General features: G+C 62.6%; 125 protein-coding genes, 1 tRNA gene and 1 pseudogene (2 of these 127 only partly in view). 52 read left to right on the top strand and 75 right to left on the bottom strand.

All coding sequences use genetic code 11. The annotated features are described in order from the left end of the window. The 5 genes in view from DBV08_RS24580 to DBV08_RS24560 are tightly spaced (at most 26 nt apart) and all read right to left on the bottom strand, a layout consistent with a single transcriptional unit that may run on beyond the window. Nucleotides 1–767, bottom strand: the 5' portion of a protein-coding gene (locus tag DBV08_RS24580) for a polyamine aminopropyltransferase (protein WP_124569183.1). 808 nt of this gene lie to the left of the window's left edge; only the first 767 of its 1,575 coding nucleotides appear in the window; its start codon is at nt 765–767; its stop codon lies beyond the left edge, outside the window. Continuing rightward, complete coding sequence (locus DBV08_RS24575) at nt 767–1,237, bottom strand: DUF350 domain-containing protein (protein WP_095973179.1); 471 nt, start codon at nt 1,235–1,237, stop codon at nt 767–769. The genes DBV08_RS24580 and DBV08_RS24575 overlap by 1 nt, the downstream gene beginning before the upstream one ends. A gap of 16 nt (nt 1,238–1,253) precedes the next feature. Continuing rightward, nucleotides 1,254–1,631 (bottom strand): DUF4247 domain-containing protein, encoded by a 378-nt coding sequence (locus DBV08_RS24570; RefSeq protein WP_124569429.1) that lies wholly within the window; start codon nt 1,629–1,631, stop codon nt 1,254–1,256. Between the two features lie 26 nt (nt 1,632–1,657). Continuing rightward, nucleotides 1,658–2,158 carry a DUF2617 family protein gene (locus DBV08_RS24565; protein WP_095973132.1) on the bottom strand — a complete coding sequence of 167 codons (501 nt, stop codon included), beginning with the start codon at nt 2,156–2,158 and terminating at the stop codon, nt 1,658–1,660. Continuing rightward, nucleotides 2,155–2,787 carry a DUF4178 domain-containing protein gene (locus DBV08_RS24560; RefSeq protein WP_124569182.1) on the bottom strand — a complete coding sequence of 211 codons (633 nt, stop codon included), beginning with the start codon at nt 2,785–2,787 and terminating at the stop codon, nt 2,155–2,157. The genes DBV08_RS24565 and DBV08_RS24560 overlap by 4 nt, the downstream gene beginning before the upstream one ends. A 108-nt stretch (nt 2,788–2,895) precedes the next feature. Between DBV08_RS24560 and DBV08_RS24555 the strand changes: the two genes are divergently transcribed. Both DBV08_RS24555 and DBV08_RS24550 read left to right on the top strand, forming a co-directional pair. After that, complete coding sequence (locus tag DBV08_RS24555) at nt 2,896–4,209, top strand: YhgE/Pip domain-containing protein (RefSeq protein WP_124569181.1); 1,314 nt, start codon at nt 2,896–2,898, stop codon at nt 4,207–4,209. 99 nt (nt 4,210–4,308) lie between these two features. Further along, nucleotides 4,309–5,685 carry an NAD-dependent succinate-semialdehyde dehydrogenase gene (locus tag DBV08_RS24550; protein ID WP_124569180.1) on the top strand — a complete coding sequence of 459 codons (1,377 nt, stop codon included), beginning with the start codon at nt 4,309–4,311 and terminating at the stop codon, nt 5,683–5,685. A gap of 99 nt (nt 5,686–5,784) precedes the next feature. Here the strand turns inward: DBV08_RS24550 and DBV08_RS24545 are convergent, their stop codons facing one another. Beyond that, entirely contained in the window at nt 5,785–6,063 is a 279-nt protein-coding gene (locus DBV08_RS24545; RefSeq protein ID WP_020970886.1) for a hypothetical protein, read from the bottom strand. A 49-nt stretch (nt 6,064–6,112) separates the two neighbouring features. Here DBV08_RS24545 and DBV08_RS24540 point away from each other — a divergent pair, with 49 nt between their 5' ends. Beyond that, entirely contained in the window at nt 6,113–6,556 is a 444-nt protein-coding gene (locus tag DBV08_RS24540) for a hypothetical protein (RefSeq protein WP_095973128.1), read from the top strand. A 4-nt stretch (nt 6,557–6,560) separates the two neighbouring features. Here DBV08_RS24540 and DBV08_RS24535 read toward each other — a convergent pair whose 3' ends face one another. Further along, nucleotides 6,561–7,394: an alpha/beta fold hydrolase gene (locus DBV08_RS24535; RefSeq protein ID WP_124569179.1), complete on the bottom strand. Its 834-nt coding sequence runs from the start codon at nt 7,392–7,394 to the stop codon at nt 6,561–6,563. Nucleotides 7,395–7,468: 74 nt separating this feature from the next. Here DBV08_RS24535 and DBV08_RS24530 point away from each other — a divergent pair, with 74 nt between their 5' ends. The 5 genes from DBV08_RS24530 (at nt 7,469) to DBV08_RS24510 (ending at nt 13,363) form a co-directional block, all read left to right on the top strand. Next, nucleotides 7,469–7,948 carry a MarR family winged helix-turn-helix transcriptional regulator gene (locus DBV08_RS24530; protein ID WP_124569178.1) on the top strand — a complete coding sequence of 160 codons (480 nt, stop codon included), beginning with the start codon at nt 7,469–7,471 and terminating at the stop codon, nt 7,946–7,948. Further along, complete coding sequence (locus DBV08_RS24525) at nt 7,945–8,577, top strand: allophanate hydrolase subunit 1 (protein ID WP_124569177.1); 633 nt, start codon at nt 7,945–7,947, stop codon at nt 8,575–8,577. The genes DBV08_RS24530 and DBV08_RS24525 overlap by 4 nt, the downstream gene beginning before the upstream one ends. Beyond that, nucleotides 8,574–9,437, top strand: a complete 864-nt coding sequence (locus DBV08_RS24520; protein WP_124569176.1) for a biotin-dependent carboxyltransferase family protein — start codon at nt 8,574–8,576, stop codon at nt 9,435–9,437. Before DBV08_RS24525 ends, DBV08_RS24520 begins: the two co-directional genes overlap by 4 nt. Before the next feature lie 47 nt (nt 9,438–9,484). Further along, on the top strand, nt 9,485–11,035 hold the full coding sequence (locus DBV08_RS24515; protein ID WP_124569175.1) for a bifunctional 3'-5' exonuclease/DNA polymerase: 1,551 nt from the start codon (nt 9,485–9,487) through the stop codon (nt 11,033–11,035). Between the two features lie 102 nt (nt 11,036–11,137). Beyond that, nucleotides 11,138–13,363 (top strand): MMPL family transporter, encoded by a 2,226-nt coding sequence (locus DBV08_RS24510; RefSeq protein ID WP_124569174.1) that lies wholly within the window; start codon nt 11,138–11,140, stop codon nt 13,361–13,363. Nucleotides 13,364–13,367: 4 nt separating this feature from the next. Here DBV08_RS24510 and DBV08_RS24505 read toward each other — a convergent pair whose 3' ends face one another. From DBV08_RS24505 to DBV08_RS24490, 4 genes are read right to left on the bottom strand one after another with little or no spacing between them, the layout of a single operon-like run. Beyond that, nucleotides 13,368–14,213 carry a DNA-3-methyladenine glycosylase gene (locus DBV08_RS24505; RefSeq protein ID WP_124569173.1) on the bottom strand — a complete coding sequence of 282 codons (846 nt, stop codon included), beginning with the start codon at nt 14,211–14,213 and terminating at the stop codon, nt 13,368–13,370. Continuing rightward, nucleotides 14,210–14,815 (bottom strand): methylated-DNA--[protein]-cysteine S-methyltransferase, encoded by a 606-nt coding sequence (locus DBV08_RS24500; protein WP_124569172.1) that lies wholly within the window; start codon nt 14,813–14,815, stop codon nt 14,210–14,212. Before DBV08_RS24500 ends, DBV08_RS24505 begins: the two co-directional genes overlap by 4 nt. After that, nucleotides 14,812–15,309 (bottom strand): RNA polymerase sigma factor, encoded by a 498-nt coding sequence (locus DBV08_RS24495; RefSeq protein ID WP_166809462.1) that lies wholly within the window; start codon nt 15,307–15,309, stop codon nt 14,812–14,814. Before DBV08_RS24495 ends, DBV08_RS24500 begins: the two co-directional genes overlap by 4 nt. A gap of 43 nt (nt 15,310–15,352) precedes the next feature. Next, on the bottom strand, nt 15,353–15,853 hold the full coding sequence (locus tag DBV08_RS24490) for a methylated-DNA--[protein]-cysteine S-methyltransferase (protein ID WP_095973118.1): 501 nt from the start codon (nt 15,851–15,853) through the stop codon (nt 15,353–15,355). A gap of 144 nt (nt 15,854–15,997) precedes the next feature. Between DBV08_RS24490 and DBV08_RS24485 the strand changes: the two genes are divergently transcribed. Further along, nucleotides 15,998–16,543, top strand: coding sequence for a hypothetical protein (locus DBV08_RS24485; RefSeq protein WP_019745442.1), 546 nt, complete (start codon nt 15,998–16,000; stop codon nt 16,541–16,543). On the opposite strand, the gene DBV08_RS24480 is transcribed toward DBV08_RS24485, so the two are convergent. The 4 genes from DBV08_RS24480 to DBV08_RS24465 all read right to left on the bottom strand — a co-directional run bounded on the left by DBV08_RS24480 (nt 16,544) and on the right by DBV08_RS24465 (nt 21,365). Then, on the bottom strand, nt 16,544–17,281 hold the full coding sequence (locus tag DBV08_RS24480; protein ID WP_124569170.1) for an SDR family oxidoreductase: 738 nt from the start codon (nt 17,279–17,281) through the stop codon (nt 16,544–16,546). It lies immediately after the preceding gene. After that, nucleotides 17,278–18,303: a phosphotransferase family protein gene (locus tag DBV08_RS24475; protein ID WP_124569169.1), complete on the bottom strand. Its 1,026-nt coding sequence runs from the start codon at nt 18,301–18,303 to the stop codon at nt 17,278–17,280. Before DBV08_RS24475 ends, DBV08_RS24480 begins: the two co-directional genes overlap by 4 nt. Further along, nucleotides 18,300–19,511: an acyl-CoA dehydrogenase family protein gene (locus tag DBV08_RS24470; protein WP_124569168.1), complete on the bottom strand. Its 1,212-nt coding sequence runs from the start codon at nt 19,509–19,511 to the stop codon at nt 18,300–18,302. The genes DBV08_RS24475 and DBV08_RS24470 overlap by 4 nt, the downstream gene beginning before the upstream one ends. A 75-nt stretch (nt 19,512–19,586) precedes the next feature. Continuing rightward, nucleotides 19,587–21,365 (bottom strand): ABC transporter ATP-binding protein, encoded by a 1,779-nt coding sequence (locus tag DBV08_RS24465; RefSeq protein ID WP_124569167.1) that lies wholly within the window; start codon nt 21,363–21,365, stop codon nt 19,587–19,589. A 95-nt stretch (nt 21,366–21,460) separates the two neighbouring features. Between DBV08_RS24465 and DBV08_RS24460 the strand changes: the two genes are divergently transcribed. Then, nucleotides 21,461–22,048 carry a TetR/AcrR family transcriptional regulator gene (locus DBV08_RS24460; RefSeq protein ID WP_095973114.1) on the top strand — a complete coding sequence of 196 codons (588 nt, stop codon included), beginning with the start codon at nt 21,461–21,463 and terminating at the stop codon, nt 22,046–22,048. On the opposite strand, the gene DBV08_RS24455 is transcribed toward DBV08_RS24460, so the two are convergent. Further along, nucleotides 21,983–23,518 (bottom strand): LuxR family transcriptional regulator, encoded by a 1,536-nt coding sequence (locus DBV08_RS24455; protein ID WP_124569166.1) that lies wholly within the window; start codon nt 23,516–23,518, stop codon nt 21,983–21,985. The two genes, DBV08_RS24460 and DBV08_RS24455, sit on opposite strands and share 66 nt — an antisense overlap. A 169-nt stretch (nt 23,519–23,687) precedes the next feature. On the opposite strand from DBV08_RS24455, the gene DBV08_RS24450 reads away from it, so the two are divergent. The 6 genes from DBV08_RS24450 to DBV08_RS24425 all read left to right on the top strand — a co-directional run bounded on the left by DBV08_RS24450 (nt 23,688) and on the right by DBV08_RS24425 (nt 27,142). After that, nucleotides 23,688–24,062, top strand: coding sequence for a PLDc N-terminal domain-containing protein (locus DBV08_RS24450; RefSeq protein WP_124569165.1), 375 nt, complete (start codon nt 23,688–23,690; stop codon nt 24,060–24,062). Then, on the top strand, nt 24,059–24,493 hold the full coding sequence (locus DBV08_RS24445; protein ID WP_095973111.1) for a DUF6325 family protein: 435 nt from the start codon (nt 24,059–24,061) through the stop codon (nt 24,491–24,493). Before DBV08_RS24450 ends, DBV08_RS24445 begins: the two co-directional genes overlap by 4 nt. A 1-nt stretch (nt 24,494) precedes the next feature. Next, the gene (locus tag DBV08_RS24440) at nt 24,495–24,797 is read left to right on the top strand and encodes an SHOCT domain-containing protein (protein ID WP_124569164.1); all 303 of its coding nucleotides are present in this window, start codon (nt 24,495–24,497) and stop codon (nt 24,795–24,797) included. Nucleotides 24,798–24,862: 65 nt separating this feature from the next. Next, on the top strand, nt 24,863–25,804 hold the full coding sequence (locus DBV08_RS24435; RefSeq protein WP_124569163.1) for a DUF1214 domain-containing protein: 942 nt from the start codon (nt 24,863–24,865) through the stop codon (nt 25,802–25,804). A 64-nt stretch (nt 25,805–25,868) separates the two neighbouring features. Then, nucleotides 25,869–26,282: a phage holin family protein gene (locus tag DBV08_RS24430; RefSeq protein WP_124569162.1), complete on the top strand. Its 414-nt coding sequence runs from the start codon at nt 25,869–25,871 to the stop codon at nt 26,280–26,282. A 38-nt stretch (nt 26,283–26,320) separates the two neighbouring features. Continuing rightward, nucleotides 26,321–27,142 carry a tyrosine-protein phosphatase gene (locus DBV08_RS24425; protein WP_260395741.1) on the top strand — a complete coding sequence of 274 codons (822 nt, stop codon included), beginning with the start codon at nt 26,321–26,323 and terminating at the stop codon, nt 27,140–27,142. Here DBV08_RS24425 and DBV08_RS24420 read toward each other — a convergent pair. Then, entirely contained in the window at nt 27,129–28,058 is a 930-nt protein-coding gene (locus DBV08_RS24420; RefSeq protein ID WP_124569428.1) for a DMT family transporter, read from the bottom strand. The genes DBV08_RS24425 and DBV08_RS24420 overlap by 14 nt on opposite strands. Before the next feature lie 82 nt (nt 28,059–28,140). Between DBV08_RS24420 and DBV08_RS24415 the strand changes: the two genes are divergently transcribed. Further along, nucleotides 28,141–28,719, top strand: a complete 579-nt coding sequence (locus DBV08_RS24415) for a TetR/AcrR family transcriptional regulator (RefSeq protein WP_124569160.1) — start codon at nt 28,141–28,143, stop codon at nt 28,717–28,719. 23 nt (nt 28,720–28,742) lie between these two features. Here the strand turns inward: DBV08_RS24415 and DBV08_RS24410 are convergent, their stop codons facing one another. Beyond that, nucleotides 28,743–29,369, bottom strand: a complete 627-nt coding sequence (locus tag DBV08_RS24410; RefSeq protein ID WP_124569159.1) for a TetR/AcrR family transcriptional regulator — start codon at nt 29,367–29,369, stop codon at nt 28,743–28,745. A gap of 89 nt (nt 29,370–29,458) precedes the next feature. On the opposite strand from DBV08_RS24410, the gene DBV08_RS24405 reads away from it, so the two are divergent. After that, nucleotides 29,459–29,920 (top strand): SRPBCC family protein, encoded by a 462-nt coding sequence (locus tag DBV08_RS24405; RefSeq protein WP_003940411.1) that lies wholly within the window; start codon nt 29,459–29,461, stop codon nt 29,918–29,920. A 3-nt stretch (nt 29,921–29,923) separates the two neighbouring features. On the opposite strand, the gene DBV08_RS24400 is transcribed toward DBV08_RS24405, so the two are convergent. The 3 genes from DBV08_RS24400 to DBV08_RS24390 all read right to left on the bottom strand — a co-directional run bounded on the left by DBV08_RS24400 (nt 29,924) and on the right by DBV08_RS24390 (nt 32,654). After that, entirely contained in the window at nt 29,924–30,571 is a 648-nt protein-coding gene (locus DBV08_RS24400) for a TetR/AcrR family transcriptional regulator (protein WP_124569427.1), read from the bottom strand. Between the two features lie 97 nt (nt 30,572–30,668). Next, nucleotides 30,669–31,430 carry an SDR family NAD(P)-dependent oxidoreductase gene (locus DBV08_RS24395; protein WP_003939707.1) on the bottom strand — a complete coding sequence of 254 codons (762 nt, stop codon included), beginning with the start codon at nt 31,428–31,430 and terminating at the stop codon, nt 30,669–30,671. 78 nt (nt 31,431–31,508) lie between these two features. Further along, nucleotides 31,509–32,654, bottom strand: coding sequence for an acyl-CoA dehydrogenase family protein (locus DBV08_RS24390; protein WP_007730036.1), 1,146 nt, complete (start codon nt 32,652–32,654; stop codon nt 31,509–31,511). Nucleotides 32,655–32,794: 140 nt separating this feature from the next. On the opposite strand from DBV08_RS24390, the gene DBV08_RS24385 reads away from it, so the two are divergent. The 3 genes from DBV08_RS24385 to DBV08_RS24375 all read left to right on the top strand — a co-directional run bounded on the left by DBV08_RS24385 (nt 32,795) and on the right by DBV08_RS24375 (nt 35,483). Then, nucleotides 32,795–33,394 carry a TetR/AcrR family transcriptional regulator gene (locus tag DBV08_RS24385; RefSeq protein WP_054781655.1) on the top strand — a complete coding sequence of 200 codons (600 nt, stop codon included), beginning with the start codon at nt 32,795–32,797 and terminating at the stop codon, nt 33,392–33,394. 35 nt (nt 33,395–33,429) lie between these two features. Beyond that, a complete protein-coding gene (locus DBV08_RS24380) occupies nt 33,430–34,008 on the top strand; it encodes a hypothetical protein (protein WP_124569158.1) in 579 nt (192 codons plus the stop codon). Between the two features lie 62 nt (nt 34,009–34,070). After that, nucleotides 34,071–35,483, top strand: a complete 1,413-nt coding sequence (locus DBV08_RS24375; protein ID WP_124569157.1) for an FAD-binding oxidoreductase — start codon at nt 34,071–34,073, stop codon at nt 35,481–35,483. Nucleotides 35,484–35,491: 8 nt separating this feature from the next. Here the strand turns inward: DBV08_RS24375 and DBV08_RS24370 are convergent, their stop codons facing one another. After that, nucleotides 35,492–36,733 (bottom strand): RNA polymerase sigma factor, encoded by a 1,242-nt coding sequence (locus tag DBV08_RS24370; protein ID WP_124569156.1) that lies wholly within the window; start codon nt 36,731–36,733, stop codon nt 35,492–35,494. A gap of 6 nt (nt 36,734–36,739) precedes the next feature. Continuing rightward, nucleotides 36,740–37,084 (bottom strand): YciI family protein, encoded by a 345-nt coding sequence (locus DBV08_RS24365; protein WP_124569155.1) that lies wholly within the window; start codon nt 37,082–37,084, stop codon nt 36,740–36,742. 140 nt (nt 37,085–37,224) lie between these two features. Here DBV08_RS24365 and DBV08_RS24360 point away from each other — a divergent pair, with 140 nt between their 5' ends. Continuing rightward, nucleotides 37,225–37,701, top strand: a complete 477-nt coding sequence (locus DBV08_RS24360; protein ID WP_124569154.1) for a DUF309 domain-containing protein — start codon at nt 37,225–37,227, stop codon at nt 37,699–37,701. Continuing rightward, nucleotides 37,701–38,339: an LON peptidase substrate-binding domain-containing protein gene (locus DBV08_RS24355; protein ID WP_124569153.1), complete on the top strand. Its 639-nt coding sequence runs from the start codon at nt 37,701–37,703 to the stop codon at nt 38,337–38,339. The genes DBV08_RS24360 and DBV08_RS24355 overlap by 1 nt, the downstream gene beginning before the upstream one ends. A 6-nt stretch (nt 38,340–38,345) precedes the next feature. On the opposite strand, the gene DBV08_RS24350 is transcribed toward DBV08_RS24355, so the two are convergent. From DBV08_RS24350 to DBV08_RS24335, 4 genes are read right to left on the bottom strand one after another with little or no spacing between them, the layout of a single operon-like run. Beyond that, entirely contained in the window at nt 38,346–39,161 is an 816-nt protein-coding gene (locus DBV08_RS24350; RefSeq protein ID WP_095972104.1) for a mycofactocin-coupled SDR family oxidoreductase, read from the bottom strand. 58 nt (nt 39,162–39,219) lie between these two features. Continuing rightward, a complete protein-coding gene (locus DBV08_RS24345) occupies nt 39,220–39,846 on the bottom strand; it encodes an LUD domain-containing protein (protein WP_124569152.1) in 627 nt (208 codons plus the stop codon). Then, the gene (locus tag DBV08_RS24340; RefSeq protein WP_124569151.1) at nt 39,843–41,363 is read right to left on the bottom strand and encodes a LutB/LldF family L-lactate oxidation iron-sulfur protein; all 1,521 of its coding nucleotides are present in this window, start codon (nt 41,361–41,363) and stop codon (nt 39,843–39,845) included. The genes DBV08_RS24345 and DBV08_RS24340 overlap by 4 nt, the downstream gene beginning before the upstream one ends. Then, complete coding sequence (locus DBV08_RS24335) at nt 41,360–42,109, bottom strand: (Fe-S)-binding protein (RefSeq protein WP_095972101.1); 750 nt, start codon at nt 42,107–42,109, stop codon at nt 41,360–41,362. The genes DBV08_RS24340 and DBV08_RS24335 overlap by 4 nt, the downstream gene beginning before the upstream one ends. Before the next feature lie 98 nt (nt 42,110–42,207). Between DBV08_RS24335 and DBV08_RS24330 the strand changes: the two genes are divergently transcribed. After that, a complete protein-coding gene (locus DBV08_RS24330) occupies nt 42,208–42,918 on the top strand; it encodes a FadR/GntR family transcriptional regulator (RefSeq protein ID WP_124569150.1) in 711 nt (236 codons plus the stop codon). A gap of 53 nt (nt 42,919–42,971) precedes the next feature. After that, nucleotides 42,972–43,045, top strand: a tRNA-Met gene (locus tag DBV08_RS24325). A gap of 97 nt (nt 43,046–43,142) precedes the next feature. Here the strand turns inward: DBV08_RS24325 and DBV08_RS24320 are convergent. The 9 genes and pseudogenes from DBV08_RS24320 to DBV08_RS24285 all read right to left on the bottom strand — a co-directional run bounded on the left by DBV08_RS24320 (nt 43,143) and on the right by DBV08_RS24285 (nt 50,119). Continuing rightward, on the bottom strand, nt 43,143–43,769 hold the full coding sequence (locus tag DBV08_RS24320) for a TenA family protein (RefSeq protein ID WP_095972099.1): 627 nt from the start codon (nt 43,767–43,769) through the stop codon (nt 43,143–43,145). Continuing rightward, nucleotides 43,766–44,518 (bottom strand): glutamine amidotransferase, encoded by a 753-nt coding sequence (locus DBV08_RS24315; RefSeq protein ID WP_124569149.1) that lies wholly within the window; start codon nt 44,516–44,518, stop codon nt 43,766–43,768. The genes DBV08_RS24320 and DBV08_RS24315 overlap by 4 nt, the downstream gene beginning before the upstream one ends. Then, nucleotides 44,511–45,029 (bottom strand): hypothetical protein, encoded by a 519-nt coding sequence (locus DBV08_RS32990; RefSeq protein WP_260395739.1) that lies wholly within the window; start codon nt 45,027–45,029, stop codon nt 44,511–44,513. The genes DBV08_RS24315 and DBV08_RS32990 overlap by 8 nt, the downstream gene beginning before the upstream one ends. A gap of 37 nt (nt 45,030–45,066) precedes the next feature. Then, nucleotides 45,067–45,561: pseudogene (locus DBV08_RS32985) on the bottom strand (phosphotriesterase); the annotation flags it as partial. Next, a complete protein-coding gene (locus tag DBV08_RS24305; protein WP_003939698.1) occupies nt 45,558–46,601 on the bottom strand; it encodes an ABC transporter permease in 1,044 nt (347 codons plus the stop codon). The gene DBV08_RS24305 and the pseudogene DBV08_RS32985, both read right to left, overlap by 4 nt. After that, complete coding sequence (locus DBV08_RS24300) at nt 46,598–47,368, bottom strand: ATP-binding cassette domain-containing protein (protein ID WP_003939830.1); 771 nt, start codon at nt 47,366–47,368, stop codon at nt 46,598–46,600. The genes DBV08_RS24305 and DBV08_RS24300 overlap by 4 nt, the downstream gene beginning before the upstream one ends. A gap of 2 nt (nt 47,369–47,370) precedes the next feature. Continuing rightward, nucleotides 47,371–48,378, bottom strand: coding sequence for a substrate-binding domain-containing protein (locus DBV08_RS24295; protein ID WP_124569148.1), 1,008 nt, complete (start codon nt 48,376–48,378; stop codon nt 47,371–47,373). Beyond that, entirely contained in the window at nt 48,375–49,274 is a 900-nt protein-coding gene (locus DBV08_RS24290) for a carbohydrate kinase family protein (protein ID WP_095972096.1), read from the bottom strand. The genes DBV08_RS24295 and DBV08_RS24290 overlap by 4 nt, the downstream gene beginning before the upstream one ends. Before the next feature lie 2 nt (nt 49,275–49,276). Further along, nucleotides 49,277–50,119: a BtpA/SgcQ family protein gene (locus DBV08_RS24285; RefSeq protein WP_124569147.1), complete on the bottom strand. Its 843-nt coding sequence runs from the start codon at nt 50,117–50,119 to the stop codon at nt 49,277–49,279. 234 nt (nt 50,120–50,353) lie between these two features. Here DBV08_RS24285 and DBV08_RS24280 point away from each other — a divergent pair, with 234 nt between their 5' ends. Beyond that, a complete protein-coding gene (locus DBV08_RS24280; RefSeq protein ID WP_124569146.1) occupies nt 50,354–51,379 on the top strand; it encodes a LacI family DNA-binding transcriptional regulator in 1,026 nt (341 codons plus the stop codon). Here DBV08_RS24280 and DBV08_RS24275 read toward each other — a convergent pair. From DBV08_RS24275 to DBV08_RS24260, 4 genes are all read right to left on the bottom strand, one after another. Further along, nucleotides 51,340–52,422: a M20/M25/M40 family metallo-hydrolase gene (locus tag DBV08_RS24275; RefSeq protein ID WP_124569145.1), complete on the bottom strand. Its 1,083-nt coding sequence runs from the start codon at nt 52,420–52,422 to the stop codon at nt 51,340–51,342. The genes DBV08_RS24280 and DBV08_RS24275 overlap by 40 nt on opposite strands. A gap of 26 nt (nt 52,423–52,448) precedes the next feature. Continuing rightward, nucleotides 52,449–53,066, bottom strand: a complete 618-nt coding sequence (locus DBV08_RS24270; RefSeq protein ID WP_124569144.1) for a sortase domain-bontaining protein — start codon at nt 53,064–53,066, stop codon at nt 52,449–52,451. Further along, nucleotides 53,038–54,732: a hypothetical protein gene (locus DBV08_RS24265; RefSeq protein ID WP_124569143.1), complete on the bottom strand. Its 1,695-nt coding sequence runs from the start codon at nt 54,730–54,732 to the stop codon at nt 53,038–53,040. The genes DBV08_RS24270 and DBV08_RS24265 overlap by 29 nt, the downstream gene beginning before the upstream one ends. 133 nt (nt 54,733–54,865) lie before the next feature. Continuing rightward, nucleotides 54,866–55,438 carry a peroxidase-related enzyme gene (locus DBV08_RS24260; RefSeq protein ID WP_095972090.1) on the bottom strand — a complete coding sequence of 191 codons (573 nt, stop codon included), beginning with the start codon at nt 55,436–55,438 and terminating at the stop codon, nt 54,866–54,868. A gap of 154 nt (nt 55,439–55,592) precedes the next feature. Between DBV08_RS24260 and DBV08_RS24255 the strand changes: the two genes are divergently transcribed. Next, nucleotides 55,593–56,471, top strand: coding sequence for an AraC family transcriptional regulator (locus tag DBV08_RS24255; RefSeq protein ID WP_124569142.1), 879 nt, complete (start codon nt 55,593–55,595; stop codon nt 56,469–56,471). Nucleotides 56,472–56,534: 63 nt separating this feature from the next. On the opposite strand, the gene DBV08_RS24250 is transcribed toward DBV08_RS24255, so the two are convergent. Beyond that, entirely contained in the window at nt 56,535–57,182 is a 648-nt protein-coding gene (locus DBV08_RS24250; RefSeq protein WP_124569141.1) for a CoA transferase subunit B, read from the bottom strand. Then, on the bottom strand, nt 57,179–57,925 hold the full coding sequence (locus DBV08_RS24245; protein ID WP_007730016.1) for a CoA transferase subunit A: 747 nt from the start codon (nt 57,923–57,925) through the stop codon (nt 57,179–57,181). Before DBV08_RS24245 ends, DBV08_RS24250 begins: the two co-directional genes overlap by 4 nt. A gap of 171 nt (nt 57,926–58,096) precedes the next feature. On the opposite strand from DBV08_RS24245, the gene pcaH reads away from it, so the two are divergent. The 6 genes from pcaH to DBV08_RS24215 are packed head-to-tail and all read left to right on the top strand — an operon-like array spanning nt 58,097 to nt 64,025. Continuing rightward, complete coding sequence (pcaH, locus tag DBV08_RS24240) at nt 58,097–58,816, top strand: protocatechuate 3,4-dioxygenase subunit beta (RefSeq protein ID WP_124569140.1); 720 nt, start codon at nt 58,097–58,099, stop codon at nt 58,814–58,816. Next, a complete protein-coding gene (gene pcaG / locus DBV08_RS24235) occupies nt 58,809–59,450 on the top strand; it encodes a protocatechuate 3,4-dioxygenase subunit alpha (protein WP_124569139.1) in 642 nt (213 codons plus the stop codon). Before pcaH ends, pcaG begins: the two co-directional genes overlap by 8 nt. A gap of 11 nt (nt 59,451–59,461) precedes the next feature. Next, the gene (pcaB, locus tag DBV08_RS24230) at nt 59,462–60,790 is read left to right on the top strand and encodes a 3-carboxy-cis,cis-muconate cycloisomerase (protein ID WP_124569138.1); all 1,329 of its coding nucleotides are present in this window, start codon (nt 59,462–59,464) and stop codon (nt 60,788–60,790) included. Next, nucleotides 60,787–61,968 (top strand): 3-oxoadipate enol-lactonase, encoded by a 1,182-nt coding sequence (gene pcaD, locus DBV08_RS24225; protein ID WP_124569137.1) that lies wholly within the window; start codon nt 60,787–60,789, stop codon nt 61,966–61,968. Before pcaB ends, pcaD begins: the two co-directional genes overlap by 4 nt. Beyond that, complete coding sequence (locus DBV08_RS24220; RefSeq protein WP_124569136.1) at nt 61,965–62,789, top strand: IclR family transcriptional regulator C-terminal domain-containing protein; 825 nt, start codon at nt 61,965–61,967, stop codon at nt 62,787–62,789. Before pcaD ends, DBV08_RS24220 begins: the two co-directional genes overlap by 4 nt. A gap of 24 nt (nt 62,790–62,813) precedes the next feature. After that, nucleotides 62,814–64,025, top strand: coding sequence for an acetyl-CoA C-acetyltransferase (locus DBV08_RS24215; RefSeq protein WP_124569135.1), 1,212 nt, complete (start codon nt 62,814–62,816; stop codon nt 64,023–64,025). On the opposite strand, the gene DBV08_RS24210 is transcribed toward DBV08_RS24215, so the two are convergent. Further along, a complete protein-coding gene (locus DBV08_RS24210) occupies nt 64,026–64,562 on the bottom strand; it encodes a MarR family winged helix-turn-helix transcriptional regulator (RefSeq protein WP_235170403.1) in 537 nt (178 codons plus the stop codon). A gap of 72 nt (nt 64,563–64,634) precedes the next feature. On the opposite strand from DBV08_RS24210, the gene DBV08_RS24205 reads away from it, so the two are divergent. Next, entirely contained in the window at nt 64,635–65,360 is a 726-nt protein-coding gene (locus DBV08_RS24205; protein WP_095972081.1) for an SDR family NAD(P)-dependent oxidoreductase, read from the top strand. On the opposite strand, the gene DBV08_RS24200 is transcribed toward DBV08_RS24205, so the two are convergent. Continuing rightward, on the bottom strand, nt 65,361–66,080 hold the full coding sequence (locus DBV08_RS24200) for a dienelactone hydrolase family protein (RefSeq protein ID WP_124569134.1): 720 nt from the start codon (nt 66,078–66,080) through the stop codon (nt 65,361–65,363). A gap of 46 nt (nt 66,081–66,126) precedes the next feature. Further along, nucleotides 66,127–67,179 (bottom strand): ABC transporter substrate-binding protein, encoded by a 1,053-nt coding sequence (locus tag DBV08_RS24195; protein WP_260395738.1) that lies wholly within the window; start codon nt 67,177–67,179, stop codon nt 66,127–66,129. A 134-nt stretch (nt 67,180–67,313) separates the two neighbouring features. Between DBV08_RS24195 and DBV08_RS24190 the strand changes: the two genes are divergently transcribed. Further along, nucleotides 67,314–68,087 (top strand): class II aldolase/adducin family protein, encoded by a 774-nt coding sequence (locus DBV08_RS24190; protein ID WP_003939863.1) that lies wholly within the window; start codon nt 67,314–67,316, stop codon nt 68,085–68,087. A 12-nt stretch (nt 68,088–68,099) separates the two neighbouring features. Here the strand turns inward: DBV08_RS24190 and DBV08_RS24185 are convergent, their stop codons facing one another. From DBV08_RS24185 to DBV08_RS24175, 3 genes are read right to left on the bottom strand one after another with little or no spacing between them, the layout of a single operon-like run. Then, nucleotides 68,100–69,044: a C-terminal binding protein gene (locus DBV08_RS24185; protein WP_124569133.1), complete on the bottom strand. Its 945-nt coding sequence runs from the start codon at nt 69,042–69,044 to the stop codon at nt 68,100–68,102. Continuing rightward, nucleotides 69,041–69,661: a TetR/AcrR family transcriptional regulator gene (locus tag DBV08_RS24180; RefSeq protein ID WP_124569132.1), complete on the bottom strand. Its 621-nt coding sequence runs from the start codon at nt 69,659–69,661 to the stop codon at nt 69,041–69,043. The genes DBV08_RS24185 and DBV08_RS24180 overlap by 4 nt, the downstream gene beginning before the upstream one ends. 42 nt (nt 69,662–69,703) lie before the next feature. Next, nucleotides 69,704–71,179 (bottom strand): sodium:solute symporter, encoded by a 1,476-nt coding sequence (locus DBV08_RS24175; protein ID WP_124569131.1) that lies wholly within the window; start codon nt 71,177–71,179, stop codon nt 69,704–69,706. A 168-nt stretch (nt 71,180–71,347) separates the two neighbouring features. Between DBV08_RS24175 and DBV08_RS24170 the strand changes: the two genes are divergently transcribed. Continuing rightward, nucleotides 71,348–72,241, top strand: coding sequence for a LysR family transcriptional regulator (locus DBV08_RS24170; RefSeq protein WP_095972124.1), 894 nt, complete (start codon nt 71,348–71,350; stop codon nt 72,239–72,241). A gap of 139 nt (nt 72,242–72,380) precedes the next feature. Continuing rightward, nucleotides 72,381–72,584 carry a cold-shock protein gene (locus DBV08_RS24165; RefSeq protein WP_003939930.1) on the top strand — a complete coding sequence of 68 codons (204 nt, stop codon included), beginning with the start codon at nt 72,381–72,383 and terminating at the stop codon, nt 72,582–72,584. Nucleotides 72,585–72,653: 69 nt separating this feature from the next. On the opposite strand, the gene DBV08_RS24160 is transcribed toward DBV08_RS24165, so the two are convergent. From DBV08_RS24160 to DBV08_RS24145, 4 genes are all read right to left on the bottom strand, one after another. After that, nucleotides 72,654–73,382 (bottom strand): Clp protease N-terminal domain-containing protein, encoded by a 729-nt coding sequence (locus tag DBV08_RS24160; RefSeq protein ID WP_124569130.1) that lies wholly within the window; start codon nt 73,380–73,382, stop codon nt 72,654–72,656. Nucleotides 73,383–73,452: 70 nt separating this feature from the next. Continuing rightward, on the bottom strand, nt 73,453–74,238 hold the full coding sequence (locus DBV08_RS24155) for an alpha/beta fold hydrolase (RefSeq protein WP_124569129.1): 786 nt from the start codon (nt 74,236–74,238) through the stop codon (nt 73,453–73,455). Between the two features lie 83 nt (nt 74,239–74,321). Beyond that, complete coding sequence (locus DBV08_RS24150; protein WP_007729992.1) at nt 74,322–75,314, bottom strand: ABC transporter substrate-binding protein; 993 nt, start codon at nt 75,312–75,314, stop codon at nt 74,322–74,324. Nucleotides 75,315–75,742: 428 nt separating this feature from the next. Beyond that, nucleotides 75,743–76,381 carry a DUF2461 domain-containing protein gene (locus DBV08_RS24145; protein ID WP_124569128.1) on the bottom strand — a complete coding sequence of 213 codons (639 nt, stop codon included), beginning with the start codon at nt 76,379–76,381 and terminating at the stop codon, nt 75,743–75,745. A gap of 86 nt (nt 76,382–76,467) precedes the next feature. Here DBV08_RS24145 and DBV08_RS24140 point away from each other — a divergent pair, with 86 nt between their 5' ends. Further along, nucleotides 76,468–77,313 carry a mechanosensitive ion channel family protein gene (locus DBV08_RS24140; RefSeq protein ID WP_003939801.1) on the top strand — a complete coding sequence of 282 codons (846 nt, stop codon included), beginning with the start codon at nt 76,468–76,470 and terminating at the stop codon, nt 77,311–77,313. Between the two features lie 94 nt (nt 77,314–77,407). Here DBV08_RS24140 and codB read toward each other — a convergent pair whose 3' ends face one another. Further along, nucleotides 77,408–78,739: a cytosine permease gene (codB, locus tag DBV08_RS24135; RefSeq protein ID WP_124569127.1), complete on the bottom strand. Its 1,332-nt coding sequence runs from the start codon at nt 78,737–78,739 to the stop codon at nt 77,408–77,410. Further along, nucleotides 78,736–79,200, bottom strand: a complete 465-nt coding sequence (locus DBV08_RS24130) for a nucleoside deaminase (protein ID WP_003940577.1) — start codon at nt 79,198–79,200, stop codon at nt 78,736–78,738. The genes codB and DBV08_RS24130 overlap by 4 nt, the downstream gene beginning before the upstream one ends. 175 nt (nt 79,201–79,375) lie before the next feature. On the opposite strand from DBV08_RS24130, the gene DBV08_RS24125 reads away from it, so the two are divergent. Beyond that, nucleotides 79,376–80,896: a PucR family transcriptional regulator gene (locus DBV08_RS24125; RefSeq protein WP_260395737.1), complete on the top strand. Its 1,521-nt coding sequence runs from the start codon at nt 79,376–79,378 to the stop codon at nt 80,894–80,896. Between the two features lie 28 nt (nt 80,897–80,924). Next, nucleotides 80,925–81,569, top strand: coding sequence for a formylglycine-generating enzyme family protein (locus tag DBV08_RS24120; RefSeq protein WP_124569125.1), 645 nt, complete (start codon nt 80,925–80,927; stop codon nt 81,567–81,569). On the opposite strand, the gene DBV08_RS24115 is transcribed toward DBV08_RS24120, so the two are convergent. Together DBV08_RS24115 and DBV08_RS24110 are read right to left on the bottom strand one after the other, a co-directional pair. Beyond that, nucleotides 81,552–82,127, bottom strand: a complete 576-nt coding sequence (locus tag DBV08_RS24115; RefSeq protein ID WP_124569124.1) for an AAA family ATPase — start codon at nt 82,125–82,127, stop codon at nt 81,552–81,554. The genes DBV08_RS24120 and DBV08_RS24115 overlap by 18 nt on opposite strands. An 18-nt stretch (nt 82,128–82,145) precedes the next feature. Then, nucleotides 82,146–83,255, bottom strand: coding sequence for a DUF6670 family protein (locus DBV08_RS24110; RefSeq protein ID WP_124569123.1), 1,110 nt, complete (start codon nt 83,253–83,255; stop codon nt 82,146–82,148). Nucleotides 83,256–83,401: 146 nt separating this feature from the next. Here DBV08_RS24110 and DBV08_RS24105 point away from each other — a divergent pair, with 146 nt between their 5' ends. The 3 genes from DBV08_RS24105 to DBV08_RS24095 are packed head-to-tail and all read left to right on the top strand — an operon-like array spanning nt 83,402 to nt 85,676. Beyond that, nucleotides 83,402–84,244, top strand: coding sequence for an alpha/beta hydrolase (locus tag DBV08_RS24105; RefSeq protein ID WP_019745522.1), 843 nt, complete (start codon nt 83,402–83,404; stop codon nt 84,242–84,244). A 2-nt stretch (nt 84,245–84,246) separates the two neighbouring features. Next, on the top strand, nt 84,247–84,813 hold the full coding sequence (locus tag DBV08_RS24100; RefSeq protein WP_095972068.1) for an NTP transferase domain-containing protein: 567 nt from the start codon (nt 84,247–84,249) through the stop codon (nt 84,811–84,813). Between the two features lie 59 nt (nt 84,814–84,872). Beyond that, nucleotides 84,873–85,676 carry a transglutaminase family protein gene (locus DBV08_RS24095; protein ID WP_124569122.1) on the top strand — a complete coding sequence of 268 codons (804 nt, stop codon included), beginning with the start codon at nt 84,873–84,875 and terminating at the stop codon, nt 85,674–85,676. Between the two features lie 9 nt (nt 85,677–85,685). Here DBV08_RS24095 and DBV08_RS24090 read toward each other — a convergent pair whose 3' ends face one another. From DBV08_RS24090 to DBV08_RS24075, 4 genes are all read right to left on the bottom strand, one after another. Beyond that, entirely contained in the window at nt 85,686–86,657 is a 972-nt protein-coding gene (locus tag DBV08_RS24090) for an alpha/beta hydrolase (protein WP_095972066.1), read from the bottom strand. 143 nt (nt 86,658–86,800) lie between these two features. Continuing rightward, entirely contained in the window at nt 86,801–87,238 is a 438-nt protein-coding gene (locus DBV08_RS24085) for an SRPBCC family protein (protein ID WP_124569121.1), read from the bottom strand. A 76-nt stretch (nt 87,239–87,314) separates the two neighbouring features. Then, nucleotides 87,315–87,845 (bottom strand): gluconokinase, encoded by a 531-nt coding sequence (locus DBV08_RS24080; protein ID WP_003940404.1) that lies wholly within the window; start codon nt 87,843–87,845, stop codon nt 87,315–87,317. Between the two features lie 12 nt (nt 87,846–87,857). After that, nucleotides 87,858–89,246 (bottom strand): GntP family permease, encoded by a 1,389-nt coding sequence (locus DBV08_RS24075; protein ID WP_095972064.1) that lies wholly within the window; start codon nt 89,244–89,246, stop codon nt 87,858–87,860. 133 nt (nt 89,247–89,379) lie between these two features. Here DBV08_RS24075 and DBV08_RS24070 point away from each other — a divergent pair, with 133 nt between their 5' ends. Together DBV08_RS24070 and DBV08_RS24065 are read left to right on the top strand one after the other, a co-directional pair. Beyond that, nucleotides 89,380–90,108: a FadR/GntR family transcriptional regulator gene (locus tag DBV08_RS24070; protein ID WP_047272025.1), complete on the top strand. Its 729-nt coding sequence runs from the start codon at nt 89,380–89,382 to the stop codon at nt 90,106–90,108. A gap of 97 nt (nt 90,109–90,205) precedes the next feature. Then, nucleotides 90,206–91,213 carry an NAD(P)H-dependent glycerol-3-phosphate dehydrogenase gene (locus tag DBV08_RS24065; protein ID WP_019745531.1) on the top strand — a complete coding sequence of 336 codons (1,008 nt, stop codon included), beginning with the start codon at nt 90,206–90,208 and terminating at the stop codon, nt 91,211–91,213. A 54-nt stretch (nt 91,214–91,267) separates the two neighbouring features. On the opposite strand, the gene DBV08_RS24060 is transcribed toward DBV08_RS24065, so the two are convergent. The 4 genes from DBV08_RS24060 to DBV08_RS24045 all read right to left on the bottom strand — a co-directional run bounded on the left by DBV08_RS24060 (nt 91,268) and on the right by DBV08_RS24045 (nt 95,361). Beyond that, on the bottom strand, nt 91,268–92,104 hold the full coding sequence (locus DBV08_RS24060) for an NAD(P)-dependent oxidoreductase (RefSeq protein ID WP_124569120.1): 837 nt from the start codon (nt 92,102–92,104) through the stop codon (nt 91,268–91,270). Between the two features lie 173 nt (nt 92,105–92,277). Then, nucleotides 92,278–92,997: a M50 family metallopeptidase gene (locus tag DBV08_RS24055; protein WP_003940327.1), complete on the bottom strand. Its 720-nt coding sequence runs from the start codon at nt 92,995–92,997 to the stop codon at nt 92,278–92,280. Beyond that, nucleotides 92,994–94,181 (bottom strand): ATP-binding protein, encoded by a 1,188-nt coding sequence (locus DBV08_RS24050; protein ID WP_124569119.1) that lies wholly within the window; start codon nt 94,179–94,181, stop codon nt 92,994–92,996. The genes DBV08_RS24055 and DBV08_RS24050 overlap by 4 nt, the downstream gene beginning before the upstream one ends. A gap of 118 nt (nt 94,182–94,299) precedes the next feature. Next, nucleotides 94,300–95,361 (bottom strand): FAD-binding oxidoreductase, encoded by a 1,062-nt coding sequence (locus DBV08_RS24045; protein WP_124569118.1) that lies wholly within the window; start codon nt 95,359–95,361, stop codon nt 94,300–94,302. Nucleotides 95,362–95,484: 123 nt separating this feature from the next. Between DBV08_RS24045 and DBV08_RS24040 the strand changes: the two genes are divergently transcribed. After that, nucleotides 95,485–96,339, top strand: a complete 855-nt coding sequence (locus DBV08_RS24040) for a hypothetical protein (protein WP_124569117.1) — start codon at nt 95,485–95,487, stop codon at nt 96,337–96,339. Nucleotides 96,340–96,416: 77 nt separating this feature from the next. Here the strand turns inward: DBV08_RS24040 and DBV08_RS24035 are convergent, their stop codons facing one another. The 3 genes from DBV08_RS24035 to DBV08_RS24025 are packed head-to-tail and all read right to left on the bottom strand — an operon-like array spanning nt 96,417 to nt 97,957. Further along, complete coding sequence (locus DBV08_RS24035) at nt 96,417–96,857, bottom strand: MaoC/PaaZ C-terminal domain-containing protein (RefSeq protein WP_124569116.1); 441 nt, start codon at nt 96,855–96,857, stop codon at nt 96,417–96,419. After that, complete coding sequence (locus tag DBV08_RS24030; protein ID WP_124569115.1) at nt 96,854–97,303, bottom strand: MaoC family dehydratase N-terminal domain-containing protein; 450 nt, start codon at nt 97,301–97,303, stop codon at nt 96,854–96,856. The genes DBV08_RS24035 and DBV08_RS24030 overlap by 4 nt, the downstream gene beginning before the upstream one ends. A gap of 9 nt (nt 97,304–97,312) precedes the next feature. Further along, nucleotides 97,313–97,957, bottom strand: coding sequence for a TetR/AcrR family transcriptional regulator (locus DBV08_RS24025; RefSeq protein ID WP_124569114.1), 645 nt, complete (start codon nt 97,955–97,957; stop codon nt 97,313–97,315). A 112-nt stretch (nt 97,958–98,069) separates the two neighbouring features. On the opposite strand from DBV08_RS24025, the gene DBV08_RS24020 reads away from it, so the two are divergent. After that, nucleotides 98,070–98,951: an alpha/beta fold hydrolase gene (locus DBV08_RS24020; RefSeq protein WP_124569113.1), complete on the top strand. Its 882-nt coding sequence runs from the start codon at nt 98,070–98,072 to the stop codon at nt 98,949–98,951. Nucleotides 98,952–99,024: 73 nt separating this feature from the next. Then, nucleotides 99,025–99,471 (top strand): hypothetical protein, encoded by a 447-nt coding sequence (locus DBV08_RS24015; RefSeq protein ID WP_124569112.1) that lies wholly within the window; start codon nt 99,025–99,027, stop codon nt 99,469–99,471. A gap of 34 nt (nt 99,472–99,505) precedes the next feature. Here DBV08_RS24015 and DBV08_RS24010 read toward each other — a convergent pair whose 3' ends face one another. Further along, nucleotides 99,506–99,880 (bottom strand): DUF4259 domain-containing protein, encoded by a 375-nt coding sequence (locus tag DBV08_RS24010; RefSeq protein WP_124569111.1) that lies wholly within the window; start codon nt 99,878–99,880, stop codon nt 99,506–99,508. Between the two features lie 1,018 nt (nt 99,881–100,898). On the opposite strand from DBV08_RS24010, the gene DBV08_RS32410 reads away from it, so the two are divergent. The 3 genes from DBV08_RS32410 to DBV08_RS24000 all read left to right on the top strand — a co-directional run bounded on the left by DBV08_RS32410 (nt 100,899) and on the right by DBV08_RS24000 (nt 103,505). After that, nucleotides 100,899–101,036, top strand: coding sequence for a hypothetical protein (locus DBV08_RS32410; protein ID WP_166812135.1), 138 nt, complete (start codon nt 100,899–100,901; stop codon nt 101,034–101,036). A gap of 269 nt (nt 101,037–101,305) precedes the next feature. Then, nucleotides 101,306–103,261: an AarF/ABC1/UbiB kinase family protein gene (locus tag DBV08_RS24005; RefSeq protein WP_260395734.1), complete on the top strand. Its 1,956-nt coding sequence runs from the start codon at nt 101,306–101,308 to the stop codon at nt 103,259–103,261. Nucleotides 103,262–103,310: 49 nt separating this feature from the next. Further along, complete coding sequence (locus tag DBV08_RS24000) at nt 103,311–103,505, top strand: DUF1737 domain-containing protein (protein ID WP_095972056.1); 195 nt, start codon at nt 103,311–103,313, stop codon at nt 103,503–103,505. A 46-nt stretch (nt 103,506–103,551) separates the two neighbouring features. On the opposite strand, the gene DBV08_RS23995 is transcribed toward DBV08_RS24000, so the two are convergent. The 4 genes from DBV08_RS23995 to DBV08_RS23980 all read right to left on the bottom strand — a co-directional run bounded on the left by DBV08_RS23995 (nt 103,552) and on the right by DBV08_RS23980 (nt 106,633). Next, nucleotides 103,552–104,283, bottom strand: a complete 732-nt coding sequence (locus DBV08_RS23995; protein WP_124569110.1) for a hypothetical protein — start codon at nt 104,281–104,283, stop codon at nt 103,552–103,554. Between the two features lie 38 nt (nt 104,284–104,321). Next, nucleotides 104,322–104,606, bottom strand: coding sequence for a hypothetical protein (locus DBV08_RS23990; RefSeq protein ID WP_095972054.1), 285 nt, complete (start codon nt 104,604–104,606; stop codon nt 104,322–104,324). A 127-nt stretch (nt 104,607–104,733) separates the two neighbouring features. After that, nucleotides 104,734–106,341: an AMP-binding protein gene (locus tag DBV08_RS23985; RefSeq protein WP_124569109.1), complete on the bottom strand. Its 1,608-nt coding sequence runs from the start codon at nt 106,339–106,341 to the stop codon at nt 104,734–104,736. A 103-nt stretch (nt 106,342–106,444) separates the two neighbouring features. Further along, entirely contained in the window at nt 106,445–106,633 is a 189-nt protein-coding gene (locus DBV08_RS23980; RefSeq protein WP_124569108.1) for a hypothetical protein, read from the bottom strand. Nucleotides 106,634–106,658: 25 nt separating this feature from the next. Here DBV08_RS23980 and DBV08_RS23975 point away from each other — a divergent pair, with 25 nt between their 5' ends. Beyond that, complete coding sequence (locus tag DBV08_RS23975; RefSeq protein WP_124569107.1) at nt 106,659–107,174, top strand: CGNR zinc finger domain-containing protein; 516 nt, start codon at nt 106,659–106,661, stop codon at nt 107,172–107,174. Nucleotides 107,175–107,184: 10 nt separating this feature from the next. Here the strand turns inward: DBV08_RS23975 and DBV08_RS23970 are convergent, their stop codons facing one another. The 3 genes from DBV08_RS23970 to DBV08_RS23960 form a co-directional block, all read right to left on the bottom strand. Beyond that, complete coding sequence (locus DBV08_RS23970; protein WP_124569106.1) at nt 107,185–107,817, bottom strand: hypothetical protein; 633 nt, start codon at nt 107,815–107,817, stop codon at nt 107,185–107,187. Between the two features lie 88 nt (nt 107,818–107,905). After that, on the bottom strand, nt 107,906–108,442 hold the full coding sequence (locus DBV08_RS23965) for a hypothetical protein (RefSeq protein WP_260395733.1): 537 nt from the start codon (nt 108,440–108,442) through the stop codon (nt 107,906–107,908). A 150-nt stretch (nt 108,443–108,592) separates the two neighbouring features. Continuing rightward, nucleotides 108,593–109,367, bottom strand: the 3' portion of a protein-coding gene (locus DBV08_RS23960; protein ID WP_124569105.1) for an LLM class flavin-dependent oxidoreductase. The gene runs 389 nt beyond the window's last position; the window shows 775 of its 1,164 coding nt (coding positions 390–1,164); its start codon lies beyond the right edge, outside the window; its stop codon occupies nt 108,593–108,595.

Below are 109,367 nucleotides of genomic sequence, written 5' to 3'. Positions count from 1 at the left end.
GCCACCACTGGATCGGTGTACAACCGCTGCCTCGATGTGGTCTCGATGTCCGAGGCCGCGATCAACAGCCATCCGATCAAGCTCGCCGCCAACAGCATTGCGACGACGGCGATCAATCGTGCGCGCAGGCTGAGCTGCCACCGAAGAAGTATCAGCGCGACAACTGCCGCAGCCACGAGATTGATCATCCCGGTGAGTGCGGCACCGCGAATCATGCCCGCCCACGGCAGCAGGACGAACGGCCACAGCAGACCACCGATCAACGCGCCGAGGTAGTCGGCCGCATTGAGATTGGCCAGCACTTTTCCGGTGCTCTGTGCGTCGTTGTCGCTCCGACCGGATTGCAAGAGCGTCATCAACAGAGGCACTTCGGCACCGACGAGGATACCGATCAGCGCCGTTGCTGCCACGAGAACTGCAGCGCTCGAACCGAAGAACGTGAAGGTCACGTACAGCGTGACGGCACTGAATCCGCCGATCAGCCCGAGCAGAATCTCGACCGTCACGAACGAAACGGCAGCGTGTCCCAGCAGAGGTTTCGCAGCCAGCGCTCCGATACCCAGCGCCGCAACAAATCCCGCGACGATCAACGATGTCTGGGTGATGCCGCCGCCGGTCAGACTCACGCTGAGAGTGAGCAGTGCCAACTCGTAGATCAGGCCACACGCCGCGCACGCCGCGACGGCAGCAAGAAGTAGCACACGTGCACGTGAGCCGAGCATGGTCGAACGTTCGGCAACTTTCACATCGGGATCATCGGCAACCATCAGGTGAGTGCTGCGGCGTTCACCAAACCGATGGACAGCAAGCTGACGCCCACGGCCCACGCGGCGCCACACATCTTCGGATCCTGCACCAGCGCAACCAACTTGCCGGGAAGAAACGCGTTCATCAAACGCAGCGCAATCGCTTGCAGGACGATCGCGAACAGTCCGTACACCGCGGAGTCGGCGAGTCCCTGGGCAAAGCCGTCCGAACTGGTCAGGATTGCAGTCACCACGATGATCGCCAGCGCAAGATGATTGGAAGCCAACAAAATCGCAGCGTTCGGATTCTTGTCGACGTAAACCTGATGGCGCAGATTTCCTGGTGTCATGAGGTCGAGGACCAGAAATCCTGTTGCCAGGACCGCTACGCCGACGACGAAATAGGCGAGGGTGCCGAGAATGCCACCGACGAGCAATTCCGGATCCACCGTTCCGATCTCGACGGAAGTGGATGCAAAGATGTTGGTCACGCCGTTCTCCTTGTCGTCATTTGGCACTACCCGAGCCACCGCTGCCGCTGCTTCCACCTGCCGGGGATCCCGGGTTGAAGCCCGGTCCCAGGTACGCGTATCCGCCGCTGCGATACGTGCCGTCGATGTCCTCTACCTTGATGGTGCTGCCACCGCCCGAAGCCGAACTGACGGTGACGATGTCGTCGTCGTAGCGCAGGTATTCGTTGCCGCCGTCAGCACTTCGCGCCGCCGGTTCGTCCGCGTCGACAATCCGCGAGACGGTCGTGCCCACTGGATCTTTCGACGAGTACAACACGACGTCGCCATCCTGGGACGTCTTGGAATAGTTGTCCGCGATGAAGTCCTTGGCGCCACCACCGCACGCCGACAACACAATTGCGGCCGCCACCATCACCGGAGCCAACCACGTCCGCCCCCTCACGGTCGCCACCTACTGCGCGTCTTCACGATCACTCCTGTCCCCTCCCCCGGGTACAAATGCCAACTCTGCCAACTCCACCCCTGGCGGTCTCGCACGCCACACAACGCGGTCAACGCTGTGTCGTCGCCGGGAAAGGATCCGCAGATCCAACCGTCCTGGCCGGCGGACTCTCTCAGCGATGCAGCTTCCGAATCGAATTCGACTCGGTCCAGGACCAGCGAGGAAGACTCGAACCGGTAGTTATCCGTGGACTCCACTGCCGGCAAGGGTTCACCGCCGGCGGCAAGAGCATCGCACGAAACCTGCTCGGTCAGTTCCTTTCCCGACGCCCGGGCCGTCACCACGTGAGATGCCCCGAGCACTCCGAGTGTCAACGTCGCATCGGAAGTTTCGATCACCAACTCGGCGAGGGCCGGCGGCGAGGGCGCTCCCAGCACCAACCCCAGTGCCGAGGCATTCACGTCGGTCGGTTCCACATCGAGTCGATACAGGCTCATTCCGGGGGGCCCGAGTGGATGACGGTGAGTTCGCTGCGTGTGACCGCCCGTCCCGTGGAAACCTCCCACGACTGTCCGCGCGCCCACTTCTCGAATGCGATCAGACCGGTCTTGTCGGCGGTCGCGTAGTCCGCGTATTCCATCGAACCGGAAGGGGCCGTACCCGTCGTACCCTCGGCCGTGAACTTCGCCGTTCCACTTTCGATCTTGCGGTGAACCTTGTCGTCGAGAACGACGTCGCCGTTCGGGACCAGGTTGGTTCCTTCTCGACGCATCCAGAGAGTCATCTCGAGTTCGCCCTCGTCATCCTCGACAGTCAGCCAGCGGCGACCGGTCGACCCGTCGAGTAGGTGCTCACGCCAGATGTAACCCTCTTCGTCGAGCGTGATGGTCCCTCGAACGACGTGGTCGATGCCCGCGTATGTGACGATGTCGCCGACTCCGATCTTGTGAGGGTCGTACACCTCGGGGTAGTCGGCGAGCGGGTCGACACGGGCATTCGGCTTGCCCTGGCGTCCACGCAGGACCACAAACGCGACGGCAGCGATCACTACGAGTATCAGGACAACTATCAGCACGTTGGTCAACGGTTTCTCCGAAATCGTCTCGGCAGGGTTGCCGCGGGCCATACCCTACCGATCCGTTCTCAGCCTTTTCGGATGAGACTGCCCCGGCGCACCTTTGCGTTTACGCTCAGCCCGAGGAACTCCGCGCGAAAGAAAGCCGGTCGACTGACGATGAGCAAGAACACGGAGCCGTCTGCCCGCACCGTCATGCACACGCCACGATTCTGGTTGACGCCGTTGATCGTGGTCACCCTCTTGATGTCGGCGCTGGCAGCGCTGTACATGGGCGGGATACTCGACCCCAAGAAACATCTGGACCAGTTCCCGATCGCCCTGGTCAACCAGGACGAAGGGGACACTCTTCCCGGCAGCGATCCCGCCGACCGCAAGAATTTCGGAAACGACATCGTCGCCGGCCTCGACAGCGGAATCGACCACCAGAAGATCGACCTGCAGCAGATCGGTATCGCCGAAGCCCAATCACGCCTGAACTCCGGCACGCTGTACGGCGCGATCGTGATTCCCAGTGATTTCACGAAGAGGACGATCATCCTGGCGGAGGCCAGCGTCGTCGCCGGTGACGTGGACCAACCGATCATCACGATCTACACCAATCCCCGCGCCGGTTCCGTCTCCGCATCTCTCGTCCAGTCGATCGGAACTACAGCCCTCGCCTCGGTCAACAAGAACATGGGCGAGCAGCTCACCACCCAGGTCACCCAGCAGCTGGAAGCGGGAGGCACCGGAACCCAGATCTCAGGAGCGAGCCGCCTGCTTCTCGAAAATCCGGTGAACGTACTCACGGTTGCCCACGATCCGCTTCCCGACGGAACCGGATTCGGTTTGGTGGCATTCTATTTCGCGCTGCTGTTGGTCCTTGCGGGATTCACCGGAGCAACCGTGGTCAACTCCTTGGTGGACGGCATGCTCGGGTATGCGCCCACCGAGTTCGGTCCACTCTTCGTTCAGAACGACGTTGTGGGTATCAACAGGTTTCGGACGCTGCTCGTCAAATGGGCATTCATGATCGTGCTGTCCGGCATAGTCTCCGCGTTGTTCCAGTGGATCAGTCGCGCCCTCGGAATGCCGGTCACACACGGACTTGCCTTGTGGGAGTACGGGGCGTTGGTCATCACAGCGGTCGGCATCACGGCAATGTCGGTGATGGCCGCGTTCAGCTCGTTGGGCATGTTGATCAATCTGTTCGTCTTCGTCATTCTCGCGCTGCCCTCTTCCGGCGGCACCATCCCCCTCGAAGCCAGCCCCAGGTTGTACGCGTGGCTGGCCCAGTTCGAGCCGATGCACCAGATCTACATGGGCACGCGGTCCATCCTGTTCTTCGGCGCACGCGGTGAGGCCGGCCTGTTGCATGCCGTCTGGATGACGTTGGTGGGTCTACTGATCGGCGTCGTACTCGGCATCGTGACCACCCGTTTCTACGACCGCAAGGGCTATCAACGCACCCATCGCCCCAAGGTGGCGTGAGGTGGTACCCAGCCGGGATTTGATCGAAACCTGTTGGGCCGATTCAATGTGATTGCGCGTTTCGGGAATCTTCGAACCCCCTCCGCACGTTGTACAACTATGGCTAATTACAAAACCGTCAATCCCGCGACAGGTGAAACCGTCAGGGAATTCGATACTTTGGATGACGCCGGAGTTGAAGCCGCACTTGCGAACACGCATCGCGGCTACTTGACCTGGCGCAACAGTGCGCCACAGCAACGTGCGGCAGTCCTGAGCAAGACGGCCGAACTGTACACAGAGCGAGCAGACGAACTGGCCCGAATGATCTCGTTGGAGATGGGTAAGCCGGTCCGCGAGGCCAAGGGCGAAGTACAACTCTCGGCCGCGATCTATCAGTGGTACGCAGACCACGGCCCGGCGTTGCTCGAGGAAGAACGGCTCGACGTTCCCGGCGCCGAGGAGTCGGTTGTGTACCGGCGACCGATCGGCGCCCTGATCGGCGTCATGCCGTGGAACTTCCCGTACTACCAGGTCGCCCGCTTCGCGGCACCGAATCTCATGCTCGGCAACACGATCATTCTCAAGCACGCGTCCAACTGTCCGCAGTCCGCCCTGCTGATGGAAGAGATTCTGCGACAAGCCGGATTGCCGGACGACGCCTACGTCAACGTCTTCGCGACCAACGAACAGATCGCGGACATGATCGCCGATCCCCGAGTTCAAGGCGTGTCACTGACTGGCAGCGAACGCGCAGGCACCAGCGTCGCCGAAACTGCTGGACGCAATCTCAAGAAGGTCGTCCTCGAACTCGGCGGATCGGACGTGTTCATCGTCCTCGATTCCGACGACATGGATGCCACCGTCAAGTCAGCCACCAAGGCACGTCTGTCCAACGCAGGCCAGGCCTGCAATGCGGCCAAGCGTTTCATCGTCACCGAAGATTTCTACGATGATTTCACGCGCAAGTTGGCGACCTCCTTCGAATCCGTTTCTGCCGGTGACCCGTTGGATGAATCCACAGTCCTGGGCCCGCTGTCCTCACAGAGCGCGGCGGACACACTGATCGAGCAGATCGACGACGCCGTGTCCAAGGGCGCGACCCTGCTGGCCGGTGGAAAGAAGACCGACGGCCCGGGCGCCTACGTTCAACCGACGTTGCTCGCAGACGTGACCCCGGACATGCGTGCCTACAGCGAAGAACTCTTCGGACCTGCCGGCGTCGTGTACAAGGTCAAGTCGGCCAGCGAGGCTGTGGAACTTGCCAATTCGTCGGTCTACGGTCTGAGCGGGTCTGTCTGGAGCAGCGATCTCGATTCCGCCCGGTCGGTCGCTGCCGATCTCGACGTGGGAATGGCGTTCGTCAACGAGCACGGAACGACGTTGCCCGGTCTGCCCTTCGGCGGAGTCAAGCGCTCCGGAGTCGGCCGCGAGCTCGGTCCGTGGGGAATGGACGAGTTCGTGAACAAGAAGCTGCTCCGCGTCTCCAAGAAGTAGCTCGGTGCAAAAGTAGCGCAATACAAAGGAAGGCCCTGATCTCTGTTGAGGTCGGGGCCTTTCCTCATATCCCGCGGACCAGCAAGTGCAATGCCCTGGTCACTCGCTTGCCGGAGTGACACTCCCACGAGTGAGGCTCCACCCGAACCTCGTCGCGATGACAGCTGACAGCCAGCCCAACAGCGCACCCACCAGTGGAGCAGCGATCGCGGTGTAGATCGCCTCGTTGGAAACACCAACCGACACGGCGGAGTCACCGACAAAGGCGAAATCGGTTCGGGAGGCGACGGACGCCAACTCGATCAGGCCGGAGACAACAATAATCAGGAACCCCAGCAGGAAACCGAAGCCGGCCAGAAGAAGATGAAGTGCACGCATCCGATCAGTCTGCCTGTAACACCCATCCAGATAAAACCGACCTGCTGGTATGACACTTTCACGAATCGCGCGCACCACCGCGCTTGCCGCCGCCCTCTGCGCGAGCGCAGCCATCTGTACCGCGACGTCGGCTTCCGCGGACGTAGTCGACGTCACGATCCTTCCGGGTCTCAGCAGCGGGCCGACGACGCCGTACGGAGCTGGTTGCACGTATCTGGTGGTTGCCAGGACAGCAGCGTTGGACGAGCCGAACGTCTCGATTGTCGACATGAACCGGGCATCGACCATGTTCCCGCAGGAATTGATCTGGGACACCGTCAATCCCTACTTCACCTTGCCGGTTGTACTCGGCCATGCCGTCACTCTGTGGACTCCGACTGCACCCGGCGAACACTCTCTGATGGCCTACCAGACGTCCGCGGGCGGGCCGGTCACAACGGTCGATGTCAATCCGGCCACGCCGATCGGTCCGGGGTGCGTCGTCGCACCCTGATCCGCTAGCCCTCCAAGAAGTCGACGAGCACCCGGTTGAGTGCATCGGCCGGGACCATCGGAATACTGTGGTGCGAAGCATCTTCCAACACTTCGACGCGTGCTGCGGGAACAGTTTTCCGCACTGACCTCGACACCGCTTCCGCATCATGCACCCGTCCGTCCTGCGCGAGGACCACCAGCAACTCGACATCCAGTGCGCTCAAGTCCTCCACCGAAGGACGTTGAGGCACTACGAGATCGGGGCGCGGGAGTTCCGAAGCGCCTGCTTCCGCAAGTGACAGCCAGTCGGAGTCGAGGCTCAACTCGCCTGTCTCCCACTCCGACAGTCGCCGTCGGCCAGCCCGCGACGGCTTGAGCAACAGCGGAAGCGCACGCAGAAGGTAGCCCGCCTTCATACCGGAGAAACTCGAATTAGGATCGAGCAGAACAAGTTTCCCGACACGTTCCGGGCGACGCAAAGAAAATGCCAATGCGATCATCGCGCCGTAGGAATGTCCGATCACATCGACAGCGTCGGAGCCGGCGTACTCGACTATCGAGTCCATCCACTCGATCAGATCGTCGGCGGACTTCATCGGATTACCATTCGGAACGCTGCGCCCGGCATCCCCCATGGTGTCGACGGCAAAGACTCGTCGAGATTTCGACAACGCCACAACATTGTCGAACCACACCGTCGAGGTGGCGCCTCCACCGGAAAAGAGGATCAACGGCGTCGAGTCCTCAGGTCCACAGACGTTCACATGCGTGCTCCCGAACCGGCCTGTGAGGTCCACACCCAGCGGTTTCTGCGGCCATTTGGTCAGTACAGCGTCGTATGCGCGATCGAAGTCCATCCCCCACCCCCATTTCTCTCGATTATCGAGATAGTAGACAATCGAGAGACAACACACCAGGGCTGGAGGCATCCTTGAGCGTCGGCGATGCAGAAGACGAAGCGATGGCGATCGTGCACTCGCTTCGCGCACTGACCGTCGACTTGAACGTGGCGGTTTCCGGCTTTGCAAACAAGTACACAATGCACTCCACCGACGTGCGCGCGTTGATCTGCCTTCTCGATGCCGAGCGGTCGGACACACCGGCGACGCCAGGCTGGCTCGGCGCACAACTGGGAATCAACTCGGCATCGGTGACTGCGCTCGTCGACCGCATGGTCAAAGCGGGCCACGTAGCTCGCGAACGGGACTCGGCGGACCGACGGCGAGTGCTCTTGCAGGTCACACCCACTGCAGTCACTCTCGGCGAGAGCTACTTCGATCCGCTCATTTCACGGGCGGTGAACACCATCGGCAATTACACGGCCACGGAGCGAGCCACCATCGCGAGTTTCATCGCCGGGATGCGAGCGGACGTGGAGCGGACTCGAATCGACAGGGAGCCCTCCCCGTGACTCGCATACTTCCCGCTGGAGAATGCGCATTTCTCGTAGACCTCGATTCCGAAGCCGACGTTCTCGCATTCACCGAAGCACTGACACGGAACACCCCGGTCGGGGTCGAGGACTTCCTCCCGGCAGCTCGCACGGTCCTGGTCACGTGCACCCCCGCGGCAGATCTCACGTACGTCCGGAAGTGCTTGAACGATCTCGAGCAGACCAATTCTGCCTCGATCGCAGACGAACGTTCCGAGGCAGACGCACTCACCATCGCCGTCAGGTACGACGGACCCGACCTCGACGACGTCGCACAGTCACTCGGAATGAGCCCATCCGAGGTGGTTGCGGCCCATACCGAGGCGATGTGGCGTTGCGCCTTCATCGGATTCGCACCCGGCTTCGCCTACCTGACTTCAAACGACACGCGACTCCACGTCCCGCGTCGAACTCAGTCACGAACGTCTGTGCCTGCCGGTTCCGTCGCCCTGGCCGCTGGATACAGCGCGGTCTACCCGCGGGCATCTCCGGGCGGCTGGCAGATCATCGGAAGCACCGACACCGTGATGTGGGACCTAAACGCCACTCCACCGGCCACCGTTCAGCCCGGGGGCCGCGTGCGCTTCGTGAACGAGGAACAACGATGAACGGCCTGGAGATACTCGAAACCGGGCCGCTGAGCCTGATTCAAGACCTGGGACGGATAGGGCATCTGCGCTCGGGCGTCGGGGTTTCCGGTGCTGCGGACAGGCGATCGCTCGGACTCGGCAATCGACTCGTCGGCAACGACGAGAGCGCGGCCGGTATCGAGGTCCTCCTCGGTGGGCTGAGTCTTCGGTCCCGTCACTCGTCGACGATCGCGTTCACCGGTGCGCCCGCACAGGCCTACCGCGACGGCATTCCGGTCGGGCATGCGAGCGTGATCTCTCTGCGGCCTGGTCAGACCGTCCACCTCGACTACGCACCGAGTGGACTGCGGACGTATCTGACCGTCAGAGGCGGCATTGTGGTTCCCTCGGTCCTGGGATCGCGCAGTACCGACACCATGTCCGGGATCGGTCCGGCACCGCTCGAGCCGGGTGTCGTTCTCCCGATCGGGCCGTCGCCGATCGCGTTCTCACCGGTCGACCTAGCGCCGGTGCCGCCGATGACAAACGAGACTCTCGACCTTCGAGTCGTCTTCGGTCCACGTGCAGATCGATTCACCAACCCCGAAACGCTCGTCCAGGGGCGATGGGAGGTTTCGAGCGACTCGGACCGGATCGGCGCACGCCTCGGCCGCGTCGGCACCGATGAACTACTTCGAAGAACAGATGACACCGAGCTGCCCACCGAAGGCGTGGCCCTCGGATCGATCCAGGTCCCGCCAAGCGGCCAACCTGTCGTGTTTCTCGCCGATCACCCCATCACCGGCGGTTATCCGGTGGTGGGAGTGGTGGCGGACGCGGATATCGATCGGCTCGGTCAAGCCCGCCCGGGTCAGCACATCCGGTTTGTCGCTGCCTGAGCAGCGCCGAGCATGGTCGTGTCGGACCCTGCCGTCACACTGATGTCGTGCGAGTTGTCCTGGTTCCCGGTAGTACGACGTCCACGGGAGCTGTGACGGCAACTGTCCTACGGACCGATCCCGGTGGAACGCCGCTCGCCGATCCCGTCGATTACCCCGACCTGATCGCGGCGGTGCGCACCATCGAGGAAGCCGAGCACCCGCGGTGGGTGTGGCCGAGTACGGCGACCGTGTACCCACCGCTACTGCGGGCAGGCGTACGGGTTCAGCGGTGCCACGACATTTCCTTGACCCGCGCGATCCTCGGAATGCGCGTCGGTAAACCGTCACCGCCTGTCGACGAGTTCGACGACGATCGCCTCGGCCTCTTCGATACTGCCCCCGTTCTCGATCCCGTCGCTGTCGCCACCGAGTTCGCCGAGCAGCGCGCAACCATCGGCACGGACGCGCGTTTGGATTTGTTGATCGCAGCAGAATCGGCCGGAGCTCTCAGCGCCGCCGAGATGACACACACGGGCCTGCCGTTCTCGACGCAGAAGCATCGCGAACTCCTCGAAGAACGGCTGGGGCCGCGGCCGACGGGATACGACCTCCCTGCTCGCATGCAGGAACTCGCTGCCCAGATCAGTGAGGTCTTCGGGCGCCCGGTCAATCCTTCGTCGTCGGTGGAGATCACCGAGGCGTTCGGGCGTCAGGGCATCGAACTGCCGTCGACGCGCAAGTGGTTTCTGCAGGAAATCGATCACCCGGCGGTCCCGTTGCTGCTGCGTCATCGCGAACTCGCCAAGCTGTACAGCACCAACGGTTGGCAGTGGATGGACAGTTGGGTGCGGGGTGATCGATTCCGCCCGATCTACGTCCCTGGTGGCGTTGTATCCGGCAGGTGGGCGAGCCGGGGCGGCGGGGCTCTGCAGATTCCCAAGACCATGCGCTCGAGCGTCGTCGCCGATCCGGGCCACGTGTTCGTCGTCGCCGACGCCGGTCAGCTCGAGCCCCGAATTCTGGCCGCCATGTCCGGCGACCGCCGCATGATGGCTGCCGCCGGCGACGACGATCTGTACGCACTTGTCGGTGCCGAAGCCTTCGGCGGCGACCGCGCCAAAGCGAAGGTCGCCATCCTCGGAGTCCTGTACGGAGCAACGGCTGGTGAGGCCAAAGCACTGCTCATCTTGTTGCGGAAGCGATTCCCGGTCGCCGTCGAGTACGTCGAGCAAGCTGCCAAGGCAGGCGAGCGCGGCGAGGTGGTGAAGTCGCTGCTCGGCCGGGCCTGTCCCCCACCGTCTCCCGACTTCTACTCCCACGGCGACGCTCACGCTCGCGGCCGATTCACGCGCAACTTCGTCGTGCAGGCCACCGCCTCCGAGTGGGCGCTCTGCCTCCTGGCCGACCTCAGGCGCCGCCTCGCCGACGATCCGGACGGCGAGTTGGTCTTCTTCCAACACGACGAGGTGGTCGTGCATACGCGAAACCCCGAGTCAGGTACCGCTCACGTGCTGGCCGCTGCGGCTTCGGCAACTCGATTGTTGTTCGGCGACACAGTCGTCCGTTTTCCTATGGACGTCGCCGCCCGCGAGACTTACGGCAAAGGCACTTCGTAGCGTCGTCAATTCCACTCCAAGTGGTTCCACCGCGCCCGTATTGCGTGTTCTACTGGAAAACGTTGCTTTGTTGGTGCTGGTCGACTGTGTTCGAGGAGAACCATGACCAAGCTGGATACAACTGACGCAGAACAGAACGACAGCGGAGCGGTCAAACGCCGTCGACTGCCGATCTTCACCGTGATCGCCCTTGCCATCTTTGCCTTCATTGCAGGTGGATTCGGCGGTTCGTTCCAAGGCAAACTCGCCGAGGTTCAGAAGAACGACAACGCCTCGTACCTCCCGAGTTCCGCCGAATCGACGATCGTCAGCAACCAATCCGCGAACTTCCTCGCGGTCGAGACAATCCCTGGTTTTGTTCTGTTCCATCGGGATTCGGCCCTCACCGAGGCAGACAAGTCTGCGATCGACTCGGCACGTAACTCCATTTCCGGCATCTCCGGAGTGGACGCCGACGGTATGCAGCCCACCCAGTACTCCGCCGACGGCACAACTGCGTCGATCTTCGTGCCACTCGTCGCCAAAGACGGTGACACCGCAGTCGCGGGCGACGTCCTGGCGACCACCGAGCAGAACGTCATCGACGCCGCCGAGCAGGCCGCTGGTGATGTCGAGGTACTCCCTGCTGGACCAGGTGGACTACTCGTCGCTTTCATCGACGCCTTTGCCGGTCTGGACGGAGCGCTGCTGGGCGCGGCACTTCTGGTCGTGATCCTCATCCTGCTTGTCGTGTACCGATCGCCGGTGTTGTGGTTCTTCCCGCTGTTCTCCGCCCTTCTCGCCATCGGCTTGTCGTCGATGGTGATCTACTTCCTCGCGAAGGCCGAAGTACTCACGCTGACCGGCCAATCTCAAGGCATTCTTTTCGTGCTGGTGATCGGTGCCGGTACCGACTACGCCCTACTCTTGATCTCTCGCTATCGCGAAGAACTGCACACGTATCCCAACCGCTTCGACGCGATGATCAAGGCCTGGCGCGAGTCTGCGCCGGCCATCACCGCTTCGGCTGTCACCGTCATTCTCGGACTGCTCTGCCTGACGTTCTCTCAACTCAACTCCAACAAGAGCCTCGGACCCGTCGCCGCCATCGGGATCGCCTGCACCTATCTGGTGATGATGACCTTCATGCCGGTCGCTCTGGCCGCTACCGGACGGTGGGTCTTCTGGCCGCGCAAGCCCAAGGTCGATCACGCCGCAGACCTGACGACGCACGGGATGTGGGGCAAGATCGCCGAGGTCGTCGGTAGCAAGGACCGCCCACTGTGGATCGGCGCCACAGTCTTGTTGATCATCCTGTTCGCGGCCGGGATCGGCAGTCTCAAAACCGATGGCCTGACATCCACCGAAAGCTTCACCAACCGCCCCGACGCCGTTGTCGGACAGGAACTCTACGACTCGAAGTTCGATCCCGGAGCGGGCGCACCCGCCGTGATCACCGCAAACGCCGACCAGGCCGACGCCGTCATCAAGGCCGCCAGCGGCGTCGAAGGTATCTCGCAGGATCCCGGCGCCGTCTGCACCCAGGTGGACGTCGCGAAGGTCAGCGAGCTGATCAAGACCAATCCCGCTGCCGTCGCCCAAGCCGCCGCTGCGGGTTGCGCCCCAGCGGCTTTCACCGTTGCACCGATCGACGGCCGCACCATGATCAATGCAACCCTCGCCGACTCCTACGATTCACCGCAGGCACTCGATACTGTCAAGCGACTGCGGACGGCCGTCCACGACGTGCCCGGCGCCGACGCACTTGTCGGCGGCAGCACGGCCACCACCCTTGACGTCCAGGCCGCCTCGGTCCGCGACAGGAATCTGATCATCCCGATCGTGTTGGTGGTGATCTTCCTGGTCTTGGCCGCTTTGCTTCGCGCTCTGCTGATCCCGGTGATTCTCATTGTCACCGTGGTGCTTTCGTTCGCGGCGACCCTCGGCGTGAGCGGATTCTTCTTCACGCACGTGTTCGGGTTCGCCGGGGCTGATCAGTCTTTCCCGCTGTTCGCCTTCGTGTTCCTCGTCGCACTGGGTATCGACTACAACATCTTCTTGATGACCAGGGTCCGGGAGGAGACGGGAGAATTCGGTACCCGTGCAGGCGTTCTGCGCGGTCTTGCAGTGACGGGCGGCGTGATCACTTCAGCCGGAATCGTCTTGGCCGCAACATTTGCCGTACTGGGCATCCTGCCACTGGTCTTCCTGGCCGAGATCGGTTTTGCCGTGGCCTTCGGCGTGCTGCTCGACACGATCATCGTGCGCAGTGTCCTCGTTCCGGCGCTCTCACACGACATCGGGAAACGTATCTGGTGGCCGTCCGAATTGGCGCGCGCCAAAGACTGACCGACTACAGAAACGCCTCTTTGGTCCACAGATGAAAAAGCGCATAGGCCCGCCAGGGTCGCCATTTCTCGGACAACGCCGCGGCTTCTTTGCCCGACGAGACCCCCAGCGCCCGTTTCAAGACCAGATCATCAGGTACGAATGCGTCGCGATCACCGAGAATTCGAACAGTGAGATAGTCAGCGGTCCACGGTCCGATTCCTGTTAGTGACAACAACTCTCGCCGAAATTGGACGGGATCCGCATCCCAGGAGAGATCGAGGCCGTTCGCTGCCGCAGTTGCCAACGTGTGCACCGTTTTTGCGCGCGCAGTGGTCAGTCCGACGGCTTTCTGAATATCCTCCGGCGATAGCGCTGCAACCGAGGCCGGGCCGGGGAAAGCAAGAAACTCCGCGTCCACCGCCGCTCCGAATGCGCCGACGAAGCGCCCACCGAACGTCCTCGCCGCGCCGAGCGATACCTGTTGTCCCAGAACGGTGAGCACCGCGGTCTCGAACCCGTCCACCGAGCCGAGCACCCGCAATCCTGGACGGGCGGCCACTAGTGGGGCCAACAACTCATCGCTACCGAACGCCGCTTCTACAGCAGTGTGATCGGCGTCGAGGTCGAGCCAACGACGCACGATCACCTCCAGCTCTGCGGAATCCGCTACCGGCACATCGGAATCCACGACAACACCGTCGTCCGTCCACGACACCGACACGACAACCGGGCCGGACGGCAACGGTATGACTCTGGTGTGAACACCGTCGTCGTGACGTTCGAGGCCGGCGACGCAATGAGCCCGCAGGGCACCGGTGAGCGGTTCGACTGCATAGGGCGCCTGAAAGCGCAGCGTCACTGCGCTCACCGGCCGGCTTCCAGATCCAGCAGAATCGCTTTCAGTTCGGGGCCGCCGGCGTACTGCCCGAGGCTGCCGTCGCTGCGCACCACCCGGTGACAGGGGACGACCAACGGCAGTGGGTTCTTGGCGCAGGCGGTCCCCACGGCCCGCACGGCACGTGGGCTGCCCGACGCTGCTGCGACCACCGAATAGCTTGCAGTGTGGCCGTATTCGATCTCGGGAAGATGACGCAACACTTCGCGTCGGAACCCCTTGGCGAGTTGGAAATCCAAGCGCAGATCGAATTCTCGACGAGCACCGGCAAAGTACTCGTCCAACTCGCGAGCGACGGTGTCGAGCCGGCGCGGGTAATGAAGCACTCGGGGACTGACCGTACCGGCCAGCCGGTCCAGAACAAGGTCGTGCCCTTCGACGGCAAAAGCAACCCGCACCAAGCCCACATCGGTCGCTGCGAGCAGTAACTTCCCGACCGGCGAATCTACGGTTCGGTATGCCACGTCGATCAACTCGGCGGCGGAGGCCTCCGCGGCCAGGCGCGCGCGAAGGCGGGCCAGAGCGCCGGCGTCAACTGCTGGAAGTGCCTCGAAAACTTCGGCATCGGTATTCATGAGTGACTCCCTTCCGCAGCGGTGGCGGACAAGTAGGTTCTTCGTAAGGTGGCGATTCCGTCGGCGCCCGCCCGTCTGGCTGCTGCCGGCGTATTGCCGAGGATGTCCGCGATCTCTGCGTACGGCAGCCCACCCAGGAAGTGATAGGCAACTGCCGCGCGTTGTTTGAGCGGTAGCTGTTCGAGGGCGTCCCACAATTCGTGATCCCACGTTCCCGGTACGCCGATTCGCGTCGGCAGTTCCGGAACGTCGTCTGTCGGGACGGCCACTCGGGCACGCACTCGGGTGATGTCGATCGCCTTGCGATGCGCGATGGTCACCAGCCAGGCTTCGACGTTCGCGTCCGGGTTCAGATCCGGATAGGCCCGCATCGCTGCAATGAACGTCTCGGACCACGCGTCCTCGGCGTCGACGGGACCGACCACAGCGCGGCAGACACGCAGGACCACCGCACCGTATTCGGTCACGACGTCTTCGAACGGTTTGAGTGTCACGAGCGGTAGACGTTCCCGATCACCGAATTGTGAGTCGAACGCATCAGAAGAGAACATCCGATTCGCCGCCGTGCTCGCGGTCGAGCAGGAACCTCTTGCGTTCGAGGCCGCCGGCGAAACCGGTCAGGCTGCCGTCGCTACCGACCACGCGATGGCAGGGAACGATGATGCTGATCGGATTCTTGCCGTTTGCCGCGGCGGCAGCACGGATCGCAAGCGGGTTACCCAAAGTTTGCGCGAGCTCCATGTAGGTCCAGGTTTCGCCGTACGGGATCGTTCGCAAGGTATCCCACACCCGCTTCTGGAACTCTGTGCCCACGGGCGCCAGCGGCACGGAGAACTCCGTGCGATCACCCTCGAAGTACTCGGCGAGCTGCGATTCGACTTCACCGAAGACCGCTGTGGAACGATCACCGAACGTGGACTCGTCCGGCTTGTGACGATGCTCCGCCATGTACAGCCCGCAGAGGTTTTCACCTGCCGCTACCAGCGTCAACGCCCCGATCGGCGAATCGATCACAGTGTGTGTACGGATAGCCGTCATGTCTCGATCCTTCCAGGTTGCGCGGTGCAGCAGGCAGCGGGTGAATTGATTGTCCGTGCCGGCACCGACACCTCGAAGACGCCGCGAGCCTCGTGAATGTGAGATTTACCTGTACTTTGACGTCACATCAGGCAGTATCGAGGGATGGCTCTAGTTTTGCCCGGCAGCTCCACCGTCGTCCGCTCCGTCGGCGACGTGGTGCACTGGTCCCTGTCCACGGTCGCTTTTGCGGTCACCCTGCCCACTCGACTGGAGGCGCTCCTCTTCTCGGTCGAGAGGTTGGTGGCACGCATCAACCAGATCGCCGACAACGCCGACCGCGTGGTCATCGGAGCCGCCGCCGTGACCGTTCGAGCTGAGACGCTGGTCGAGGCCGTCGAGCAGACCTCGGACATCGCGGGACAGCTCCTCGAGATCTACGAGCCCATTGCGTTGCAGCTCGCGCCGCTGGCGGCCAGATTCGCCGACGACCTGTCCGAGGCGGAGGTCAGCGCCGCGATCAAACTGATCGACCAACTGCCGGAGCTCACCGACCGCGTGACCGCGGTCCTGCCCATCCTCGGAACCTTGGACTCCGTCTCGCCCGAGATCCACGAACTCCTCGGAGTGGTCAAGGACCTGCGTCAAGCGATCGTCGGAGTGCCCGGCTTCCACTTTTTCCGCAAGCGAGGCGAAGCCAAGCTGGATTGATCAGGCCGAGTAGCCGTTGGTTCCGGCTCGCGTCATGACGACCTTCGGAACCACGGCTCGAGACGAGAGCTTGAGCAGTCCGTCCACCAACTCCACGATGTCGTCGACCTTGATCATGGTCTCGGGTGTGATCCGATCGTGCGTCCACGCCGACATGTCCGTGTCGACGTAACCGGGAGCAATGGCCGTCGCGCTCACTCCGTTTCCGGATTCCTCGGCATTGAGTGCTTCGACCATCGAAATGAGTGCAGCTTTGGTGGCTCCGTAGACAGCCAGGCCGCTCTCGACGTAGACGCCGGCCATCGAGGCGAGAGCGATCACTTTCGCGCCACCGGCAAGGTCCGCATCCGCCGCAGTGCGCAGGAGCGGCAGCGATGCTTGCAGGAGCGCGAACGGTGTCCGCAGATTGACGGCGACGGTCTTGTCGAATCGTCGCATGGGGTAATCCGCTACTCGCCCACTGGTTCCCACTCCGGCGTTGAGGATGAGGGCCCGCATGGAGCCGAACCGATCGCCGTGCGTGGCGACGAGTGCTGAGGCGAAGTTCTCGTCCGCCATGTCACCTGCCGAGACTACGACGTCCGGCGATCCGGCGCGCGTAAGTTCTTCGGCGACGACCGCAAGTCGTTCGGCGTCACGGGCGGTGATGGTCAGTCCGTACCCTTGAGATGCCAGGCGCGTTGCGATGCCGAGGCCGATTCCCTTGGAGGCGCCGGTGACCAGTGCTGATCGAGTCATTCGAATTTTCCTTGCAGTGCATTGAGTCCGGCCGAGATCAGTTCCGGCACAGAAGATCCAGCCTTGTCGAATCCCCCACCGACGGTGGCGCCTGCTCGGTATCGGTGATCGATACCCTGCGCCACGACGGCGAGTTTGAAGAACCCGAACGCCATGTAGAAGTTCCAGTGCGCCAGCTCTCGACCCGATACGGTCGAATACCGTTGCGCCAGATCGACAACGGAGGGTAGCGACGGGCTCGTCCACGCGGCAGGTTCACCCAGAACCAGATCCAAGGCGGGGTGCCGGTAGACACACATCATCGCGATGTCCGCCAGCGGATCTCCCAGCGTCGAGAGTTCCCAGTCCACCACTGCGGCAACCTTGGTGACGTCGTTCGCCGCAAGGATCGTGTTGTCGATCCGGTAGTCGCCGTGCACGATCGACGAGGCTGATTCCGCCGGAATCATGTCCGCGAGGCTCGAGGCCAACCTGTCCACGTCTGCCGAGTCCTCGGTCTTGACGCGCGACCATTGACCGGCCCACAACTTCACCTGGCGGGCGACATAACCGTCGGGTCGGCCGAGTTCGCCGAGACCCACGGCGTTGTAATCGACGTCGTGCAGGGCGGCCAGTACACGCACCAATTCATCGGTGCACTGCGTGACCTGCTCTGCCGGAACAGCTTCCAACTCGGTCTTGGCCCGGATCACCTGACCGGTGACGAACTCGACCACCGTGAACGACGCACCCATCACCGAGGCGTCCTCGCACAGCACGACGGTCGGCGCGACCGGTACTGCAGTGTTCTGCAACGCCGAGGTGATTCGGAACTCGCGCGCAACGTCGTGCGCCGACGGCGTGAGACCGGCGGTAGGTGGACGACGCAGAATCCACTTCGAGTTGTCGTCGAAGATTCCGTAGGTGAGATTGGATTTGCCGCCTGAAATCAGTTCGGCTCGCAACTCACCGCTGACCGTGACGCCTGCGGCTTGCAGATACTTGTGGAGCGCCGCGAGATCGAGTCCTGGAAAGTCCGTCACTTCGACTCCTCCCGAGCGGCCCGCTTCGCGGCTCCGACAACACGTTTCGCGATTGCCCAGCGATGAACCTCGGACGGGCCGTCGTAGACGCGGAAGGGACGCACTTCGCGGGACAACCGTGCCAGGGGCAGATCGCCGGACACGCCCATTCCGCCACACATCTGAATGGAGCGGTCGACGATCCGGAAGATCGCCTCGGCCGCATAGGTCTTCGCGATGGAGGTCGCGTTGCTGGCGTGTCCACCCTGATCGAGCTCGAAGCAGGCCTGGACCAAGAGCGCGCGGCTGGCCGCGATGTCGATCTCGTTGTCGGCGACCATCTTCTGGATCATTCCGAGATCACCGAGTTTCGAGCCGAAACCTTCACGCTCGGCAACCCTGGCCACGGCAACGTCGTGGCCGCGGCGCGCTGCACCGAGCCAGCGCATCACGTGCGTCATGCGGGCGGGACCGAGGCGAACCTGGGCGTAGGCGAAACCTTGATCGACCTCACCGAGAACAGCCTCGTCGGGAACGAAGAGATCCTCGAACGTGACCTCGCAGTGCCCGCCGATCATGGCCTTGTCGAGGGTGTCGATGTGTCGACCCACGACGAGACCCGCAGTGTTCGTCGGCGCCAGGAACATGGTCGCTCCGCCGCGCTGCCCGGGCTCGCCGGAGGTGCGCGCCATGATGATGAAGAATCCGGCACCGTCGGCGCCGGTGATGAACCACTTCTTACCGTTGATCTTCCAGCCGCCGGGAACCTTCTCCGCGCGGGTGTTCAAGGCCGAGGGGTCGGATCCGGCTCCGGGCGCAGGCTCGGTCATGGCGAAGGCCGACCGCATGTCCCCGCTCGCGAGCGGCGCGAGGAACTGCTGCTTCTGCGCTTCGTTCGCGACGTGGGCCAGCATGTGGACATTGCCCTCGTCCGGCGCAGCGATGTTGAGCGCAGTCGGGCCGAAGAGCGAGTAGCCGGCTTCCTCGAAGACCGGCGCGCGATCACTCATGTTGAGCCCGTGGCCGCCGTATTCGATCGGCGCATGCGGGGCGAAGACACCTGCTTCTTTTGCTGCCGCCTGCATCTCGATACGGATGGCGTCGCCACCCGCGACGGCGATGTCACCGGCATGTGCGTCTTCGATGGGGAGCACTACGTTGCGCGTGAAGTCGCGCGTCTTCTCGATCAGCGCCACCACCTCGGGCGCGTACGTCAGATCGATTGCCACCAGCCACCTCCGAAAGAACATCCCGACCGAGCGATCGCTCGGTACCAGCACTCTCGCACACGCCGACGCGTCGGGTCAACAATCCTCGAGCATCGCCTCGCCCTGATCGAGCCTGCCGGCAACCACCATGTCGCGGTACAGATCGTCCTTGTCCATGAGCTCGTCGTGGTTGCCGATGTTGCGGATCCGACCGTCCTCCATGACCACGATCCAGTCGGCGTCACGCACCGTCGAGAGCCGGTGAGCGATAGTCACCACGGCGCCGGTGCGCGCACGTTCGTTGATCGCGTCGACAATCGCTGCTTCGGTGAGCGTGTCGACCTGGGCTGTGGCTTCGTCGAGCAGAAGCAAAGCACTCGGTCGCAGAACTGCGCGTGCCATCGCGATCCGCTGACGTTGGCCGCCCGACAGCGACGTGGCGGTCAGTGCGGTGTCGAGTCCGTTGGGCAGGGCCTCGATCGCGTCGTCGAGGCGGAGCAAGCGCAGAACGGACTGCACCTCTTCGTCCGTTGCGTCGGGATGGCTGAAGACGACGTTCTCCCGAATCGTTCCGGGCACCACCGGGGTCTCCTGCTCCACGTACGCGAGACTCTCTCGCACAGCCCGGTGATCGAGCGCGTCGTAACCGACTCCATGCAGGAGAACCTCACCCGATCGGGGCTCGACGAATCGCAGGACGGTGGAGAGCAATGTCGTCTTTCCGGCACCCGACGGGCCGACGATGGCCATGTGCCCACGCTCGGGGATGACCAGCGAGACATCGCGCAACGCAGGCTGGTTGGAGCCGTGGTAGCTCACGGTGACGTCGCGCAACTCGATCAGCGGCGCGGCTGCGCTCGTTTTCTCGACTACGTCCACGACCTCGTCGTACTGCTCGGTGGGCAACGATTGCATCTCGCGAATCCGGATAGCTGCCGCGATTCCCGACTGAACGGACGTCACGTTCTGCGCAAGCTCGGACACCGGCCCCATCAGCGTGAAGGCGTAGAGCAGAAACGCGATGAGCGTCGAGACTGCCATTTCACCGTCGGCGACGCGCCAGGCACCGAACCCAAGGATGGCAATGATCGACCCTTGGATGGCGGTCCAGGCGACGGTCCATGCGGTCGCGGATACTCGAACCGCTGTGATCGCATGCTTTTTCGCATCGGACGCGTTGTTCGTCACCAGAGCGCCGACGCGATCCTCGGCCAGGGAAACCTTGACCGTCCGGATCGCACGTAAACCGCCCTCGAGAACGCCGCCGAGCTGACCGAGCGATTCCTGGGTTCGCGCCTCGGCTGCGGAGATCCGCGGCATCAGAACGGCAAAGAGTATGGAGGCGAACACGATTGCCACCATGGTCACACCCAGCAACGGCAGATCCAGAACGCCCATCAGAACGATTGTTCCGATGGTCAACGCGGCTGCGTTGAGAATATTCACTGCGGCCGACGACGCCGCCTCCCGCAGCAGCAAGGTGTCCGAGGTGACCCGGGTGACCAATTCGCCGACGGATCGCGATTGCAGCGAAGGCACGGTCGCGGCGAGGAATCGCCTCACGAGCGAAGACCGGGCGTCGAAGACAACCTTCTCCGCAGCGGTCCCGAGAACGATCCACTGAGCACAGCCGAGCACCGCACCGACGACCAGGAGGACGACGAGCGTGAGGATCGGCCCCTTCAGCGACGCACCGGTGTCGAGGGTGTCGAGAACCCATTTGGTGACCATCGGCGTTGCCAGCGTCGCCGCGGAACCGCACAGAGCCAGCACTAATCCGAGGAGGAGCGAGGGCAGATGCGGGCGAGCGAACTCCGAGAGGACGCGGAGATTGCTCCATTTCGGCGCGGGCTGAGGCGCATCGGATTCAAGCATGAATTTATGGAACACGAATGTTCCATAAAGGGCAAGAGGAATTCCGATACGGAAACACTGGATACCGAAACCGGACACGGCTACGCTTCGAATTCGTGACAACGATCCACAGCGCACCAGAACAAAGCGCGACCCGCGAGCGCACCCGGAAGGCCATCCTCGATGCTGCCGTTTCGGTGTTCGCATCCAAGCCGGCCGCGACGCTCAGCGAGATCGCCTCGGCCGCGAAGGTCGGACGAACCACCTTGCACCGCTACTTTCCCGAACGGTCAGACCTGGTCGACGCAGTCGCCGCCGAGGCCACTCGCGCCGTCGGTGAGGCCGCAGCGGCGGCGCGACTCGGTGAGGGCACCGGAGCCGAGGCACTGGTTCGCCTGTGCCATGAATACTTCGAACTGGCCGACCTTTTGACGGTCCTGTTCTTCACTCCCGGCGTGTATCAAGAAGATTCGTTTGCCGAGTCCGCGTCGAACGACGACGACGTCACCGACGCCATCGAGCGCGGACACTCCGACGGGTCCATCGACCCCGACATGGGTTCGGACTGGGTGCAGAACCTGCTGTGGTCACTGCTCTACACGTCCATGGACTACGTGAACCGCGGTTCCGGGACGCGACTACAGGCCTTGGACCTGACGGTTCGCAGCCTCCGCCGCGGAATCGCGCCCGATCCCGCGGTCTAGGTTGTCGGCTGCTTGAACAGCGGCACGCCGTTTGGTCACACCCAATTTGCGGTAGATCGAGCGAATGTGTGTCTTCACGGTGGGGTAGGCAATGCCGAGGTGCGCAGCGATCTCGTCCGCAGTCATCGTGGTGCGCAGAAACGTGAGAATTTCGTTCTCACGTTCGGTCAGAACTCCTGTGAGCTGGGCAGAGAGCCGGCTCCGTTTTTCCAGAATCGTGCGCAGGAGTTCCTGGTGTCTCGACCCTTGTACTGCGTGCGCGTTCAAGAGATCGACAATTACCGGATCGCCGCTGAGAAAAGGGGCGAGAATCCGCTCGGGTATTGCCTCCGCCAGCGCACGATCCAACTGCTCGTGCGCCTGCGATCCACGCCCTGCGACGGAACTCAGCGCAGCAGACGTGACAAGTGTGCTCACCAACGCATATCGGGGTAGCCCCGCCGAGGTTGCCAAACGAAGCGCCCGAGCCGACGATTCCGGATCTCCCAGGACTCGATAGAGCTCCGCGAGAAGGGCATGAGCGACCGCAGCACCGGTTCGGGTCAGAGTGGGCGTTGCGATCCGGCGCGCTTGGTCGTCCTGCCCCTGAGCGTGGGCCAGCCAGGCCGTGGTGACGCGTCGCAATGTATCCCAAGGAATGCCGTGCTTGTCCGCAGTGCTCACGCCGCGCAGCAGACGAGCGGCGTTGTGGTACCGGTCTTCCCGGTTCAGAGCGATCAGGCTCATCACCAGGTACAGCCGGGCGAGAGCCTCGAAGTTGGTTCCGGGACTGCCCTCGACGATGATCGAGTCGAACTGAGCGATCGCCTCCTCGAAGTCGCCACGCCAGTACGCGATGCATCCTCGATTCGACTGCGGGAGGCCACCTTCGAAGCGTTCCCAGTCGGACGCCAACTCTCGGGACGGGAGGCCGTCGAGAATCTGTTCGGCTTCGGTGAATGCTCCCGCGTGGGTGAGGGCAAACGCCAAATTGGATTGCGCCAGACGAAATGTCTCCGCACGCGACTGCAACTGTGCCTCATCGCTGGCGGAACGAAGTAGCGCGATGGCACGAGGAAGATCACGACGAAGCCTGATCTCGGTCCATCCGAGGAGGAACAGCGCGGACGGGTAATCGTCTTCGGGCTCGCACTGGGAGAGCGCGTGGCGCGCGCGATCGGCGATCACGGCCTTGGTCGAGGTGTCCGGAGCGAGCAGCAGGTCGGTGAAGCAGACGACAAAATCGTCCGACGCCACCCGCAGACCCTGCCCGCGGAGAAACTCCGCGCCGTACGGGTCGCCGCTGAGGTCACGGCAGCACGCTCTTATCAGCAGGATGTGCGGATCGTGCGGATCGGGATGAGCAAGGCAGAGTTGCTCCAGTTCCCTGGTATGAGATTCGAGAATCAGACGGAGCCAATTCTTCCGCAGCACGCGTCGAGCCTGCTCCGCTTCACCGGAGGCGAGTGCATCACGCACGGCTTCGATCATGTGTCGAAGATACTCGAGACATTCGACCGCCGTGGAAATCCGGTCTCATCCGCTTCGGATGAGACGGCGATCGAAGCCTGCGGAAACCGGTGAGAATTGCCGCAATCAACCGAAATGCGCCAGTCGGCGGAATACCGGTGCGCAGGCCCGACACGAACGGACAAGACACATGAGTTTCTGGGAAAGCCTCGGCTGGATGCTGTGGGCGACCGTCTTCATCGGATATCTCTTCGCGCTGTTCGCGATCATCGCCGACCTGTTCCGCGACCACAAGCTGAGCGGCTGGTTGAAAGCTGTCTGGATATTTTTCCTGCTCTTCCTGCCCATCCTCACCGCGCTCGTCTACCTCGTCGCCCGCGGCGAAGGGATGACGGAACGCAGCAACAAGGCCGCACGTGACGCCGAGAACGCTGCCGAATCGTATATCCGCGAGGTCGCAGGAAAGAGCCCCAGCGAGGAGATCGCCACAGCCGCAGCGTTGCTCGAAGCCGGAGCGATCAACGAGGACGAGTTCGCCGCACTGAAACTGAAGGTCCTGTCGTGAGTGCCCGCTTCGGACCTGTCGACTTCTATCTTCTCGGCCTGCCGGGAGCCGGCCTCGATCCCGCCGCGCTCTCCGCGCTCACCGACCTCACGGATACCGGCCTGGTGCGACTGCTCGATCTGATCCTCATCGCCAAGGCCGAGGACGGTGAACTCACCCTCGTCGAGGTCGAGGAACTACCGAACGGCTTCGAGATCAGCGTCGAGATGCTCGGCGCGTCCGGTCTGCTCGGGCACGACGACATCACCGAACTCGCGGCGGCAATCCCCGCCGGCGCGTCAGCGCTGCTGGTCGCTCTCGAGCTGGTCTATCAGCGCGAACTCGCCGCCCGGACCGCCGAGTCCGGCGCGGTGCTGCTGGGCTACGAGCGGATACCCGCACCCGTCGTCAACGCCCTCATGGACACGATCATCCCGAAATTGGAGGTCTGACATGCCGTACATCCCGAGACGAGGACGCCCCGGACTGTTGGGCCTCGCCGCCCGTACCGCGGTCGTGACCGGTACCGCGACCGCCGTCAGCGACGGCATGGCCACTCGCCGGCAACGGAGAGCCCAGGCCGAATACGAGCACGCGCAGTACGAGTTTGCGCAGCAGCAGGCCGTACTCCCGATTCCCGCACCCACAGCCTCGGTCGATCTCGTCGCGGAGTTGCAGAAACTCGGCGACCTCAAATCGCAGGGCCTACTGAGCGAATCAGAGTTCGAAGCAGCGAAAGCACGACTGCTCGGCTGATTCGCCCCCGATGGAGCGAGGGATTCCCGCTCCCGTGCCGTACCCGACACCGAATGGAACCAGCTATGTCCGCGATCGCAGTCAACGTCCTGAACTTCAATCGGGCAGAATCCGACCTCATGTTCGCTCGCCTGGCCGCGGGCGTCGGCCTGGGCACGTGGAACCACACTCGTGATCTCGGGTCACTCGACAACCAGCCGATCATCCGCCAGAACCGCGACACCCTGTACAGCAGCGCGATCATCGACGTGCGCGAGAACGTCACGATCACGGTGCCCGATACCGGCAAGCGCTACATCTCCGTGTGGGTGGTCAGTCAAGATCACTACGGTCCCGTCATCCTGCGCGATCCGGGAGAGCACCTGCTCACGCGCGAATTGGTCGGGACCGACTACGCCGCGCTGATCGTGCGCATCCTCGTCGATCCGAACAGTCCCGAAGACGTCACCGAGGTGAACCGGTTGCAGGACGCCCTCACCATCGACGGCGGCGGAACCGGTGAGTTCCCGATGCCCGACTACGACGAGCGGTCGCAGACCGAGACCCGCGACGCGCTCCTCGCACTCGCGCGCGGCATCACCACCTACGACCATTCATTCGGCACCGCTGCGGAAGTCGACCCCATCAGGCACCTGCTCGGTACCGCCTCCGGATGGGGTGGCCTTCCCGAGTACGAGGCCACCTACGTCAACTTCGACGAAGGTCTCCCGGTCGGGGAATACCGTCTCCGCCTGAACGACGTTCCCGTGGATGCGTTCTGGTCGGTCTCGCTGTACAACGCAGCGGGATACTTCGAAGAGAACACCCTGGGCGTGAACAGCATCAACAGCCTCACCGCCGCCCTCGATGCCGACGGCAGCACGACTGTCCGCTTCGGTGTTCACCTCGACGGCGTCGCGAATGCACTGCCCATCATGCCGGGCTGGAACTACGTGCTGCGCCTGTACCGCCCCCACCCCTCCGTGCTCGACGGCTCCTGGACGGCTCCTCGTCCCGAAGCGCTCTGACGAAGCGTTTCCCCACGCACACACCACTCTCGGGTGATTCGACCCGACCACGGAGGTACAAGCCATGCGTCTGCTGTTTCAGCTCGTTTCGCAATGCGTACTCGGCGCGATCGCGCTGATCGTCGTGCATTTCGCTTTACCCGGGGTCAGCCTGAGCGTCAACGGTTTCTTGGCCGCTATCGGTGTATTCACCCTCGCCCACATGATTCTCGGCCCGTTCGTGCTCAGCGTGGCACTGCACTATGCGACTCCACTCGCGGGTGGTGTCGGCTTGGTCGCCACACTGCTCGCGCTCTGGGTTGCGACCCTGGTCCCCGACGGCATTGCGATCAGCGGCGTCGGGTCCTGGATCCTCGCCCCGATCATCGTGTGGGTGATCACGGCGTTGGGAGGGTGGATCTTCATGGCACTCGTCATCGACAAGTGGATCAAGAGACGCAATGCCGAAAAGCTCGTGCGCAGTGTGCAGAAGGCATGAATGATCAGTGCAGAAACGGAACCCACGAGGAGTCAGCCATGCCAACTCACCCGCTCGATCGTCGCGTTCTCCTGAAGACCGCTCCGAACTTCCGGGACCTCGGTGGCATTCCCGTTGCAGACGGCACCGTCCGCGCCGGCGCGCTCTATCGTTCGGCGACGCTGGCAAAACTCGACGGCGACGACGTTGCCGCGGTCGCCCGCCTGGACGTTCGGACTGTGTACGACCTGAGGACCGCAGCTGAGCGCGACGGCGCACTCGACAATCTCCCTGACTCGACGCGGACAGTCTGGCTCGACGTACTCGCCGACAATGCCCACAACGCCGCGGCCACAGGACTACTCATGACGGACCCGGCCGCGTACGCCGAGAGTGTCAGCGGTGGCCGTGGGATCGCGCAGATGGAGGAAGCCAACCGCAACTTCGTCAGCCTGCCGTCCGCACTCGACGCCTATCGCACGTTCTACCTCGACCTCATCGACGAAAAACGCGCCGGGGCAGCACTTTTCCACTGCACCACCGGCAAGGATCGAACCGGATGGGCCGCAACTTCTTTCCTGCTCCTCCTCGGCGCCGACGAAGCCGATGTACGCGCCGACTATCTGGAGACGAACACTGATCTGGCGCCCATGACGGAACCGATCCTCGACTTCGCCGCGAGCAAAGGCGTTGACGGAGAACTACTCCGGCCCCTCCTCGGAGTCCGTGACAGCTACTTCGACGCCGCGCTGGACGAAATGCGCACGCACTTCGGCACAATCGAGGACTACGCACTCAACGGACTCAAGCTCACTGCAGAGCAACTCACCACGCTCCGCGAGCGGTTCATATCCCGATCGGGCATAGTCAGCGCGACGTGATAGAAGCTCTGGCTGGGCAGGAATCCGTGCCCTCGTCCTGCTTCTTCGGGCGATTGTCCACGCGGGTGACCACGATGACGGCGAGGATGCCCACCGCCAATCCGAGCGCGGTGAACGGAGTGAAGGATTCTCCGAACATCAGTGCGCCCCAAACCGCGGTGACCGGAGCGATCAAGAACATCAAGGTGTTGACGGACGTGATGCCGATGCGACGCAGCAACAACCAGTACAGGCCGTAACCGCCGAAGGTGGACAACACGATCAACCAGAGCAATGCGATCCAGAATGTGTTGACACTCGGCGGTGCGGCAGCACCCGAAGCGAACGCAAGAATCGTGAAAACTATTGCGCTGGTTGAGCAGTGGATGGCCAAGGGCTGCAGTGGTGGCATGGACGTGGGAGCGCGTTGCTGGACGAAGGTGGATGCAACCAGGCTCACCATCCCCAGGAACGGAATCGCGTAGGCCCACCACGGCGCCGATGTACCGGCTCCGGCGTCGGCTGCCGTGACCATTGCGACGCCGCCAAGTCCGATCACCAACCCGACCCACTGCATCCGCGGGACTGCGACGCCGAGGACCGGACCGAGCAGCGCGGCTGCCACCAGCGGCTGAATACCGTCGATCAGCGCAGTTGTCCCGGTGTTCACGCCGAGATCGACTGCCCAATAGACAGACAACAGGTAACCGCTCTGGGAGAGCATCCCGATCACTATCTGCCTGCCGAGCGCTCGCGGTGTCGGCATCGTGTTCCGGCGCCGCGCGGAGAGCCAGACAATCGGGACGAGCACCACCGCGAGCGGGAGAAAACGCCACATCAGCAGCGTGGGTACCTCGGCACTGCCGGCGCCGAGTTTGGCCCCGATGAACCCTGAACTCCAGCACGCGACGAACAGGACCGACAAGGTAGCCGTCACGGCAGATCTCGAGGTCACGATCCGAGGTATACCGATCTGTTTACTCATGGAGTCGACTATACAGATCGGTATACTTTTGTCCATGACAGAGGAATCCACACCTGAATTGACTCCGAAAGCGCGTCGCATCCTGGAGTCGGCGTCGAAGTTGTTCTACGAAAAGGGGATTCACGCCGTCGGTGTGGATACCGTCGCACTGGACGCCGGGGTCACGAAGAAGACTTTGTACGAGCGGTTCGGCTCGAAAGACGGTCTCGTCGTGGAATATCTGAAGGATCGAGATCGGCGGTGGCGGATCTTTCGCGACAAGAAGTTGGCATCAGCCGGACACAGCCGCGCCGAACAGTTGAGTGCGGTGTTCGATGCTTCCGCCTCCTGGTCGAGGGCGAGCGGAGGCAAGGGGTGCAGCATGATCAACGCGCACGCCGAGTTCAGTGATCGCTCACATCAGGTATTCGCTGTCATCGCCGAACAGAAGCAGGAAATGTTGGACGTCTTTCGGCGCATTCTGGCGACGGACGGGCGGGCCGACGAACGTCTCGTCGAGACAATCATGCTGCTTCACGAAGGTGCCCTCGTCGCAGACGGGATCGGTATCGGCACCGCCCCCTTCGGGGCCGGCCGGGACGCGGCGCTCGAATTGCTGAAGAATTCCGGTTGATCCACCCCGCTACGCCCCCACAGTCACTCCCCCACCCGCTTCGCCCCCACCATGCGCCGCGCTATCTCCAGATACCTCTCCACCAACTCCTCCGGAGACAACTCACCGTCCGGTCGGTACCACACCGCCACGGCGACGCACATTGTCACAACGGCGCGGCTGGCATCCTCGGGATGGTCGGCCTCGAACACTCCCGAATCAACGCCGTCGAGGACGATCCGGTCCACCTGTTTCTGCTGTTCGTCGCGCTGCGCGATGTAGCTCGCCCGACTGTCGGGCTCCATGCTGCGGATCTCGGAGGAGGCGACGAACGACTGCTCGCGTCGAAACATGTGGAACCGCAACAGAGATTCGATCACCGCGTCGAAACGGTCCGAGGGGTCGTCGCCGGCATCGAGTTCGGCGGCGCGGCTTCGCTCCAACAACTCCGTCATCACGACGGTCGCCAGACCGATCAGCAGAGCCTGCTTGGACGGATAGTGGTGGTACAGCCCAGGCACCGACAGCCCGGACCGCGACGCCACGTCACGGATCGACGTTCCGTGATAACCCTGCTCGACGAAGGCCTCCAGCGCCGCGGCGAGCGGTTTCGGCAATCCCAGGTCTTCGTAATCGCGCCAGGACCCGCGTACCGGAAGCTCGTTCGTCATACCGATACCGTAGATCGCTCTTGCGCCGCCGCCGAACACGTCGGAGCCATTGGTTAGAGTCGGTGTTCACCGAAAGACAGGGACCAGTCATGATCCATGTTCGCCACACCGCGGTTGCTGCCGTGCCGGTTGATGTCGCCTTCGACTACATCGACAACTACCGCAATGTCCCGACGTGGATGTTCGGTGTTTCCGAGTTCACCCCGTTCGGAGAGTTCGATCAGGGGCTCGGCGCCACGTTCGACGCGGCCATGCAGATCGGGCCCAGCACGTTGCGCTCCAAGCTCGAGGTCACCGAGTGGGAGAAGAATCGGATCATCAAGCTGTCTTCGCTCGGCGGTGTATCCAACTCGTCCACCTGGGAATTCGCCGCGATCGACGATTCCAAGACCGAGCTTTCCGTCGACTTCGCCTACAAACTCCCCGGCGGCATTGCCGGAAAAGCACTCGGCCGATTGATCGGGCCGTTCGTCGAAAACGCTGTCAAGAACAGCGAGGAGACATTGCGCCACAGCCTCGAGGAGCAGTTCGCGGCCCGCGGCGAAGGCTGAAAACTACCCGCGGTCGCCTCCGAGGCCCAGGGCGTTGGCCCACACTTGGGTAGCCGTCTTGACGACGTCCTCGAACGGGACAGGGTTGCCGTCGGCGCCAGGTTCTTCCGAGACGAACGAACTGTAGGCAAGACGGCTCACCATCGCCGACAGTGCTCGAGAAGCCAGCAGCGGATCCAACGAGCTGTCTGCCTTGCCTGCCGCTTGCAAGCGTTCGATGGCTCGGGCATTACGCGAAATGAAGGTCTCGGCTCGGTCCCGACGCAGTTTCGCGAAAGCCGGATCGATGTGCGATACCTGTTCGAGCAGACCCATCAGCTTGGCGTTACGGCGAAATGCCGTCAGATAGGCACGGTTGCTCGATTCGAGGACCGCATACGGATTGTCGACATCGCGGACCCGCCCCATGCCGGGGTGCAACATGTCTTCCTGCGCAACGTCGAGAACTGCGGCGAAGATCTGCTCTTTGTTGTCGAAGTACGTGTAGAAGGTGCCGGTGGAGCAGTTCGCTTCCTTGGTGATGTCCGTGAGACGGGCGTCGAGATACCCGGCGCGCTCGAACACAGTTCGAGCCGCTGCAACCAGAGAAGCCCTGGTACGGACGCCGCGGGCGGTCACCGGCAGGTCACGCAGAAGCTCCGTCGCAGCCATGGATGGTGGCGGACGGTCTTCCCAGTTCTCCTGAGGTTCGGCGCGAGAGGTCACCAGCTACTTATACGGCAAAGCCGGCGACTTCTCGGCATCGGCGTCAGGTGATGGTGATTCCTCCGTCGACGGCGATGGTCTGTCCCGTGACGTATCCGCCTGCCTCGGATGCGAGCCACACCATGGTGGCCGCGAGCTCTTCCGGGTCACCCATGCGGCCGAGGATCAGGCGTGGAGCCATCGCGTCCAAGTAGCCGTCGTTGTATTGGTCGGTCATTTCCGACTTGAAGAAGCCTGGCGCGATCGCGTTGACGCGGATGCCTTTGCGTGTCCCCCACTGCTGTGCGAGGTCACGGGTCAGTCCGACGACACCTGCCTTGCTCGCCGCATAGGCGGCCTGCGGGAGTCCGGCGGTCGTCAATCCGAGAATGCTCGAGATGTTGACGATGGAGCTGCCCGGGAGCATGACGCGGCCGCACGCCTGCGCTGCCCAGTAGGAACCGTTGAGGTTGATGTCGATGACGGCGCGGAACTGGTCCGGGGTCTCACGGGTTGCCGGAACAGCGGTTCCGACGCCGGCGTTGTTGACCAGGACGTCCACGCGGCCGAACTTCTCCATCGCGGCGTCGACCATGTTCTGGGCCTGCGCGGGATCGACGATGTCGGTGGCCACGCACAGCGCTTCGCGGCCTGCGTCACGCACCAGCTTCGCGGTGTCTTCGAGCTTGTCGACGCGGCGAGCTGCGAGGACGACGTCCGCACCGGCCTCTGCTGCGGCTTTCGCAAACGCCACCCCGAGGCCCGACGACGCACCGGTCACGATGACCACTCGATCGGTCAGAGAGAACTTGTCGAGAACAGACATGCGCGGTGATGCTCCTGTGTCGTCGGGTTCGGGAAGTGACGTATGGACGGCAGTGACGTATCGACTGCAGTTGCGAAATTACAGGCCGAGATCGCGGCCGATGAGTTCCTTCATGATCTCGTTGGATCCAGCCCAGATCTTGGTGACGCGGGCGTCCATCCACGCGCGAGCGGCGCGGTACTCGGTCATGAAGCCGTAGCCGCCGTGCAACTGAACACAGTGATCGAGGACCTCGTTCTGAACCTGCGCGGTCCACCACTTCGCCTTGGCGGCGTCGATGGCGGTCAGCTCGCCGGCAGCGTGTGCCGCGACGCAGTTGTCGACGTAGGCCTGAGTGACCTCGATGCGGGTCACGAGATCCGCGAGAAGGAATTTGTTCCACTGCAGCGAGCCGATCGGCTGACCGAAAGCCTTGCGGTCCTTGGCATATTGCAGCGTCTCTTCGAGGATCGGAGCAGCGTGCGCGATGTTGGACACCGCAGCGCCGACGCGCTCCTGCGGGAGCATTTCCATCATGTGGATGAAGCCGCGGTCGATCTCACCGATGATGTTGGTGGACGGCACGCGAACGTTCTCGAAGAACAGTTCGGCGGTATCGGACTCGTGCTGGCCGACCTTGTCGAGCTTGCGTCCGCGCTCGAAGCCTTCCATGCCGGTTTCGACGGCAAAGAGCGTGATGCCCTTGGACTTCTTCTCGGGGCTGGTCCGTGCCGCCACGATCACGAGATCGGCGTTGTAGCCGTTGGTGATGAAGGTCTTGGAGCCGTTGATGATCCAGTCGTCGCCGTCCTTGACCGCGGTGGTCTTGAGCGAGGCGAGGTCGGATCCACCGGAAGGCTCGGTCATTCCGATGGCCGTCAGCATCTCACCGGTGCAGAACTTGGGCAGCCAACGCTGCTTCTGCTCTTCGGTGGTGAGCTGAACGAGGTAGGGAGCTACGACGTCGGCGTGGATACCGAAGCTCGAGGCAACAGCTGCACTGGCGCGCGAGAGCTCTTCTGCCAGAACCGCGTTGAAGCGGTAGTCGCCGGCTTCGCTTCCGCCGTACGCCTCCGGAACCTCGAGCCCGAGGAAACCGTTACGTCCCGCTTCGAGCCAGATTTCACGATCGATGAAGCGCTGGTCGATCAGCTTCTCTGCGACCGGAAGGATGTTCCGGTTGACGAATTCGCGGGCAGATTCGCGAAATGCCTCGTGATCGGGTCCGTACAGAGTGCGACGCATGACGAGTTGCTTCCTTTCGGCGTGGCAAGGCCACACGTAACGATGTTTCTAAGCATTCGCTTAGAATCTAAGCACCTGCTTATAGTGAATCGAGAGCGGGATATTGTCAACATCGAAATCCGTCACACCTGGAGGAAACCGTGAGCGACTCACCTGACGTGGTGATCAGCCCCTCCAAAGCCGCGGCCCGTATCCGCGCGGCAGCCGTGGACGCTTTTGCCTCCGCGGGCTACGGCGGCACCACCACCCGTGACATCGCTGCGCGCCTCGACATGAGTCCCGCCGCCATGTACCCGCACTACCGCTCGAAAGAAGAGTTGCTTTTCGCGATCAGCTACGAAGGGCACACCGAAGCGTTGAAGGTGGTCGAGGGCGCCGACCGACCGGGTGAAGAACCATCCGTTCGCTTGCAGGAACTGATCAGCACGTTCGCCAGTTGGCAGGCGGGGCACCATTCACTCGCTCGCGTTGTCCAGTACGAACTCACTGCCCTCACACCAGAGCACTACCGAACCGTCGTCGCGCTTCGCCGCAGCACGACGCGGGTGGTCCGGGAGGTTGTCGATGCCGGCGTGCAGTCGGGCGATTTCACGATCCCCGATGCCGAAGGCGTCACCCTCGCCTTGATGTCCCTGTGCGTCGACGTGTGCCGCTGGTTCCCTGCCGGCAACTACACGAATCCGGAAGACATCGGAAAACTGTACGGAGACCTGGCATTGAGGATGGTGGGCGCCGCCTGAATCAGGTGACGCCGACCGCAGAAAGGACTCGGCCAGTGGCCAACCGCACCTATCTCTACTCGACCCCTGTTGCTCCGCATGAGAATCCGGCTGCCGCTCGCACCCGTGGACTCAAAGGAATCTCGGAGTGGTCGTACGCGATACCGCTGGTCCCGAGGATCCTTGTGTCCGTGAATCCGCTCGCCCGCCAGTCGATCATCTGGGACGACACCCCCGACCTGATCGCGGTCACCGCGCCCTGTGGTCCTGGTATCGCCCGGCTCGAAGACTTCCTCGGCCGCATCGATCACCCCGAACTCGGCACGATGGCCGGCGATGCGCTGCGTTTCCTGCGCAGCCACACCGAACCCGACCACTACTTCGTCCTCGAGTGCGGCGAGATCTTCGACATGGACGACGAACCGTTCGCCGAACAGGGCGCGGCCCTGATGGCCGGTCTGGCGAACATCGATGTGGAGATGGAGGCGGCTCTGGCCACGCTCGCACCCACCAAGCCGAAGTTCTGGGAGAGACTGTTCACACCGACGCAGGAGAGCGTCGAGGAACCGCTACGCGAACTCGGCCTCGGTTACTGGTCCGAGACCCTGTACTTCGATTTCGACCTCCCGAGATAGCCGAACCGGCACAGCCATCGGTTTCAGACCAGTTGGTCCGCAAACAGGTACCCTCGGATTTCGTGCCCGACAACTCCACCGATCTACCAACCACTGCGTCCACCGTCCTCGGCGGTTGGGGTCGCACAGCCCGATCGACCTCGCACGTCGTTTCGACCCCTGATGTAGAGGCGATCGCTGAGGCCGTCGCCCGCGTCGCAGACGACAATGCAGACAAGCCCATGCACCTCCGACGCGGAGTCATCGCCCGCGGTCTGGGTCGGTCTTACGGAGACAACGCGCAGAACACCGGCGGCTTGGTCATCGACATGACTGCCTTCCGTCGAATTCACAAGATCGATGCCCAGACCCGACTGGTGGAGATGGACGCCGGAGTTTCCCTCGATCAGCTGATGCGGGCGGCACTACCGTTCGGCCTCTGGGTCCCGGTTCTCCCCGGAACACGCCAGGTAACCATCGGCGGAGCGATCGCCTGCGATATCCACGGCAAGAACCACCACACCGAAGGCAGCTTCGGAAATCATGTCCGCTCGATGGATCTGCTCACTGGCGACGGCAGTATCCGAACCTTGGAGCCGCATGGCCCGACATCCGAGCTCTTCTGGGCTACCGTCGGCGGAATCGGCCTGACCGGGATCATCCTGCGCGTCACCCTCGAGATGACGCCGACCGAAACGGCGTATTTCGTCAACGACGGCGCTCTGACCGCGAGTCTTGATGAAACCGTCGCTTTTCACAGCGACGGCAGCGAAGCCGACTACACGTATTCGAGCGCCTGGTTCGATGCAGTCAGGGCGCCGCCGAAGCTCGGCCGGGCCTCGATCACGCGTGGTTCGTTGGCGACCGTCGACCAGCTTCCGCTGAAATTGCAGAAGAATCCGTTGAAATTCGATGCACCACAACTGTTCACGACTCCGGATGTTTTTCCCAACGGCTTGATGAACAAGCTTTCGGCCTCTGCGATCGGCGAGTTCTACTACCGCACCGGCGGCAACTACGTCGGAAAGGTCCAAAATCTGACGCAGTTCTACCATCCGCTCGACCTCATCGGTGAGTGGAACCGCGCCTACGGGTCCAAGGGATTCCTGCAATACCAGTTCGTGGTACCCGTCGACGCGGTGGACGAATTCAAGAGCATCATCCGCGATATCCAGCGTTCGGGACACTACTCAGCGCTCAACGTCTTCAAACTATTCGGCGAGGGAAACGCAGCGCCACTGAGCTTTCCGATGTCCGGGTGGAACGTGGCCTTCGACTTCCCGATCAAGGCCGGACTGGGTGAGTTCGTCGCTTCCCTCGACAAACGGGTACTCGAATTCGGCGGTCGCCTCTATACCGCGAAGGACTCTCGGACTACCGCAGCAAGCTTCCACTCGATGTATCCGCGCATCGACGAGTGGATCCAGATGCGCAGAAACATCGATCCGACAGGTGTTTTCGTGTCCGACATGGCCCGAAGGCTCGAATTGGTCTGAGGCGGCGCTCAGCCTGAAACCTCACCCAGCCGCCGCTCCAGGTAGGCCCTCTCCGGTTCCGTACCAACGAGTTTCAGAGCTTGCCGATACGCAGATGCTGCCGCGTCGGCACGCCCCAACCTCGCGAGCAGTTCGGCGCGCGCCAGGTGATACGGGTGGTAGTCGGCAAGTTTGGGCTCCGCTGCCAGTTCTTCCAACGCTGCCAGCCCAACCTCCTCGCCGTCGCGCATCGCCAGCGCCACTGCCCTGTTGACTGCGACGACAGGCGAAGGCGTCAACGTGAGGAGCACTCCGTAGAGCGCGCAGATCTGCGGCCAATCGGTGCTCTGCACATCGGCGGCCTCGTCGTGCAATGCGGCGATAGCCGCCTGGACCCCGTACGGCCCCGGCGCTCCCCCGGTCAACGCGACCACGACCAGGTCGCTTCCTTCCTCGATCATCGGCGTATCCCAGCACCCGCGATCCTGATCTTCGAGGAGCACGATCGCGCCACCGGCGTCGGTACGGGCACCCCGGCGCGCATGGACGAGAAGCATCAACGCGAGCAACCCGGCGATCTCGCGCTCCTCGGGAAGCAAAGCGCGCAAGATCCTCGCCAGCCTGATCGCCTCTACTGCTAAGTCGACGCGTTGCAGATCTGGACCCGAACTCGCTGCGTACCCCTCGGTGAACACCGAATAGATCACCTGCAGAACACCAGGCAGACGTTCCGGGAGTTCTTCGGCGCTGGGAGTTCGGAAGGGAATCCGAGCCTGACGGATCTTCTTCTTCGCACGCACGATCCGCTGCGCCATCGTCGCCGAGGGCACGAGGAAGGCCCGAGCTACTTCGGGCGTCGTCAACCCGCCGAGGCAACGCAAGGTGAGTGCGATTCGGTCGTCCTCGGCGAGCGCCGGGTGCGAGCAGGTGAAGAACAGCTGCAACCGCTCGTCGGGAAGTTCCCCCTCGACGACGCGAGGCGCCGAGTCGGCACGGTCGGCGTCCACCTGCATCACGGCCAATCGCGCCGCGTAGGCCTGATCACGACGAAGCCTGTCGACGGCTTTACGACGCGCCGTGGTCAGCAGCCAGGCACCGGGTTTTTCCGGAACTCCGTCCACGGGCCAGTGCACCAACGCGGCCTCGACGGCTTCGGACGTGACTTCCTCGGCCAGATCGAGGTCACCGAAACGGCGGACGAGCGAGGCCAAGAGCCGTCCACGTTCCTCCCGGAACACTGACTCGATGGAGTTCTCGGCCTGCTCGTCCACGGCGAATCAGTCCCCGAATCCGGCCAGCGGACGCACCTCGACGCTGCCACCGTCGCGCGCGCCGGGGCACCGCGCGGCCCAGGCCAGCGCCGCATCCAGATCGGGAACGTCGATGACGTCGTAGCCGCCGAGGATCTCACGTGTTTCTGCGAAGGGTCCGTCGGTGACGGTCTTTTCTCCGGACTGCGAGACTCGAACCGTTGTCGTAGTCGTCAGGTCGGCGAGGGCATCGCCGGACACCCAGATACCGGCATCCTTCATTTCCTTGTCGTATTGCTGCCAGTCCTCGAACGTGCACTGGGGTTCGTTGTCTCCGCCGGGCGCGGTGTAGATGAGCAACATGTACTTCATGACTGACTCCTTGGTCTGTTGTTTCTCTTCCGGCTTTCTTGCCTTACAACATGACGACGAACGGTTCTCCCCGGAATCGACAGGCGACTCGAAAAAACTTTTGGCGGGTTCGTCCGAGGTGCTGCCGTTAGGCTGAGTGTATGACCGAACGCGACCGGGACGCCGCTGGGAAACCCCTCAATTCGCGGCCCCGCGACGGACTCGGCCGTCCACTGCCACGCGACGCGCCGGGCGGCGTTCCGCGCATTCCGGACGATGTACGCCTGCCACCAGACGAGTCCATCACCGAGGCTCAGCGCCTCCTCGACCACGGCATGCCTTTTCACGCACACGAGATTCTCGAAGGAACGTGGAAAAGCGCGCCGCCCGAGGAACGTGACCTGTGGCAGGGACTGGCTCAGCTGGCCGTCGGGCTCACCCATCTGCTTCGGGGCAACAACACCGGCGCCGTCTCACTCCTCGGCCAGGGTCACGACCGCCTCAGGCACTACGAAGTGGAAAGCCCGCACGACCTCGACATCCCTGGTCTTCTGACGTGGTCCGAACACCTGCTCGCCGAAATCGATCGCCCCGGCGATTTCCCCGCCCCTCCGATTCCGAGGTTGAGAATCCCCTGATGCCCATCTTCCCCATGTTTCCGCTCGGCTCCGCATTGCTACCGGGCGAGGTGTTGCCGCTGAACATCTTCGAGCCTCGGTACCGCGCGCTGGTCGAGAACGTTCTCGAAGCTGCCGACGGCCCACTGTTCGGGGTAGTGCTCATCGCTCGTGGCCACGAGGTCGGCGGCGGCGAATCACGTCACGACGTCGGCAGTCTGGCTCGGATCGAGTCTCATGTCGCCATGGGTGCCGGACGGTATCAGCTGTACTGCCGGACCGAGGATCGCATCCGGGTCAATCGCTGGCTGCCGGACGATCCCTACCCGCTTGCCGAGGTCGAACTGTGGCCGGACGAGAACAACGGAACACCCGTCACCGCTTACGAATACGACTCTTTGCTCGAGCGCATCGAGTTCATGTACGGCATGTTGGGAAAGCTCGCACTACGAGCCGGCGAACAGACCCCGCGAATGCCCGTCCCACCTGATCCCTTGGATCCGTTGGGTTCTCGGCTGTACGCCCTGGCACGAAGTATTCCGATGGGTGACGCCGATCGTCTGGCTGTACTGACCGCGCCAGGCGCCGACGAACGTATCCGCACACTCTCGGAGGCAGTCGAGAACACCATCGAGGTAGCGCAGTTCAATCTGCTCTGAGCGCGACTACGCCATCGTCTGGCCCATGTCGATGACGATCTTCGTCCCGGTGACCGCTCTTGAGAGATCTGTCGCGAGATAGACCACGGCGTTGGAGATGTCCTCGACGGTGGTGCGCGGGACGGACGTGAGCGGCCACTTGTACGAGTTCATGTACTCCGGATGAGCGGTGAGTACCTTACCGACGTTGGGATCGTTGCCCATCTCGGTCTCCACCGCTCCAGGGTGGATGCTGTTGACTCGAATGTCGAAGCCGCCCAATTCCGTTGCCGCGGTGCGTGCCAAACCAACGAGGCCGTGCTTGGCCGCCGAGTAGTGCGCGCAGCCGGGCGCTTCGGCAACGCCGGCGGCACTGCTCACAATCACTATGGAACCGCCGTTGCCGGCTTCGATCATTGCAGGAACTGCGGCCGCCATCGTGCGCCAGACACCATTGAGATTGATATCCACCAGCGTCGACCACTGCTCTTCCGGCATCTCCCAGAAACGGTTCCACGTTGCGATGCCCGCATTGGCGATCACGACGTCGAGGCGACCGAACCTGTCGACGCCCGACGCCACCGCCGCCCGCAGCGCCTCGAGGTCACGGACGTCCGCTACGGCGGTGACGATCTCGCGCCCCTCCGCTCGTACGAGACGAGCCGTTTCTTCGAGGTCGGCTTCAGTCGCGGCCGCGTAACCCACGTCTTCGGACACCGACGCGCACACGTCGACAGCGATGACGTGTGCACCTTCCTGCGCGAGTCGGATCGCGTGATTGCGTCCCTGACCCCGCGCTGCACCGGTGATGAAAACGACCTTGCCTGCCAAGAGTTGTGTCATGGCCGGGACGTTAGACGCTGATGTAGCCCGCTGCCTCCGCGTTCCCGCTCGACGGGAATCAGTCCTCCACGATGACGACGTGAAGATTCCTCGGACCATGGACACCTTCGACGCGTTCGAGTTCGATGTCGGAGGTCGCCGACGGGCCGCTGATCATGGTGGTGGGGCGCTCCGGCGTCAACTTCGCAATCGCCTCCGGCACTCCCACTTCCACACTGCTGCGATACACGACGCAGATGTGTGTGTCCGGTACCAGCGTCAACGCACGGCGGCCCTGCGATGGACCGGCGTCGAGGAAGATGGTGCCGGTTTCGGCGCACGATACCTTCGAGCCGGTGACAACGGCGTCGAGGTTCTCGAGTTCAGGAGCCGGTACGTCAGGGCCGTCCACCACCAGCGTTCCGTCGAATCCGGCTACCCACGATCGGTCGAGGCCGGCGGGGATTCCCAATGTGCGTAGCCCCTGTGCCGTCAGTATCGAGGTGACGACCTCGGCGATTTCTGTTGCAGTGCAACGGTGGACATGCGCCTTGTAGTCCTCGAGGCGATCGACGAACAGATCCATGCGGGCGTCGGCGGACATGGTTCTGCCAGTCCGGTAGTTTCGCGGTATCTCGCTCTCACGGGCGGGCGCCAAGGTGATGGCATCACGAATGCGTCCGAGTACCAACTCGCGTGAATTCATCTGTCTGCCTTCCCGTCGCGACGAGCCTCGTCCAATGCCGCGCGGCCTTCGTCGGAGTCCCACCAGGATCGGAAGGTCTGCTTGGGCGGCGCGGGAATGTCTCTGGCAGCAGTCCAACCGTTCAGTAGAGGTGGCAAGGTGGAGATCTTCGCCTTCTTGCCGGCCATGACGCGTCCGATCCCGGCGGCTTTCTGCGCGAGGGTCCATCGGCCCTCGGTCGACATCGCAATAGAGGCGGCTTTCATCGCCAAAGACTCTGCCGTGACACCGGATTGCTCGACCTTCTGGTGGCGCAATTCGACCAGAAGAGACGGTATGTCGATCTTGACCGGGCAGGCGTCGAAGCACGCACCGCACAGACTCGAGGCAAAAGGAAGCGTCGAGTTGGGATCGTCTTTGCCATGCATGCCCGCGAGCTGCGGAGTCAGCACCGCGCCGATCGGCCCCGGATAGGTCGATCCGTAAGCGTGACCACCGGTGCGCTCGTAGACCGGGCACACGTTCAGGCACGCCGAGCACCGTATGCAGCTCAGGGCTTCCCGTCCGATCTTGTCGGCAAGCGCGGCAGTCCGGCCGTTGTCGAGGAGGATCAGGTGGAACTCCTGTGGACCGTCGTCGGGCGTCACTCCGGTCCACATGGAGGTGTACGGGTTCATCCGCTCCCCTGTCGACGACCGCGGCAACAATTGAAGGAAGACCTCCAGATCCTGATACGTCGGCAGAATCTTCTCGATGCCCATCACGGTGATCAGCGTTTTCGGCAGCGTCAGGCACATTCGCCCATTGCCCTCCGACTCCACGACGGTCAGTGTTCCCGTGTCCGCGATACCGAAGTTGGCGCCGGAGACTGCGACCGGCGTCGTCATGAACTTGTGGCGTAAGAATTTTCGCGCGGCTGCGGCGAGCTCGGCCGGATTCTCCCCGAGGTTCGGATCGACATCTGGCATCTCACGAAGGAAGATCTCTCGAATCTCGGACCTGTTGCGATGGATGGCGGGAACCAGAATGTGCGACGGTTTGTCGTGGCCGAGCTGGACGATCAATTCCGCGAGATCGGTCTCGTAGGCGGTGATGCCCTGGGTTTCGAGATGCTCGTTGAGCCCGATCTCCTGCGTTGCCATCGACTTGACCTTGATGACCTCGTCGGTGCCGGTGGCTTTGACAAGTTCGGTCACAATGGCGTTGGCCTCGTTGGCATCCGCTGCCCAATGCACTTTCCCACCACGAGCGATTACTGCGGATTCGAACTGTTCGAGCAGTTCCGGCAACCGCGCCATGACGTCGGCCTTGATCGCCGCACCCGCGTCACGCAGCTCTTCCCAATCGGGAAGCTCGCCGGTCACGTTGATGCGCTTGGCACGGATGGTGTGCGTCGCCTTGCCGATATTGCGTCGCAGTTGCGCGTTGGCCAGCTCGTGATGTGCTGCGGCGGGAAACTTCTCAGTACCTCGCAGGAATCCTGCACCTTCGGGTGACCTCGGCGGGAAGCTGGGCAGACCCAGCGTCACAGCGCTCATGCGTGCACCCGGCTTTCCACCGACGCCAGAATCTCCGCGAGGTGAATGGTCTTGACGCCCATCTGCAGTCGCGACATCCCGCCGCCGATGTGCATGAGGCAGGAGGAATCTCCGGCGCTGCAGAATTCGGCGCCGGTGTCCGCGACGTGGCGAATCTTGTCCGCCAGCATGGCCGTCGACGTTTCGGCATTCTTGATGGCGAACGTGCCACCGAAGCCGCAGCAGGAATCTGCTTCGGGGAGTTCGACCAGATCGATGTCGCGGACGTTGCGCAGCAACTGAAGTGGTTTGTCTCCCACCCTCAGCATGCGCAGTGAGTGACAGGTCGGGTGATAGGTGACCCGGTGCGGGAAGTACGCGCCCACATCGGTGACCTCGAGAACGTCCACGAGGAATTCGGAAAGCTCGTACGTCTTTGCCTTCACGGTCTGCACCTGTCCACACAGCGACGCGGTGCCGTAACGCTCGGCGACGATCTCGTGTTGATGGCGGATCGAACCGACGCACGATCCCGACGGTGCGACAACGGCGTCGATCGACGTGTCACCGAAGGTGTCGGCGTAGTTCGCGACCAGCGGCAGCGCACCTGGCTGGTAGCCGGTGTTCACGTGCATCTGCCCGCAGCAGGTCTGCCCGGACGGAAACACGACGTCGTGCCCGAGACGGGTCAGCAGGAGGGCGGTGGCCTTGGCGGCGTCGGGAAACATCGTGTCCCCGATGCAGGTGGCGAACAGCGCTACGCGCATGTGGATCCCCGCAATCTGTCGGTGTGGTCTGACCACAGTAATACATCCCTGGACAGGCCACCCCATAAACGACGCCCACCCGGTTATGCTCTTGCCTCATGCCGACCGAGCCGGGCCCGCGAGCGTGGGAACAAGTACTGAGCCATCTCGAACGTCGGCTCGTTTCAGGCGAGGTCTCTCCAGGCCAGCGGCTTCCGGGAGAGAGAATTCTGGCGGCCGAACTGGGCGTCGGACGGTCATCGGTCCGCGAGGCCCTGCGCGTTATGGAAGCTCTCGGCCTGCTGAAAGCGCAGACGGGATCCGGCCCGACGTCCGGAGCGATGATCGTGGCCAAACCGACCGGCGGCATGACCATGCTGATGCGAATGCAGGTTGCAGCACAAGGGTTTCCGGTCTCGGACGTGGTGAAGACACGACTCGTGCTCGAATCCGAGGTGATGCAGTCCCTGGCATCGCGAACCCCGACACCTGACCTCAGCGCCGCTGTCGAACTGCTCGACTCGATGGACGACGCAGCTCTCTCGGCCGAGGAATTCCTGCTACTCGACGCGCAGTTCCACGTGGCGCTCGCCGACGCGGCGGGCAATCAGGTGATCGCAGCAATGATGACCGGCCTGCGCGAGTCCATCGAGGCCTACGTTCTCGCGGGCGTCCAGATCGACAGCTGGCCGAGCACCTGCACGCGACTACGTCACGAACACCGAGGATTGATCGATGCGGTCAACGCGGGTGACGGCGAACTCGCACGTCAGCGCATAGTCGGCCACATCCACGGTTACTACTCGGAAAGCGCTCACTCCAGCCGGTGACAGGGGGTGGTAATTGCACCTCCAGAAGTCGTGTACTGTTGGTTTCACACCGACGCGGGGTGGAGCAGCTCGGTAGCTCGCTGGGCTCATAACCCAGAGGTCGCAGGTTCAAATCCTGTCCCCGCTACAAAGAAGAGGCCCGTAGGTTGCGAAAGCGACCTACGGGCCTTTTGCTGTGCGCCTTTATTAACCGCCGGGGGTTAATAAAGGCGCACAGCAGTGGTTCACACCGCCACGTTGTGAAAATCGATCTCCGCGGCGAGCATGCCGGAGAACCACCGATCCAGGTCCTCGTCAGTGACGGACTCGGGCATGGCGTCGACTTCGCACGCCAGTACCGCCACCTGGGACACGAACGGCGGAGCGACATGCATGTCCACCCAGTCCTGCAACGCTGGTTCGCGCTCTACCTTCACTGCCGCCGCCTCCCGGCACCACGACAGATACAAGGTTTCCGCGGCGTACATGCCCACCAGGGCCGCCGCCCTGCCCTCTTCGCGAGCCAGCGTCAAGGCGTGGGTGGACAGCACGGCCGACTCCTCGACCAGAGCCGCTGCGTCCCCCTCGTAGGGGAAGCGGGAACGCAACTGCGCGAAATACTCGCGCTGTTCGCCGACCAGGTTGGACATCGACGTCACGTGGTCGAGCGCGTCGTCGAGCGTCGGGGATTCGGCGACCACCAACCCCAGCACCTTGACGGCCGTCAGTACGAATGCCTCTTCGATCACGAGGTACCGGCGAAATCCCTCATCACTCAACGTCCCGCCGATGGTGTCCTCGATGAATGGAACCGCCCGCGCGGCAGCGAGGTTGCTCTGCTGCCGCGCGAGCAGGTCTGAGGACCGACTCATTCGCCGGCGACCCAACTGATCAAGCCGTCGAACAGGTCGGTGTATCCGGGCCACTGCTCACAGAACTCCGGCGGAGCCCAGTGCGGAGAGCAGTCCGAGGTGAAGACGATCGACCGTCCGGCGCCGTATTCACCCGCAGCGACAAGCGGATCGCCGTTGATGGTGGCGGGAACCGCAGCACCGTCTTTTGCGACGACGCGGTTGTATCCCAGGAGCGCCGGCCACGAATCCCCGGCACCACCGAGAGCCGGGTGAGCAGCATCGACGACGGTGGGAACGATCCCGGCCGGTGTCTCGACGCGATCGTCCTCGGCCAGCATCGTCACAGGCAATACCTCGGCGATCGCGGTCTGCCGGAAAGCTGCTCGCGCCTGGAATCCGGAGAACGAGAGGTAGCCACCGATCATCATCAGCGAGCCACCCGCACCGACCCAGTCACGAAGCGCGACAAGGCGATCCTCGCCGGCGCGGAACTGGTCGAACACACCGGGAGCCAACTGCAGCGAGTTCGCTCCGATGTCGGAGAGAATGACGACGTCGAACTGGGACAACGCTTCTGCGGTGCCGGGGAACTGCGTCGGCACCAGGTGTGCGGGCATGTGTGTCACGTCGTGGCCACGTGAGGTGAGCGCATCCCGAAGCGGACCGACTCCCTCGACGTAGGAATGGACACTGAACTCGTCGACGCCCTTGACGTGCGTCGACGTCGTCATCCAGCTCTCGCCGGCGATCAGTACTCGTTTACCCATGACTGCTTCTGTTTCCTTTCGCGGCCTGCTCGAAGAGCGACCTCGGGTTGTCTCGCATCAGTGCGGACACTTGCTGGGGATCTACGCCTGCGCGCACCAACCGGGCGGCGAAGGCGAGTGGTACGTAGGAGAATCCGTTTCCGCCGTGCTTTCTGAGCATTGATTTGAGGAAGAGGTCGTGACTGAGCAAGAGTTGTGATGCGTGACCGGAGGTGACCAATCCGGCTACCGCACTGGCTGTTTCCGCCGGATGCGGAGAGAGACCCTCGCCGGGGAAATCGAAAGGCATCCCGATCATGTCGAACTCGAGAAAGACTCCGCGGTCGGCGAGCGATCGTTGGTAGTCGGCGTCGTGCCCCGACGGGTCCATGTGGCACAGAACTACGGCCTGCGGATCGACGCCCATCTCGTCGACCACGATGTCGACAACGTGATGTCCGACGCGCTGCCAGCCTGGAAGGTGGACGAACAGGGGGCACGTCCACCTCACGCTGAGCGATGCACGCCGCACGCAAGGCCTTCGCCTCGTTCTGAGTGAAGAGCGGCGAGATACCGATCTCCCCGATCACTCCCGGAGCCAATTCCTTTGCCGGATCGAAATCCGCGACGAGCGAGCCCGCCAGATCGTCGACACCGAGTTCGTGAACCTCGACCGGATGGGTCGTCTCGAGGTACCAGCCAGAACCCATGATCACTCGCACGTCTGACGTGCGCGAGAACTCCGCCAACTTCTCCGGCGCCCGGCCCAGTCCCGGCGGCGTCAGATCGACGATCGTCCGACCACCGAGGCGGGCGAAGTCCGCAAGGTCTTCCACCACGGCCGCTGCGTCGTCGACTCGACAATTGTCGAGACTGTAGTACGGATTGTCGTGAAGAAGCCAGGCATCCTCGGCGCGTACCGGACCGGCCAACCGCTGCGCCACAACCGGATCCGGGGCCTCGGTGTACGCACCGGTGACGTCGTTGTGCAGATGTTCGTGTGGGAGAACCAGTCCGAGTTCCGAGCTGTCCACAGTTCCCGTGACGGTACGAACCTTGCTCATGAGCGTGCAGGCCCCGAGGGTGCAGACTGCAGGTGTCGCCACAGCGCACTCAGTGTGTGTCCGCGCATGTTGATCCAGATGGCCAGAAGCAGAACGACACCGGTGATGATCGGCGTCAGGAACGGGCTCACGCCGAGCAAGGTCAGCCCGTTGGCGATGATGCCGGTCAGGACGGCGCCGATGACGGTACCGATCACCGTGCCGCGACCGCCGAAGAGGTTGGTGCCACCGAGAACCACCGCGGTGATCACGGTGAGCTCGAATCCCGTTGCGGAGTTGGCCGATCCCGAGCCCAGTCGAGCCGCGATCAGCAGTCCCGCGATGCCGGCAGCCAGGCCGGTGAAGACGAGCGTCATCATGAGCACGCGACGCGTGTTGACGCCGGACCGTCGTACCGATTCGACGTTGGAGCCGATGCCGGTGACGTAACGTCCGAAACGCATGCGGTTGAGCGCAATTGCTCCGATGACCACGACGACGAGAGCAATCCAGGCGCTGGCGGAGAACCCGAGGAACTCCGCAGTTCCGAGCTTCGCGAAGTAGGTGTCGGCCGGGACCGGAACGGAGAACCCTTCGGTCCGGTACAGCGCGATACCGCGGATGACGGACATCGTCGCCAGAGTCACGATGAACGGCGGAATGCCCTGATAGGCGGCGAGCCACCCGTTGACCAGGCCCCAGGCCGCACCCATCACCGGGGCGGCGACGAAGACCAGGGACGAATCGACGCCGGCCTGGATCAGCTCGGCACTCATTGCCGCGACGAACGCGACGATCGCACCGACGGACAGGTCGATCTGACCGGCCGTGATCACGAAAGTCATTGCCACCGCGATGATCAGAACCGGAGCGATCTGGGTCGCCAAGTTCGACAGGTTCGTGAACGTCAGGAATGACGACGTGGTTGCCGAGAAGACGGCTGCGACAGCAACTGTCACCGCCAGCATCGCGAGCGTCGGTTTGTTGACGCTGTCCCACAAAGAGGGTTTCGCGGCGAGCTTGCGCTCGATCGGCGCCTGGGTCTTCTCGAGAGTGGTCATGCCGTGGCTCCCTGTGTTGCTGCCGATGTCCGTTGCGGCACCGGAGTTCGAGTGATGAGTCCGACGAGGGACTCGATGTTCAGGTCGCCGATCGGAACGTCGTCGACGCTCTGCCCCTCGTACATGACCGTGATTCGGTCACACACGCGGAACAGATCCTGCAAGCGGTGCGTCACGAGAATGACGCCCACCCCGGCCGCTGCCACGTCCGTGATCAGCTTGAGTACCGACTCGACCTCTGCGACGGCGAGCGCCGCGGTGGGCTCGTCGAGGATCAGTACGTCGGGTCGGAAGGAGACTGCGCGGGCGATCGCGACGGTTTGCCGCTGCCCGCCGGACAGTTGCCCGATCTCCTGGTAGGTCGATTTCACCTTGACATGCAGGTCGGCGAGAATGTGAGCCGCCTTCTCGTGCATGGCGTGCCGGTCGAGGAACGGACCTTTTCGCGGTTCTCTGCCGAGGAACAGGTTGCTGGCGACGTCGAGCGTGTCGCACAGAGCCAGATCCTGGTAGACGATTCCGATCTTCTTCTGCTGCGCGTCGAGCGGCGTCGAAAAGCGTACCGGTTCACCGTTGACACGCATTTCGCCGCCGTCGTGCTGAACTGCACCGGCGAGAATCTTCATCAGCGTGGACTTACCGGCGCCGTTGTCGCCGACCACTCCGAGTACTTCACCCTTCGCCAGCCGAAGGTCAACTCCTTGAAGGGACTTCACCGGTCCGTACGACTTGGTGATGCCCGAGAGTTCGATCAGTGGAGGTGCCATGATTACTTCTCCAAGTAGTACATGTAGTCGGCTACGTTCTCCGGGGTCACGATCTGGGTGGGGACGGGGATGTTCGCCGGAGCGCCGCGACCACAAGCCAGGTCGATTGCCGAATTCATTGCCTCGTGGCCGAATTCGAAGGTGTTCTGCTGGACCACGCCTTTAAGCCAGCCGGCTTTGAGTCCGCCTACCGCCTGATCCGAAAGATCCCAACCGACTGCTTCGATGCGATCCTGCGCCTTCTGACTGTTGACCGCCGCGACGAGTCCGATCAACGCCGGCTCACCGGTTGCGTAGACGTACTTCATGTCGCCACCGCCGGTCAGCAGGTTCTCCGCTGCAGTCTGCGCGTTCTCCTGAATGTTACGTCCGTCCACGACGGTGCCGACGGTCATTCCGCGGCCGGTCACGGTCTCCGTGAAGCCCTTCTGCCGCTCCAACTGGACAGTGCTGTTGAGCGCACCGACGATACCGACCGTTCCGGTGTTGTTCGCGACGTCGGCCAAGGTGTTTCCGATCTTGGCACCTCCCTCGGCATTTGCCGTACCGACCTGAGTCGACAGTGCCGGATCGTCGATGGTCGCGTCGACAGCGACGACGGGGATGCCCGCGTTCTTGGCCTTGACCACCGACGGCTTGATTCCGTCCGTGTCGATTGCATCGACGATGATCGCGTCGACTCCGGCGGCGATCAGATTGTCGAAGGCGTTGGCCTGCGCGACGGAATCGTCGTTGCCACTGATGATCTGCAGGTCGACGCCTGCCTTGTCCGCGACGTTTTTCGCGGCATTGTTGATCTGGTTGAAGTACAGCGCCTGAAGGTTGATGGTCACCAGACCGACCTTGAGCTTGCCGTTCGTCCCGTCACAGCTTTCGGCGACCCGGGTCGGCTGCGGGACGGACGAGCCACCCGATGCGTCCTTCGAGTCACTCGACGAAGCCGAGTCACAAGCGGTGAGCGTGAGCGCGACTGCAGCTCCCAGCGCCAGAGGCAATGCACGTTTCATCATCGAGTCTCCAAAAGGGTGTGAGGGGTCAATGTTGCTGTGAAGCTGTCCAATTCATCTCGGGTGGGGCATCCGCGGGGGCCGGCGGTGGCGCACGCCAATGCAGCCGATGCCCCAGCGAGTCGTGCGGCGTCCACCGGTGAGCGCCCGGCGTCAACAAAAGCGATGTACGTACCGCCGAAGCAATCACCGGCCCCGACTGCATCGACGACGTCGACCACTACTGCCGGTTCGCTCGTCACCTCGCCGTCCGGTGTGGCCAGTGTCCAACCTCGCGAGCCGTCGGTCACCAGCAGGTGGGTGTTGTGCTCGGCGGCCAGCGTCTGCCACTGATCGAAAGCGATTCCGAACTCGCCTTCCCACAGGGCACGCCCTACCACGACGTGGTCGGCGAGCGCGAACGCGCGCAGCGCCGCGGCCTTGTTTTCACAACCGTCCAGATCGATTACCAGACTTACGCTTCCCGGCAGTACGTCAGGCAGAAACTCCGCCCGGTATCCGTCGAGGAACAGCCGTCCACCGCCGGCAGCGGCCAATCTGGTGACCACAACACCGATGCGTTCGGCATCGTTCGGGTCGTCCTGGCTGATGATGGAGCGATCGCCGTCCTGCGCGATGAGAACTACTGCCGTCGACAGGAACGCATCTCGCGGCGACCAACTGGTGTCGACGCCATCTGCCTCGAGGGCTTCGAGAAACTCGGTGGACCGCGCGTCCGGGCCCACGGCACCGGCAAAGATCACCTGCGCGCCCATTCTGGCCGCGGATACCGCAGCATTTGCATTCATTCCACCGTCGATCTGACTGATGGCCGTTGCCTGAACGCGCTCCCCGAGTACCGGTACGTGTGGGACATGTACCGTCACATCGTTGTTGGCGTATCCACAGAAGACAATCATGGTTACTTTCCTGCGGCCCGGGACAGTTCGCGGACCTTCTCGCCTGCGACCCGTCCCCACCAGCGTCCATTGTCCTTCACCGAGGATGCAACTATCGCGCCGTCGCATTCCTTCATCAGCGCTGCGACATTGGCAGCCGTGATGCCGGATCCGATGATCACCGGAAGAACGGTGTTGTCTCGGATCACGGAAACCTCGTCGACCGAAGCGGCGTCACCGGTGCGCGAACCCGTCGCGATCAGGACGTCCGCGTCGAAGAACTCGGCGTCTTCGGTCTGTTCCGCGACGGTGCGGTCCGCGACGATGGCATGCGCACCGTGCTTGACGTGCACGTCAGCGAAGATCCGGACCGGGTCGGCGCCGATGCGATGACGGAAGCGCGTCGTCTTGGCAGCCTGACCCTCGATGAAACCCTCATTGGCAATATAGGCATTGGCCCACTGATTGACGCGCACAAAACTCGCGCCTGCCGCCCACGCTGCGGCCACTCCGCACTCGCCGGCGTTGGACAGGATGCTGACGCCGACGGCCTTGCCGAACTCGCCGACCACCGCTGCCGTGATGACTCCCATGCTGGCGGCGGTTTCGTAGCCGTGTTCGCCGGGTTTGAGGAACGGTATGTCCCAGTGATTTTCGACGATCACGCCGTCGAAACCGTTGTCGATGTACGCGTGTGCTTCCTCCACGGCGAAGCGGGCAATCTCCGAAACCGGCTGCCCGGTGTAGTGCGGGCTGCCCGGCAGGGCTGGGAGGTGAATGGCCCCGATGAGAGAAGGCGTGCCGGTGAACATCTCTGCCAACGCCGAGGGCTTGGGCGGAAAGACTCCGAGCGGTGATGCGGTCACTTCAGCTACCCCATTCCATGCGCAAGATTTGCGCTGTATGTCCATGCACAAGATCTGCACACGATGTAATCGATTGCCTTGATGAATTAGCAGGTTATGCGATCAACACCGGGTTATGTCAAGGTTTTCACAATTCGAATTTGTAAACGATTGCCTCAATCGCGTTACATGCGGGACACTGGACCGTGCGGTTCGATAACCTCGGACCCGAATCGAGCAGAAAACGGGGGACGCATGCGCAAGGCGACCATTCGCGATGTCGCGGAACTGGCCGGGGTGTCGACTGCCACCGTCTCGCGGGCACTGTCCGGCTCCCGTCCTGTCTCGGACGAGCTTGCGGCGACGATCAAACGAGCCGCGGATTCTCTCGGATACTCGGGAAACATCATCGCCAGCTCACTGCGTCGTAATCGGACGGACACTGTCGGAATGGTGGTTCCGAGTATCGCGAACCCCTTCTTCACCTCGCTGGTGGTCAACGTCGAACACGTCCTCGCTCAGCGCGGACTACAACTGTTCCTGTGCGATTCTCGTTCCGACCCCGACGTGGAAGCGCAGCGGCTCAAGTCGCTCGTCTCCCGTCAAGTCGACGGAATCATCATCAGCCCGTGCCACGGCGAATTGAGTTCCGAAGCGGTCCGAGCCAGCGCGGCAACGCTTCCGGTCGTTCAACTCGACCGGTTTGCCATGGATACCCAGACGGACTGGGTCGGTGTCGACGACGACGCCGCTCAATCCCTGGTGATGGAGCATCTGTCGGAGCGTGGCGCGCGATCGGCCGCCTTCATCAGTTCCGAGCTGACCAATTCGTCAACAGAACTTCGCCGGGCCGGCTTCTTCCGCCACGCGGATCGAATGGGGATCGAAACTCGTGACGAGTGGACACAACTCGGCGAGTACTCGATCGAGTGGGGGCGCACGGCTTCCAACACCATCCTGACCGGCAGAACTCGTCCCGACGCTCTGGTCTGCGCCGACGACTTGATCGCACTCGGCGTGTTGCAGACCTGCCACTCATTGGGCATCGACGTTCCCGGCGACGTTCTGGTCACGGGTTTCGACAACATTCCCTTCTCCGAGTTGTGCAACCCTCCGTTGACCACCGTCGGGCAGCCGCAGGAGAGAATCGCGGAAGAAGCTGTGCGACTTCTGGATCAGGCGATGAACAACTCTTCCGAGTCGACAGCCCACATTGCGCTTGCTCCTGAACTGATTGTCCGTCAGTCCACCGTCGGCCAAGCAGCGGCAACCGCAACGTAGGCCGCAATCGCATCGTCCAGTTCGGACACCTTGACGCTTTCGTTCGCCGCATGCATCAACGAGGGAGTGCCAGGGCCCCAGATCACGACGGGAGCTCCGGGGGCGGCCGCGGCCAGTACCGAAGCATCGGTGAAGTACGAAACCGGTTCGGTTGCAACGGGGAACGGCAGGGTGGCCAACCACGAGTCCGATGCGTCGGTACGCACACCTCCCAGGTGAATCGACGTCTCCACCGAGTCGACTTCCGGTTGGGCGCGCCACCAAGCGAGCAGGTCGGTTCCGTCTCCCACCGTGCGATGATCGATCACCGCATGGGCACTGTCCGGCACGATGTTCGGAGCCGAACCCCCACCGACCAAGCCGAGGTTCCAGGTTTCTGCGCCCAGAAACGCGTCGGACGACAGCGGAAGCTCACGTCGAGCTCGGTCGACGACGTCGAGCAGTTTGAGGACGGCGTTTGTTCCGCGCTGCGGCGTACTCCCGTGCGCGGCTTTCCCTTTGACAGACACGTCGAGCCACAGTGCACCACGGTGCCCGAGGTTGATCTGATTTCCTGTCGCCTCGGGAACGATGACGGCCCCGACCTCGAGATTCGCTACGGCGTCGGCCGAACGAACGGCCCCGAGCGACCCGATTTCCTCGTCGCTCGTCAGCAGTAGTGCGACCGGGACTCCACGTTCGAAGGCGTCGATAACCGCGGCAGTAGCGGCGACAAGGCCGGCTTTCATGTCCGATGTCCCTCTGCCGAGGAACAATTCACCGTCGACCTGCGCGGCATACGGGTCGAATTCCCAGTCCGAGACAGTGCCCACCGGCACCGTGTCGACGTGGCAGGCGAACAACAGTCTTGCCGCCGAGGGTGCTGCTTCGTTGGTGATCAAGGCCCAGGGATGATTGCCGGTCAGGTCTGACTCCACCTTCGCCTGTGGCACACGTGAGAGAACCAACGAGACAATCGAATCCATCGCCCGTCGTTGAGGAGCGGCCTTCCCCGAGACCGTGTCGAGAGCCACCAGTTCCGAGAGAAGTCCGAGGGAATCCATGAACCCATTCTTGCACTCCCACGGATTCAGTGCGCTGCCAGCTGGGCGATGACAACGTAATTATCGTCGGTCGACTCTCCTTCGACCACATCACAATTGGCGAGGATCAACCGCCCGGGAACCGATTCACGCAACTCGTGAGTGCCCAGCAGCGAACCTTTGTGCAGCGGCCCGACGGTTTCGACGTCGTACTCGAGCACCCCGTTCGGTGTGCTCAGCAGGACGTGATCTCCTGGCTCCACCACCCGGAGCGCCCGGAACGGTGCTTCGCGAGTGGTGAAGTTGTGGCCGACGACAACAACGGTCTGTGTGGTCGACGTTCCCGGCATTCCGCTCTCACCCCACCACACCGGCAGCTCGTCGACCGGATTCAGCTGCTGCCCACTCTCGCCGCCGCGCATCAGTTTTTCCGAGTGCAACGGACTGCTCAGGTACGTGACCCCGGACGCAGACCTCAACTCGATCCGCTCAGGTTCTGCCGGATCGACGGTCACCGAAGCCGGTGCAGCCGCGATGTGCGACTGCACCGGCGAGCGATCGGGTAGCGATCCCGCGTTCTCGCCCGAACATCCGGAAACGAGGAGTGCGAGGATCGCTACCGCCGAGAGGCCGGCGCTACGCAGACGTGTTGCCTGTACCGTCATGACGCTTGCGACGAACAACCACCGTCGTAGCTGCTGCGGCGGCAGCGCCTACGACTCCGACGCCGATCAGTACAGCCGGCAGGTTGGAGCTGCTGCTACCGCTGGTGCTGCTTGCAGTGTCGCCGAGAGCAAGGTCTACCGGGGGCAGGCTTCCGGCGAGTGCCGCATCGCCGTCGGCATCGGTGACGTAGTAGTCGACAACGTTGAAGGCTCCCTTGTTGTTGTAGTAGCCGACCAGCTTGACGCCGGTCTTGTTCACTACAGCGGTGGTCTCGTCGACCTTCGTGACTCCGGAGCCGTCGTCGGTGTGCTCACCGATGATCACCTCACCGCCGACGCCTGTTCCGTTGTCGATCTCCTTCTCGCCCTTTGCCTTGAGCTCGTCGACGATCTTCTGCGCTGCATCCGCTTCGGCCTTTGCTGCGGCCGCGGCGGCCTGAGCTTCCTTGGCCTTTGCTGCTGCGGCGTCGGCTGCGGCCTTCGCGTCTTCGGCGGCCAGGTAAAGATCCTGCGCCTTCTTGCTCGCCACCTCGGCAGCTTCGGCTTTCTTGGCGGCTTCGGCGGCCTTTTCGTCGGCGATGGCTCGCTTGTCGGTGGCAGCCTCGCCCGCAGCATCGGCCTCGGCCTGTGCCGCCTCCGCGGCCTTCTGTGCAGCCTCGGCGTCCTTCTGTGCGGAAGCTGCGGCAGCTGCCGCTTCATCAGCAGCCTTACGGGCGGCGGTGGCAGCTTCTACCTCGGTTGCAGCTGCGGACTCGGCTGCCTTGGCCGTGGTTTCGGCGGCGGCGGCCACCTTCTGAGTTTCCTTGACGGTGATCGCGAGTTGCTTGGCATTCCACGCTGCGGCCAGCGCCTGAGCCTTGGCGACGGCTGCCTTCGCGAAATCCCAGTTCTTGAAGGCTTCCTCAGCCTCCTTGTTCTTGTCCGCAACCAGCTTGGCGTTTGCATCCGCGGCGGCCTTCGCCTCGTCGGCCTTGGCCTGCAGAGCATTAGCCTCGGCGCGCGCCTTTGCGGCCTCTTCGGTCTTGGGCCCCGAACCGGCGGCCTTTGCAGCCTCCTCGAGTTCCGCAGCCTTGGCTGCGGCAGCGTCTGCTTCTGCCTGAGCTGTTTTTGCTACCTCTTTCGCATCGGCCGCAGCGGACTCCGCAACCTTGGCCGCCTCTTCGGCTTCCTTGGCAGACTGTTCCGCGGCCCCAGCCTCCGCCTTGGCCTTGGTCGATTCGACCGCCGCCTTGGTTGCCTCGACGCTCGCCTGAGTCATTGCCTCGGTCGCCTTCACCGAAGTGTCTGTCGCTGCGGACGAGTCGACCCCCGCCGTCGCGGCTGCTTCGGCTGCCTTTGCTGCCGCGTCGGCTGCTGCTTTGGCTTTTGCTTCGGCTTCGGCCAGTGCTGCGGCGTCCGTACCTGCGGTTTCGACACTGCCCGCGCCCGCGACCCCGGCTTCAACCTTCTCGGGTGTGGTCTCGGTACTCGTCGCCGGGTCGGCGTCGGTGGTGGCAGCTGCCTCTTCCTCGGAGCAGGTCACCAGCGGATCAGCGCTCGGGGTACACACGGTTTCCGGCTCTGCCGATGCAATTCCCGTGCCGCCCACCGCCAATCCGAGAGCTAGAACGGCACCGGCGGCCGCAGAGCGGACCCTCCGAGAATGGGCGATGGACTTCTCCGACATAGCGCTCAACCTTTCGGCCTTCTTTACGAAGACGGCAATTCCGGCGTGGACAGCCTTTACTTCGTCAACTGAACCCCAGACGTTACGACCGGTCGGTCCGAAAAATTGAGAGCTGCTGTTCGACGCGCGGGAATCAGGATCGCGGAATGCGCCCCATCAGGTAGAACTCCGGATTGGGCAGCATGCCGGAGAAGCTCGCCATTCGGTTGCTCAGGCCGAAAAAGGCGGTGATCGCGGCGATGTCCCACGCGTCCTCGTCACCGAAGCCGTGCTCACGGAGGGCATCGAAGTCGGCGTCGGCGATTTCGTGCGAGGCGGAGTTCACCTTCGTGGCGAAGTCGAGCATCGCGCGCTGACGATCGGAGATCTCTGCGGTGCGATAGTTGACCGCAACCTGATCGGCGACCAGCGGCTTCTTCTCGTAAATCCGCAGAATCGCGCCATGCGCGACGACACAGTACGTACATTTGTTGGCCGCAGAGATCGTGGTGACGATCATTTCGCGATCACCCTTGGTGAGCGCGGAATCTTCCTTGAGCATGATCGCGTCGTGGTACGCGAAGAATGCCCGGAACTCGGCCGGGCGCCGAGCGAACATCAGGAAGACGTTGGGCACGAACCCCGACTTCTCCTGGATCTCGAGAATCTTGGTGGCGATGTCCTCGGGCACCTCGGTCAATTCGGCCTGCGGAAAACGGGTGCTCACTGTGCCTCCTGGTCAACCAACGATGTTCGATTCAAGATAATGATGATTAACTGAGTTGTCCAGATGCATTTCCTGCCCTACTTTTTCGGGCACGGATAGTCGGGTACGACCCAAGCGATCTGCGTAGCGTGAAACCCGTGAACAGGAAGACACGATGATCGACGGACTGAACCGCGCACTCGAGTACATCGAGAGCAATCTGCGCGGCGAGATCGACACAGCCGAGATGGCAAGGCTGGCAACCACCTCGGAGTATCACTTTCGGAGGATGTTCTCGGCCCTTGCCGGCATTCCCGTATCCGAATACATCCGTCGACGTCGACTCACCGTGGCCGGCGCCGAGTTGTCCGTCAGCAGATCAGGGGTGTTGGAGACCGCCGTGAAGTACGGCTACTCGTCCGCGGAAGCCTTCACACGAGCGTTCACCGCATTTCACGGAGTGAGCCCCGGCGCGGTCAAACGTGCTCCCGCCGTTCTCAAATCACAACCGAAACTTGTCATTCACGTGACATTGGAAGGAGCCACACCGATGGACTACATGCTTGTGGAAAAACCTGCCCTGACCGTCGTCGGATTCAAAGCCCGGGTTCCGCTGGTTCACGAAGGTCCCAATTCTGCGATCGAAGATTTCACCCGCTCCGTCGACAAGGTTGCGCTGCGCGGTTTGCGCGAGCTGTCCGATCAGGAACCGGCGGGAATCGTCAGTGTTGTCGACAATGTGGCGCATCCCAGAACCGAAGGCACAGAACTGGATTACTACTTGGGGGTGGTCACCGGCAAACCTTCACCCACGGGTTTCGACGTACTGACGGTCGACGCACACACGTGGGCCGTGTTCACCGCCGACGGGTCGGCAATCGAATCTGTGCAGTACTTGTGGCGAGATATCTACACGGAATGGTTCCCGGCCAACCCTTTTCGCTCCGTACCTGGTCCCGAGATCATGCGTACCGAATACAACGACGATTTCACAGTCGCCCGGTTCGAGCTCTGGATTCCGGTCGAGAGCGAATTGAACGACGACGGCGCGTAAAGCAGCCGCCGGGTCGGATGGAAGTCACGACCCGGCGGCTGAGCCTTCAGATTAAACAGACTGTCAGAGAATCAGTTTCGCTCCGGTGGCAGCAACCACGTCGTCGACACCGATGCCCGGCGCCGTCTCCACCAGACGGAGTCCTTCGTCAGTCACGTCGATCACGGCCATGTCGGTGATGATTCGCTGGACGCAACCCTTACCGGTCAGCGGAAGCGAGCACTCCTCGACGATCTTGTGCTCGCCCTTCTTCGAGACGTGCTCCATCATCACGATGACGCGCTTTGCGCCGTGGACCAGATCCATCGCGCCGCCCATGCCCTTGACCATGTGACCCGGGATCATCCAGTTCGCGAGATCCCCGGTGGCACTGACCTGCATGGCACCGAGCACGGCAACGTCGACCTGACCACCGCGGATCATGCCGAACGACGCAGAGGAGTCGAAGAACGACGCACCGGGAAGAACGGTGATGGTCTCCTTGCCCGCATTGATCAGCTCGCGATCGAGTTCGTCCTCGGTGGGGTACGGCCCCACGCCCAGAACGCCGTTCTCCGAGTGCAATACGACGGTGATGTCGGTCGGGAGGTAGTTCGGAACCAGCGTCGGCATACCGATGCCGAGGTTCACGTACTGTCCGTCCTCGAGTTCGCGCGCAACGCGCGCCGCCATCTCTTCACGGGTGAGCTTGGTGGGTAGTACAGAAGTCATGCTCGTACCGTCCGATTCTCGATGCCGACCGTCACGGGGCCGACGTGGACAACGCGCTGAACGTGAATGCCGGGCGTGTGGATCTCGGCGGGGTCGAGCTCACCCGGCTCGACGAGGTGCTCGACCTGCGCAATGGTGATGCGTCCCGACGTTGCTGCTGCCGGATTGAAGTTCTGGGTACTCGCGCGGTAGACGAGGTTGCCGTGCCGGTCACCTTTCCAGGCATGGACCAGTGCGTAGTCGGCGACGATGCCGCGTTCCATCACGTAGGTGACGCCGTCGAAGTCACGAGTTTCCTTGGGCGGGCTGGCAACTGCGATGCCGCCGTTGCCGTCGTAGCGCAGTGGCAGGCCGCCGTCGGCAACCTGGGTGCCGACACCGGCCGGGGTGAAGAACGCGGGGATGCCCGCTCCCCCGGCACGCATGCGCTCGGCGAGCGTGCCCTGGGGCGTGAGTTCGACTTCCAGCTCACCGGAGAGGTACTGACGCGCGAACTCCTTGTTGGAGCCGACGTACGAGCTGACGGTACGACGGATACGCCCCTTCTCCAGGAGCACTCCGAGCCCGAACCCGTCGGTGCCGCAGTTGTTGCTCACCGTTTCGAGTGACGTCGCGCCCTGCTCGAGGAGCGCATCGATGAGGATCTCCGGCACTCCGACGAGCCCGAATCCTCCGACAGCGATCGTGACGCCGTCCGGCACGTCGGCGACGGCCTCGGCAGCAGTGGGAATGACTTTGTCCATCATGTCGATCACAGTAGCGCGACGCGTACGTATTGTGAACCCCCGTCCGCATCACGAACATTTTTCACCCCCGGCATTGCCTGGGTCACGTCGACGACCTATTCTGTTCGCAGAGCGCAACACATGTACACATTGCGAACAACTTCACGTAACCGAACGACGAGGTTCCCTATGCTGCATCTACCGCCGAGGTACCAGCGGCCGACTGGCGTCAACGCCCCGGCCGATTTCGCGGACTACAAGACGACTTCTCTTCGCCACCCGAAGCAGCCGCTGAAGCTGCTCCCCCAGCGGCTCACGGAGCTCACCGGGCCGGTATTCGGCGAGGATCGCGTCGGCGCCGGCGAAAACGACCTGACCATTGCCAACGGCGGCGAAGCACAGGGACAGCGCATCGTCGTTCACGGCCGCGTACTCGACGGCGACGGAAAGCCAGTCCCCCACACACTGCTCGAGGTGTGGCAGGCCAACGCCGGTGGACGCTACCGCCACACCGGCGACAACTGGCCCGCGCCGCTGGATCCGTTCTTCAACGGCCTGGGTCGCTGCGTCACCGACGCGAACGGCCACTACAGCTTCACCACGATCAAGCCGGGCGCCTATCCGTGGATGAACCACGACAACGCCTGGCGACCGGCCCACATCCATTTCTCGCTGTTCGGCACGGCATTCACGCAGCGCCTCGTGACGCAGATGTACTTCCCCGAAGATCCGATGTTCTTCCAGGACCCGATCTACAACGCGGTACCCGAAGAAGCCCGTCACCGCATGGTCAGCGTCTTCGACTACGACGCCACAGTCCCCAACTGGGCGCTCGGGTTCCGCTTCGACATCGTCCTGCGCGGCCGTAATGCCTCCGTATTCGAGAACGAGGAAGACCACGATGACTGATCACACCGCGAAGCCCGCACCCACTTATCCGGTCGTCCCCGGAGACTTCACCACTGCCCCCTTCGGTGTCACGCCCTCTCAGACCGTCGGACCGTACTGGCACATCGGTCTCCCCTGGACGGACGGCCCCGACGCCGCCCCCGCCGATGCCCCCGGACGAATCACGCTGGCCATCACGGTGATCGACGGCGCCCGCACACCCGTCGCCGACGCGATGATCGAAACGTGGCAGGCCGATACGCTCGGACGCTTCAACCATCCGGACGATCCCCGCGGCGCAGTGGAGCTCACTCCCGCCGGTTTCCGCGGATTCGCCCGCAGCGCAGCGGATCCCACGGGCACAGCTCTCGTCCACACAGTCAAGCCCGGAGCTCTTCCCACCGAAGCTGACGTGAACGAGGCGCCACACGTCGACGTGTCGGTATTTGCTCGCGGCATGCTCGACCGTCTGGTCACCCGCTTGTACTTCCCCGAAGACGCCGACGCACACGCAACAGATCCGGTGCTGTCCTCACTGAGCGAAACCGAACGCGCGAAGTTGGTTGCAACCAAGGTCGACGGTGGGTACTCCTGGACGGTCTATGTTCAGGACGAGGACGCGAACGGCGTCGAGACGCCCTTCTTCGAGCTGTAAGAGGAGTACACATGCCCACTCGCGGCGCACTGTTCGACCCGGTGTTCGGGGCCACCCGAGTATCGGAGCACCTGTCCGACCAGGCGTGGGTCACCGCGTTGCTCGACGTGGAGGCCGCACTGAGTTGTGCCATGGCCACAGTCGGGTTGGCAGATGGGGAACATTGCGCCGCGGTGGCGGCTGCTGCAGCTGAACTCTCACAACCGGGCGGTCTCGACATCGTGGCGCTCGGCCGTGCGTCGGCCGCCGGCGGAAATCCCGTCATCCCACTGGTGAAGATGCTGCGTGAAAGGGTCGGACTGGAAGGTGTGCCTGCCTCCGTGGTGCACCCGGGCGCCACCAGCCAGGACATCATGGACTGTGCGCTGATGCTGTTGACGCGACGCGCAGGCGCGGTGGTTCTGGCCGATCTGACCCGCGCCGCCGATTCCGCCGCCCACCTCGCTCGCATCCATCGCGCCACTCCGATGGTCGCCAGAACCCTGGGCCAACAAGCACTTCCGACCACCTTCGGGCTACTGGCCTCGAGTTGGTTCACCGCACTCGACGCCGCGGCGATCCGACTCGAGATCGTGCTGTCCACGTTGCCGGTTCAATTCGGCGGAGCCGCGGGAACACTCGCTGCTCTGTATCCCGACGGGCTCAGGATCGCCGATGCGCTGGCCGACGAACTCGGCCTGGCCAGGCAGGTCACTCCGTGGCACACCGACCGCGTGACCATCGCAGAACTCGCGACCACACTCGGTATCGTCGCCGGCGCCGTTTCCAAGCCAGCCACCGACATCACCGTCATGGCGTCCACCGAGCTGTCCGAGGTCGCCGAGAGCGCTCCGGGCGGCTCATCGGCCATGCCCCACAAGCAGAATCCGGTTGCCGCGATCACCGCCCGCGCAGCAGCGCGACGCACTCCCGCACTGGTGGCCACAGCTCTGTCGAACATGGATCACGAATTCGCTCGCGCTGCAGGCCCCTGGCACGCCGAGTGGGAAACAGTCACCGATCTCCTGCGCCTGGCCGGCGGAGCGGCGCACCAGCTTTCCGTCAGCCTCACCGGTCTGCACGTACACACCGAGTCGATGGCTCGCAATCTCGACATCACCGGTGGCCTGATTCTTGCCGAGCGTGTCACCAAGGCTCTGTCCGCACACACTGATCGAGCGCGCGACATCGTCACAGCGGCAGCCACTTCCGGGGTCGGACTGGATCGAGATCCCGCTGTCGCAGAACACCTGAGCGAAACCGAGATCGCCGAATTGCTCGACCCCGCACACTATCTGGGCCACGCCACCGATCTGGTCGACCGCGCCCTCGCCGAACGCCCTACAGGAGGATCTCGATGAGCGTCGCGCTCAACTTTCAACAGACCGGCAATCCTGATGCTCCCGCAGTGGTGCTCCTGGGGTCACTCGGATCCGATCTGTCCATGTGGCAGCCGCAGATTCACGCGCTGTCGAATCGCTACCGCGTCATCGCCGTCGACCATCGCGGCCACGGCAAGTCGCCGGTTCCCGCCGGCCCATACTCCATTGCCGATCTCGGCGGCGATGTCATCGCTCTCCTCGATTCGCTCGAACTCGAGTCCGTACATCTGGTCGGGCTCTCCCTCGGCGGCGCTGTCAGCCAGTGGATCGCCGCGCACCACCCCACTCGCGTGGAGACCTTGACCTTGATGTGCACGTCCTCGCAGTTCGCCCCGGCTCAGCCGTGGATCGATCGTGCGCAGGCTGTCCGTGCGGACGGTATTGCATCCATCGCGGCCGCCGTGGTCGGACGCTGGTTCACCCCGGGACTGGCCGACAACGATCCGGAACTTGTCGCCCGCCACGTCGCGATGGTCGAAGCCACACCCGACGAGGGCTATGCCGCCTGCTGCGAGGCACTTTCGGTGTGGGACGGCCGCGCCGACCTGGCCCGCATCGTCGCTCCGACGCTCCTCGTCGCGGGTGAGCAGGATCCGTCCACACCTCCGGCGACGCTGAGCGCGATCGCCGACGGTATCGCCGATGCGGTACTACACGTCGTTGATCCCGGCGCACACCTGGCCAACGTCGAACAGGCCGGGCGCGTCACCAAACTGCTTGCAACGCATATTGCCTCGCACATATCTGCGCTCGCCCAACGGAGCGCCGCGGTGTCGGCAGGCATGACCGTACGACGTCAGGTGCTCGGCGACGCCCACGTCGACCGTTCCATCGCCGGTGCCACCGAGTTCACGGCCCCGTTCCAGGATTTCATCACTCGCACGGCGTGGGGCGACATCTGGTCACGCCCCGGCCTCGATCACCACACTCGCCGACTCCTCACTCTCGCGATCCTCACCGCCGTCGGCAACGAACACGAACTCGACATGCATATTCGTGCTGCACTGCGTGCCGGGATCGATCCCGACGAACTCGTGGAAGTATTTCTCCATACCGCGGTCTATGCGGGTGTGCCGAACAGCAACTTGGCTTTTGCGCTGGGAAAGCAAGCACTCGCGGACCTCTCGGCCGAACCTGAGGAGAACGAGACAACATGAGCGAGAACAGCAGCGAGCAGTCGCCGGGACCGTCCCCGGACTACGTGCAGTCGCTGGCCCGTGGGCTTTCCGTCATCAAGGCTTTCGACGGTGAGCACCCGCGTCGCACCCTCAGCGAGGTTGCCAGGCACACCGATCTCACGCGTGCGACTGCTCGCCGCTTCCTGCTCACACTCGTCGAACTCGAATACGTACGTACGGACGGTTCGGTGTTCTGGTTGACGCCGCGAGTCCTCGAACTCGGCTACAGCTACCTCTCCAGTCTGTCCCTTCCCGAGATCGCCGGGCCGCATCTGGAAGCCCTGTCCGCCAAGGTCCGTGAATCCACCTCCGTGTCGATCCTCGACGGCGACGACGTCGTGTACGTAGCCCGTGTTCCGGTCAGCCGCATCATGACGGTGTCCATCACCATCGGCACACGCTTTCCCGCGTACGCCACGTCCATGGGCAGGGTTCTGCTCGCCGGCCTGCCGAACGACGCACTGGACGCCTACCTCGCCCGCGTGTCCTTCGCCCGCCTGACCGGCAAGACCATCTCCACCGCCGACGGACTGCGCGCCGAACTCGAGAAGATTCGCGCCGACGGGTTCGCGATAGTCGACCAGGAACTCGAAGAAGGTCTGCGCTCGCTCGCCGCACCGATCCGGGACGCAACCGGTGACGTGGTCGCGGCCGTCAACATCTCCACCCAAGCCGCCCGCTACAGCGCCGAAGCTGTTCGCGGTGAACTGGTTCCGGCCGCAGTCGCCACCGCGGACGCTATCTCCGTCGATCTCGGACGTACTCAGTCGTCCAACAATCACTCGGCAGCTACTCGCTGACCGGGCATACCCAAGGAAGAACCAATGCCTGACGTTGTCATCTGTGAGCCCCTCCGCACCCCTGTCGGCCGCTTCGGCGGCGTATTCCGTGACGTAGCTCCGGAAGATCTCGCCTCGACGCTGATCACCGAACTCGTCACGCGTACCGGCATTTCCGGCGCAGAGATCGACGACGTCATTCTCGGCCAGGCTTCGCCGAACGGTGAGGCTCCGGCGATCGGACGCATCGCGGCGCTGAACGCCGGTCTGGGTGTCGACGTTCCCGGCATGCAGGTGGATCGCCGGTGCGGGTCGGGATTGCAGGCAATCATCCAGGCCGTCATGCAGGTTCAGTCCGGTGGCAGTGACCTGGTCCTCGCGGGCGGTGCCGAGTCGATGAGCCAAGCCGAGTTCTACGCAACCGGAATGCGTTGGGGCGTCAAGGGTGAGGGTGTTGCGCTCAGCGATCGTCTCGCTCGTGCCCGCGTCACAGCCGGTGGACGCGAATTCCCGGTTCCCGGCGGAATGATCGAAACGGCAGAGAACCTGCGTGCCGAGTTCTCCATCAGCCGAGAGGATCAGGACGCACTCGCGGTGCAGTCGCATCAGCGTGCAGTCGCCGCCCAGAAGAACGGCGTCTTCGCCGAGGAAATCGTTCCGGTATCCGTTCCGCAGCGCAAGGGTGAGGCCCTGATCGTCGACACCGACGAGCATCCGCGGGCCGACACCTCGATGGAATCGCTTGCGCGCCTTCGTCCCATGCGCGCAAAGATCGACCCCGACTCCACCGTGACCGCAGGTAATGCCAGCGGCCAGAACGACGGCGCAGCACTGGCGATCGTCACCACCGCAGACAAGGCCCGCGCACTCGGACTGCGCCCCCTCGCGCGCTTGGCAAGTTGGAGTGTCGCGGGCGTTCCCCCGCGCACCATGGGCATCGGTCCCGTCCCGGCGTCGGAGAAGGCACTCGGCCGCCTCGGATTGACCCTGGCGGACATGGATGTCATCGAACTCAACGAAGCCTTCGCGGCACAAGCACTCGCAGTCCTGCAGAGTTGGAAGCTCGAGGCCGACGACCCACGCATCAACCCCAACGGCTCCGGCATCTCCCTCGGCCATCCGGTCGGCGCCACGGGTGGACGAATCCTGGCCACCCTGTTGCGCGAGATGGACCGTCGCGAAGCGCGTTACGGCCTCGAGACGATGTGCATCGGCGGCGGGCAGGGCCTGGCTGCGGTCTTCGAGCGCCTGTCCTGATCAAGCTCCGACGTGCGCGACGCCGGGGTCACCGAGTTCGCCGCGTAGACCGTCGAGAAAGACACGCAACAGTTCGGTCAGTTCGGCCTGCTGCTGCTCGGTGAGAATCGACGTCAGTTCGGCTTCACGGCCGAGGACTCGGTCCACCAGTTGCTCCACCAGCTCGTGACCGGCGGCAGTGAGCGTCACGAGAACGATTCGTGAGCCCTCGGTTGCAGACCGCTCCACCAGGCCTGCGTTCTCCGCGCGCGCGAGTCGCTGCGAGATCGCACCGGCCGTGACTCCGGTCTGCTCGGTGATCTGGCGAGTCGTCAACTGATACGGCTCGCCGGATCGCCGCAGGACACTGAGCAGGTCCAGAGTCGCCGTGTCCGCACCGGCCGAGGCGAGTACCCGTCGGCGATCCTCACCGAGCAGCTTGGCGCACATCCACAGCCTGGTCACGATGCCGATGCCCTCTACCGGCGTGCCCGGCCTTTCGCGAAGCCAGGCCAACGCGACCGCGTCCACCGCGTCGTCCGGGTTGTAGTCGCCCACCACTGCACACCTCGTTCAGCTCTAAATGATACGTTCTTCGTATAGGTCTAAACGTAGCTCACGGAGGTAGGCATGACACGCACAGTTCTGGTCACCGGCGGCGGAACAGGGATCGGGCGCGCAGTTGCAGCAGCGTTCGCCCGAGACGGAGACACAGTTTTCGTCACCGGCCGACGCACGGAAACACTCGAAAAGACCGCGGAGGAGTTGGGCGACGCTGTTCACGCCTTGACGTGTGACAACTCCGACCCGAAAGACCTGAAGCGGTTGCAGGATTCGCTTCCGGGAACCGTCGACGTCGTGGTGCACTGCGCCGGCGGTAACACGGACTTCGATCGCGAAGCGCCGTCAGATCTGGAATCCCTGGCCGCCGGGTGGCGTGCCAATCTGGACTCCAACCTCATCTCCGCAGTGTTGACCACAGCTGCAGTTCGAGATCGAATCCCCAGTGGCGGTGCCGTCATCACCATCGGATCGATTGCCGCCGACAAGGGCGCGGGAGCGTACGGCGCTGCCAAAGCGGCAGTTGCGACGTGGAATGTCGATCTGGCCGCCGAACTGGGCCCCGAAGGCATCACGGCGAACATCGTCTCCCCCGGTTACATCGCCGACACGGAGTTCTTCCGAGACTTTCTGACGGACGAGCGTCGCGCGATGCTGATCGAATCCACCAGCACCAAGCGCGCCGGAACGCCGGACGACATCGCGTCGGCCGTCCACTTCTTGGCCTCACCTGGCGCCCGGCAGATCACCGGCCAGGTATTGGCAGTCAACGGGGGTGAGAGAACCAGTCGCTGATCATGCCAGGTGGCGCTCGAAGAACGAGTCGATTCGCTTCCAGGCATCCTGCGCTGCAACAGGATCGGGACCGATTCCGACGATGCGCTCCAACGGACGAAGCACCTTGGGTCCGGCCTCCGCGTCGTTGAGGAACGCATGGCCGGCGGTGGGGTACTCCTTGACGTCGTTCTCGATACCGGCATTGTCGAGCGCCGTCTCCAGTTTCGCTGCCGCGCCCCGGAGCGAAAAGTCCTTGCCTCCGAAACTCCCGACGATCGGGCACGAATCCACCACGGCCTCATCGAGTTTGCGTGGAAGCTGACCGTAATTGACCGATGCAGCATCGAAATCTCCGGCGCTGACCATCGCGAAGCCGCCGCCCATACAGAATCCGATGACACCGATCTTTCCCGTGCAGTCCGGGGATTCCACCAACCAACTGCGAGCGACTTCGATGTCGGTAAACGCCTTGCCGTGGCCTCGAAGCATCGACGTCATGGTGGGCACGAGGCACCGCTTCGCCCCGCCCGCGCTGTAGAGGTCGACGGCAAGCGTCAGGAATCCCGCAGCGGCCAGCCGCTTGGCTTGACGCTGCATCACCTCTTCGAGCCCGAAGGCCTCGTGAATCATCACTACCCCCGGCCACGGGCCGGGGGTAGTGGGGGTTTCGAGTATCGCTCGCAGCGGTTGTGATCCGCCGACTACTGCGGCGCGGCCCGTCAGATCTATGTCCACCATGTCTCGATGCTAGGCCGACACGGCGTCCACAGGCTCGCAAGCGAGGTCAGGGAAGCTGTTTTCCCTGGCCCGCCGCAAGTCCGGACAAGAGCTCGGCGAGCTGCGGCAAGGCGTACGGCGCGCTCAGCGGACCGAAATTGTCGACGAAAGCACTCGAGAGCAGAAGTTCCACCGGCGCATAGGCTCGCGCCTTCACCGCGGGGAGGTTCTGGAAAACTGCGAAGTTCTCGAACCTCGTCGTGGCTTCCTGGTCAGAAGCTAGGCTGAGCAGAATGTCTGCGGGCGCGAGTACCTCCGCCTGTTCCATCGACAGCGCAGTCATCTGCTCGGCGTTGTATCCGCGATAGTTGAGTCCGAGTTCTCGCAGCAGAACCCCGGGTGCACTGGCATCCCCTTGCACATACAACTGATCGCCGTACATCGAGCCGATCATGATCGCCTTGCCGCCCAGACCGTTGAGTGAAGCTGCCGTGTCGGAGATCAGGGCATCGGTCCGGGCGATCGCGGCAGTAGCGGCCTCGTCGACAAAAGCGGCCCGGCCGACCGTGGCAACGCCGTCACGCCACGACGTGGTCCAGTCCAGCGCTACGACCGGCGCGATCTGACTGAGCCTCTCGGCTGCCGGTTCGAGATAAGTCTTCATACCGATGATGAGGTCCGGCGAGTAACGCGCGATGATTTCCGGATTGATTTCGCCTGTGGTGCCGAAGCTTTCGAGATCGGCTATTCCCGCGGCGCTCTGCCACGGCAGTGAACCGCGGTCCCACGATCCTGTGTTGCCGTAGGCGACTGGGTGAACGCCGAGCGAGAGCAGGAATTCCAGATCCGTGAAGTCGCTGGCAACAACGATCCTTTCCGGCTTTCCCGAGATCGTGGTGGTTCCGAGCGCATTGACGACTTGGCGTTGCTCACCGGCGTCTGCGGCATCTGACGTCGTCGAACACCCCGCAAGGATGGCGGCCGCTGCCGCCGCGCCGACGCCGAAGAACCCACGGCGGCTGAGCTGGTCCACGAGTTCAGCGGTCGTCGGTGATTCGCGAATCGTTCCGTACACGTGTGCACTCTCCTTCTCGGCGTCTGCTGCGCGCGCCGAGGGCACAGCGAATGCGAGATTAGCCCACCCTGAGCACGCGTGGGGCTCCTACGTTTCGGTGTACGGCAACCATTGACGTTTAAATATATCGATTGATATATTTAAACGAAAGTTGTACTGCTCATAGAAACGGAGACCGCATGAGCGCGCCGGCCACCACCCCGCCAACAATTGCCAAGTCCGAACTGGAACTTCGCCGCGAACTCGCCGCCGTCTACCGGTTGCTCGCCCACTTCAAGATGACGGACCTCATCTTCACGCACGTCTCGGTGCGCGTTCCGGGGCCCGAACATCATTTCCTCATCAATCCGTACGGCCTTCTCTTCGAAGAGATCACAGCATCCAACCTGGTCAAGATCGATCTCGACGGGAACCTCGTCGAGCCGTCCGAATATCAGGTCAACCCAGCAGGATTCGTAATCCATGGGGCAGTGCACTCCGCGCGGTCAGACGCACAGTGCGTCCTTCATACGCACACCAAGGCCGGCTGCGCCGTCGCAGCACAGGAAGACGGTCTGCTGCCGCTCAACCAGATCTCGATGGAGTTCTACAATCGGGTCGGCTACCACGACTACGAGGGCATCGCTCTCAACACCGTCGAGCGTGAGCGGTTGGTGAAGGATCTCGGCACCCACCCCGCGCTGATTCTCCGCAATCACGGCCTGCTGACTGTCGGCGAGACTGCGTCGGAAGCATTTCTGCGAATGTTCTACCTGGAGAAAGCATGCGACATCCAGATCGCCGCACAGGCTTCCGGCAGTCTGCGCCTACCCTCCCCTGAACTGGCGGAGTACACCGCCAGACAATTCGCGGGCGAGGTGAAAGACGAGTTCAGTGACGACCAGGCTTACGAATTAGCCTGGGCTGCACTACTTCGCCTTCTCGATCGAATCGATCCGGAATACAAGAACTGAGGCGAGCGCCCCTCAGGACCCCGGTGCGGCTACAACGCCCACCGGGGACTTTCCCGTCAGCACCGCAACGACGTTGAGTGCGGACTGCCTGGCCAGAGTCCCCGAGACCGCCGACGAATACCAGGCGGCATGAGGAGTGATCGTCAGGTTCGGAATCTGCAGTATCGGATCATCAGCAGTCGGCGGTTCTGTCGGTAGCACGTCGACCGCAGCGCCGGCCAATCTGCCGCTACGCAAAGCACTTCCGAGCGCTTCGTGATCGACGAGGCCTCCGCGCGAGACGTTGACCAGGAACGATCCCGGCTTCATCGACGCCAAAGCCTGAGCGTCCACGATGCCCGCAGTCTCCGCAGTCAACGGAACATGCACGCTCAACACGTCCGATCGACGCAGAAGCTCGTCCCACTCCACGACCTCGACGCCGGGCGCTCCGGCCGAGAGTGAACGCCCCGCTGCCAAGACCGTCATCCCCAGCGCTGCTGCACGGCTGGCAAGTGCCTGAGCGATCAGTCCGAATCCATAGAGGCCCAGAACTGTTCCTGCGATCCGACGTGGCGGATACTCCACGACACTCCAACGACCTTGGTGCACTGCGGCATCGAGCGGACCGATGGAGCGCAGCAAGGACAGGATCGACGCCAGCGCATGATCGGCCACCTCCTCGGTGCAGTAGTCGACCGCGCGAGTGACGGTGACGCCCCGATCATGGGCCGCGCCCACCGGCAGGTGATCGAACCCGGCCGAGGTGGCCGCGAGGAGACGCAGATCCGGCAAGGAGTCGAGATGATGTGCGTCGAGCCCTACGGTCTCCGGCCCCACCAGTAGCGCGATTATGCCTGCGCCGCTCGGGATCTCGGAACTGAACTCGACGCCGACGTCGATCCCGGCGGCGCCGAGAGTTTCTCGCAGAGTGCCGAGGTCGATGAAATCGTCGAGCACCACGATTCGATCCGTCACGTCCGAGCCTCCGCGGATATCGCTTGCAGGACTGCGTCGACGCCTCGGGCCACCGCGCCGGGAGCCCGAATGGCGTCCATCATGAAGGGATCAAGAATCGACTGCATGGCAAGGCCGTCGGTGAGTCCGACCAACCTGATCGTCACGAGGTCGGGGTCGACATCTGCCGGCACCGCCCCCTCCTGTTGCGCCTCCAGAACCGTCTCGCGAACGATCCGGCGCCACCGAGCGAGAAAGCCCGCGATCTCACTGCGAGCTTTCTCTTCCTGTGCGCCTTCGGCATAGAAGAAGAGGAACACGCGCGTCATCGCCAGGCGTCGATCGTCGAGTGGCAAAACACTGGCGGTGATTCCCCGCAACTTTTCGAGCGCCGAGTTGTCGACCTGATCCAAGATGACCTGATACTGATCACCTTGGATGTCCGCGGCCCGGCGCAGCGCGGCGAGGAGAAGTTCGTGTCGAGAATTGAAGTAGTGGTTCAACACTCCGGTCGACCATCCACTCTCCTCGGCAACCGCCCTGGTGGTCACCGCCGAGATACCCTCGCGGGCGATCAGGCTGAGAACAGCGTCGGCCAGCACCAACCGTCGCTCGTCGTGATCAACGACCTTGGGCACGATCTACCTCCTTGTGGCGTGCACTCCTGCACGCACCGACCTTCAGGCTATCGGGGCGACTTCGGGTTCGGCCGTCTCCGTGCCCTTTCCGGAAACTCGCTCGTTCCAGATCTTCATGACTGCGGGCGGAGTCGGCGCCGTGGTCAGACTCAGCGCAACGAAGACAACGAGTGCACTCACCAGACCGACGTACACCGGTTCGTTGGCCAGCACGTCGCCGACGACGAACATCGTGATCAGAGTCGCTGCCGTTCCCACCGCCATCGATGCCATCGCTGCGGTTCCGGTGGCCCTCTTCCACACCAGACCACCGAGGATCGGGACGAGCAGGCCGCCCACGAGGATGTCGTACGCAATCGTGAGCGCCGCGACGATGTCGTTGATCAGGGCGGCGAGGACGATACTGACGAGGCCGATCACGATGACGTACAGACGGTTTCCGCGCACATCTGCTTCCGGATCGGACGTATCCAGGCCAGGCTGTGTACGCCCGAAGATCTTCGAGACGAGTGGCAAGACGTCTTGCCGCGCCACGGTGGCGGTAGCGATCAGCGCGCCCGAAGCAGTCGACATCATCGCTGCGACGGCCGCTGCAAGGACAATGCCGCTGAGACCGATCGGGAGAACGTGGACTGCCACGTCGGCGTAGACGTCGTCGGAAGATCCGATGTCAGGCATCAGAGCCGAGGCCGCCAGACCGATCAGTGCACCTGCCACACCGTAAAGCAGGCAGTAGACGCCCGCTGCGACGCCGCCCCAGCGCGCAACTTCGGGCGATTTGGCCGTGAACACACGCTGCCAGATGTCCTGCCCGATAAGGATTCCGAGCGTGTACACGACGAAGAAGGTGATGATCGTGCCGGTGCCGATGGTGCCGAGCGAGAACGCTGCGTCGCCCACACGCTCCTTGATCCCGTCGTACCCACCGGCTTTCGACCATGCGAACGGGAGCAGCAGGAAGAAGATTCCGATGGTCTTGATGACGAACTGAACGACGTCGGTCAGGGTGATCGACCACATGCCGCCCATCGCGGAGTACGCGACGACGATCAATCCACCGAGGACTACGGAGAGCGTCCGGTCGAACCCGAAGAGCACGTTGAAGATAGTGGCGTAGGCAATGGTGGACGTAACGGTGAGCATCAACGTGTAGGCCATCATCACGATGCCGGACGCGCCGGTTGCGTCGATTCCGTAGCGCAACTTCAGCATTCCCGAAACCGTGTATACCTTCAGACGCTGAATCCGGGAGGCGAACAACAGACTCAGCAGGAGCACACCAGCGGCGATGGAGACCACCAACCACATACCGGAGATTCCGTATTTGTAGCCGAGACCGACCCCGCCGACCGTGGACGCTCCGCCGATGACGACGGCGGCCATCGTGCTCGTGTAGAGAACTCCGCCGAGCCTTCGACCGGCCACGAGGTACTCGCTGGAGTTGCTCGCGCGGCGTTTGCCCCACCAACCGAACGCCAGCATTGCGGCCAGGTAGGTCAGGATTATGGCTATGTCCATGGTGACGATTCCTTCGTGAAGTACCAGCAGGTCCGAGTGCAGACGCCGGTCTCGTCAGACCGCCTGAGGAAACCGTAGAAGACGATTGACGTGAAATAAATCACTTGATACAAATAATCACTTCAGAAATTTCTGATGTATCTGTTCGCGACTCTGCCGAGGTACCCGATGCGCAGCTCACTTCCCGATCTGAAACTGCTTCGGATCTTCACCTCCGTGGTGCGCCACCAGGGCTTCGCGCCGGCGCAACAGGACCTCGGCCTGTCCGCCTCGGCGATCAGCACCTACATGAGCCAGCTCGAACGCCAGCTCGGCATCGTCCTGTGCCACCGCGGCCGCAGTGGGTTCAGCCTGACCAGCAAGGGCGAGCTCTACCACCAGGAGTGCGTCCGCATCCTCGGCGAACTGGAGGGGTTCGAGCGGTATGCCACCGCACTCCAAGGCGAACTGCGGGGAACGATGACCGTCGGGGTGCTGGATTCGACTGTCACGGACTCGACGCTCCCGCTCGCCGACGTCATCGGCGAATTCAGCCGAACACACCCCGGCGTCTATCTCGACCTCAAGGTCCAAACTCCGCACGAGCTTCAAGTAGGCGTCCTCGACGACCGTATCGACGTGGCGATCGGCGCATTCGCCTCGCCGATGAACGGTCTGACCGCACAGGCCCTACACCGCGAGCAGCACTGGCTCTACTGCAGCGACAAACATCCACTCTTCGCGAGCAAGCGGGTGCACCCGGACGTCATCACCCGTCAACGAATGGTCACCAGGGGTTATTGGAGCGAAGCCGAATTGGCTCGCCAAGGATTCACCGAGAGATCGGCCACCGTCGAGAACATGGAGGGGCAACTCATTCTCATCCTCTCGGGCGGATACATCGGATATTTACCCGAGCACTACGCCGGATACTGGGTCGACCAGCAACGACTGCGCCCCCTACTGCCCGCCTCCTTCGGCTATCAGGCACCGTTCTCCCTGATCTATCGCCGTGGACGGGCACGCGAACCACTGGTCCTCGCCTTCCGCGAATTGGTCAGAACCAGCGTCGAAGATCAGTAGCGCGGCCACCTCTGATCATGCTGACAAACCGTTTTCTGCACGTCGCCCACCCTTCGACTTGCGCGGCGTGGGAGGATAGACATATCGAGATCGGGACTTCGATGTGAGGGCCCGGATCGAGTTTGTAGGGAGTATCGGTATGGCACAGGGCATCGTGAAGTGGTTCAACGGCGAAAAGGGCTTTGGTTTCATCGCTCCCGACGACGGAACACCGGACGTGTTCGTTCATTACTCTGAAATCTCGGGCAACGGCTACAAGTCGCTCGACGAGAACCAGCGTGTGGAGTTCGAGGTTGGCCAGGGCCAGAAGGGTCCTCAGGCCACCAATGTGCGCGCTGTCTAATCAGTGACACAAGAAGAGGGCCGCACCCGCAAGGGTGCGGCCCTCTTCTGCATCAGGTTCGCCCCTGAATCACTGATCCTGAATGACGGCCAGCGCGCCCACGATGTTCGACTCCGCCACCGACTTCGAGATTCCGAGATCGGCCAGAACACCTGATCCGTCTTCGAGTTCGAGCAGCGCGAGCAGGATATGTTCAGTTCCGATGTAGTTGTGGCCCAGGCGAAGAGCCTCACGGAACGTCAGTTCCAGGACCTTGCGCGCACGAGCGTCGTACGGAATGAGTTCTGGCAGTTCGGAAGTCGGAGCCGGTAGTACACCCGCCACTGAATCCCGGACGGACCCGAGGTCCACCCCCTGCGCCACTATCGCCTTCGCAGCCAACCCGGCAGGCTCCTCGACAAGCCCCAGGATCAGGTGCTCAGGCTGGATCTGTGCATTACCGGCGGCGCGGGCTTCGTTCTGCGAGGCCATGACGACGTTCTTCGCCCGGGGAGTGAACCGGCTGAATCCTTCGTTCGGATCCATCGGCTTCTGATCATTCGGCGCCTTGGGAACAAAACGCTTCTGTGCGGCCTGCTTCGAGACACCCATGCTCGCGCCGATCTCCGTCCACGACGCTCCCGACCTGCGCGCCTGGTCGACGAAGTGACCGATCAGATGATCTGCAACGTCACCGAGATGATCAGCGGCGATCACCGCGTCGGACAGTTGATCGAGCGCGTCGGTGTGCACCTTCTTGATCGCGTCGATGAGGTCGTCGAGTCGAACCTTGTTGGTCATTTCCACTGGCTTGCTCATGCGTCAACCATAGGTTGACGAAATCGAAAACGTCAACCCTAGGTTGACGATCGTTCTCGCCGCCCAGTGATCAGCCGGAAAAGAATTCACGCAGAGCCGGGACAATAGCGTCGTCGGCAACGCCGTGACCCTGACCGGGGATCTCCAAAGTTTTTGTCCCCGAGACTTTTGCAGCGATTCGCGACGCCGAGGCAGGTGCCCATCGGCCACTCTCACCGCCGTACATGACCAACGTGGGGACGGTAATCGAGGCCAGCCAGTCGAGCGACTCGCAGCCGTGATCGCACACGGCGACGTCGTAGGGCAAGGTGTGCGCGATGGCGCACATTTCGGGCCAATCGGTACTCCGCTTGATCTCGTCGACCATCTCCGGAGACGCGCCGGTCAGGTCCAGAAAACGGGTCACAGCCCCCTCCCTGTCACCGGCAGCGATCAACCGCTCGAGATCGCTTTGGGCAGTCACGTCACGCTGGTCGTCGTCCATGTACGGCGCCTCGTAAACGGCGAGCTTGCGCATCGGCACGGCCTGCGCGGCAGCTTCCAAAGCCAGCGCAGCACCCGACGACAATCCGTAAACCAGCGGCGTTTCACCGGTGGCAGCGACGACCGCCCGCAAGTCCTCTACCTCGGCGTCGATCGAGAATGCACGACTGTCACCGCTGTCCCCGCGTCCGCGCCGGTCGTACGAATACACCGTGAAACCCGCCGCCAACTCTGCAGCGAGAGAATCGAACCATCCTCGATCGCAGAACGCTCCGGCAACCAGGACCACCGCTGGTCCGGCACCGGAGCGTTCGTATGCGATGGTCGTACCGTCGCGGGATTGCACTACCTCTGGGGATTGCTCTGTTTGCACGTCGATCTCCTCAGGTTTGGTCAATGCCTACCTGATTAGACCGCCCGCGCTACCGAAACTCATCGGTCCAGTCGGCAGAGGCTTCAGCTGATCTTGTTGTAGAGCGCATCCCAACCCTGTGCCACGTACGAAATCGTGTAGATCGAACCGTAGAACGTGGAGCCACCCAGACTGGTGACGTTGCCCGCCTGCACTGCCGGGAGTCGCTGCCACAGCTTGCTCGCCACCAATGCCTGGTACGCGGCACTGTCCTCGTTTTCGGTGATCATGAAGCCGTCGACGCCGGCCAGCACATCGAGGCCTTCGAGGCTGACGCCACCCTCGGGATCGAGGCCCTCCGAGGTGGCAGTTTTGCCGCCGATGTCGCCGAGCGTCATGTCGCTGGGCTTGTCGCCCTTCTCGGACGTACGGATGCTCGTGACGTACAGCGTGTTCGTGTCGGGCATGAACGAGACACTGGCGACGGTCTTGGACGCAATCTTCTCGGCATGACGACTGCGGATGTCGGAAATCAGATTGTCGTAGTCGAGCGTCAATCGATCGAGTGTGGCCGTTCGACCGAGCCAGCCCGACAGCCGCGAGAGGTTGGTACGCCAGTCGTCGGTGAACTCGGTCGTCAGAACCGGTGCGATGGTGGACATCTCGGCTACCGGCCACCACTCGCTCTCGTAGTTGAGGCACACGATCAGGTCGGGCTCGAGTGCCAAGATCTGTTCGCGGTTGGGGATCTCCGACAGGAACGGTACCGACGAATCGATAGGCACCCACGGTGTCGCCTGGGCGTACGTGTAGCCGACGAGCGGAAGTTCCAGCGCTACAGCAGGTTCCAGGTCGAGTCGAGAGTCGATCGCGACAACCCTCTTGGGATTGACAGGAATGTCGTACGTTCCGAGAGGTGTCGTCACAGAACGCATTTCGGTTTCACCCGAACTGCTCCCGCTGTCACCGCAGGCCGCCAGGAACGCGCCCAGTCCGGCGATGCCGGCACCGAAGCCGAACTGCCGACGCGTGAGGTCCGAAACGAGGCGGTTGTCGGAGTAGCCCTCGGGAAGCAAGAGCGTGGATTGAGCGGGCATGCGTGTCGAACCTCCAGAAGAAATGAATCATCCACTGTTGCGAGCGGATAAGGATGCCCTAACAGCGTACGCAGGGAGGGTCGTCGCGATCGGCCCAGAAATAGTCGGATCAGGCCAAATCGAGCTCCTTACTTTTCGAGTTTGCGCATCTCGACGAAGTAGACCGCGCTGAACGCGAGGTAGGTGCCGACGATTCCGAGGACCGAGATGATCAGGACGAGAGCGAGAAACATAGCCATGATGGTCTCCACTGACACGGGTTGTTCACGATGTCGATCGAGAGAAAATGGCTTCGAACTGCGGCGCTGCGACTCGAAGCGGGGCCGAAACTTTCGGTTACACACACCACGCTAGCCCCAGGCGTCTCGAGTTTCGATGAACTCGAGGTGAACTCTCCGACGGCTACGTCACACTTTTCTGTCGGACGGTCAGTTCGGTCCGAGCACCTGTCCGGACCATTCGACCAGAGGCGTCAATGCGCGCCACGCTGTGCGAACTTCCTTCAACGTCCTGGCGCTGTCCAGCCACGAGGGGCTTGGGTAACTGCGACCAGCAGTCAGCGACTTGTGACGCAGCAATTCGATCCGCGGGTGGTCAACCGTGTATCCGCGAGGCGCCGTCTTGAGCTTGTCGCCGCCGATCGTGAATCCGGCCTTCTCGACGGAGGCCAGGATCTTCTCGAGCTCCGGCCCTCGAACGTCGTCGTCGACAGCCGCACGATAACGCGCGATAGTCTCCGAACTGCTGGCGTAGAAACCGCCGGCCACCATCAACCCTACCGCGTCGATCTGCACGTAGTAGCCACAGCTCTCGGCGAGACCGACGAACGCGCCCTGATGTGTCTTGTACGGAATCTTGTCCTTCGAGAATCGAACGTCTCGATATGGCCGAAAGAGCTTGGCCGTGCCGAATTCGTCCTCCAACGCCGCGGTCAACGACGCCATCGGACGACGAACCACCTCGTCGTACGTCTCCTTGTGCGCTGCCCACCAGGTTTTGCTGTTGTCGGCTTCCAGGTCTTCGTAGAAGTCGAGTGCAGCAACGGGTATGCCAGTGAACGCAGCCATGGCATAAGCCTAGCTGCCTGTTCGGCTTTGGACCGCCTGCCCTGCACCGATGCCCGGATCGGCCGAAATCCGTAGACTGCATGGGGATGATTTCCGAAATACAAGCATGGGAACTGACCGACACCAACCGAGACTGGCTGATACACCGACCTGTCGAGATCGCGATCTACGTGGCGCTCGCAGTCGTACTGCGCTTCGCGCTGCACCGCGGGATCGATCGAATGTCGAAGCCCCGTAAGTCTCCGAATGCCAAGGTGAACGAGCGCAGATCGCAGAGAGCCCGGACCATCGGTTCGGTACTCAAGTCGACGGTGTCCATCGTCATCCTCGTCTGGTGTGTGCTGCAGATCCTCGGAATTCTCGGGATCAACGTCGCGCCGTTCATCGCATCCGCCGGAGTCATCGGTCTTGCCATCGGTTTCGGTGCACAAAACCTGGTGCGTGACTTCCTCTCCGGCATCTTCATGTTGCTCGAGGATCAGTACGGTGTCGGCGACGTCGTCGATCTCGGCGACGCGGTCGGGACCGTCGAAACCGTGGGCCTGCGAGTTACCACGATTCGAGATGTCAACGGCACCTTGTGGTACTGCCGCAACGGCGAAATCCTGCGAGTCGGCAACATGAGTCAGGGTTACGCCACTGCAGTTCTCGATCTCCCGATCGCCCACAACGCGAACGTGCACAAAGCATGTGAGGTGGCAACGCGAGCTGTCCTCGAGGCGGCGGAGTCCGAACCGATCAGGGCGGACATGATCGACAAGCCGGAGATGCTGGGAGTCAATTCGGTTACTGCCGAGGCAATTACCATTAGAGTGACGGCGCAGGTCAAGCCTGGACGCCAGTGGGCAGTCCAGCGCGCATTTGCGCGCTCGGCGCTGACTGCGTTCGAAGAGCAGGGAATCGAGGCACCGTACCTGCCTGTTCTGCGATGACGGTTGAGACGGAAGCGTCTGCCCTTTTCATCAACTACGCGAGCCCCCGGCGGGGTCGATACCGCCGGGGGCTCGCCGGTGTTTGAAGCGTGCTTCAGACGATGGAGGTCGAGACCTCCCGGTTTGCCGAGGTGTTACCGAAAACCCTGTGCAGGAACATCGTCAGCGCAATCGCTGCGACGATGCCGATCAGCGGCGGGATTCCCACTTCGAACTCACCGGAAAGCCATGCGAGGAACGCTGCGACGGCATAGACGGCGAGGTTTCGCCAGTGGACCGGCTGCGGGGTGTAACCCTCGGGAATGCCGCGCCGCCAGCGGCACAGGAAGTCCGCGATGATCACACCGCCCAATGGCGGGATGAACGTTCCGAGAAGGCTCAGGTAGTCGACTAGATGGTTGTGCACACCGGTCAGGGCGAGTGCCGTTCCGATCACACATCCACCGATGACGAACGGGGTCTTGCGGGGCTTTCTGAACAATTCGGCACCGGCCACCCCGAAGGCGTAAGCGGTGTCGGCGTTGCTCTTCCAGAGATTCCCGAACAGCAAGACCAGGCCCCAGCCGACAAGCCCGAGGTTGTAGAGAATCAGCACGAAGTCACCCTCGTGGAACGTGATGGCTCCGATGGCACCGAACAGGATCATCAATCCGTTTCCGAGCAGGAACCCGATAACGCAGGCCCACACCGCTTGTGATCCGGAACGGGCAAACCTGGTCCAGTTGGGCGCTTGCGTTCCCGCCGATACAAATGTGCCGACCACAGTGGTGATTGCGAGCGCGATCGTCATGGTCGTCTGTGGTTGAACCGAGACCAGGCCGGAGAATCCACCGACTTCCTCGAGGGACCGGAACACGACCCAGCAGGCCAACGCCAGGATCAAGGGCGTCGAGACGAGCGAGACCCAATACATTCCGCGGTAGCCGTAGCAGGCAGTGATGCACATCAAGATGCTCGCCGCGATCATCACCGACGCTCGCGCGAGATAGGAATCCCAGCCCAATGCCTGCGCGGTGAGATCGCCGATCGTGCCGATGATCACTCCGTACCAGCCGATCTGGGTACCGCCCAGCAGGATCGAAGCGAGCTTGGACCCGCGAGTGCCGAAACTGTAGCGCGCCATCACAACTGTTGTGAGTCCGGTTCGGGCTCCCACGAACCCCATCATGGCGACGTACACCCCCAAGATGGCGGATCCGGCGGCGATCACCACCATCAGTTTCCAGAACGAGAACGCGGTACCGAGCGCTGCTCCGGCCAACATCGTCGGTGTGAAGATGGTGAACCCCAACAACACCACCGCGAGTGAGAAGAACGGCTTTCGTGCATGAAGCGGAACCGGAGTAACGGGATAGTCAGGGTCGACCGGAGGGCCTGCGCTCTCCGAATCGCCTGCGACCGTGGCAGGTTCGACGGCGCTGCTCATACAACTTCGCCGATGTCTTCGAGCCACAGGCTCGGGCGCTCGGCCAGCATGCGGTCCATCAGTGCCACACACTCCGCGTCGTCGACGACGTCGACCTGAATTCCGCTGCTGCGCAACCATTCTTCCGACGCTTCGAAGGAACGATTTTCGCCGACCACGATTCGAGGGATCTCGTACAGGCGCGCAGTTCCGGCGCACATGAAGCACGGCGACAAAGTCGTGTAGAGGACACACTCGCGATACACCGAGGCCGGCAGTCGTCCGGCACGCTCGATGCAGTCGGTCTCTCCATGACGGATGGCGCTGTTCATCTGGACCCGACGGTTACGTCCGACTGCGAGAACCTCGCCACGGTGAATCAGCGCCGCGCCGATCGGCACGCCGCCCTCCTCCCAACCGATCTTCGCCTGTTCGATCGCAAGTCCGAGAAAATACTCATCGGTGTGTGCCGGGTGATTCATGTGCGCTCCTGGAGTCTGACCAAAATCGTCGATTGTGGCTCGTGTCACAATCCGACCACGGTGGTAACAGCCCGACAAGGGACAACCTGTCAGTTCGGCAGAACTAGCTCTATGACGAAGTGCCCCCTCGGCGGACGATATAGAAATGCTCCCGACTCTGCGACAAGTTCTTGCGATGCCCTCGTTCAAGGCCGCCGCAATCGAGGTGCTCGCGGGCGACGTCGATACCGCGGTGGTCCGCTGGGTCCATTCTTCCGAGGTGTACGAGATGGGTGGGCTGCTGTCCGGGGGTGAGGTCCTTCTGACCACGGGCCTCGGTCTCCACGGGCGGTCTCCCGAGCAGCTCACCGCCTACATCGACCAGTTGGCGGACGCAGGATGCGTCGCGCTCGCGATGGAAGTCGGTCGCTCGTTCCTCACGGCCCCTCCCGAACTCGTCGAAGCTTCGCGCCGACGCGGGCTCGCGTTCTTGGCCCTGCACGCGGTAGTGCCCTTCGAGCGGATGGTCGAAGACTTTCACGACCTGATGCTCCGCCGCACTCTCGGTTCGGCGCAAGCGGGCGAGCCTGTCTGGCAAGAACTTCTGAGTCTCGTGGTCGCAGGCCAGGGCATGACCGCGCTGCTCGACAAGGTGTCACGACTCGCGGGGTGCGCCGTCGATCTGCTCGACGCGGATGGCAGAACCGTCGAGCGCAGCACAACCGGAGCAGAGCGATCCGAGACCGAGCGCACGATCCACGACGTACGCGGCCCGACGAACTCGCTCGGCCGACTTGTCCTGTGCGGGCGCGCAACCACACGCCGAACCGCCGTCGCAAACTGCGCCGCCGTCGCCGTGGCTCTGGAACTCGGACGTCACGGCGATCTCGGCCCACGACAGTCACTCGCGCAATCGGTGATCACCGACGTGGTGGGCGGTGTGCTCACATCACACGGCGACTTGTCCGAGCGACTGACAGCGGCCGGGTGGACGCCGTTGTCGGAGGGGCACCATGTCCTCGTCGCCGCTGTCGACGTCGATCGGCAAACGCCAGTTCGAGAGCTCGCTGACCAAGTACGCGACGCCGTGCGGGCCGTGCTCGGTTCCTGCGTCGTCGGGACTGCGGCCAATCACGTCATCGTGCTCGCGCACGGGTGGGCGTCCGCATCCCCGGCACGAGTTCGGGCCACCTTCACCGAAGCCGACGAACTGCTACGCCGCGGGTCGGGCGGTTCCGCAGTACGCACGCTCGGAGTTGCGACGCCGGCCGAGGATCTGTCCGGCGTCGGGGCGGCGGTCGCGCAAGCTCGCGAGGTCGTCCAGATCGCGCGACGCTTCGGCACCCGGACCGGCGTGATCCTCGCGAGGGACGTCGGCGTCCAACGACTCCTCGCCGCCGGCACGACGCCCGCTTCCCTGTCCTCGTTCGTCACGGAACAACTCGGTTCGCTGATCGCCTACGACACAGCACATTCCGCCGACCTCGTCCGAACACTCGACGCGTACCTCGCACATCGGGGCGGCAAGGCGAGAACCGCGGAGTTCCTCGGCATCCGGCGTCAGTCGCTTTATGCACGGCTCACGCGCATCGAGAAGCTGATGGGTGTTTCCCTCGACGATCCGGCACAGGTGGTGTGTCTCGGGCTTGCGCTGACCGCATGGCGCATGCGCACCGGCCTTGATCCACAAGCAGCGTTCGAGCGTCTCCCCGGGTGAGCAACCGAGCTTCTGCGATGATGGACGTATGACCGGAGCAGCGGAGTTTTTGATCGAGATCCCTGCCGGCGAGGTGCACCTTCGGGACGACCGCAAAGGCACTGCATGGACCTCGAAAGTCGAATCCTTCCGCCTCGCACGCCATCTCACCACCAGGGCACTGCTTCACGGAAATTCGTCGGGCGATTCGAGCAAACCCGCGGTCGACCTTTCGTGGAAAGACGTCATCGCAACCTGCAACTCGCTGTCAGTCGCGGACGGTCTGACACCCGCATATCAAGACGTCGACACCGATTCTCCGCGGTGGGACCGGGCGGCAACTGGCTACCGGCTCGCCACCGAGGCCGAGTGGCAGTACGCGTGCAAAGCCGGCACCTCCGGCTACCGCTACGGCGAAATCGACGAGATTGCCTGGTACAGCGACAATTCAGGGGGACGGGCACATGACGTCGGGATGAAGGCGCCCAACAATTGGGGCCTGTACGACATGATCGGCAATGTCTGGGAATGGTGCTGGGATCTCTACGACCCCGAGGTGTACGGCACGTACCGGATCTTTCGCGGCGGCAGTTGGGCCGAAAGTGAACGCGGTTGCGGCGCTACTGTACGGAGGCGAAGCCACCCGACGTTCGCTATCGACGACCTGGGATTTCGCCTAGCTCAGACGATCTGAGGGCAGACGACCGAGGACTTCGAGCGCAGCCTCGATCTCTTCTCGACTGCGCAGCCGAACTATCGGCAACGACGGCACATCGACAAGGACCGCGGCCATTCGCTCCGCGTTGTGTCCGTCGGTCCGCCAGGCCCACCGAACCACATGATCCGGATCGAACAGAATGGTGTGCAGTGGCGGCTCCATGTTGCGGTTCCACAACATCTCTCGCTGCAATCGCCGACGCACGGTTCGTGTGATCACCTGGCGCATCACCGTCCGCCGAGGCAGATCCAACCACAGCATCAGGTCCGCACGCTCGGCCAGTAGCCGACGTACTGCACCGTACTGCCACTCGGTCACCCAGGCCGGCTCGCTGGAAAAGCGTCGTACTTCGGGTTCGAAACTCTCGAGCGGAATCCAGTCGGGCCCGTGGAAGAGAGAGTCCAACTCGGTGTGTTCGATCTCGAGAAGCCGACCGATTCGACCGGCGAGAGTCGTCTTTCCGGCACCTGAGGTCCCCGCGACAAGGATCTTCTGCGGACGAACCGTCAGCTCGGCAGGGTCGACGAAAGGCACCGATACACACTAGGGGCCTTAGGCTTCGCAGTCCACCCATTCGATGTAACCGGTGCCGTTGATCGACGCACCGTCGAAACTTCCCCGGTAGGTGTACGCGCCGACGTACCCCTTACCGTGGCCATAGCGCCACTCCGAGTCGATCTCGGCCTCGAACTCCACGATCGTCCTGCCGTAATCGCGTACCTGCCAACGTAGTACGCGCGGCACACGCATCTCACGTCCCTCCGGGTCGACATGCAATGCGTCGGCGTACTCGAGTACGTCGAACACCACGTCGTCGAAGACCTTCGCACTGCCGTCAACAGTCCGAATGTAGGCGAGCTTGCACGCCGTAACCCCTGACGCTCGAACATCGGTGAGCAACAACTGATGCCGGTCGTCCAGTTGAACGATCTGGTAGGTGAAGAAGTCGGCCGGAAGCTTCCACGACTCGGGAAGTGCGCGGCGAGTCAACGATTGCGGTGTCATGCACCGCGCGTATTCGACGGTGCACGGAGCCGAAATACTCACCGGTCCATCCGGACTCGAGATCGTCCCGGAACACTGCGCCAGCAGACTGACATGGTCGTAGACGGGATTGCGCACGAACCACGACGCTTGATCCGTTGCCACGATCTCGAGATCGACGTCGAAAGAGTCGTATCGCCCGGTGACACGGAAGTTCGGATAGCTGTTCTCGATGATCAGGTTGTCACCGAAGGCGATTCGCGAACCATCTTCTTCGAACGCACACTCATCGGCAGCGTCGTACGCCTGATAGAAGTGATGCCCCGGCGCAGCGGTGGAACTCAGCACGGTCGCGGTGTTTCGCGCGTCTGGTACAGCGAGATAGTCGTTGTCGAACACCATCGTCCCGGTGGCACCGATCAGCGTCATGGTGTTGAGGTAACGGAAAGGTCCTGGCAATCGGGGAACGAAGATCCCGTAGTGCGTCCAGGCGAATTTTCGCGAGGCTAGATGCGGGCGCATCATCTCCGGACGGTCGAACGGGCGTACCGATTCGGCCATCCGCTTGTCGATCAACGGAAACGCGCCGTCCAGCAATGCCCGAACCGCGGGTCGCCACAACCGCCGCGAGCGGGTGGCGGAGGCAGTGTGGGAACGATCAACAGTTTGTCCGGTCACGCCCCCAAGTTAATGTAACCAGCCGTAACAAACAAGTGTCGAAGTTTCCTCGTCGACCGCACACCCTGAACACCCGCGCCCTGCGCACGGGACGAATAGCATGTGAGAATCCGCGTACCGGAACCGGTCGCAGAGAGGGCGCAACAATGCAGCACGAAGAGTCGTCGTTCACCGGAGTGGCCGGCACCAAGATCGTCTACGACGTGTGGACTCCGGACCGCGAACCCACCGGGGTTCTCGTCCTCTGCCACGGCCTCGGCGAACACGCGAGGCGCTACGACCATGTTGCTGCCCGTCTCGGGGAACTCGGGCTCATCGTGTACGCACCCGACCATCGCGGGCACGGGCGTTCTGGCGGCAAGCGCGTTCACCTGAAGGAATTCTCCGACTTCACCGACGACGTCCACACGTTGTTCTCGATCGTGACGGCGGCTCATCCCGGCAAGGACAAGTTCCTGCTCGGGCACAGCATGGGCGGCGCGATCGCCCTTTCCTACGCCCTCGACCATCAGGCCGATCTCAAAGCCCTCGCCCTGTCCGGACCTGCCGTGATCATCGCAACCGGTACTCCGAAGATCGTGATGCAGTTGGGCAAGATCGTCGGCAAATATCTCCCCGACGTGCCCGTCGAGAATCTGGAAGCAGCTGCCGTATCGCGTGATCAAAAGGTCGTGGACAAGTACAACGCCGACCCGCTGGTTCACCACGGCAAGGTTCCTGCCGGAATCGCGCGCGGCATGATCACCGCCGCGGAAGGATTCCCGGCACGCCTACCCTCGCTCACCATTCCCGTACTGCTTCAACACGGCTCGGACGACCGATTGACGGACCCCGCCGGCAGCAAGCTCGTCGCAGATCTGGCCGGCTCTTCGGATGTCACCTTGAAGGTGTACGACGGCTTGTACCACGAGATCTTCAATGAGCCTGAGCAGGAAGAGGTTCTGAACGATCTGATCGAGTGGCTGCGTCCGCGGGTCACCGGAGCGTAGTCATGTCGACGTGCGGGATCCTGCTGGCTGCCGGGGCGGGATCCCGCATGGGCAAACCGAAAGCTCTCGTCACAGACGCCGACGGTCAGTCGTGGCTCCACCACGGGGTGACGACACTGCAGTCCGCCGGCCTCTCGCCGGTCATCGTGGTCCTCGGCGCCCAAGCCGAGGCCGCCGTCGAGCTACTGCCCACCACCGATGTCATTGTGGTGATATCGGATTGGCAACACGGAATGAGCGCGTCACTGCGCTGCGGACTCGAGGCGGCCATGCAGATCGAGGGCGCCGAGGCGGCAGCGATCTCCCTGGTCGACGTCCCGGACCTCAACGCCGAAACCGTGACTCGTATCGTGGGCCAGAGCTCCCGCTCACGAAACATACTGCGAAGAGCTGTCTTTCACGGCAGGCCCGGCCATCCTGTCCTGATCGGACGCGACCACTGGCCGACGCTTGCGAAGTCACTCACCGGGGACGGGGGCGCCAACGCCTACCTACGCGAACACGGGGTCGAGTTGGTGGAGTGCAGCGACCTCAGCAGCGGCGTCGACATCGACTATCCCGAAGCCTGATCGCACTGTCACAATCCTCCCAGGTGGTGGGTGTCCGAATTCGGTGTAAAGATGACCCGATGAAACGTACCGTCGCCGCCCTGCTCGACATCGAGATCGACGAGGCGACCAACCTGGAGTTCAAGATCGCGGTGACGCGCGCACCGGGGGTCGAGCTACTGGAAACGATGTCGTTCGTTCATGACGGCAATCCGATCGAACCCCGTGAGATTATCGCCGAACACGGCACCCGGATTCATCTACTCGACTGTGCCCCAGGCAAACTGATCGTCAGCTACGACGCAACCGTCATCGGCCGCGCAGAACCGGCGTCGGTCAGCGACTACGACGTGTCGAAATATCTGCGCCCCAGCCGGTATGCCGAGGCCGACAAGTTCTTCGGTTTTGTCGCCGGGCAATTCGATCTCGCCACTCCCCCGGCCGAACTCCTCCTCGAAGTCACGCGCTGGGTGAGTACACATTTGAGTTATGTTCCGGGCACCAGTCGTGGCACCGACAGTGCGGTCGAGACCCTGCTCGCAGGTGCCGGAGTGTGCCGCGACTACTCGCACCTGACCATCTCACTGCTACGCGCGGTGGGGATTCCCGCTCGCCTTGTGGCCGTCTACGCGCCGGGGTGCGATCCGATGGATTTTCACGCCGTCGTCGAAGCCAGTATCGACAACGTGTGGCGCGTGGTCGATGCAACGCAATTGGCCCCGCGCAGCAATCTTGTGCGCATCTCGACCGGCCGAGACGCCGCGGACACAGCCTTCCTCGATAATCACGGCGGTTCGATCACTTTGCATGCCTCGGAAGTTCGCGCAGTCGTCGACGGCGTTCTCGACAACGACGACTACGCGACACTGACGTCCATCGGATGAAGAGCAGCGTCAGGCGCTGATCTGGTTCTGCGAGGCCATCGTTCGCTCGAGGAACTTGACCGTGAGATCGACGATCGCTTTGCCCTCGCGGAGCGCTTTGCCGATCACCGGGAAGGCATGGATCTGCCCACTCCAGATGTGCGTTTCGACGGCTTGTCCTGCCTTGATCAAGTTTTCGGTCATGATCTCGACGTCCGGACGCATCAATTCGTATTCGGCGGACACCAGGAACGACGGCGGAATCAGACTGGCGTCGGCGTTGATCGGCGACTGCGCACCAGGAATCTCGTCCGGACCCTCGAGCCACCGGTCCTTGAGCTTTTCCACCTGTGACATCGGTAGGTAGGCGTCACGTTTCATGAAATCGGGATCATGGTCCTCGAGGTTCACGTTGAGAAGCGGCGAGTATCCGACGACGGCTGCGGGCCGCGTGATTCCGCGCAGTGCGGTAATTTCGGCGACCTTCATGGCCAGGTAACCGCCCGCCGAGTCACCGGCGACCACAATCTTGTTCGGATCTTCCGCTGTCTCGAGCAACGCGGTGTATGCGGCCATCGCGTCTTTGACGGAGGTGCCGATGGAACCTTCCGGCAACTGTCGGTAGCGCACGGAGATCACCGGTACGCCGGCCTTCGCCGAGAGCAGGCCGCACAGCGCGCGGTGCGTTGCCAGACCGCAGAAGACGAACCCACCGCCGTGGAAGTAGAGGATTGTGGCGCCGGCCAATTCGCCCTGCGCTTTGCGTGGATGCTGCACCTTCTCACTGGGCACACCACCCAGCGTGAAAGGCTCGATGTCGAGGTTCTTCGGCTTCGGCAGTTTGTCCGCCATCGCGTCGAGTCGCTCGAGTTGGCGGATACCGCGTTCGGTGGTCGGCCAGAGGGTGAACATGGGCTTCACGAACGTCCTGGTCAGGCAGAAGATAACCCGTGCTCGCGGGCTCACGTTCCAATGCCATACCGTCGAATCTCGCGTCCGCATAGCGTCCTCCCAGGTCAAGCCGTTTTGTGCATGTGAGTTACACATACTTGTCGGCTGCTGATGTGAACGATAACTGACGCTGCGTCAAAATGACACGACGGGTGGACCTCAATTGCTCGAGCGTGTGCAAGTTCGGCTCGCCATCACGGCCGGGAGAGATACGCGGACAGTCCGCGGTGCCCGCCACGCATCATCGCTTCATGATTCCACTCGAACACCGGCTTCGCGATCTTCGAGGCCAGACCGAGCGCTCCGGACACCGCCACTTGTTGCCGAAATTCGGCTATGCAACCAGATCCAGCAGGTCGCACCGCCCAGCTACTCCACCCGGTCATCGCCCCGGAGAGACGCACTTTCAGATAGCGGGCAACTGAATCTTCGACCTCGCGCCGCCCGAAGACCAGCAGCGTCAGAGGGACAGCGCTGCGGATGGACATGGAGCCTGAGTGCTCGTCGATCGTCCGGACTCGGCGAATCTGAGGCCACCACTGCGAATACCTCTCGGCGTTCGCGAGAACGTCGTAGACACGGTCGGCAGAGGCAGGGAGCGTCCAGACGCTGTGGAAGTCGAAGTCGGTCACGGGTCAGTCTGTCTGCGCAGCAGCAGTCACCCTTGCACCGTAACCCGAACCGCGGCTGCCCACACACCTGGCTTGCTCAGTATTCGAACGTCTCCACCCGTCGCAGGATCTCCTCCGCGATCTTGGCGGGACTTCCACCCACGTCGACGACGATGGCCTGTTCGTCCGGGTCGACGGCCTCGAGCGTCGAGATCTGGGAGTCGAGAAGTGAGGCGGGCATGTAGTGATCGAGGCGGGCGGTCAATCGCTGGCCGATCTGATCCCGCGAACCGGCGAGGTGCACGAATACGACGTGCTCACCGCGAAGAACGTCGCGGTAACTCCGCTTGAGCGCCGAACACGTGACGATGCCCGGCTGACCGGCGTCGGTATGGCTCTTGATCCAGACGGCGATCTTGTCGAGCCAGGGCCAGCGATCTTCGTCGTTCAACGGATGCCCGGTGGCCATCTTGTCGATGTTCGCCTGCGGGTGCAGATCGTCGCCTTCTTGAAGGTCCCAACCCATCGCGCCGGCGAGCATGCCGCCGACCGTCGACTTTCCCGAACCCGAGACACCCATCAGGACGAGCACGGGATACTGCTTCTGCTGTGCCGCTTCGCTGTTCATGTGCTCGCCTACCTAGATGAATGCGCTCAACACGAGCACTCCGGCCAGGCCCGATACCGAGATGATGCATTCCATCACGGTCCAGGTCTTGAGGTTCTGTACCACGCTGACGCCCAGATACTCCTTCACCAACCAGAATCCGGCGTCGTTGACGTGCGAGAGGAAGAGCGAGCCTGCACCGATCGCCAACACCATCAGCGAGACGTGCGCCGACGAGAGGTCTGCCGCAACCGGAGCGAGGATGCCCGACGCCGTTACCGTCGCCACCGTTGCCGAACCCGTTGCGACGCGGATCAATACCGCCACCAGCCAGGCCAGGAACAGCACGGGAAGGCTGCTGCCCTTGATCGCGTCGGCGATCACCCCGGCGATACCGGTGTCGATCAGGACCTGCTTGAAACCGCCTCCGGCACCGACGATCAACAAGATGCCTGCGATGGGAGGTAGGGAACTTTCGAGTGACTTCGAGATGGCCTTGCGGTCCATCCCGCCGCCGCGACCCAGAAGCACCATTCCGACCAGAACAGCGAGACCCAAAGCGACGACGGGTGTTCCGAGGAAGTCGAGGACGGACTTGGGGAGCGCCTCGGAATCGGGAGCGATCACGTCGGCGAACGCTTTGCCCAGCATGAGAACAACCGGAAGGAGGATCGCTGCGAGAGTCGCCGCGAACGAGGGGCGCTGCTGCTTCTCTTCCTCGCCTCGATCTTCCCCTGTGACAAAGAGATCCGGAACCTTCACGTCGACCCACCGCGCGGCGTACTTGCTGAAGACCGGTCCGGCGAGAACAACAGTGGGGATCGCGACGAGGACACCGAGCGCGAGGGTGAGGCCGAGGTTCGCGTTCAATGCCGAGACTGCAACCAGCGGGCCGGGGTGAGGGGGAACCAACCCGTGCATGGCCGAGAGGCCCGCGAGGGTGGGGATCGCGATACGCATCAGGGACAAGCCGGAGCGCCGCGCGACGAGGATGATGACCGGCATCAACAGCACGAGACCGATCTCGAAGAACATCGGCAGACCGATGACCGCGCCGACCAGAGCCATGGTCCACGGGAGTGCTTTGGTGCTGGATCGGCCGACCAGTGTGTCGACCACGCGGTCGGCACCGCCGGAATCGGCGAGGAGTTTGCCGAACATCGCGCCGAAACCGATCAGGATTCCGACGCTTCCCATGGTCGACCCGAAGCCGGTGGCGAACGCCGCGACCGACTCGGCCGAACCGAGGCCTGCCGCCAGTCCGACGCCCACCGCGCCGATGGACAGCGCGAGGAAGGGATGCAGGTCCAGCCAGGTGATCAGCGCGATGATGACCGCGACGCCGGCGACCGCAGCGATGATCAATCGTGCGTCGCTACCAGCGGGGACGACCTCGGCCGCCAGCAATGCTGTGGTGTTCATAGGGACTCCCAGTCCGATGAGTGATTGAGGTCACTGTTCCTTAATTAACCTACAATTTCAAGAGCAGACACTAATTTGTAGTATTTATCCGGCTTCCACCGGGCTTACTCCATACGCATGGGACGATCTACATATGCCTTCTGTCCCGTTTCAGCAGTTACACGACTCGATGCTGGAACAGCTCGGCCAAGACATAGTCGGTGGCGTTCTCGCCCCGGGAACCACGATCTCGGCCGACGAGGTCGCAACGCGCTACGACGTGTCACGAACCGTCATCCGCGAAGTCGTCCGCGTTCTCGAATCCCTCGGATTGGCCTCGGTTCGTCGACGCGTCGGAATCACCATCCTCGGCTCCGAGCACTGGAACTCACTCGACCCCAATGTCATCCGCTGGCAACTGGCCGGTCCGGATCGGTTCGAGCAGCTGTCGATCCTGAGTGAACTCCGTTCCGGTATCGAACCCTTGGCTGCACGACTGGCCGCAACGCGAGCAACACCCGAGCAGTGCGGCGCTCTCACCGCAGCCGTCATCGGCATGTCAGCTACCTCTCGCGCTGCCGATACCGATGCCTATCTCGGCCATGACTCCGACTTCCACCGCACACTGCTCGCCGCCTCCGGCAACCCGATGCTGCGTGCGATGTCGCAGATCGTCGTCGAGATACTCGAAGGCCGCACCCGCCACTCGCTGATGCCCCACGAAGCCGACCCCGAAGCTATTCACCTGCACGGAGTGGTCGCGTCCGCCATTCAGGCCGGGGACGCCGACGCTGCAGAAGCCGCGATGCGTTCGATCGTCGCGGAATCCGCAGAAGCGGTCGAAACAATGCGCGAAAGCCCCGAACCGCCGCCTCATCTGTAAGTCGAGCCACAGACTCGGCGGAATTGGCCCGCAACTGCTCCGCAAGTGGAACGCTTGGCGCCATGACAGCACTCGCTACCCAGAACAGCGCACTCTGATGGCCCGCCCGGTACGCGTCGTCGTCCTCGGTGCCGGATCGTGGGGAACCACGGTGGCCGGCCTCGCTGCCCGCAACACTCCCACCCTGTTGTGGGCACGAAATTCCGAAGCGGCCGACGAGATCAATTCGCAACGGACCAACTCCAAATACCTTGGTGAGCGCAAACTTCCCAAGGGACTCAAGGCAACCTCGGATCTGGTCGAAGCCGCTCGCGAAGCGGACGTCCTCGTCTGCGGAGTGCCGTCGCACGCCGTTCGCGCCACCCTCGCCGAGATCGCCAACGAGGTTCGGGCCTGGGTGCCGGTGTTGTCACTGTCCAAGGGCCTCGAACCCGGCACCCGGCAGCGTCCCACCGAAGTGATCGCCGAGTGCCTGCCCGGCCATCCCGTCGGACTGCTCGCGGGCCCCAACATCGCCAAGGAGATCGTCGACGGCATGGCCGCGGCATCGGTCGTGGCCACCCAGGACGATCGCGTCGCCGCCGCGCTGCAACCCCTGTTCGCGTCGTCGGTCTTCCGTGTCTACCGCAACACCGACGTGCTCGGCTGCGAACTCGGCGGCATCCTCAAGAACATCGTCGCCATCGCCTCTGGCATGGCGGACGGCTTGGGCGTCGGTGACAACACCCGCGCGATGGTGCTCGCACGCGGCCTCGCCGAGATGACCCGCCTCGGTGAAGCGATGGGCGCCAACCCGCGTACCTTTGCCGGCTTGACGGGCGTCGGCGATTTGATTGCCACCTGCATGGCTCCGACTTCTCGTAACCGTCGCGTCGGCGAAGCTCTGGCGCAGGGCCTGACCGTCGAGGAGGCTGTCGCCAAGCTCGGTCAGGTCGCAGAGGGCGTCAAGACCGCCCCCACCGTCATGGATCTGGCCCGCGAATACGGCGTCGACATGCCGATCGCCGCGGAGGTCGAGGCCGTCATCGGTGGCCGTCAAAGTGCCAGCGACGCGTATCGCGGGCTTCAGAAAGTTGCTCCAGGCGGCGAGCACGAGGTGGCGTGAGGAAGTTCTACAGATATCTAGCAATTTGGCTAGATACCTGTAGATCGCCCGAGATCAGTGAGATGGAGCGTCGACGAAGATGTCGATCGCCAGCGGTGACCGACCGCCGTACTGCGAGAAATCCGAGATCCCCGCCTCGCGCAGGATCTCGACGTCGAGCACCGTGCGACCGGTATCCGTGCCGGCGGGACGCCCGAGAATCTCGACCGCCGCATCGGCCATGATCTCGGGTGAACGCGAGTGATCGATGCTGTCATCTCCCCCGAGCAGGTTTCCGACAGCGGCCGTGGCGATCATGGTCTCCGGCCACAGGCAATTACTCGAAATCGGTGCACCTGAATACTCGGCGGCGATACCCAAGGCCGCCAACGTCATTCCGTATTTCGCCAGCATGTAGCCCGGATGGGCACCCAACCAGTGCGGCGAAAAGTTGAGCGGCGGCGACAGCGTCAACACGTGCGCGTTGGCCGACACCCGAAGGTACGGAAGGCACGCGCGGGTGAGCGCGAAAGTTCCACGGACGTTGACCTGCTGCATCAGATCGAACCGCTTCATCGCGAGGTCTTCGGTTTTCGAAATGTCGAGGACGCTCGCATTGTTGACCACGATGTCGATGCCACCGAAGTGCTCTACCGCTGCAGCCACTGCCCGTGCGATGTCGTCGTCGCTCCTCACGTCACCGACGACGGGAATGGCATGACCCCCAAGCCCGTTCAACTCGTCCACAGCCGTGTGGATGGTTCCGGGCAGCCTGGGATCCGGAGTATCGGTCTTGGCGAGCAACACGATGTTCCCGCCGCGGCGCGCTATCGCACGGGCTATGGCAAGTCCGATACCACGGCTCCCGCCGGACATGATTGCGGTTCGTCCCCGGAAGTTTTTGTCGTCCAAAACGAATCCTTGTCATCGTCGACGGTCATCGTCGCTGCGGATGTGGCCGAGGGAAGTCCCGACACGACCACTCGTCGACTTCCACGATATGAGCGCCTCACCGCGATGACTACGTCCGCTGAGCATCAAGAATCGTTGATCCCTTGTCCCGTCAGGACAACGGATCGATTCGGTCAGCCACCCACCGGGCGCAGGATCCACCATCCGCCGAGCACGAGCACCGCGACGTTCACGAGCAGAAACAAACCTACCCAGACGATCGCGGGTATCGGTGAGAGCCTGGCCAATTGATCGGCATCCGAATCCGGCGCTCCACCGCGTCGCATTCGCTGCCGTTGAAGTTCCACGACGGGGCGAGGCCCGGCAAAGAGCAGAAAGAGCGTCAAGAAGTACGCTGCAGCAACTTGCTGCTCCTGGGTCCCCCACCAGACGAGACCGAACAACACTGCGCCCACGACGGCAAGTGAGAAGACTCCGTAGAGGTTTCGGATCAGAACCATCATCACCGCGATGACGAATACGCCGATCCACAGCACCGAGACCGCACGCTGCGCACCCAACAAACCGGCCGCGCCCAGGCCGAGAATCGACGGCCCCACGTAACCCGCGAACGTCATCAGAATGACGCCGAAGCCGGTCGGCTTGCCGGACGAAATCGCAACTCCCGACGTATCCGAATGCAGGCGAAGACCTTTCAAGCGTCGACCGACCAGGACGGCGACGATCAGATGAGCGCCCTCGTGCGCGATGGTGACGACGTTGCGGGCGATCCGCCACAGGTGCGGTTCGAGAACGATGATCACGGCGATCAACGCGGCCAGCTGAACCACCCACGCCGGCGGATTGGGACTGAGCGCCGCCACCCGATCCCACGCGGTTTCGAGAGCGTTCACTCCGCTTGCCCGCGCAGGTATCGGCCGAAGTGCGGGACTGTGAATCCGATGGACCCACGTTCTGCCGAGTAAATCAGCCCCTTCTTGATCAGTCCATCGCGTGCCGGCGACAGGGAAGCCGGCTTGCGCCCCAACTCGACGGCGATCTTCGCGGTCGCGACCGGTCCGTCGTCCCCGGCGAGATCGGCCATGGCCCGCATGTACTCGCGTTCCGCGGGCGTTGCTCGCTCGTACCGTGACCCGAAGAAACCGACAGCGAGTTCTTCCTCCGCCGTCGGCGCCCCGACGCGCACATCGTCTGCCGTGATCGGACTCGACGCCGCCACATCCCACGTGGCTTTCCCGTAGGCCTGAACGAAGTACGGGTACCCGTCAGCCGCTTCGTAGAGGGCATCGAGCACAGATTCGGTGAACTCGACGTCCTCACGCTCGGCAGGTGCGATCAGTGCCTGATCCGCCGCTTCCCTCTCGAGGCGGTCGATCCGGTGGTAGCTGAACAGGCGCTCCGAGTAGCTTTTCGACGCCGACAGCACAGCAGGCAGATGTGGAAGCCCTGCCCCGACCACGATCAGCGGCGCCGCGTCCTGACTCAACTCGTGGCAGGCCCCGCAGATCGCCGAGACATCCGAAGCCCCGAGGTCCTGCATCTCGTCGATGAAGATGGCGATCCCGACACCGACATCCCTGGCCAGCGACGACGCGTCGAGCAGCAACTCGACCAGGTCGATCTCGATGTCGCCACTGTCTGCGCGACCTTTGATCGCAGGTGCGTCGATGCCTGGTTGCCAACGCTCACGCATTCCCTTGTCCGCGGTGGCGCGCAGGGCAAACGACTTGAGGACTCCGAGGAACTGCTCGACCCGTTCCGGATCGCGATGCGAGACCGCGATCTCTCGGACCGCCATGTGGAGCGCCGACGAAAGTGGGCGTCGCAAATCCTGATCGGGTCGTGCCTCGATCTTTCCGGTCCCCCAGCTGCGGGAGATCGCCGCCGAACGCAACTGATTGAGCAGGACGGTCTTGCCGACGCCACGCAATCCGGTGAGGACAACACTTCGTTCCGGGCGGCCACGCGCAATCCGCTCGAGCACGACGTCGAAGGCGTCGATCTGCTTGTCACGCCCGGCGAGTTCCGGCGGTCGCTGACCGGCACCGGGGGCATACGGGTTGCGCACGGGGTCCATGCCCATCGACGGTACAAGCCGAGTAGACGAATATCCCGCTATCTAGCGCGTGTCCTAGAGAGAACTAGGAACAGCAATATCGGCTCGACCTTGTCGAACCGGGCTCCGGCATCGTCGTCTAACCGTCCAGGCTCGACGCTCGGGCGAAGTCCCCGGCCACGTGGGCTCCGATTGCTCCGGCCAGAATGATCGCGGGATGCGCCGCGGCCAGATAGAGCCCAGACACGCCTTCGGCGAAGCCCAACAATGGGCGGGCACCACGCGGGATGGGACGGTCAGCGACTACCGCCTCGATCAGTTCGACGTGGTCACCGTCAACGAGCTGACTGCGGACTGCCTGCAGCGTCGGCTCGGCCAGCTCGCGAGCATCTCCGGAGAACCCGACCGGAACATCTTCAGCCGCAATCAGTGTCGTGTCGTCCAATTGCCGGATCTCGAAATCCGGAGTGGAGAGTATTCCGTTCACCAATGGGTGGGGCGTCGAGAATCTGATGAGGCAACACGGGGAGGCGTCGACCTCGACGTCGACTCCCGCCGACGCCGCGAGCTCGGGGATCGCGGTACCTGCAGCGAGCACGGTGGTCGATCCGTAGACGGGACCGTCGGCAGTCACTACTCCGCACACTCTCGCGCCCTCCGTGAGCACCCCGAGCGCACTGACACCGGAATGCACTGTGGCACCGTACTCTTCGGCACCTCGCAGGAGCGATCGAGCGAACGCAACCGGGTCAACGCCGCCGTCATCAGGCGCGGACGCTGCCACCACCGGGGCCCTCCGTAATCCCGGCTCACGAGCAAGGATTTCTTCTTTACCGATGAGGTCGACGGGATGGCCGAGTGCTCGATGTGTATCTACGAACGCTCGGGTCTCCGCTTCCGTCTCTTCCCAGGTGATCGCGCCTCTGCGGCGCAAACCGATTGGCTCGGCGAGTTCGCGCTCCAGGCGGTCGAATTCGACTGCGGCGCCTTGCCGGAACGGATCTGAGTAAGTTTCTGCGGCACTCTTCGAGAGGCCGACCCAGGCAAAGGAGTTGCCGGTCACCCCTCCGGCCACCGAGCCGTGCTCCAGCACGGTGACTCTGAGACCAACGCGCGCCAGGTGATACGCGATCGACGCGCCGACGACACCGGCACCAATCACCAGGATCGGACTGTCGTTTCGACCATTTGGTTCCGTCACCAGTGGACCATATCTTCGAGCCGCAACCTGGATCCACTCAATTTGGATGCAAGGACGTCGGCGGTTAGCGAAGGACTAGGCCTGTTCCCGCTCGGCGCACATCGGGAACGATACGGTGTGCTCATGCTCTGGCGTTGGTTCGCAGTCGTGATCGTCATCCTCGCTGTTGCCGGCATGTGGCACGTGACCATCCCCGACCGTTCTGTTGCCGTAATAGTCGACGCCGAGACGCTGGGGTGCGCGACCCCGTATCCGATCGGCCCGCTCCAGACGACACCAACTGCGACGGTTCCAGACGATTTCGTACCGGTCGCCGCCGTCACGTGCGACCCGTACATCAGCGACAACGTGGCAGCCGACCGAACCGTCAGCTTCTATGCTCACCGTTGGGAGGGCGATTTCAGTCGGGCAGTGAAAATGCTGAACCGCTCGTCCGCGCACAAGACTTGGTTCCCCGGAAGCTGCGGTGACAACTACAGCCTGGCTGTCCTGGACCAATTCTGGTTGGTCGACGATCGAGGCCGAGCAACTCGGCCGGGGCACCCCTCCGACTCGTGTGGACTACCGAAACCCGGTGGCCTGGCCGCCATCAAGGAACTGACACCGGTCGGCAGTACCGAACACCGAATAGCGTTGTCCGACGACCAGATCTACGAACTGTCGCATTGCCGGCCGGCCTACCGACCAGCCACAACAGGTACCGCGGCGCTGACGTCGCTGTCGGCGGGCAGCGTTTTCTGCCGATTCTCCTCCACCGAATTCGTAGGCACATCGTCTACGACGGAAACCTTCGACGGACTTCCACCCGCTCCCGACTGTGGCGCGTTGGCCACCGAGGTGGCATCGACGCTCTACGTGGACCGTCCTACGAACGAGGAACGATTGCTCACCGTCGAGCTCGACGGCTGTCGGCGCGTCATCGCCGACGGATACGCGCCGATGCAAGCGTCGGGCGAGCTGTTGGCGTCCTTCCGGTAGTGCTGCGCCACAATGGCAGTTGATCTCCCGCCCGGATGCGTAGGTCCCGATGTGACCAGCGACAGCCCGCAATCCTGTCAGGCGCCCGGGAACTGAAGGTGCGCTTGGGTCTTTCCCAGAACCGTCTGGCTCTTGTGCATGACGGTGACATCGATACGTACAGTCCGCGTTGTGGAGTCGATCCGCGCGATCTTCGCAGCGATGGAGAGATCAGCACCATCGACGGCATCGACTACGACGGGCCGAGTAAAGCGAGTTTCATACGAGATCACACCGCTCGGGTCACCAACCCAGTCGACGATGGCCTGCAAAGCAATTCCGGCGGTGAGCATTCCGTGCGCCAGAACTCCCGGTAGCCCAGCCGCAGTAGCGATTGCGTCGTTGAAATGGATCGGGTTCATGTCGCCGGAGGCACCGGCGTAGCGAACTAGGTCATCACGAGTGAGGACCAGATCGACCTTCGCGACGATGTCACCGAGGACGAGGTTCTCGAAGACCGGCACGGCGGGAATGGTCATGCCTCTTCTCCTCTCGCCAGCAGGGTCGAGGTGACCGTCGCGACCAATGCCTCGGTCGCGTCGTGGATCTCGGAAACTGTCGACAGGATCGCACTGCCTGCTCGCACTGTCACCCCTGTAATCGTCAGTGTCGTAGACAGGTCATCGCCGGCGACTATCGGACGCTGATGCTCGATCTTCTCGGAAGTATGGACCACACGAGTCGGATCGAGCCCAGTATCCGGCGTGCGCAGCAGTGCCATGATCGCTCGTTGCTGGACAACGGTTGTGAATGTTGTCGGCGCGATGACATCGACGAACCCGGCCTCCCTGGCGACACCGACATCATGGTGCAAGGGATTGCTCGAACGCACCGCCAGAGCGAACTCGCGAATCTTCTCGCGCCCGACAAGGTACGAAGACGAGGGAAACACCCGGCCGGCGAGCGCTGGGTTCACAGGAGACATCCCGGAATACTAACGGCGGCCGACTTCGGGTTGATTCGTGGCCTGAGGTCTCGTCAGCCCGAGAATGCGATCGAGGAGACGCTCAACCAACTGGACCGCCAATTCTGCTGTGGCGTAGCCGGGAAGCATCCCCTGGGCGAGCCCGGCGACAGCCGCCAGAATGAGCTCGGCGTCGAGGTCGGGATCCATTGACGGCGCAACCGCGTCCCGATTGGTCACTCGTTGAAGCTGGCCGGAAATGAGCGCTGTCAACTCTCTTGGGGCAGTGAGGGTTTCCTCGGCGGCGATTCCTTGTCCGGTCAGTGCGGCAGCGTGGAAGGCGCCGAGAACAATCGCTTCCTCTCGACGTTGTCGATCGAGTGGGAGCATGCCAACAAGGAACGCTGAAATAACCTCGCGAGGTGTCGCTTCCGCGCCAAGAACAGACAACTCCTGCATCAAGCGAGCACCCGCATCCTGACGCACAGCTTGATGCGTCGCGAGAAGGAATTCCCGCTTCGTGCCGAAGTAGTACTGCACGAGTCGCACCGAAATCCCGGCCTCGGCAGCAACGGACTGAAATGTCACCGCCGCGAGCCCACCGTCGACAATCACTCGCCGCACCGCATCGGTAATCTCCCGTTGCCTCACTTCATGGTCGACCAGTCGCGGCATGAGGCTGTCCTTCCCCTTTCGAATGGATGACTTTGACTCGTTAATGATACGCACGTACCGCATTAGTGATACGGTCATACCATCAAAATTGAAAGCAGCGAGAGGGAGGCTCATGCCGAAGATCGGACGATTCAAGAACGAGGCATCAAAGCAGGCGTACGAGAGCATCTACCGAGAACTGGAGGGCAACTGGCCGGTTCCGTCGACACAACTCGACGTGCCGACATCGTTCGGAACCACCCATGTTCGCAGGTCGGGGACCGGCACGGAGACGCCTATCGTCCTGGTGCACTCTCTCGGGGCCAACTGTCTGCAATGGCACATCGTCATCGAGGACCTGTGCCGAGACCGAGTCGTGTTCGCACTGGACACGATCGGCACACCAGGCCTCAGTGTCCAGACTTCTCCATTGACCGGGGAGTCCGACTTCGCCACCTGGATCAGCGAGGTATTGAACGAACTCGAGGTCGATCGCGTCCACCTGGTCGGCTACTCGCAGGGCGCGTGGCATGCCGTTCTCGTAGCACTGCACGCCCCTGAACGACTGGCGAGTGTGACGCTCATCGAACCGGGTGGAGTCTTCGACAAGCCCTCGTGGCGTGTGCTGCTGAAGATGGTCCGCGCCGGTATGCGCCGCACCGACAAGAATATTCGCAAGCTCAACGATTGGCTGTCCCCCGGGTACGTTCTCGGCGACCTCGAGTTCGCCCTCGCCAAGGAAGCGCTGAACTACCGGCCCGGTATCGGGTGGGCACGAATGCTCAAGGATGCAGAAGTGCAGTCGATTTCAGTTCCCGTGCTCGTAATCTCCGGTGCTGAGACGGTGGTCTCCAACCCCGAGCAGGTAGCCGCGAGGCTGGCTGATCTTGCACCTGAAGCCGAGGTGGAGATTTTTGCCGGAACCGGTCACGGAATCCTGGGTCACATACCTGATCGGGTAATTCACCGACTCATGAAGTTCATCCGCAATCATGACGACGCGAAGCGAACGTGATCTCGTGGACAAGCGGCCGACAGCGTGGTGATGAAGCCGGTCAATCAGCTGACCAAGGCGGTACAACTGATTGATGCGAACATTCCTCTCCGACCGCCGCGGTCAGCTAGTGGTGGCCGTTGCCTCCGCCGTTTTGGTCGTGGCGGGAGGTCTGTGGTGGACGAAGACCATCTCCTTCACCGCATCTGCGGTAGTTCAGTTCAGTAGTAATCGAACCGGACTCTACGACGGGTCCCCGCGCGATGCGTACATCGGCAATCGGGAAGCCTCCGATGGCATGCCTGTTCCTGCTGAAAAACTCGCGCAGATACTCGGTGGCAGAGCTTCCGACTACGAGTCCGATCTGACGATCACGGATGCGGATGCACCTGGGCTCGCGGTGACTGCCCGAGGTCGAACCCCCAGCGCCGCCCGAGCATTGGCGACCGACGCCGCCGAAGCTCTCTGTTCGATCGTCGGAGAAGCCAACGCAATGACTTCCGGAGGGTTCACGTGCACCGTCGTTCCACCGGGGAACTGACGGATCTATGTTCAGTAGCGCGGCCGCGCCAGGTTCAAGCCTGTTCCCGCTCGGCGGCGAGGGCAACCGCCCGCTCGAAGGTGTGGACGAACACTGCGCGTCGAGCGACCTTGTGATCGTCGTCCGGTTCGAGTTCATCGATGTAGCCATCCCACACGCGCAGGTATCGATCGCGCCAGTCGATCAGCACTTGCGTCGACGGAAAGGTCACACCGACTCGTTTCGTCTGGGCAATATCGGTGAGGATCTCGAGCCAGGCCGGCACCATCTCCCCACCCCATTCGTCCGGCTCCAGACTCGAATCGTCTTCGAACTCGGCGGTGATGTCGTCCACGATTCGGCCGGTCAGTACCCCCAACCCATCCGCGACAGTGTCACTGTCGAAGTTCCCCGGACCCCAGACTCCCACAAGCCCTCCCGTATCGATCGTGGATATTTCAGGTCGACAGTGAATTTTCCGGTCGACAACCGCGCTACGGTCGCGACCGGCGGTGAGCGTCCGACCCTCGCACAGTCAGAGCTTGCGGTCGTTGCTGCCCGCCCAAATCGGGCTGTCGGCTATCTTCCGAAACTTCGGCGACCCGCCGATTGCTGAAAGCTTGAGCATCAACCAATTCCAGATCTGCACAGTTACCTCCACGTAGTGGTTCACCGTCAACACTAACCGACCGACAAGACTCTTTTGGTGCAGGGTCGCACGAAGAGGATTTCGACGCTGTTGGTTGCGCCGATACCGTGCCGGCGCCTTCAGCCCCCTAAAGCATCAGTAGCACTACACATTCCGATGAATGAATGTAGTTTCGGGATACATAGTGCCAGTTCGTCGCCACAGGTGCCCTCATGGCGCGGCACGGTAACGGTCAAGAAACGATTCACGGATGGACGAGATGTCCGAAATATGTTGCAAGAGTCTAGTTTCAGGAATTGCACTGCGCATCGCCGTTCCCACACGCGATTCCGTCGATTGCGTAACAAGTATACGAAGGACAGCCATCGATCTCCGAAAGGAAGGCGGATCAGGCGGAGGGGGGCGGTAGTGTCAAATCCGGAAAGCGAATCTCGCTGGGCAACTGTTCACGAAGGAACGACTTCACACGCCGGGCACCGAAGATCAATGGCGCTGGTGACTTGCCAGTCGGAGGATGTCAACAAGAAATAGAACCCGTATCGCGGATATCACCAGTACCCGTTACATATTCGACTCTACGTCTCACTGCAGGAGGACTGAGAACATGGCTGATGTAATTTCGTGGATTATCCAGAATCCGATCGGTGCCGTCGTCGCGCTTGTTGCCGACATCGTAATTTTGACGATGACGTCCATCGCGGGGTACTCGTAACGAACCTGCCCTGATCGCACTGTCGCTGCGCGTAGCTCCGACATTGAAAACTTTTATGCAAAAACACATTTCACGAAAGGAACCACAATGGGTTCGATCAGCGCCTTCAACGAATGGGTCAACCAGGCTACGTATGCGGGCGACCCCTTTGCCACCGCCATTGCGATCGTGCAGTTCTTCGCTGTGAGTCTTGTCAACCTGTTCACCGGCGGCCCCATTCTATAAGGGCGTCCACTCTCGGCCCAACGTCTGCGCGGCGTCCATCGCGGCTTGTTCTTCGGCGGTACGACTCCACTCGAAGAGTGCCCGGACATCGCTTGACGAGCATGAAGTGTTGGACGGTCGATCAGGACGAGTCGACATCGGGGCGAATGAACGCCGAAGTGCCCAAGCATGTTCGACGCTCGGCCCTAGCTGTCTTGTTACCCGTCGGTCGGGGTGAGCTCAGGGTTTTCCTGGATGAAATGCAGATAGCGAGCCCGTACGCTATCGCAATGGACTTGATGGTCTGGATCGTCACGACGCCATTTCTAGCAGCGGCACTTGCGGGCGTGATGCGACGAACGCTGGGGACGAGAGTCGGATGGCCGCGAACACTTGCGGTCGCGGTGATAGCCCTCTCGGTGGGGGTTCCACTGTCGGGATACGTCGCAACACTTGCAGGAATTGCCAGCCAGGACGATCAACTTCTGGTGAGCGTGGGAACCGCGCTCATATTCTTCGGAGTTGTCGCACTCTGGGTGTTCGCAGTATGCCTGGCCGCATTGGTTTTCCTCGAAGTCGTTATTCCTACGGGTTCCCTACCTGGCCCGTCAGAAGCCTTGCGGCGCAGCCGCAAATCCTGGCGACGGACGAAACGGTACGTCCAGATCATGAGTATCTTCATGCGAGCGGGAGGCGGGTCCGCTCTCCGTGCCGGACCGTCCGCACCTCAGTTCGGGGACGCGTTGGTGGATATTGTCAGCCGATGCGGTGTCACTTTCGTGAAGTTGGGACAGATCCTCGGGACGCGAGACGACCTCATCCCACCCGAGTTGGCGCGCGCACTCTCGTCACTGCAAAGTTCGGCACGCCCAGCTGATCCCGACCGCATTGCGGAGCTACTGGCATCGGAACTCGGGGACACCCCCGAGGCGGTGTTCGCTTGGTTCGATATGGAGCCGTTCGCCGCCGCCTCTGTTGCACAGGTTCATTCCGCGCGCACCACCGAAGGCACCGAGGTGGTGGTGAAGGTTCAACGACCCGAGGCCGGCACACAGGTGAGCGTGGATTGCGATATCTTCCTCCGCGTGTCATCGCTTGCGGAGACCCGCTTTCCCTGGGCACACGATATCGGCGTTTATCGACTCGCCGGCGGCCTCGTCACGTCACTACTCGAGGAACTCGACTACCGCACCGAAGCAGCGAATACCGGCGCGATTGCTTCCACCATGTCGAACCGCCCGGATATCGTCGTTCCTCACATCTACCCCAACCTCAGTAGCGGACGGGTGCTCGTGATGGAACGTCTTCGCGGCGCACCACTTTCCGATGGCGAGGCAGCGCTCACCGACGTCGATGTCGACGCCCGCAGCAGTATTGCCACCGAGCTTCTTGCGTCGTTGCTCGACGGGATCTTCGTCCACGGTGTATTTCACGCCGATCTTCACCCCGGAAACATCCTGATCCTCGACGACGGACGTATCGGGCTACTCGACTTCGGGGCTGTCGGAGTTCTGGACGGAGAGACACGGATCCTGTTCGCCGTGCTCCTGAACGCCGCCCTGGCAGGTGATCCGGTGGCGACCGTCGACGCGATGCTCATGGCATTCGACGTACCGTCCGAAGTGGATCGAGGAGCACTACGTCACCAGGTAGGCCGAGAGATCACCCTGCTCAGTGTCCAACCCAATGTTTCCATGGCATCGTTCGCGCGAATGTTCACCGTGCTTCGAGAGCACCGAATTGGAGTGCCGGGAGACATTGCCGCCGCATTCCGTTCGCTCGCGTCTTTGGAGCGCGCCCTCCGGCTCCTGGATCCGCAGATCGACCTCGTCGCAGCTGTTCGGGCCGAAGTACCCCGACTGTTGACCCAGGTCGCGAGCCCGGCTGCAGCCGCGCAGGCGATCTTGTCGACGACGGCGGTCACAACCGCGGTGGTCAGGCGCCTGCCTGGTCAGCTCGACCAGATCGCGACCTCGATCGCGTCGGGAAACTTCACACTTCGAACCCGCTCCGTCGCACATCCCGACGACAGGCGATGGCTCCGACGGTCGGCGAACAACGCCCTGGGTATGGCGGCTGGAGTGACCGCCCTGATAGTTGCGGCGATCCTGCTATTCGTACCCGGCGGTCCTCAACTCACACCTCAGCTGTCGGGCTACGCACTCGTGAGTGCGGTACTGGGCTTCGTCGGCGTCGTTCTGTGCATGCGGACCGTGTTCCGCTTGTTCACGCTCGACAACAGGTAGCGAACAAGCACGCACGCCGGCACTGAGCACTGGCGGTAAGGTCAGATCCGTGTCTGAGATCGAGCGCTTGCCGTATCGGCTGTTGACCGGACCCGACGATGCGGAGTTCTGCCGTCGCGTATCCGCGGCTCTCGCCGACGGATACGTCCTGCATGGTTCTCCCGCTGCGACATTCGACGGTGAGCATGTGATCGTCGCTCAAGCGATAGTGCTGCCACCGACCGAGGCGCGATCCCGCGCGTAGCCGACTGTGACGGGTCGTCCGAGACAAGGATGAATCATGCCGGTGTTCATCGCTTGATCTCGATGTCGTCGAAGTCAAGCGCCAGGAGCGTCGGCCGCGAGAGAACGCGGCCGCCTGGGACTCGCGGAAGTACGCGCCGTCGAGTGGGAAGGGTGAGACCGTCGAACTGGCGGTGCTGGTCGCAGTAGAGAGCAGCTTTCGCCCAGCTGCCTACCGGTTCGGCAACGAAGTCGTGACGGCGGATGAGGCCTCCGTTGTCGACGTAGAAGGTCTGTTGCGGGCAATGGGTGTCGAGTCCCGGCGCAAATGTTGCCTCTAATCGTCGCCATTGCTGCCCGGCTTCCTGCCACGGTTCGGCTTCGGCGACAGTGATGTCGTCGCGGGCCAGGAGCAACGGCGCGTTCAAGTAATTCCAGAAGGCGTATCCGGCGAAGTAGGCGGTGTCGAGCGCATCCCAGTGAAAGTTGCGTCGGATTCCACTCATCCCGAAGAACTCCGGACGCGGGTCGGTTCGGCCGTCCAGCTGTTCACCGTCACGGGTTTCGATCCGCACGACGCCCTTGTCGAACACAGCGCGCTCGCCGACACGCGGAAAGTCATGGAGGACAGTGTGTTGATCGGCGACTTGAACCTCGACCGTGAACTTCGACAGCTTGTTGCCTGCGAAGCGCTGAGGCAACAGACCGCTCAAGCGTCCCCGGGCCGTGATCGCTGAAACCGACTGCCAACGTTCGACTCCGCCATGTGCGGTGAGGACTTCATCGAGCAATTCGTTCATGATGTGAGACTCTTCGTCCCCTGACGAAATTGGGGAAATCAGCGATCAGACGGCCGCGGGGCTGTAGTTGCGTTCTTCCGGCGGTACCACTGCCAACCCGCAGTGATGATGACAGCGCCGGCGAGGGAGCCCAGGATGCCGCTGGGGCGCAATGATATTCCGTCGCCTGCAATCAAACTCACAAGCAGTCCACCCACCAGCGAACCACCGATTCCAGCGATGAACGCGAAGGTCCAATCCACTCGTGCGGCCTTTTGCCCCAGAATCAACTGGGCTCCCGCTCCGATGACGATCCCGAACAGAAGTATTCCGATGATGAGCATGAGCTGAGGCCCTTTCGTGGAGTGACGGCGCAAGACGCGAACGACTTACTCTGCGCCATCTTTCCGGTATGTCCCCTATGCCGTGGTGAAATCCGTGTGAAAGGTCGTCGTCGCTCACCCCACGCCGCTAGGACGACGCCAGTGTCGTCGCCCAGCGGTAGTCCGCCTTTCCCGCCGGGGTTCGCTTGACTTCATCGACCAGCACGATCGTGCGCGGCACCTTGTATCCGGCCAACGTCTTGCGGCAATGCTCCTGTACCACTTCGAGAGTCAGCTCGTCAGATCCGGGGTAGGTCGCGATCACCGCTGCGACCTGCTGCCCCATGCGCGGGTCGGGTGCAGGGACCACGAGCGCGTCCGATATTGCCGGATGCGCGTGAAGGGCAGCCTCGACCTCCTCCGCGAAGACCTTCTCGCCGCCGGTGTTGATGCACTGTGAGCCGCGGCCCAGGAAGACAATCGTCCCGTCCGCTTCGACCTTGCCCATGTCGCCGAGCACCGAAAGGCGGGTGCCGTCGGCACGGGTCGGGAACGTGCGGGCGGTCTTCTCTTCGTCCTTGTAGTACCCGAGCGGGACGTTTCCGATACGCGCGATGTAGCCCACGTCGTCGGAGCCGGCGGGGATCTCTTCGAGACGCTCGTCGACCAGGATCATGTTGGGTGAGGGTGGCATTCGCAGATTGCCCGCCTCGTCGATGGAGAAGGCTCCGTCGTTACCGGACTCGGAGGCTCCGAAGTTGTCGCGCAACAGTAGGTCCGGCTTCACTGCCAGCATGCGATCCCGAACACTCGTGGACCAGATCGCGCCACCCGACGTGATCGAGAAAAGGGTGCTGAAATCGACCTCGTCTTTGCGTCGTTCCATCTCGTCGACCAACGGGAGTCCCATGCCGTCGCCGACGATCAAGATCACCTGTACCGAATCCTTCTCGATCGCTTCGACGACCTTCTCCGCGTCGAACTCGCGCCGTAGAACAACTCGCGCACCGAGCGTGAGGAAGGTGAACAGCGAGTACAACGCGGCGCCATGCATCAGCGGGGCGGCAATGAGGAACGAGAGTTCCGGAAATTCCTTTGCAGCACTGGCAATCTCGGCGAGGTCCTGTCGCGCTCCCTCACCGTACGGATTACCGCCGGAGAGCGGCTTACGGAAGAAGTCGTCATGACGCCACATGACGCCCTTCGGGTATCCGGTGGTCCCGCCGGTATAGAGGAGGTACACGTCGTCGCCAGAACGAGCGTCGAACTCCCCCACTGGCGACTGTTCACGGGCGTCGTCGAACGAAACTACAGAAACTTCATGCGCTTTCGCTGCGGCGACCAGTTCTGCGTCGATCTCGCCGATCACGATCACCGTCTTGACCTTCAGGCATGCACCGAAGAGGGAAGCAAGGACACGCTGATGCTCGGGCAGTTCCACGACCACCGCGACCGAATCGGAGTTGGTGAAGATGTACTCCAGTTCAGCGGGCGTGTATCGGTAGTTCACGTTGATCGGGACCGCGCGGATCTTGATCAACCCGAGGATCGACGTGACATGTTCGACGCTGTTCTTCAGGAACAGAGCTACATGATCGCCACGTGAGATACCGGCTTTCGCGAGCAGATTGGCGGTTCGGTTGGCTTCCGCATCCAACTGAGCGTAGGAGAAGTTCTCTCCCTCGTAAGTCAAGGCGACGCGATCAGGTACCGAGCTGGCGACGGTTTCGAATACATCAGCGAGGTTGAACTGCATCGTCTTCCCTTTCAGAGTCTGCGCCGCGATATCGAGGCATACAACCCTGAATCTAGAACACGTTCCATGTCACGCGAGGCGAAACGGAACGATTAGCTGATCATTACCTGGACCTGACTATCGGTGCGGCAACGGCCGAGGCCGCCCCGCCCGACATCCATTCGGTGAGCAGGGTCTGCCACGACCCACAATGACAGCGCAGATAGGTGACCGTCCCCTCGCTGGTCCGATGCCGGGATTCGATCTCCCAGCGGTGGATGCAACCGATCGGCGCGAGCTCTGTTTTCTTCATGCACCGAGCATGATGTAATGGCATTGTGCATCTCAACCCTTACGGTGAATATGCGGTGACATTGGCCGCCGACCTGGCCAATCGAAATCCCGAGACCTTGGCCGAACTCGTCGAACGCTGCGTCGATGCAGGCATCATTCTCGATTTCCCCATCGCCGAGAAGGACCTCGACGAGACCCTCGACCTTCTGATCGAGTGGTCGAAAATCGTCGACGTCACGGAGGAGACAGCCCGCGCCGAACTCGTGAACGTCATGCTCGAGCAAGCGTCGGCGTATCCGCGCATGACCAACCACGCGAACGACGGCTGGCATCTGCACTACCGCGATCCCCAACAATCACTCGCCGAGGTCCTCAAGGCACTCTTCTCGGTGGGCACGGCGCTACACCTCGTCGGCCGCGGTATGCACCGATTAGGTCGGTGCACCCTGGACGAGTGCACCAACATCTACGCGGACACCTCACGCAACGGTAATCAGCGGTACTGCTCCCCCACGTGCGCGAATCGCGACGCGGTGCGGCGTCATCGTGCACGCAAGTGAGCTGCACCTACTACGACGTGGGACCGACTACCTCGAAATCCGAGCCACCTTGGTACTCGAACTGAAAGCTACCGCCGCTGCTTCCCGAGTTGATGCGATTCCACGCGTCGATCAAGTCCTGAACCGTGGTGTATCCCAGATCCTCCAAAGATCCTGAGAGACTTCCGGTTCCTGCGCCCTCGAACCAGCCGCCGACCACAACTGCCTGCGGGATCGCGATAGTGGGGTTGGTCGGATCGAGCAGTCGAACACACGCTCCCGCAACGGCGTAGACGCCGGCCGGCAGATTGCCGACGGTCCGGGTGATCGTCTGGCCAGGCGAAACGGCGAACAGATCGAGGATGTTACTGACGGTCGGATACACCAACACGCCAGGCTGGAGCAGCTTCGCCGGATCACGAATCACGTCGGAAACATCCCTGGCATTGAGGATCGCCACCGTGCAGTTGATGAAGCTGAACCGCGGGTTCGGGTTGGTGACGGTGAAGGTGATCGCATTGTCCGCTGCGCTCACCGACACCGGAGGCGGGAGAATCGCCGGTGCTGCCGACGCCGTCGCCGGAGACATGACAACCAGTCCCACGACGGCGGCCGACGCCGCGGCAACGCTTCCGATGGCGCGTTTGAATCCACGACTTCGCATTTTCCGAACCTCCAGGCAAGTCGGTCAGATCACCAGATGCATGAAGAATAGACCGCTCAGTCGGAAAATTGGGGAGGCAGACGGTGCGCTACCCGAAAAGGCCCTCGGCGCTGCCACTGCCGAACAGGTCGCTCAAGCTGCCGGTATTGATGCCGCTGAACGGTCCGCCGATGACAACGAGGCTTGGTACGCCAGGAACCGGCTTGCCCAACGTCTCGAGATCGAGAAGATCGAAGCAGGCACCGAGCACGGCGTAGGTTCCGTCCGGAACATCGGTCACGGTGTCGGTGACCGTCTGCCCCTTGCCCACGTCGAACAGCGAGGCCGGATCGGTGATCTTGGGGTACACCACAAGGTTCGGATCGAGCAGTTTCAGCGGATCATCAAGCACAGCAGCAGAATCCGCGGCATTGACGACAAACGCCTGACACAACGGGGCAATGCCCGTGTTGTTGTTCGTGATCGTCAGTGCCAGATCGTTTCCGGTCACCTTGTACGAGACGACCGGCGGGACCACCTCGGCCGACGCAGTTGCAGGATTGACCATCGCGACGCCTGCCGCGGTTGCAGCGGCAACCGCGACGGTTCCCACTACGCGACGTACTCCACTCGTGCCCAGCTTCATCGAGGTTCCTTTCGTACTGCGCCTTGAGTTCGGCAACAGTGCGCAGCCTAGATCGGATCTAGCGCCCGAAATGGCCCAATTGTCCCGCCACGAGGTCATTCCCGAAAGATCGGGACAAACGTCCCCTTCTCGAAGAGTTCGCTGTTCGACTCAGTTCCCACTGGAGACGAAGGGCGTTCGCACCGGTCCGCCGGCCGTACCGTGCGGTGCCACCAATCCACGCTTTTCGAGGATCGGACGCACGCCCTCACCGAACTGATACGCCTCTTCGAGATGCGGATAGCCCGACAGTACGAAGTGATCCAGACCGATCGCCGCGTACTCGGCAATCCGATCAGCCACTTCTTGGTGCGAACCGACCAATGCGGTGCCCGCTCCCCCTCGGACCAACCCGACGCCGGTCCACAGGTTCGGCGCAATTTCCAACGACCTTGCTCCGACGCCCTGCTTGTAAGCCGAACCGCCGCCGTGCAATTCCAGCATCCGACGCTGACCCTCGGAGCCGGATCGCGCAAGACTCGCCTGAGCCTGCTCGACGGTCGCCGGGTCGAGCGCGCTGAGCAGCCGATCCGCTTCTGCCCATGCCTGTTCCGAGGTGTTCCGGCTTATGACGTGCAAACGGATTCCGTAGTCGAGGTGACGACCTTGAACTTCCGCGAGGTCACGAATCCAGGCGATCTTGGCGGCGACAGCGGACGGCGTCTCACCCCAGGTGAGGTAGGTGTCGGCGTAACGCGATGCGACGGTTCCGGCTGCCGGCGAGGATCCGCCGAAGAAGATCGGCGGTACCGGATCCGGAATACGCTGCAGCGTAGCCTTTTCCACGTTGACATACTCACCGGAAAAATCAACTGGCCCGTTACCGGACCACAGCTGGCGGATCACGTCGAGGAACTCACCGCATCGTGCGTACCGCTGGTTCTTG

The sequence above is a fragment of the Rhodococcus sp. KBW08 genome, assembly GCF_003852455.1.
Classification (GTDB): domain Bacteria; phylum Actinomycetota; class Actinomycetes; order Mycobacteriales; family Mycobacteriaceae; genus Rhodococcus_F; species Rhodococcus_F baikonurensis.
This window is presented reverse-complemented; position numbering and strand designations above follow the sequence as displayed.

What these genes read in the sequence shown, in the direction of transcription:
- DBV08_RS24290 (WP_095972096.1), bottom strand. Translation starts at nt 49,274, where the DNA reads ATGATTGTCTTCTGTGGATACGCCAACAACGATGTGACGGTACATGTC.
- DBV08_RS24425 (WP_260395741.1), top strand. Translation starts at nt 26,321, where the DNA reads ATGCCAACTCACCCGCTCGATCGTCGCGTTCTCCTGAAGACCGCTCCG.
- DBV08_RS24160 (WP_124569130.1), bottom strand. Translation starts at nt 73,382, where the DNA reads ATGAGCAAGCCAGTGGAAATGACCAACAAGGTTCGACTCGACGACCTC.
- DBV08_RS24145 (WP_124569128.1), bottom strand. Translation starts at nt 76,381, where the DNA reads ATGGCTGCGTTCACTGGCATACCCGTTGCTGCACTCGACTTCTACGAA.
- DBV08_RS24220 (WP_124569136.1), top strand. Translation starts at nt 61,965, where the DNA reads ATGAGCGAGAACAGCAGCGAGCAGTCGCCGGGACCGTCCCCGGACTAC.
- DBV08_RS24030 (WP_124569115.1), bottom strand. Translation starts at nt 97,303, where the DNA reads ATGTCTCCTGTGAACCCAGCGCTCGCCGGCCGGGTGTTTCCCTCGTCT.
- DBV08_RS24205 (WP_095972081.1), top strand. Translation starts at nt 64,635, where the DNA reads ATGACACGCACAGTTCTGGTCACCGGCGGCGGAACAGGGATCGGGCGC.
- DBV08_RS24405 (WP_003940411.1), top strand. Translation starts at nt 29,459, where the DNA reads ATGATCCATGTTCGCCACACCGCGGTTGCTGCCGTGCCGGTTGATGTC.
- DBV08_RS24465 (WP_124569167.1), bottom strand. Translation starts at nt 21,365, where the DNA reads ATGCTTGAATCCGATGCGCCTCAGCCCGCGCCGAAATGGAGCAATCTC.
- DBV08_RS24535 (WP_124569179.1), bottom strand. Translation starts at nt 7,394, where the DNA reads ATGGACTTCGATCGCGCATACGACGCTGTACTGACCAAATGGCCGCAG.
- DBV08_RS24440 (WP_124569164.1), top strand. Translation starts at nt 24,495, where the DNA reads ATGCCGTACATCCCGAGACGAGGACGCCCCGGACTGTTGGGCCTCGCC.
- DBV08_RS24510 (WP_124569174.1), top strand. Translation starts at nt 11,138, where the DNA reads ATGACCAAGCTGGATACAACTGACGCAGAACAGAACGACAGCGGAGCG.
- pcaH (WP_124569140.1), top strand. Translation starts at nt 58,097, where the DNA reads ATGCTGCATCTACCGCCGAGGTACCAGCGGCCGACTGGCGTCAACGCC.
- DBV08_RS24520 (WP_124569176.1), top strand. Translation starts at nt 8,574, where the DNA reads ATGAACGGCCTGGAGATACTCGAAACCGGGCCGCTGAGCCTGATTCAA.
- DBV08_RS24315 (WP_124569149.1), bottom strand. Translation starts at nt 44,518, where the DNA reads ATGGGTAAACGAGTACTGATCGCCGGCGAGAGCTGGATGACGACGTCG.
- DBV08_RS24090 (WP_095972066.1), bottom strand. Translation starts at nt 86,657, where the DNA reads ATGCGGACGCGAGATTCGACGGTATGGCATTGGAACGTGAGCCCGCGA.
- DBV08_RS24020 (WP_124569113.1), top strand. Translation starts at nt 98,070, where the DNA reads ATGCCGAAGATCGGACGATTCAAGAACGAGGCATCAAAGCAGGCGTAC.
- DBV08_RS23985 (WP_124569109.1), bottom strand. Translation starts at nt 106,341, where the DNA reads ATGCAGTTCAACCTCGCTGATGTATTCGAAACCGTCGCCAGCTCGGTA.
- DBV08_RS24255 (WP_124569142.1), top strand. Translation starts at nt 55,593, where the DNA reads ATGATCGACGGACTGAACCGCGCACTCGAGTACATCGAGAGCAATCTG.
- DBV08_RS24480 (WP_124569170.1), bottom strand. Translation starts at nt 17,281, where the DNA reads ATGACTCGATCAGCACTGGTCACCGGCGCCTCCAAGGGAATCGGCCTC.
- DBV08_RS24305 (WP_003939698.1), bottom strand. Translation starts at nt 46,601, where the DNA reads ATGACCACTCTCGAGAAGACCCAGGCGCCGATCGAGCGCAAGCTCGCC.
- DBV08_RS24215 (WP_124569135.1), top strand. Translation starts at nt 62,814, where the DNA reads ATGCCTGACGTTGTCATCTGTGAGCCCCTCCGCACCCCTGTCGGCCGC.
- DBV08_RS24275 (WP_124569145.1), bottom strand. Translation starts at nt 52,422, where the DNA reads ATGGATTCCCTCGGACTTCTCTCGGAACTGGTGGCTCTCGACACGGTC.
- DBV08_RS24350 (WP_095972104.1), bottom strand. Translation starts at nt 39,161, where the DNA reads ATGACACAACTCTTGGCAGGCAAGGTCGTTTTCATCACCGGTGCAGCG.
- codB (WP_124569127.1), bottom strand. Translation starts at nt 78,739, where the DNA reads ATGAGCAGCGCCGTCGAACCTGCCACGGTCGCAGGCGATTCGGAGAGC.
- DBV08_RS24410 (WP_124569159.1), bottom strand. Translation starts at nt 29,369, where the DNA reads ATGACGAACGAGCTTCCGGTACGCGGGTCCTGGCGCGATTACGAAGAC.
- DBV08_RS24455 (WP_124569166.1), bottom strand. Translation starts at nt 23,518, where the DNA reads ATGATCGAAGCCGTGCGTGATGCACTCGCCTCCGGTGAAGCGGAGCAG.
- DBV08_RS24435 (WP_124569163.1), top strand. Translation starts at nt 24,863, where the DNA reads ATGTCCGCGATCGCAGTCAACGTCCTGAACTTCAATCGGGCAGAATCC.
- DBV08_RS24300 (WP_003939830.1), bottom strand. Translation starts at nt 47,368, where the DNA reads ATGGCACCTCCACTGATCGAACTCTCGGGCATCACCAAGTCGTACGGA.
- DBV08_RS24190 (WP_003939863.1), top strand. Translation starts at nt 67,314, where the DNA reads ATGAGCGCGCCGGCCACCACCCCGCCAACAATTGCCAAGTCCGAACTG.
- DBV08_RS24560 (WP_124569182.1), bottom strand. Translation starts at nt 2,787, where the DNA reads ATGGCCCGCGGCAACCCTGCCGAGACGATTTCGGAGAAACCGTTGACC.
- DBV08_RS24270 (WP_124569144.1), bottom strand. Translation starts at nt 53,066, where the DNA reads ATGACGGTACAGGCAACACGTCTGCGTAGCGCCGGCCTCTCGGCGGTA.
- pcaD (WP_124569137.1), top strand. Translation starts at nt 60,787, where the DNA reads ATGAGCGTCGCGCTCAACTTTCAACAGACCGGCAATCCTGATGCTCCC.
- DBV08_RS24095 (WP_124569122.1), top strand. Translation starts at nt 84,873, where the DNA reads ATGAAACGTACCGTCGCCGCCCTGCTCGACATCGAGATCGACGAGGCG.
- DBV08_RS24355 (WP_124569153.1), top strand. Translation starts at nt 37,701, where the DNA reads ATGCCCATCTTCCCCATGTTTCCGCTCGGCTCCGCATTGCTACCGGGC.
- DBV08_RS32410 (WP_166812135.1), top strand. Translation starts at nt 100,899, where the DNA reads ATGGGTTCGATCAGCGCCTTCAACGAATGGGTCAACCAGGCTACGTAT.
- DBV08_RS24500 (WP_124569172.1), bottom strand. Translation starts at nt 14,815, where the DNA reads ATGAATACCGATGCCGAAGTTTTCGAGGCACTTCCAGCAGTTGACGCC.
- DBV08_RS24485 (WP_019745442.1), top strand. Translation starts at nt 15,998, where the DNA reads ATGGCTCTAGTTTTGCCCGGCAGCTCCACCGTCGTCCGCTCCGTCGGC.
- DBV08_RS24065 (WP_019745531.1), top strand. Translation starts at nt 90,206, where the DNA reads ATGGCCCGCCCGGTACGCGTCGTCGTCCTCGGTGCCGGATCGTGGGGA.
- DBV08_RS24125 (WP_260395737.1), top strand. Translation starts at nt 79,376, where the DNA reads ATGCCCTCGTTCAAGGCCGCCGCAATCGAGGTGCTCGCGGGCGACGTC.
- DBV08_RS24570 (WP_124569429.1), bottom strand. Translation starts at nt 1,631, where the DNA reads ATGGTGGCGGCCGCAATTGTGTTGTCGGCGTGCGGTGGTGGCGCCAAG.
- DBV08_RS24080 (WP_003940404.1), bottom strand. Translation starts at nt 87,845, where the DNA reads ATGAACAGCGAAGCGGCACAGCAGAAGCAGTATCCCGTGCTCGTCCTG.
- DBV08_RS24015 (WP_124569112.1), top strand. Translation starts at nt 99,025, where the DNA reads ATGCGAACATTCCTCTCCGACCGCCGCGGTCAGCTAGTGGTGGCCGTT.
- DBV08_RS24390 (WP_007730036.1), bottom strand. Translation starts at nt 32,654, where the DNA reads ATGCGTCGCACTCTGTACGGACCCGATCACGAGGCATTTCGCGAATCT.
- DBV08_RS24430 (WP_124569162.1), top strand. Translation starts at nt 25,869, where the DNA reads ATGCGTCTGCTGTTTCAGCTCGTTTCGCAATGCGTACTCGGCGCGATC.
- DBV08_RS24565 (WP_095973132.1), bottom strand. Translation starts at nt 2,158, where the DNA reads ATGAGCCTGTATCGACTCGATGTGGAACCGACCGACGTGAATGCCTCG.
- DBV08_RS23990 (WP_095972054.1), bottom strand. Translation starts at nt 104,606, where the DNA reads ATGCTCATCATCGGAATACTTCTGTTCGGGATCGTCATCGGAGCGGGA.
- DBV08_RS24175 (WP_124569131.1), bottom strand. Translation starts at nt 71,179, where the DNA reads ATGGACATAGCCATAATCCTGACCTACCTGGCCGCAATGCTGGCGTTC.
- DBV08_RS24365 (WP_124569155.1), bottom strand. Translation starts at nt 37,084, where the DNA reads ATGAAGTACATGTTGCTCATCTACACCGCGCCCGGCGGAGACAACGAA.
- DBV08_RS24035 (WP_124569116.1), bottom strand. Translation starts at nt 96,857, where the DNA reads ATGACCATTCCCGCCGTGCCGGTCTTCGAGAACCTCGTCCTCGGTGAC.
- DBV08_RS24130 (WP_003940577.1), bottom strand. Translation starts at nt 79,200, where the DNA reads ATGAATCACCCGGCACACACCGATGAGTATTTTCTCGGACTTGCGATC.
- DBV08_RS24245 (WP_007730016.1), bottom strand. Translation starts at nt 57,925, where the DNA reads ATGGACAAAGTCATTCCCACTGCTGCCGAGGCCGTCGCCGACGTGCCG.
- DBV08_RS24330 (WP_124569150.1), top strand. Translation starts at nt 42,208, where the DNA reads ATGCCGACCGAGCCGGGCCCGCGAGCGTGGGAACAAGTACTGAGCCAT.
- DBV08_RS24140 (WP_003939801.1), top strand. Translation starts at nt 76,468, where the DNA reads ATGATTTCCGAAATACAAGCATGGGAACTGACCGACACCAACCGAGAC.
- DBV08_RS24025 (WP_124569114.1), bottom strand. Translation starts at nt 97,957, where the DNA reads ATGCCGCGACTGGTCGACCATGAAGTGAGGCAACGGGAGATTACCGAT.
- DBV08_RS24120 (WP_124569125.1), top strand. Translation starts at nt 80,925, where the DNA reads ATGACCGGAGCAGCGGAGTTTTTGATCGAGATCCCTGCCGGCGAGGTG.
- DBV08_RS24150 (WP_007729992.1), bottom strand. Translation starts at nt 75,314, where the DNA reads ATGCCCGCTCAATCCACGCTCTTGCTTCCCGAGGGCTACTCCGACAAC.
- DBV08_RS24550 (WP_124569180.1), top strand. Translation starts at nt 4,309, where the DNA reads ATGGCTAATTACAAAACCGTCAATCCCGCGACAGGTGAAACCGTCAGG.
- DBV08_RS24395 (WP_003939707.1), bottom strand. Translation starts at nt 31,430, where the DNA reads ATGTCTGTTCTCGACAAGTTCTCTCTGACCGATCGAGTGGTCATCGTG.
- DBV08_RS24335 (WP_095972101.1), bottom strand. Translation starts at nt 42,109, where the DNA reads ATGCGCGTAGCGCTGTTCGCCACCTGCATCGGGGACACGATGTTTCCC.
- DBV08_RS23995 (WP_124569110.1), bottom strand. Translation starts at nt 104,283, where the DNA reads ATGAACGAATTGCTCGATGAAGTCCTCACCGCACATGGCGGAGTCGAA.
- DBV08_RS24340 (WP_124569151.1), bottom strand. Translation starts at nt 41,363, where the DNA reads ATGAGCGCTGTGACGCTGGGTCTGCCCAGCTTCCCGCCGAGGTCACCC.
- DBV08_RS24320 (WP_095972099.1), bottom strand. Translation starts at nt 43,769, where the DNA reads ATGAGTCGGTCCTCAGACCTGCTCGCGCGGCAGCAGAGCAACCTCGCT.
- DBV08_RS24170 (WP_095972124.1), top strand. Translation starts at nt 71,348, where the DNA reads ATGCGCAGCTCACTTCCCGATCTGAAACTGCTTCGGATCTTCACCTCC.
- DBV08_RS24400 (WP_124569427.1), bottom strand. Translation starts at nt 30,571, where the DNA reads ATGGCTGCGACGGAGCTTCTGCGTGACCTGCCGGTGACCGCCCGCGGC.
- DBV08_RS24295 (WP_124569148.1), bottom strand. Translation starts at nt 48,378, where the DNA reads ATGATGAAACGTGCATTGCCTCTGGCGCTGGGAGCTGCAGTCGCGCTC.
- DBV08_RS24450 (WP_124569165.1), top strand. Translation starts at nt 23,688, where the DNA reads ATGAGTTTCTGGGAAAGCCTCGGCTGGATGCTGTGGGCGACCGTCTTC.
- DBV08_RS24415 (WP_124569160.1), top strand. Translation starts at nt 28,141, where the DNA reads ATGACAGAGGAATCCACACCTGAATTGACTCCGAAAGCGCGTCGCATC.
- DBV08_RS24165 (WP_003939930.1), top strand. Translation starts at nt 72,381, where the DNA reads ATGGCACAGGGCATCGTGAAGTGGTTCAACGGCGAAAAGGGCTTTGGT.
- DBV08_RS23970 (WP_124569106.1), bottom strand. Translation starts at nt 107,817, where the DNA reads ATGCGAAGTCGTGGATTCAAACGCGCCATCGGAAGCGTTGCCGCGGCG.
- DBV08_RS24345 (WP_124569152.1), bottom strand. Translation starts at nt 39,846, where the DNA reads ATGAATTCACGCGAGTTGGTACTCGGACGCATTCGTGATGCCATCACC.
- DBV08_RS23965 (WP_260395733.1), bottom strand. Translation starts at nt 108,442, where the DNA reads ATGAAGCTGGGCACGAGTGGAGTACGTCGCGTAGTGGGAACCGTCGCG.
- DBV08_RS24490 (WP_095973118.1), bottom strand. Translation starts at nt 15,853, where the DNA reads ATGACGGCTATCCGTACACACACTGTGATCGATTCGCCGATCGGGGCG.
- DBV08_RS24360 (WP_124569154.1), top strand. Translation starts at nt 37,225, where the DNA reads ATGACCGAACGCGACCGGGACGCCGCTGGGAAACCCCTCAATTCGCGG.
- DBV08_RS24040 (WP_124569117.1), top strand. Translation starts at nt 95,485, where the DNA reads ATGCTCTGGCGTTGGTTCGCAGTCGTGATCGTCATCCTCGCTGTTGCC.
- DBV08_RS24050 (WP_124569119.1), bottom strand. Translation starts at nt 94,181, where the DNA reads ATGGACCCCGTGCGCAACCCGTATGCCCCCGGTGCCGGTCAGCGACCG.
- DBV08_RS24075 (WP_095972064.1), bottom strand. Translation starts at nt 89,246, where the DNA reads ATGAACACCACAGCATTGCTGGCGGCCGAGGTCGTCCCCGCTGGTAGC.
- DBV08_RS24005 (WP_260395734.1), top strand. Translation starts at nt 101,306, where the DNA reads ATGGACTTGATGGTCTGGATCGTCACGACGCCATTTCTAGCAGCGGCA.
- DBV08_RS24070 (WP_047272025.1), top strand. Translation starts at nt 89,380, where the DNA reads ATGCCTTCTGTCCCGTTTCAGCAGTTACACGACTCGATGCTGGAACAG.
- DBV08_RS24250 (WP_124569141.1), bottom strand. Translation starts at nt 57,182, where the DNA reads ATGACTTCTGTACTACCCACCAAGCTCACCCGTGAAGAGATGGCGGCG.
- DBV08_RS24545 (WP_020970886.1), bottom strand. Translation starts at nt 6,063, where the DNA reads ATGCGTGCACTTCATCTTCTTCTGGCCGGCTTCGGTTTCCTGCTGGGG.
- DBV08_RS24265 (WP_124569143.1), bottom strand. Translation starts at nt 54,732, where the DNA reads ATGTCGGAGAAGTCCATCGCCCATTCTCGGAGGGTCCGCTCTGCGGCC.
- DBV08_RS24105 (WP_019745522.1), top strand. Translation starts at nt 83,402, where the DNA reads ATGCAGCACGAAGAGTCGTCGTTCACCGGAGTGGCCGGCACCAAGATC.
- pcaG (WP_124569139.1), top strand. Translation starts at nt 58,809, where the DNA reads ATGACTGATCACACCGCGAAGCCCGCACCCACTTATCCGGTCGTCCCC.
- DBV08_RS24200 (WP_124569134.1), bottom strand. Translation starts at nt 66,080, where the DNA reads ATGGTGGACATAGATCTGACGGGCCGCGCCGCAGTAGTCGGCGGATCA.
- DBV08_RS24555 (WP_124569181.1), top strand. Translation starts at nt 2,896, where the DNA reads ATGAGCAAGAACACGGAGCCGTCTGCCCGCACCGTCATGCACACGCCA.
- pcaB (WP_124569138.1), top strand. Translation starts at nt 59,462, where the DNA reads ATGCCCACTCGCGGCGCACTGTTCGACCCGGTGTTCGGGGCCACCCGA.
- DBV08_RS24280 (WP_124569146.1), top strand. Translation starts at nt 50,354, where the DNA reads ATGCGCAAGGCGACCATTCGCGATGTCGCGGAACTGGCCGGGGTGTCG.
- DBV08_RS23980 (WP_124569108.1), bottom strand. Translation starts at nt 106,633, where the DNA reads ATGAAGAAAACAGAGCTCGCGCCGATCGGTTGCATCCACCGCTGGGAG.
- DBV08_RS24100 (WP_095972068.1), top strand. Translation starts at nt 84,247, where the DNA reads ATGTCGACGTGCGGGATCCTGCTGGCTGCCGGGGCGGGATCCCGCATG.
- DBV08_RS24540 (WP_095973128.1), top strand. Translation starts at nt 6,113, where the DNA reads ATGACACTTTCACGAATCGCGCGCACCACCGCGCTTGCCGCCGCCCTC.